A 105,412-nucleotide genomic window follows, 5' to 3' on the forward strand; every position below is an offset into this window, starting at 1 on the left:
AGCACAGAAACGAGATTATGTCCGGCGCTTCGCGTTTCGTCAACAGGTTTTTTACCGCATCGTGACAAACTTCATATCACAACCACCTGGACCGTCGATTCCCTGCGAGGGCCGTCCTGCCTGGCTCTCCCGCTACCGAAATCGAACCGCTAACCCCTTACTTCCCGCTTCTCTCCGCCTCATCCAGAAGCGAAGAGGCCGAATTCTAGTGGGTGCTTCGGGGTTGCGCAAGGGGTTTGTGAAAAGAATATTAAAGGCACGCAGAAAGCGTCTGTCTGGCATGAGATACCGAGGACTGAATTCGTACCGAATAACCGTGGCGCGCCCCACACGCCAATCACGTCACGCATGCACCGTCCCAGAGATTTCGCCTACGGAAGCTATCGGTCTTCCGACTAGCATCCAGTGAGCGGCAAACGGCCAACGCGCAATTCACACAGGCGTTCGACACTCACTCCGCGCTCAACGCCTCACACAAGCCGGAAAAGAAAAACCCCGCGGACCGTTGCCAGGCGCGGGTTGAACAACGTCTTGGTGCTTCATGAAAAGCTAAATTGGTGCCGGCTGCAGGACTCGAACCCGCCACCTTCTGATTACAAATCAACTGCTCTACCTGATGAGCTAAGCCGGCGAAGTCAGCGATTTTACTTCATTTGACGACCTTGAGGTGGCCTCGACCAGGTGATTTAGATCCATCGTCGTCGGGAGGAGACTCGTCATCGCCTCGAGTGGACGCCGTCGTCTCACGATGCTCGATCCGCTCAGCCCCACTTTCGTCCGGGCCCAACTCCGACGAACGCGGCCCGCCCTCGCCCGACACATCCGGTGCCGCGCCGATCGCAGCGGAATCGACGGGAAACGCCATGCCCTGGCCATTCTCTCGTGCATAAATGGCGAGCACGTTGGCGACCTGCACCTCGATCTTGTGCGACTTGCCCGAAAAGCGCGCGCTGAACTCGATCCACTCATTGCCCATCTGCAGCTGGCTTGTGGCCTCGAAGCTGATGTTCAGCACGATCTCGTCGTTGCGCACGAACTGGCGCGGCACGCGTGTGCCGTTGTCGACCCGCACCGCGATATGCGGCGTAAAGCCGTTATCCGTGCACCACTCGTAGAGCGCGCGCAGTAGATAAGGCTTGGTGGATATTTCTTGCATCGACTTGCCCTCTATCGATGCGGAGCACCGCCGGTCTAGCCGGCAAGCCCCGCACTCGAATACGTTAGCGACGCATCACTTTTTCCGAAGGCGTCAGCGCTTCGATATAAGCCGGCCGGCTGAAAATTCGCTCGGCGTACTTCATCAACGGCGCAGCGTTCTTCGACAGCTCGATGCCATAGTGATCCAGGCGCCACAACAGCGGCGCAATGGCCACGTCGAGCATGGAAAACTCTTCGCCGAGCATGTACTTGTTCTTCAGGAAAATGGGGGCGAGTTGCGTCAGGCGATCGCGGATGGCATTGCGTGCCTTCTCGTGATTCTTTTCCGCTGCCTTGCCCTTCTCGTTTTCCAGCGTGCCGACGTGCACGAACAGCTCTTTCTCGAAGTTCAGCAGGAACAGGCGAGCGCGGGCGCGCTGTACCGGATCGGCGGGCATGAGTTGCGGATGCGGAAAACGCTCGTCGATGTATTCGTTGATGATGTTCGATTCGTACAGGATCAGGTCGCGCTCGACCAGGATCGGCACCTGTCCGTACGGATTCATCACCGCGATGTCTTCCGGCTTGTTGAACAGGTCAACGTCGCGGATTTCGAAGTCCATGCCCTTTTCGAACAACACCAGCCGGCAGCGCTGGGAGAACGGGCAAGTAGTGCCGGAGTACAAAACCATCATGATTAAAAGTCCCTTCAGAAAAACATAAGGGCCAGCGTGCGAAAAGCGCCTGCTAGGAGGCGCTTTGACGACGCTGACCCACACCGATCGCGGCGTGTTATTTAATCTGCTTCCAGTATGCCGCGTTGAGGCGCCACGCCAGAAAACTCAAAATACCCAAGAACATCAGGACCCAGACGCCTAGCTGTTTTCGCGTCTGCTGGGCCGGTTCCGACATCCACGACAGGTACGAAACCAGATCGGCCATAGCCGAATCATAATCTACTGGCGACATCGTCCCCGGAGTCACTTGGGTATAACCCGCGAAATGTTTGACCTTTTCGCCAGTTTTCTCGTCGACTTCAGTATCGAATTTCGCCGTCCGCACGCCCTGCAATTCCCACAGCACATGCGGCATTGCGACGTTTTCATACACAAGATTGTTCCAGCCGGTCGGCCGGGTATCGTCGCGATAAAAACTCCGCAAGTACGTGTAGATCCAATCCTTGCCGCGTGCCCTCGCCTCCACCGACAAATCCGGCGGCGACGCTCCGAACCACGTTTTTGCATCGTCGGGACGCATGGCGATCGTCATCGTGTTGCCGATCTTGTCCGTGGTGAAGAGCAAATTCGCCTGGATCTCCTTCGGATCGATGCCGATGTCCGTCAGCCGGTTGTAACGCATCAAATTCGCGCTGTGGCAATTCAGACAATAGTTTACAAATAATTTGGCGCCGTGTTGAAGCGAAGCGAAATTATCGGCGCTATCGGGCGCGGCATCGAGCGGCACTTCTTGCGCATGCGCCGGGGTCAAGCCGAACGTAATCAGCGCCGCGCCAATCACCGCGAGGGTAGAAAACCATTTTTTCATCGTCGTGTCTCTGGTCTCATGCAACATGGTTGCTGTCTGGGCGCGGGGTCAATGCGGCTTGAACCGCACGCGATCCGGCGGCTGCTTGAAGCGGCCGCGCGTCGTCCAGAAGGGCATGCCGAGGAAAAACCCGAAATAAATCAACGCACAGATCTGCGCGATCAGCGTGCTGGCCGGCGACGGCGGTTTCGTGCCGAGATAGCCGAGTACCAGGAACGCAAACACGAAGACGCCATAGAAGACCTTGTGGAAAAGCGGACGGTATCGGATGGACTTGACGGGACTACGGTCAAGCCACGGCAGGAAGAACAACGACACTACCGCAGTCCCCATCACCACCACGCCCCAGAACTTCGATTCCGTCAACGCCATGAACACCACGACCAATAACGCCAGCACCGGCAATCCCAGCCGCCATTTGCCGCGCGCTCGCAGCAGCGCCAGCACGCCCAGCGCCGCAATCACGATCATCAGCACGATCTTGAATGGATCCGTGGTGGCACGCAGCATGGCGTAGAAAGCCGTGAAGTACCAGACCGGCGCGATTTCAGGCGGTGTCTGCAGCGAATTTGCAGGTACGAAATTGTTCGCTTCGAGGAAATACCCGCCCATTTCCGGTGCGAAGAAAATGATCGCGGCGAAGATGAACAGGAACACGCAGACGCCCATGAAATCGTGGACGGAGTAGTACGGATGGAACGGGATGCCGTCGAGCGGAATGCCCTTTTCATCCTTCTTCGCCTTGATCTCGATGCCGTCCGGGTTATTCGATCCCACTTCGTGCAGCGCCACCAGGTGCGCGACGACCAGCCCGATCAGCACCAGCGGAATAGCGACCACATGGAACGCGAAAAAGCGGTTGAGCGTCACGTCCGACACGACGTAATCGCCGCGAATCCACAGCGACAGATCCGGCCCGATAAACGGAATCGCCGAGAACAAGTTCACGATCACCTGCGCGCCCCAGAACGACATCTGGCCCCAAGGCAAGAGATAACCGAAGAACGCTTCGGCCATCAGGCACAGGAAGATCGCGCAGCCGAAGATCCACACGAGTTCACGCGGCTTGCGGTACGAGCCGTACATCAGCCCGCGGAACATGTGCAGGTAGACGACGACGAAGAACATCGAGGCGCCCGTGGAGTGCATGTAGCGAATGAGCCAGCCCCACGGCACTTCGCGCATGATGTATTCGACCGATGCAAACGCGAGCGTTGCGTCGGGTTTGTAGTTCATCGTCAGGAAGATGCCGGTGACGATCTGGTTCACCAGCACCAGCAGCGCCAGTGAGCCGAAGAAGTACCAGAAATTGAAGTTCTTCGGCGCGTAGTACTCGGAAACGTGCGTCTTCCAGGTCGATGTCAGCGGAAAACGCCGGTCGATCCAACCCAGGAAACCCGTTGTTTCAACGTCTTTATCGGTAGCCGCCATTACGCTTCTCCCTTTTCGTCCTTGCCAATCACGAGTGACGTCGCCGAAGTGAACATATAGGGCGGGATGTCCAGGTTCTGCGGTGCCGGCTTGTTCTTGAAGACACGGCCAGACAGATCGTAGGTCGAACCATGGCATGGGCAGAGAAAGCCGCCGGGCCAGTCGTCGGGGAGATTGGGTTGGGCGCCTTCCTGGAAGCGCGGGGTGGGAGTGCAGCCAAGGTGCGTACAGACTGCTACGGCAACCAGTACGTTCTTGTGATCGGCGCGCGACCGGTACTCGTTGTTGCAGTACTCCGGTAGCGGCATCGTGAATTCTTTCTTCGACTGCGGGTCGGCGAGCTCCGGATCGGCTTTCTTCACATCGGCGAGCATTTCGTCGGTACGGTTCAGGATCCACACCGGCTTACCGCGCCAGGCAACCGTCATCAGGTCACCAGGCTTGAGACCTGATATATCCACTTCGACCGGCGCGCCCGCTGCCTTGGCTTTTTCCGACGGTGCAAACGACCCGACGAACGGGACGCAAGCGGCTACGCCGCCCAGTCCGCCCACTACGGTCGTCGTGATCAGCCAGGTTCGGCGGCTGCCGTCGACGCGTTGATCTTCGTTGTCTCGCATCACACGCCCCACTTCTAAGTTGGATTTATACCGTCAGTTCGTTCTACCGACGCTAGTGTGCGCGAATGGAGTCGTCATTTACAAGAGTTGAATAGCAAAAAACGCTCGAAGTCCTTCATTCTTAAGGGTTTCCCCGCACTTATCGGGACTATCGAATGAAGGGGTTATTTAACCCATCCCGATTATTTATTGCAGCGCAAGATAATCAGACAGGATTATCGATATCGATAAAGACGTGCTCGATATCGAAATGCTCCGCCACATGGGCGCCGAGCGCCTGAACGCCGTATCGCTCGGTGGCATGATGCCCCGCCGCAATGTAGGCCACGCCGCTTTCGGCCGCGATATGCATGGTCTGCTCCGACACTTCGCCGCTCACGTAGACATCGGCGCCGGCGGCAATGGCTTCGTCAAAGAAACCCTGCGCGGCGCCCGTGCACCATGCAACGCGACGCAGCTCCCAGTCCGGATTGCCGAGCACGAGCGGCTTGCGTCCGACTTCATTTTCGACTGTCGCGGTGAAATGCTCGAGTGACAAGGGCACAGGCAACGACGCGATCCAGCCAAGATCCTGGTCGCCGAAACGGTTGTCCGCGATCAAGCCCAGACGCGCGCCGAGCTGGGCGTTATTGCCGAACTCGGGATGCGAGTCGAGCGGCAAGTGATACGCGAACAGGTTGATGTCGTGAGCGAGCAGCGTCTTCAGGCGGTGATATTTGCGCCCGGTGATCTGCGGCGCCTCGTTCTTCCAGAAGTAGCCGTGATGCACGAGCACGGCATCGGCGCCCCACTCGATAGCGGCCTCCAGAAATGCCAGTGAAGCCGTTACGCCCGTTGCCAGTTTCCCAACGCGGCGTGAGCCTTCAACCTGCAGACCATTCGGGCAATAGTCCTTGAAGCGCCCGATTTCAAGCAGATTGTTCAGATACAATTCCAGTTCGATCCGATCCATGAATTCCTCTATTCCATCAAATGCTTAGACGCTTCTGGCTGTTTTTTGCCCAAGCGGTGACCGTGCTTTTGGCGCTGATGTTCATCGTCGCGACCTTGAAACCGCAGTGGCTTCAACGCCAGGGAACGTTCGGCAAGCAACTCGCCGAACCGATCGTTGCGTTGCAGGAAGTTGCGCCGAGCATGGGTTCCCGGCCCGCCCAGTCGTCCTACGCGGATGGCGCGCAGAAAGCGATGCCCGCCGTGGTCAACGTATTTTCGAGCAAGGACGGCTCACTACCGCCCGATCCGCGCGCGAAAGACCCGCTGTTCCGCTATTTTTTCGGCGACAAGAACAAGCGCAAGGGCGAAGAAACGCCGGCGTCGAATCTCGGCTCAGGTGTGATCGTCAGCTCCGAAGGTTACATTCTAACGAACCAACATGTCGTGGATGGGGCTGATCAGATCGAAGTTGCGTTGGCTGACGGACGGACGTCGACAGCGAAAGTAATCGGCGTGGATCCGGAAACCGATCTCGCCGTGCTGAAGATCAATATGACAAACCTGCCCATCATCACGCTTGGTCGCATGGATCAGACGCGTGTGGGCGACGTGGTGCTGGCGATCGGCAATCCGTTCGGTGTCGGGCAAACGGTGACCATGGGGATTGTCAGCGCGCTTGGACGCAATCACCTCGGCATCAATACGTTCGAAAATTTTATTCAGACCGACGCCGCGATCAACCCGGGTAATTCGGGCGGTGCGCTAGTCGACGTGAACGGCAATCTGCTCGGCATCAATACGGCAATCTATTCGCGCAGCGGCGGCTCGCTCGGGATCGGCTTTGCGATTCCCGTGTCGACGGCGCGCAGCGTGCTGGAAAGCATCATCACCACAGGCACGGTCACGCGCGGCTGGATCGGCGTGGAACCGCAGGACGTGACGCCGGAGATCGCGGAATCGTTCGGGCTCGAGCAAAAGTCAGGCGCGATCGTGGCGGGCGTATTGCAAGGCGGACCGGCCGACAAGGCCGGCATCAAGCCCGGCGACATCCTGATCAGCATCAACGACGACACCATCACCGACACCACGCGCCTGCTGAACGTTGTAGCGCAGATCAAGCCGGGAACCTCGGTGAAGGTGCATCTCATGCGCAAAAGCAAGGAACTGGACCTGGCCGTGGTGATCGGCAAACGGCCGATGCAGCCCAAGCAACCCCAGGCGCCGGACGACCAAGGCGGTGGCGATCAGGGGGATCAGAGCGACGAGTGAGGTATTGGCGGTGTTGCCCGCTCATTGATCTGCGACTCTGCGTGTCGCGCGCGATAAGAAAAAGGCCGTTTCCAACTCACGTTGGAAACGGCCTTTTCTCTTTCATGTCGAGGTTTCAATCACCCGCTGCCTGAAACCTTCAATCTCCATCCCGCTTGACGTCCTCCGCGGCTTCCGCTTCCTGCTCCTTGATCTTGTCCTTGCCCACGATAATTCGCGCCGCAATGATGCCGACCTCATAAAGAATAATCAGCGGTACAGCCAGGATCAGTTGCGAGAACACGTCCGGCGGCGTCACCACCGCAGACACCACGAACGCGCCGACAATCACATACGGTCGGATCTGGCGCAATTTCTTGATCGTCACGAACCCCATTCGCGCCAGGATCACCACGATGATCGGCACCTCGAAGGTCACGCCGAACGCTAGAAACATGGTGAGGACGAAGCTCAGGTAATTATCGATATCCGTCGTCATTTCCGCACCGAGCGGCGCGTTGTAGTGCGCCATCACACGGAAAATGGTCGGAAACACGACGAAGTACGCGAACGCCATGCCGCACAGAAACAGGAAGTAGCTGCTGCCGACCAGCGGCACGACCAGCTTCTTTTCATGCTGATACAGCCCCGGCGCGATAAACGCCCAGATCTGGTACAGCACGATAGGCAGCGCAATAACCAGCGCGACCATCATGGTCACTTTCATCGGCACGAAGAACGAACCGGTGACGTCGGTGACAATCATCTTGCCGTCCTTAGGCAAGTTCTGCATCAGCGGACGCGCGAGTAACCGGAAGATGTCGGGCGCCCAATAAACCAGGCCGATGAACACGACGATGACTGAAGCGCCTGCGCGGATGATGCGGTCGCGCAGTTCGACCAGGTGCGAGATAAACGTCTCTTCGACGGGCTCGTCTTTAATCTGTTGCGGGTCGCTCACGCCGGCCCTCTGCTGGGATTCATCGATGGAAGGGAAAGTGGTGGACGCGCAATGAAAGCGTGGAAAACATCAGAAAAACCGCGTGGGACGGCGCAGCGTCTCAGGGGTATGCCGCGCCACGCGCGCCGCGCCTGATTGGACACGCGTCTTGCGCAACGTGGTGCGCTTGTACCAGTTCGGAATGGCGGTCTGCTTGACGCGCCAGTTCTTGCGCTTCGTGGGCGACGCGTTGCTGCTATTCGTGGAAGAACTCCAGGCGTCACCCGAAACGTGAGTCAGATTCGGATCGCCACCGCCCGCCACGCTGTCCGACACCGACGTGCCCTGGTTCCAGGCGTCGTTGAGTTCGTTTTCATGCTGGCGCAGATTGTCGTGAATCTTGTTCTCGACATTCGATGCCGCCGTTTCGAACTCGGTGCGCATCTTCTTCAACTCGTCGAGTTCCATCTCGCGTGAGACTTCGGCCTTGACGTCGTTGATATACCGCTGCGCGCGGCCAAACAACGCGCCGGCCGTTCGTGCCACGCCGGGCAAACGTTCCGGCCCAAGCACTACCAGCGCGACGACGCCGATCAGCGCCATTTTGGTCAGACCAAGGTCGAGCATGGAATCGAAGATCCTGAAGGTGGCGAGTGGATGTGGCCGGTGCCGTGCTTACCGTGCTTATCGTATTTAATTAAGCAGCTTGATTAGCGGTAGTCGCTCGAACGGGTCTTGTCCTTCGCTTCGACGTCGACCGCACCGTTGCGTGGCAGTTCACGCTGCTCAGCCGGCGTGGTTTCGCCTTCCTTCATACCTTCCTTGAATCCCTTCACTGCGCCGCCCAGATCGCCGCCGATGTTACGCAGCTTCTTCGTGCCGAAAACCAGTGCCACGATCAGCAGAACGATCAACCAATGCCAAATGCTCAACGAACCCATGACTGAAAACTCTCCTTGGCCTCGCCGCGCATGTCGCTCGCGACGAAGAATGTGGACCTTGCGGCCCGAGTCGGAGCATCGACGCCCCGATGTTTAAACCGATATTTTGCGCGCGCAATATTGCGATGGAAAGACGCTTTCGTTTTCATTACATCCTGATCGCGCGATCAGGCGTATCCATCGAAAAATCCGTTCAGCCCATCCGGCGCCACGGACGCTCCCCAGCGAGGATGTGGGCGTGGATGTGATACACCTCTTGCCCGCCGCCCGGACCTGTATTGATGACGGTCCGAAAACCGGTATCGCCGCCGGTGTACGCCACGCCCAATTCGCCGGCAAGCCGCGCCGTCAGGCTCAGCATTCTACCAAGCAGCGGCGCATCGGCTTCGGTGCAGCTCGAGAGCGTCTCGATGTGTTTACGCGGGATCACCAGCACATGGACGGGCGCGGCCGGATTGATGTCGTGAAAAGCGACGAATTCATCGTCCTCATGGACTTTCTTGCTCGGAATTTCTCCCGCGGCGATCTTGCAGAAAATGCAGTTCTCTTGGCTCATGTGTCTCGCGGGATACCCCGATATGAATGAGGATTAAACGTTCAACATCAAACCCAGGCGCGCGGTTGCAACGGCTTGTTTTCGTACAAAAACAGCCAGCCCTTTATAACGCGATAAAGCGTCCAGATTCCGACAACGAACAAAATCGGGAAGCCGATGAACACCCAGAGCAACGCTACACCGATCACATGACCGAGCAGCGCCAGCCAGAAGGTGCGGATCTGCCATCGGAAATGCGCTTCATAGGGCGTGCCGGCGACGTCATCGCGTTTCAGATAATTGATGATGATCGCGATCAGCACAGTCAGTCCGCCAGTCAGCCAATACGCGGCGTAGAGCGCATACAGGACGTGCGTCAACGTGCGCAAGCTGCGCATGCGTTCCGAATCGGGCGAGTTCTCATAAACAGGTGGCGGATAAGGCTCGTAAGATTGATTCATTTCATCCTCCTCGGCGACCGGTCGAACTTAACCTGACCGTGCGGCTTAGCCGCCGTTTTCGTTTTGCTCGCGATCGCGGGATTTACGCAACGCCTTCTCTTCGATCCCCGACATCCCTTCCCGACGTTCAAGTTCGGCAATGACGTCTGCCGGACCGAGGTCGAAATGGGACAGCATCACGAGACAATGGAACCACAAGTCGGCCACTTCGCCGACAAGCGCCTTGGGTGCGCCGCCGTGTCGCGTGTCCTTCGCGGCCAGCACGACTTCGGTAGCTTCTTCGCCGATCTTTTTAAGGATGGCGTCGTCACCTTTATGAAAGAGTCGGGAAACGTAGGATTGTTCCGGGTCTCCCCCCTTGCGACTATCGATAATCGCGGCGAGGCGCAGCAGCGTGTCTTGCGTGGAAAGCGTGGCTTGAGTCATTACTTATAGATATGTTCAGGGTCCATCAAGACCGGATCGACCGCGACCCAGTCGCCCGTTTCCACCGATCCCTCGAATTTCTGGAAAAAGCATGAGTGGCGTCCGGTGTGGCATGCAATGCCCGACACCTGCTCCACTTTCAACAAGACGACGTCTTCGTCGCAATCAAGCCGGACTTCATGCACGTGCTGGACGTGTCCCGATTCCTCGCCCTTGAACCACAAGCGTTGGCGCGAACGCGAGTAATACACCGCGCGCTTCAATTCGATGGTTTTCGCCAATGCTTCGCGGTTCATCCACGCGAACATCAGCACGTCGCCGGTCGTCGATTCCTGCGCGATCACCGGCACGAGGCCGTTTGCGTCCCATCTGACTTTCTCGATCCAGCCCGTTTCTTCAGTTTGTGCAGTCACCGCTTAAATCCTCACCGAGATGCCCTGATCGGCCATGAAGCGTTTTGCCTCGCCGACCGTGTGTTCGCCATAGTGGAAGATGCTGGCGGCAAGCACCGCATCGGCGTGACCTTCGGTGATGCCATCGGCGAGATGCGCAAGCGAACCCACGCCGCCCGATGCAATCACCGGAATGGAAATGGCGTCCGAGACCGCACGCGTCAGCGCAAGATCGAAGCCGCTTTTCGTGCCATCGCGATCCATGCTGGTCAGGAGGATTTCGCCGGCGCCAAATTCCGCCATCTTTCGCGCCCATTCGATCACGTCGAGCCCGGTGTTCTTGCGGCCGCCATGCGTGAATACTTCCCAGCGCGGGGTTTCGCCCACGGCGCTGACACGTTTCGCGTCGATGGCGACCACGATGCACTGCGAACCATGTTTATCCGACGCATCGCGCACGAGTTGCGGATTCGACACCGCCGATGAATTCATGCTGATCTTGTCGGCGCCCGCGTTCAGCAGCCGGCGCACGTCCTCCACCGCGCGCACGCCGCCGCCAACGGTCAGCGGAATGAATACTTGCGACGCCACCTGTTCGATGATCGGCAGAATCAGGTCACGCTGGTCCGAGGTCGCCGTGATGTCGAGAAACGTGAGTTCGTCGGCGCCCTGGTCGTCGTATCGGCGTGCGATTTCGACGGGGTCGCCCGCGTCGCGCAATTCGAGGAAATTGACGCCCTTGACCACGCGGCCAGCGGTGACGTCGAGACACGGGATGATGCGTTTAGCGAGAGCCATGTTCTTGCGAATGCCGTTTTGCTGCGAGTGAGTGCTTATGAAAGCGAGGCGGTTTGGTTGACATTGTGACCCGCCGCGCAAAGAACGCCGCACCGTCTAAAGCGACTTGCGGCGCGCAGCGTCGATCACGCTGAGCAGGAAGCCGTCCTGCATGGGGATCGACCACCGGCAGAAAGCGCAGAAGGCGCTTAAATCAGGCGTGCCGAAATGCTCGCCCCGTCGTCGTCAAATTTACCCTCGACTACGCGGCACGCTCCACAACACACGTCGATCAGGCGTCGTCGGCTTCGCGCAATTTGTCGGCGCGTGCTTGTGCGGCGGCGAAATCCAGATCGCCCGAATAAATCGCACGTCCGCAGATTACGCCTTCAATGCCTTCGTCTTCCACTTCGCACAGGGAGTCGATGTCGCCGAGATTCGACAATCCGCCGCTCGCGATCACCGGGATCTTGACGGCTTGCGCCAGCCGCACGGTGGCTTCAATGTTGATGCCTTGCAACATGCCGTCGCGGCCGATATCCGTGTAGATGATCGCCTCGCAGCCGTAGTCCTCGAACTTGCGGCCAAGGTCGATGACTTCATGACCGGTCAGCTTGCTCCAGCCGTCGGTGGCGACCTTGCCGTCCTTCGCGTCCAACCCGACGATGATATGACCCGCGAACGCGGTACACGCATCCTGCAGGAAGCCCGGATTTTTCACCGCAGCCGTGCCGATGATCACGTACTCCAGGCCGTCGTCGAGATACCGCTCGATGGTGTTCAGGTCGCGAATGCCGCCGCCAAGCTGCACCGGGATGTCGTTGCCGACTTCCTGGATGATCGCGCGAATGGCGTCTTCGTTTTTCGGCTTGCCGGCAAATGCGCCGTTCAGGTCGACGAGATGCAGCCGCCGTGCGCCCCGATCGACCCATAGCCGGGCCATTGCCGCCGGATCTTCGGAAAAAATGGTCGCCTGGTCCATATCGCCTTGTTTAAGGCGTACGCACTGACCGTCTTTTAGATCGATGGCCGGAATGAGCAACATAGAAATAGCGTTATCGGATGAGGGTTAATCGAACGGTTGCAAACTTTGGCACAGTGCCTGTTTCGCCTACCGTTTCGCTAGTGTAGTACAAGTAATGCAAGGCTCGCGGCTGCAAACGGCATAAGCCAAAACGTCAAAGCAGCGCTAAAACAGCATCGAAACCGCGAACATTACGGTTTCCAGTGTACGAAGTTTCGATACAGCCGCAAGCCCGCGTCGGCGCTCTTCTCAGGGTGAAACTGGGTCGCGAACAGATTGTCCCGCGCGATGGCCGAGGTAAACGGCGCGCCGTACATCGTTTCGCCGGATGTATGCGCCGGATTGTCCGGAACGCCGTAATAACTGTGCACGAAATAGAAAAACGATTCGTCGGGCACGCCGTCCCAAAGCGCATGCCGCTGCGTCTGGCGCACGCGATTCCAGCCCATCTGCGGGACTTTGAAACGCGAACCGTCGTCCTGCAGCCTGCCTTCCAATTCAAAGCGCACGACCTTGCCGGGTATCAGACCAAGGCCGTTCGTTCCCTTCGCGTCCCCTTCCTGGCTCCAGTCGAACAGCATCTGCTCGCCGACGCACACGCCCAGCATGGGTTTGTCGCGCGCAGCTTCGATCACCGCTTCCTGCAGACCGGACGCACCGAGATGCGCCATGCAGTCGCGCATGGCGCCCTGCCCCGGCAACACAACGCGATCGGCCGCGCGGATGGCTTCCGGCTGCCCGACGATCGCCACGTCCGCTTCCGGCGCCGCCTTGCGGAGCGCCTGATACACGGAGCGCAGGTTGCCCATGCCGTAATCCACGATTGCTATCGAAGTTTTCATCGAAGTATTCAATTCAGCAGGTTCTAGAACGCTATTTCAAAGAGGGCAGCAACGCCTTCAATCCGTTGACGATAAATTCCACCGCCAGCGCCGACAGCATCAAACCCATCAGCCGCGTACCGATGTTAATGCCGGTCCGGCCGACCCACCGCGCAATGGGTTCAGCAAGGCGCAGCGCACCGAAACACAGCGCCGCCAGCACCGCGCCGATCATGACCAGCCCGATACGGTCATACCAGTGCGCCACACTTGCAGAATAGACGATCACCGTGCTGATAGAGCCCGGCCCCGTCAGCAGCGGAATGGCGAGCGGTACGACCGCGATGCTGTTTTTCATCTCGGCTTCGTGGCGCTCTTCCGGCGTGGAGCGTGCGTTGCCAACTTGCGCGTTCAACATGTTGATCGCCATCAGCAACATGATGATGCCGCCGCCCACTTCAAGAGACCCGACGGAAATCCCGAAGAACGCGATGATCTGCTGCCCGAGCAACGCCGTCACGGCAATCACGCAGAACACCGAAATAGACGCGATCCGGATCGTGCCGGCCTTTTCCGAGCTCGACATATCGGTGGTCAGGCTCAGGAAAAACGGGATCGCACCGACCGGATTGATCAGCGCGAGCAACGAAATAAACGATTTGAGTAGATTCATCGCAGCCCGTCATGGCTCGTATCGACGCGGACGGCCCGGACGCGCTCAATCAACCTTGAGAGCACGCCCGGCGTTTGCCGGTTTTCCGCGTTATTTAGAAGGCGCTTAAAGGCTGCCCTTGGTCGATGGAATCTGTCCTGCCGCGCGCTCGTCCAACTCAACAGCCATGCGCAGCGCGCGTCCGAACGCCTTGAAGACGGTTTCCACCTGATGATGCGCGTTGATGCCGCGCAAATTGTCGATGTGCAGCGTCACGCCCGCGTGATTCACAAAGCCGCGGAAGAATTCGATGGTGAGATCGACGTCGAACGTACCAATGCGCGCACGCGTGAACGGCACGTGAAATTCCAGCCCCGGACGGCCCGAAAAATCGATCACGACGCGCGACAGCGCTTCGTCGAGCGGCACGTAGGAATGGCCATACCGGCGAATGCCCTTACGATCGCCAATAGCCTTCGCCACTGCCTGGCCCAGCGTGATGCCGGTGTCTTCCACCGTATGGTGATCGTCGATATGAAGGTCGCCATGCGCTTCGACTTCAAGGTCGAAGAGGCCGTGACGCGCGATCTGGTCGAGCATGTGGTCGAGAAACGGCACGCCGGTAGCAAGCTTTTGCTTGCCCGTGCCATCCAGATCGAGCTTCACACGGATCTGCGTTTCGCTGGTGTTGCGAACGACTTCCGCAATACGCATGGTGTTTCCTTGGAGACTTTTAAGAGATTTCAGTGCAGCGCGAGTTTCAGGGCGGCGATCATTTGCGCATTCTCATCCGCCGATCCCACCGTCAAACGCACGCAATTTGCCAATAACGGATGCATTTTACTCACGTTTTTGACTAAAACCCGCGACGTCAGCAGGGTTTCGAAGACAGCGGCGGCGTCGGGAACGCGAACGAGCAGGAAGTTGCCCGCGCTCGGGAAAACGGTCGCGCCGGGCATCGCCTTGATCGCGTCTTCCAGATGCGTGCGTTCAGTACGAAGTTCGGCGGCCTGGGCATCGAGGACGTCGAGGTGATCGAGCATGAAGTCCGCCGCCGCCTGCGTCAGCACGTTGACGTTGTACGGCGGGCGCACTTTATCGAATTCCGTGGTCCATGACGCCTTGCCCGCCAGATAACCGAGACGGATACCGGCGAGGCCGAGCTTCGACATCGTCCGCATCACGACCACGTTGTCGAAATCAGCGGCGCGTGGCAACCAGCTTTGCTGGGCGAACGGCTGATACGCCTCGTCGATCACGACCAGGCTCTTTGATGCCGCCGCGATCACGCGTTCGATATCGGCGTCGTCGTAAAGCGTGCCGGTCGGATTGTTCGGATACGCGAGATACACGAGCGCGGGCGCATGTGTTTCGATGGCGGCGATCAGCGCGCCGGCGTCGAGCGTGAAGTCGGCGTTCAACGGCACGCCGATAAACTCGAGCTGCGCGAATTTCGCCGACATGGCGTACATCACGAAGCCGGGAACCGGCGCGACCACTTTGGCGCCGGGTTTCGCACACGCCATCGACATCATGCTGATCAGTTCGTCCGAACCGTTGCCGAGCAGCACTTCGCATGCGGCGGGCACCTGCATCGCGAACTTGATTTTCTCGAGCAACGCAGTGGGGCGCGGTTCCGGATATCGATTCAACGCAACGTCCGCGAGCCGTTCGCCCAACTCGGCGGCCAGTTTCGCCGGCAGCCGATACGGATTTTCCATCGCGTCGAGCTTCACGAGGCCGGTTGAGTTCGGCACGGGATAACACGTCATCGCGAGGACGTCGGGGCGGAGAATGTCTTGTGGTCGTGTCATGGTATTGCCGGACTCCAGCGCCGGACGTTGAGCGGCTCTAAGGCCGCCTCAATGTTGGATTTACTGCGACGTATTTTTCATCCGATATTCAGCGCTGCGCGCATGCGCCTGCAGCCCTTCGCCATATGCCAGTTCCGCTGCTATCTCGCCGAGCGTCTGCGCGCCTTCCGCGCTGACTTCGATCACGCTCGAGCGCTTCATGAAGTCGTACACGCCCAGCGGCGAAGAGAATCGCGCGGTACGCGATGTCGGCAACACGTGGTTCGGCCCCGCGCAGTAATCGCCAAGACTTTCGCTCGTATAGCGGCCAAGAAAGATCGCGCCCGCGTGACGAATCTTCGCCGCCCAGTGATGCGGATCGAGCGCGGAAATTTCGAGGTGTTCCGGCGCGATGTCGTTGGCGATCGTGCAGGCTTCGTTCATGTCCGCGACCTTGATCAGCGCGCCGCGGTCTTCGAGCGAGCGCTGGATCACATCGCGGCGGGGCAACGTGGGCAGCAATTCGTTGATCGCGTCTTCCACGCGCTGGATGAACGCGGCGTCCGGACACAGCAGGATGGATTGCGCGAGTTCGTCGTGTTCGGCTTGCGAGAACAGGTCCATCGCGACCCAGCGCGGGTCCGTGGTCGCGTCGCAGATGATCAGGATCTCTGACGGTCCCGCGATCATGTCGATACCAACCGTGCCGAACACGCGCCGTTTCGCCGACGCCACGTACGCGTTGCCGGGACCGCAGATTTTATCGACGGCAGGAATGGATTGCGTGCCGTATGCCAGCGCGCCAATCGCCTGCGCGCCGCCGATGGTGAATACACGATCCACGCCACCCAGCAACGCCGCCGCGAGCACGAGCGGATTTTTCACGCCGTCCGGCGTGGGCACGACCATCACGATTTCCTTCACGCCGGCCACGCGCGCGGGAATCGCGTTCATCAGCACTGATGAGGGATACGCCGCCTTGCCGCCCGGCACATAGATACCGGCACGATCCAGCGGTGTGACTTTCTGCCCGAGCACGGTGCCGTCCGCTTCCGTGTATTGCCAGCTATGGCTACCGCATTCAATCCGCTGCTTCTCGTGATACCCGCGCACGCGCGCCGCCGCCGCTTCCAACGCTGCACGGCGTTTCGGCTCAAGCCCTTCGAGCGCCGCCTCCAGTTCAGCCGGCGGCAACTCCAGCGACGCAACGCTCTCGGCTTTCAACCGGTCGAACTTGTTCGTGTAGTCCAGGACGGCGTCGTCGCCACGCGTTTTGACATCGGCGAGGATTTGCGCGACCGAGCGCTCGATGGCTTCGTCCTCGCTCGCCTCGAACGCGAGCACCGCGTGCAGCGCCGTGTGAAAACCGTTGGCGCCGGAATCGAGTTTGCGAATCTTGATAGACATGCTGGTATCCGTTTGTTTGCCTTGGCTTGCGTCGCGTTTTTAAGCGCCGAGCGAGGCGCGTTCGAACGCATCGAGATACGGCTTCAACGCGGCGCGCTTCAACTTCAGCGCAGCCTGGTTGACGACCAGACGCGACGATATTTCCATGATTTCTTCAACTTCGACCAAATCGTTCGCACGCAAGGTATTACCGGAACTGACCAGGTCGACAATGGCGTCGGCCAGACCGACCAGCGGCGCCAGTTCCATCGATCCATACAGCTTGATCAGATCGACGTGCACACCCTTCGCCGCGAAATGCTCACGTGCCACTTCAACATATTTTGTCGCGACACGCAGCCGGGCACCTTGTCGCACGGCCGTTTCGTAATCGAAGCCGTTTTTCACCGCCACCGACATGCGGCAGCGCGCAATGTTCAGATCGATGGGTTGATACAAACCGCCGCCGCCGTGCTCGATCAGCACGTCTTTCCCTGCAACGCCGAAATCGGCCGCGCCGTACTCGACGTAGGTCGGGACATCGGTTGCGCGCACGATAATCACGCGCAGATTCGGGTTCGTGGTCGGCAGGATCAGCTTGCGCGACGTTTCGGGATCTTCGGTCACTTCCACGCCGGCTGCGGCGAGGAGCGGCAGGGTTTCATCGAAGATGCGTCCCTTCGACAACGCCAGGGTCAACATGGTGCCTGCCGGCACCGAGGCGGAGGTTTGCAGCGAACTCATTGCTCGCTCCCGCTGCCCTTGATGCGCCGCACATTCGCGCCCACGGCCGTCAGCTTGCTTTCCATCCGGTCGTAGCCGCGATCAAGATGATAGATACGATCGATGAGCGTCTCGCCTTCTGCGCACATGGCCGCAATCACCAGACTCGCCGATGCCCGCAGATCGGTCGCCATCACCTTCGCGCCCGACAGTTTCTGCACGCCGCTCACCAGCGCCGTATTGCCGTCGATGGTAATGCACGCGCCCAGCCGGTTCAGTTCCTGCACATGCATGAAACGGTTTTCGAAGATGGTTTCAACAGCTTGCGACGTGCCGGTCGCGAGCGTGTTGAGCGCCATGAACTGCGCCTGCATGTCGGTGGGGAACGCCGGATATTCCGACGTGCGGAAGCTGACGGCGGCCGGACGTTTGTTCATCCGCACGCGAATCCAGTTCTCGCCTTCTTCAATCGATACCCCCGCTTCGTGCAGCTTTTCGATCACTGCTTCGAGCAGCGAAGGATTCACGTTACGCAACGTCACGTCGCCGCCGGTTGCTGCAACGGCGCACAGGAATGTGCCCGCCTCAATGCGATCCGGCACGACCGAATGGCGCGCGCCGTGCAGCGTGTCAACGCCCTGGATCACGAGCCGATCCGACCCGATCCCATCAATTTTCGCGCCCATCGCGACCAGCAGATTCGCGAGATCGCTGACTTCCGGCTCGCGCGCCGCGTTCTCGATGACCGTTTCGCCTTCCGCCAGCACCGCCGCCATCAGCAGGTTTTCCGTGCCGGTGACGGTGATCATGTCGGTGACAATGCGCGTGCCCTTCAACCGCTTCGCCCGCGCCTCGATAAACCCATGCTCGATCGTAATCTCGGCGCCCATCGCCTGCAGGCCCTTGATGTGCTGATCGACCGGACGCGCGCCGATCGCGCAGCCGCCCGGCAACGACACCTTCGCTTCGCCGAAACGTGCGAGCAGCGGTCCGAGCACGAGAATCGATGCGCGCATGGTCTTGACCATTTCATACGGCGCAACGAGGTTGTCGACCTTCGACGCGTTCAGCCAAACCTTGCCGTCCGTCGATTCCGAGCGCAGGCCCATCTGATTGAGCAATTTGAGCATCGTGCGCACGTCTTGCAGGTTGGGCACGTTCTCCAGATGCACGTCGTCTGCCGTGAGCAGACCGGCGCAAAGAATGGGCAATGCCGCGTTCTTCGCACCCGATACCACGATTTCGCCCGAGAGCTTTGCGCCCCCGACAATCACGAGTTTGTCCATGCTTGGCGTTCCTTCTACGGAGCTTCCTGCTGCGGCGCCGTTATCGGCGTCGCGGTTGTCTTGAGTGAATCGCACTAAATTTTCAGCCAGTCGGTTACGGGTGGTGCTTTAACTTCAAATGTGAAGAACGCTCAGGCGGGTTTCCACTCGGCCGGCGTCAGCGTTTTCATGCTCAGCGCGTGGATTTCCGCGCGCATGCGGTCGCCAAGCGCCGCGTACACGAGTTGATGACGCGCGATTGGCCGCTTGCCTTCGAACGCCTCGCTCACGATGGTCGCGAAGAAATGCTGGCCGTCGCCTTCTACTTCGACATGCTGGCATGCAAGGCCACCAGCAATGTATTCCTTCACTTGTTCCGGAGTCGGCAACATGGAAGTCTCCTGAAAATTAAGCGAACTGATTAGTGACGCAGTTTGTAACCGCTTGCCAGCAGGCGCAGCGCGATTCCCGCCAGTACGACGAAAAATCCGCCGACTATGCCCAGGCTCGCGAGCGGGCTCACGTCGGACATGCCGAAGAAGCCGTATCGGAAACCGTCGATCATGTAGAAGAACGGATTCAGCCGCGACACTTCGCGCCAGATTGGCGGCAGCGTATGCGTGGAGTAAAACACGCCCGACAGGAAAGTCAGCGGCATGATCAAAAAGTTTTGGAACGCGGCGAGCTGGTCGAATTTATCGGCCCAGACGCCGGCAATCAATCCGAGCGTTCCTAGAATCGCCGAGCCGAGGATCGCGAAAGCCAGAATGTAGAACGGCGCGGCGAAGCTCATTGGAATGAACCATACCGTGACGATAAACACACCGAAACCCACCGCTATCCCACGCACCACCGACGCCAGCACGTAAGCAAAATACATCTCCCAGTGCGACAGCGGCGGCAGCAGGACAAACACGAGATTGCCCGTGATCTTCGACTGGATCAGCGACGACGAACTGTTCGCGAACGCGTTCTGCAACACGCTCATCATGACGAGGCCTGGCACGAGGAAGCTTGTGTACGCCACGCCGGGATACACCTCGACGTGACTCGTCAGCGCATGCCCGAAGATCATCAGGTACAAAAGCGCCGTGATAACCGGCGCAAGCACCGTTTGAAACGCAACCTTGTAGAAGCGCAGGATTTCTTTGTAGAACAGGGTACGAAAGCCGCTCATGAAAGGCCCTCGATCACTTCCGGCTCGTTCATCACCTGCACGAACACGTCCTCCAGATCGGCTTTGCGCACATCGATTTCATCGAACGTGCAGCCGGCCGCGCGACATTTCGCGAGGATCGGCTCGACGTCGTCGTAGCTTGCCAGCCGTAACAAATGATTCGTCCCGGACGCGGCGCGGGGATCGACCTCCAGCGAACGCAACTCGGCAGGCAACACGCCCTTCGAAAAACGCAACGAAAGCTGCATGCCAGCAAAGCGCTGCAACAGCGTGCTGGTTCGTTCCAGCGCGACTACTTCACCGCGACGCAGCATCGCGAGCCGGTCGCACAGCGCCTCGGCTTCTTCAAGATAGTGCGTCGTCAGCACGATGGTGTGACCTTCGCGATTCAGCCTCGAGATGAACTTCCAGAGCGTCTGGCGCAATTCGACATCGACACCTGCGGTCGGCTCGTCGAGCACGATCACCGGCGGCTTGTGCACCAACGCCTGCGCCACCAGCACACGGCGTTTCATGCCGCCTGACAGCGCGCGCGTGTTGACGTCGGCTTTCTCGGTGAGATCGAGATTGGCCATGATTTCATCGATCCAGTCGTCGTTCTTGCGCAGGCCGAAATAGCCGGACTGAATGCGCAACGATTCGCGGACGGTGAAAAACGGATCGAAGACGAGTTCCTGCGGCACCACGCCCAGCGAGCGGCGCGCTTGGCGGAAATCCGTGACTACATCGTGGCCGAGCACGGAGATGGCTCCGCTATCGGCGCGCGCAAGACCGGCGAGGATGCTGATGAGGGTAGTTTTACCGGCGCCGTTGGGGCCGAGCAGCCCAAAAAACTCGCCTTCTTCTACGACCAGGTTCACGCCTTTGAGCGCTTGCAGCTCTTTGTAGCGCTTTTTGACGTTGCGTATTTCTATGGCTGACATGACAGTGCGCGCGCCAGTGGGGGCGGCGCCTCAATGTGTGCGGATCGGAACCGGAACCAGCCTTTACAAAAATGAAAGGCGGATAGCAGACCGAAAAAACGGTTGATTATAGGCCAAACGCGGCAGAGGTTCGCCGCAGGCGAGTCCGTAACAACCCTGTCAGGCGCGTTCGATCAGTAACGAACGCGCCGATGGTTCAACAGGACAGGGTCAATGTCGAAAGGTGAGGAGCGTGTCAACGCCATAGGCTTGCGCGAGACTGGCAAGCCCGGAGGGAAGGTTGATGACAACCAACGCCGCGCCGCGCGCAGCGGCCGCGCGTTCCCACGCGAGCAGCACGGCGAGCGCCGACGAATCGAACTGCTTGAGCGGCGCGCAATCCACTTCGGTTGCGCCCGCAGCGATCCGCGACAAACCCGCGTCGAGTGCGCTTCTGGCGCTGTCGTGCGTGAGCGTCGCGGCGGTTTCGAAGCGACTCACGATGCCTTGCCGCTCGCAAGTTGCTGATTGCGCTGCGTGAGGAACTGCACCAGGCCGTCCACGCCGTGTTGCTGGATCTGCTCGCTGAACTGCTGCTGGTAAGCCTGAATCAGCCACGCGCCGAGCACATTGATGTCATAGACTTTCCAGCCTTGCGGCGTCTTGTACAGACGATAGTCGAGCTGGATCGGCGAACCGTTGTTGACCACGACCGAGCGCACCACTACGTCCGTATCGCTAGGATCTGCGCGGAACGGCTTGTACTCGACTTGCTGGTCGCGAACCTGCGCAAGCGCACCGGAATACGTGCGAATCAGCAACAGCTTGAACTGTTCGACGATCTGCTTCTGCTGTTCCGGCGTAGCCGTATTCCAGTTGCGTCCCATCACGAGACGCGTGGTACGCGTGAAGTCCGTGTACGGCAGGATCTTCTCGTTCACCAACTGCGTAATACGCGTGATGTTGCCCGACTGGATCTGCTTGTCGGCCTTGATCTGGTCGAGCACTTGCGACGTGACGGTCTTGACCAGCCCGTCGGGGGTGGACATGTCGCCAGCCTGCGCGAACGCACCGCTACAAAACGCCATCAGCACAGCAAACAGGGGAAGTAGAAATAGTTTTTTCATTACGGACTCTGCAAAAAAAGTGGCCTGGGTTTGAGCGCGGTATTCACCATGAGTTCATCTGCCGCGCTCTATTCAGCCGTCATAACACTTTCGATATATTACTGGTCAGCCGTCATCCACGCTTACCGCAGCTTGAACGACGGGAACGACGGAATCCGCGGCGGCACCATTTGGTCCGGCCGCACAGAAGTCGCGCCGGGCTCGCTCGCCGCAGTTGCACCGGAAGCCGCAGCCGCACCGGAAGCCGCTTCCGATCCCGACGCCGCCACGGCCGGCGCCGCTGTAGCACTTGGAGCAGGCGCCGCGCCCACATCGTCGTACTTCGGCAGGGATTCACTGCTGTCGCTCGCGCTGTTGTCGCCGCCAATCAAGTACTGACGGCGCTGAAGATACGCGTTGCGCACGAACGAATACTTGTCGAGCGCGGCGCCCGAAAGCACATCGCCTGCGCCAAGCAGGTTGGCCCGCGTGTTGATCAGTTGCACGCCAAAGAGCGTGGTGCGGAACCAGGATGGGTCTACGTAGCTCGTCACGCTACCGAAATAATCGACAACCGTGCCCGCCGTATCTCGAACCGTACTCGGTCCCAGCAGCGGCAGCACTACATACGGGCCCGCCGGCACGCCGTAATGGCCAAGCGTCAAGCCGAAATCCTGAGTGTGCTTCGGCAGCCCGGCAACGCTCGCCACGTCGAAGAGGCCAGCCACGCCGAAGATCGAGTTCATCACCACGCGCATGATGTCCGACACGCCGTCAGCAATCTTCAACTGCACAAGGTTATTCGCGGCCGTATAAATATCGCCGATATTGCCGAAGAAGTTCGTAACGCTGTCGCGCACCGGCTGCGGCGTTACATACACGTAACCCTTCGCAAGCGGCTTGAGCGCGACCTGATCGATCTTGTCGTTGATCGTGAACATCGTCCGGTTGTAGCTCTCGAACGGGTCGCCCTTGGTCGGCGTCGTTACGGTAGCGCACCCGGCGAGCATCGCCACCGCGACCATCACAGCCGCGCTATTTACGCGCATCGCCTGCATTTCTTCTTCTCCTTATTAATGCTGAGCCGAAGGCTGGCCCGTTTCGCGAGATCGACCAAGTTTCGACTGCCTGAATTTGCACGACTCACTTACTTAGCGGCCGCGCTCGCGCCCATCGCGCTCGCTGCGCCGGGAAATGTGGGCGCGGCAGGCGTTGCAGCAGGTGCGGCAGGCGTTGCCGAGCTTTTCGACGCACCCGAATCCGCTGCCTTGTTGTACAGAAACTGCCCGATCAGATTCTCTAGAACGACCGCCGATTGCGTCATCGAAATAGTGTCGCCGGCCTTGAGCATCTGGTCATCACCACCCGGCTCCAGGCCGATGTACTGCTCGCCGAGCAAGCCCGACGTCAGGATCTTCGCCGATGAATCTTTCGGAAACTGATATTGCTTGTCGAGATCGATCGTGACCAGCGCCTGATACGTGTTCTGGTCGAAGCCGATCGAATTGACGCGGCCAACCGTCACCCCCGCGCTCTTCACCGGCGCACGCGGTTTCAAGCCGCCGATGTTGTCGAATTTCAGCTTGACCTCGTAGGTCGGCTGAAACGACAGCGAGCTCATGTTGCCCGCCTTCAGCGCGAGGAATAACAGCGCCACGAAACCCAGCACCACGAAGAGGCCGACCCAAAAGTCGAGAGCAGCAGTCTTTTTCATCGTCTTCCCAAAGAATCTTGTCGCAGTTTTTTGCGTGAAGGACAGTGCCCTTCACAACGTCCACGAACCGGTGAGCCGAATCGCCACACAGGGGCGTCGCGATCCCGACCAGAGTCGTTAATTGAACATCAGCGCGGTCAGCAGGAAATCCAGCCCGAGCACGGCCAGCGACCCGTACACCACCGTTTTCGTGGTCGCGCGCGACACGCCTTCCGGCGTCGGCTGAGCTTCATAACCCTGGAACAGCGCGATGAACGTGACGGCAAAGCCGAACACCACGCTCTTGATCACACCGTTGCCTACGTCACTCCATACGTCGATGCCGCCTTGCATCTGCGACCAGAACGCGCCCTCATCCACGCCGATCATCAGCACGCCGACTACGTAACCGCCGAAAATGCCGACCGCACTGAAAATGGCGGCCAGCGCCGGCATGGCGATGATGCCAGCCCAGAAACGCGGCGCGACAACCACCTTGAGCGGATCGACGGCCATCATTTCCATGGCCGTGAGCTGCTCGCCGGCTTTCATCAAGCCGATCTCGGCCGTCAGCGACGTGCCCGCGCGGCCCGCGAACAGCAACGCGGTCACCACCGGCCCGAGTTCGCGCACCAGCGACAGCGCGACCAGGAGGCCAAGCGCTTGCTCGGAGCCGTATCGGTTAAGGGTGAGATAGCCCTGCAAACCGAGCACAAAACCGACGAACAAGCCGGAAACCGCGATGATCAGCAGCGAATAGTTACCGACAAAGTGGATCTGTTTCGTGACAAGGCGCGGCCGGCGCAGTAATGGAAAGAATTCGACGATCAGGCGCAGAAACATGCGCGTGGCATAACCGATCGTGCCGAAGCCGCCGAGCACCGTGCGTCCGAGGGCGCTGATCATGCCTTTGCTCCGAGTCCAAAGTCCGCCGCCAGCGGCGTCGTACTGGAATAGTGAAATTTGAACGGGCCGTCGGGCGCGCCGTCGATGAACTGCCGCACCGACGGTTCCTGCGAGGCCCGCAATTGCGCCGGAGTCCCTTCAGCCAAAATCCCGCCGTTCGCGATGAAATACACGTAGTCCGCAATGGCGAACGATTCCGGCACGTCATGCGTCACAAGAATCGACGTGGCGCCGAGCGCGCTATTCAGCGTGCGGATCAAATTAGCCGTAATGCCGAGCGAAATGGGATCGAGGCCGGCGAACGGCTCGTCGTACATCATCAGTTCGGGATCGAGCGCGATGGCGCGGGCAAGCGCCACGCGTCGCGCCATGCCGCCCGATATCTCCGATGGAGCCAGATCGCGCGCGCCGCGCAGGCCGACCGCGTTGAGCTTCATCAGCACGAGGTCGCGCAGGAGTTCGTCGGGGAGGTCGGTGTGTTCCCGCAGCGGGAACGCGACGTTATCGAACACGGTCTGGTCGGTGAAAAGCGCACCGAACTGGAACAGCATGCCCATTTTGCGGCGAAGTTCGTAGAGGCCTTCGCGGGTTTGCGTGCCGACGTCCTTGCCGCCGAACAACACCTGGCCGCGTTTGGCCTTGACCAGGCCGCCGATCAAACGCAGCACGGTCGTCTTGCCACAGCCGGAACCGCCCATGACAGCCACGACCTGACCGCGCTTGAAGCGCATGTTCAGGTTCGATAAAACGAGCCGGTCGCCGTAGCCGAAATCGACGTCGCGAAGCTCTAGCAAGGTCTCGGGAGAAGCTGACACGGGGGCTGGCAATCCTTTTACGCAAGAGGCCGAATTATAGGGCCTCTGCGTGACAGGTGTCGTGGCGGTCCCTTTCGACTGGTTTAACGATCTGAAGTTTTTTCCGATTCCGGCGCATTATCGCGCGAATTCGTGTTGCAGCGCAGAAATGGCCGCCGGCACATCCGCCGCTTCTGTAACGGCGCGGACCACTGCTGCACTGCCGACACCGGTCGACAAAACTTGTCGCAGAACGGAACCATCTATGCCGCCGATTGCGACCAGCGGCACGACACCGTCGAGCAGGCGTACATAGCGTGTCAGACGGGCCAAACCTTGCGGCGCCGTTGGCATGACTTTCGTCGTGGTCGGGAACACCGCGCCGAGTGCGAGGTAGCTCGGCTTGAAATGCAACGCCTTCAGCATTTCGTAGTAGCCGTGCGTGGACAGGCCGAGCCGCAAGCCCGCTTCGGCGATCGCGTTCAGGTCGGCCGTTTCCACGTCCTCCTGCCCCAGATGCACGCCGTATGCACCGGCTTTGATGGCTTCGCGCCAATGATCGTTGATAAAAACTTGCGCCTGATGCCGGGCGCCCGCGGCCACGGATTGCGCGATTTCCTGCTTGAGATCACCGGAATCGGTGGTTTTGCGGCGTAATTGGGTTGTTTTAACACCGTGATCGAGAACCCGTTCGACCCACGCCGCACTCGGCAGGACGGGATATAAGCCGAGCTTGTCCGGGCAATGGGGGAACGGCTTCGAAGGCGGTGCGGGCAAATTTGCCACCGTCGGGAAGATGGAAAAGTCGACGGGCCACGCATCGAGTTGATCCAGGTTGGCCGGACGCCACGCGAGCGCCAGCACAAGCGCGTCGTGCGGCTCAAAACCGCAATCGAGGAACGCAGCCAGCGCGGCCGGCCAATCATCGGACCATTCGCCTTTCAGCGCGTAATCGGCGCCGTTCAGCTTCAGCGTCGCCAAGCCCGCTTCCAGGTTCAGCAGACCAACGCCCTCCGGCAGCAGCTCAACGGTGCCGCCCACAATCAAATCCCCTTCCGACGGATGATCCGGCGTGCTCAGGCAAATTCGCCACTGCTTCGATCCCGCCGGCCAGTCGCCCAGCCGCCGCCGGATCTGCTCGGCGGCTTCCAGCAGTTCGTCGGCGGGCGGCCAAAACACTTCTTTCTCTTGCGACAACATGCTCATGCAGCACTCCCGTCTTGATGCCAGAACGGCATGCCGACCACCGGCGTGCTCGCTTGTGCGCTATCGCGCTCGGCCATCGGACCGGCGAGATAGGCCATCCGTCCCGCTTCCACGCCCAGCGCGAACGCACGCGCCATCTGCGGCGGGAACGTCGCCTGTGACACGGCCGTGTTCAGCAGCACGCCGTCGAAACCCCATTCCATCACCTGGCACGCGTGCGACGGCACGCCAAGACCCGCATCGACGATAAGCGGTACATCCGGCAACCGCTCACGCAATGTGCGCAATCCGTAGGGATTCGTCACACCTTTTCCCGTGCCAATAGGCGCGCCCCACGGCATCAACGCCTCGCAGCCGACATCGAGCAGGCGCCGGCCGATGACCAGATCCTCGGTGCAATACGGCAGCACCTTGAAACCCTCGCGGATCAGCTTTTCCGCAGCTTCCACGAGGCCGATCGGATCGGGTTGCAGCGTGTAGTCGTCGCCGATGAGTTCGAGCTTCAGCCACGGGGTGTCGAAGAGTTCGCGCGCCATGTGCGCCGTGGTCAGCACTTCGTCCACCGTTTGGCAACCGGCCGTGTTCGGCAGCAACGCGACGCCGTGACGCTTGAGGACATCGAAGAAACCGGCTTCACCCGTGTTCGACTGCCGCCGCAACGCGACGGTGACCATGCCGGGACGGGCGGCATCGATGGAATCCGACAGCGATTGCAGCGACGGATAGCGCGATGTCCCCAGCAGCACCCGGCTCGGGAACGACGTACCGTAGAGCGTGAGGGTATCGGCGGTGGTGATCGTGGAAGTCATGATTCGATTCCTTTTAGTGGAGCTCATTGACGCTCAGCCGCCGGCGACCGGCGAGACGATGTCGAGTTTGTCACCGGCGTTGAGCGCCTTCGATGCATGTTCGGCACGCGCGACAAATTGCCCGTTCAGCGCCACGGCAAACGGCGGTTTTGCGCCGAAGGCCGCTAGGGCGTCGATGACGGTGGCCGCGTCGGGCATGGAGAACGGCTGTTGATTGATGTGAATGTTCATGATGAATCTCAAAGCACGGGCGCCGCGTGTTCGCAGCGCAGCAAAGCGGACCAACGCGCTTGGCGGCGCCAGTCGTCGAAGGAATCGGAGTCGGTGATCGCGCCGCCGAGCAGCGCTTCAGCGAGCGCACGGGCGGAATCGGCGACTTCGGGCGCGATCATATAACCGTGTCGATACAGCCCGTTCACCCGCAAGGTTCGTGCGCCGTCCCAGACAATCGCCGGCCGATGATCGGGCAACGTCGGGCGGCATTGCGAATTCAGTTCGAGAATGCGCGCCTCGCCAAAACCGGGATGCACCGCGAACGCCGCGCTCAGGAGTTCGAGCGCCGAGCGCACGGTCATCGGCGACATGTCTTCGCCTTCTACTTCCGTCGCGCCGATCACGTAGAGATCGTCCTGTTTCGGCGCGATGTAGAGCGGGTATCGCGGATGCAGCAGCCGCACAGGCCGCGTCAGGCCAATACCTGGAGCATGCACACGCGCCACTTCGCCACGAATGCCCCTTAACGCGGGCCATGCCGGTTTACCGCCGAGACCGCGGCAATCGATGACGAAATGCGCGTCCGGCGGGGTATCGATTATCGTATTCCAGTGGATATCGACATTACGTTCGACCAGCCCCGCCGCCAGAGCCGTCAGCACCTGCCGGTTGTCGAGCTGGCCTTCGTTCGGTAGCAGCCAACCTTGCGGGAAGCGCGTGCCGAGCGACGGTTCCGCCGCCGCGACCTGTGCGCCGGAAAGCTTGACGAAGCCGCTCTGGAAGAGCGCCGAAGGCGCGTTCGCACGCAAACGGCGCTCGAACAAGGGCGCTTCGGCGCGATCGCCGGCGTGCCAGACGACCAGCGTGCCATTGCGCTGGAAAAACACCGGTTCGGGCAACTCAGCGATCAAACCCGGCCAGCGTTCCAGCGACGCCGCCCCGAGTTCCGTAATCAGCAATTCCGCGCTGGCGGCTTCGGCGAGCGGCGCGAGCATTGCCGCCGCGACCCAGGCCGCCGATTGCGTGCCGGCGGCGTCGCCACGATCGTACAGCGCCACGCGATGTCCGGCGCCTGCCAGCAGCCAAGCGACCAGCCGCCCGCACAATCCGCCGCCAACGACGGCGAAATCGTCTCGCGCGGACGCATGGGACCTGGTGGGATGGGCAGTGGAATGCACAACGGTGTTCACGATGACGACGTCTCCTCAGCAAGCGCTGCAGAACGCACGGAGCACAAAGCACGGAAGTCGAGATCGGGAGGGACGCCCGTTTCGAGCCCTGATTGCACGCGCTGCGCACAAAAACATATTTCAGGGACGAAACCACGGCGAGAGAGCGGCTCGGGAGCGCATTGCATACGCTTCCTGGGCCTGCAAAGTACTGGAAGAAACTGGAAACGCGGCGGTCTCCGGAAACTTCCCTCGCCGGTATTACCCGGATCGGGTGCAAAGGGACTCTCTCAGCCTCGCCGCGCGTTCTCCGTTCTGGTCAGTCGGGAGACGCGTGCCGAAGCACCCCTGTTTCGTCATCGATCATTAAAACATAAAAGCGAAACGGCCCGCAAACGGGGAAAGGCCGAGGGGCAGCCCTGGACACAATCGGACAGCCTTCCCTTTCGTTCGTGCAGCGCGCACTCTGGCACAATGCCGCGAACGCCGGGGTCGTCTGCGGCGCATGTAGGGTCGGGCAAGCGTCCGGCTGTTGCGTTGCATCAGCACGGCGAGGATTAAGGAACAATTAAGTCACGCCCGAAACAATGCTCCGGCGCGCAGTCTTTAATGGTCTCTTACGATCACGATCGTTAAGGCGGAGCTGAACCATCCGCATCGATACCGCCAAGTTACAACCTGCCGCCGAGCCGGCACGTCTTCAGGAAGCTCATGACCACCACACCTCCCGGCAACACAGAACAAAACGCCGACAAAGTGTCGGCGTGGAGTCTTATCAGGCCTTACTGGGTATCGGAAGAACGCGGCATTGCGTGGCTTTTGCTGATCGCGATCATCGCGATCAACATGACCGTCGTGTACATCAACGTCCGCCTGAACAAATGGAACGCGGACTTCTACAACGCGCTGCAGACCAAGAACGTCACCGACTTCCCGCATCTGCTGATGATCTTCACCGGCCTTGCGTTCGCGTACATCCTGCTCGCCGTGTACGGCCGGTATCTGCGCCAGATGCTCGGCTTCCGGTGGCGCCAATGGCTCACGCACCGCTACCTGGAACAATGGCTTGGCGATAAAGCCTTCTACCGCATAGAACGCGATCGTCTCGCCGATAACCCCGACCAGCGGATCGCCGACGACCTGCAGTCGTTCGCCTCGACCACGCTGGCGTTGTCGCTGGATTTGTTGTCCACGCTCGTCACGCTCGTCACCTTCATCACGATCCTGTGGACGTTGGCGGGCGCGCTGAGCTTCTCGTTGTTCGGTACGCCGCTCAACATTCCAGGCTACATGGTCTGGGCCGCCGCGCTGTACGCGGTGCTCGGCTCGCTTGTGATTCAGCGCTTCGGCCATCCGCTGGTATCGATTAATTATCAGGCGCAGAAAGTGGAAGCGAACTTCCGTTTCGGCCTGATCCGCATTCGCGAGAACGCCGAGCAAATCGCGTTCTACGACGGGGTATCGACGGAAACCCATAACGCGAAGACCATCTTCCAGACGATCCGCCAGAACTACTGGCAGATCATGAAATACACGAAACGCCTGACTTTCGTGCTGTCCTTCTACGGTCAGATCGCGCTGATTTTCCCGATCATGGTCGCGGCGCCCCGCTACTTCGCGGGCGCGTTCTCGTTCGGCGTGCTGATGCAGATCAGTTCGGCATTCGGCACCGTCAGCGACTCGTTTTCATGGTTCATCAATAGTTATTCGACCTTGGTCGAATGGCGCGCCACCGTGAACCGGCTGCGCGAATTCAAGCGCGTGATGCGCTCCACGCACATCAGGGAAGCCGCTTCGCCGGCGACCGTCCACGGCGGCATCAACCTGCATTACACGAGCACCGACGCATTGATCACGACCGGGCTGAAGCTCGCGTTGCCGAACGGCACGCCGCTCGCGACGGTAGCGGATGTCGCGGTGAAGCCGGGTTCGCGCTGGCTTGTGCAAGGCCCGTCCGGTTCGGGGAAAAGCACGTTGATGCGTGCTCTGGCCGGCTTGTGGCCGTTCGGCGACGGCACGATCGACGCTCCCGTCGATGCAAAATTGATGTTCATTCCGCAGCAGAGCTACTTGCCGATCGGCACGCTGAAGGCAGCGTTGAGTTATCCGTCGGCAGGGGAAGCGTTCTCCGATGCAGACTGCCGCGAAGCCTTGCGCGCCTGCAATCTGAACGCGTACGGCACGCGTCTGGAGGAATCCGGACACTGGGCGAAGATGATGTCGCCGGGCGAACAGCAACGGCTGGCGGCTGCCCGCGTGTTGCTGCACAAGCCCGACTTCATGTTCCTCGATGAAGCCACCAGCGCGCTCGATGCCGAGAACGAGATGCTGATCTATACGGCGTTCATCGATGCCTTGCCGAACGCCGCGATTGTCAGCGTGGCGCATCGCGAGTCGGTGTCGGGGTTCCATGAGCACCGGATCGAGATCGAGCGCGCGGGGGCTGAGACTCTGGTGGTTTGAAGTCAGCGTGCTTGTTTGAGGTCTGCTGAACGCTGACGTGGCCGGCGTTTGCATTGCGCGCGCACTGGCTTTTTCGATTGAGCGCATCCGGAAAGCAGGTTCTTTTTGGCCTGCTTTTCGCGTTTAATGACGCACCGTAGAATGTTCCCGCGCCTGCGCCTTGCAGGCTTTGAACGGGAGACGGGATGCGTGCGTTCGAGTGGTTCACCGAGTTGACGACGCGCGAGCGTCGTACGCTTTACGCAGGTTTCGGCGGTTACGCCGTCGATGCCTTCGACTTCATGATCTACTCGTTCCTCATTCCCACGCTGATCGCGGTGTGGGGCATGACGAAGAGCGAAGCCGGAATGATTGCGACGAGTTCGTTGATTTCATCGGCGATTGGCGGCTGGCTCGCGGGCATTCTCTCCGATCGATACGGCCGCGTGCGCGTGTTGCAGTGGACCATCGGCACGTTCGCGTTCTTCACCTTTCTTTCCGGTTTCACGCATTCATTCGGGCAGTTGCTCGCCACGCGCACGCTGCAAGGCGTGGGCTTCGGCGGCGAATGGTCCGTGGTGACCGTGATGATGGCTGAGACCATTCGTTCACCGCAGCATCGGGCGAAAGCCGTGGGTACCGTGCAGAGCAGTTGGTCGTTCGGCTGGGGCGCGGCGGCGATTCTCTATTGGGCGTTCTTCGCACTGCTGCCGGAAGATACCGCGTGGCGCGCGTGCTTCTGGATCGGTATTTTGCCGGCGCTATGGATCCTCTACATTCGACGCAACGTCTCCGATCCCGACATCTACATAGCGACGCGCCGCGCTCGCGATGCCGGCACTGAAACCGCCACTTTCTCCGATATCTTCAAAGGTTCGCACCTCAAGACGACGGTACTGGGCAGCGTGCTATGCACCGGCATGCTCGGCGGCTATTACGCGATCACCACGTGGCTGCCGACCTATCTCAAGACCGAGCGGCATCTGTCAGTGTTCAATACGAGCGGTTATCTCGTGGTGCTGATCGTCGGCTCGTTTCTTGGTTATGTGTTCGGAGCCATTCTCTGTGACAAGATCGGGCGGCGTGCGTCGTTCGTGCTGTTTGCCATCGGCTCGTTTCTGCTCGGCATGATCTACACGATGATCCCCATCACCGACCACGCAATGCTGCTGCTCGGCTTTCCGCTTGGCATTGTCGTGCAGGGAATTTTTGCGGGGGTTGGCGCTTATTTATCGGAGTTGTATCCGAACGCGATTCGCGGCTCGGGACAGGGGTTTTGCTACAACCTCGGGCGTGGACTTGGGTCGTTCTTTCCGATTCTCGTCGGCGTGTTCTCGCAAGGCATGTCGCTTGTTAAAGCAATAGGCATGGTGGCCGGGACCGGGTATTTGCTGGTTATCGTCGCCGCGTTGTTGTTGCCGGAAACGCGTGGAAAGGCGCTAGATGCGGTGGTTGGGTAAGGGCATTTTCGTTGCGCGATCACGCTGTTTTTTTGCGTTGGAAAGGTCGTTTCAACTTGCATTGCAACGACCTCGTTCTTCGTCCTGAAAGCGTAACCGTACTGCCTCGCAAGAGCGCAATCTAGTCAGTTCACCTCCCAGATGTCGCGTCCGTTCAGCGCTTGCACCGGGCGTTGATTGCCGTGATAAAAGCGCTGCATTGCGTCGGGTTGCTGCTGCGTGATGATCACGGGTTCCTTGAACTCGATCCAAGTCACGCCTTCCGAACAAGGCGGCGTGGTGAGCGAGTCGCTGTAAGTGTAATAGCCAGTGTCCTTGGGCAGCAGGTCGAGCGGGTTGACCATGACGGCCTTCACCTTGAATTCGGCGCCCTTCTCATGGGGGATACGATCCAGCATGGTCTGGATGACGGAGTTGGGTTGATCGCCGATCTTGAACTGGACGGCAAGCACGAGGAGTTTGTCGTCGTCGGAATGGTGGACGAGGTGAGCGTCCATCACGCTTTCTTTGCCGGCGAAACGTTCTTCACCAGGTGCGTGAAAATGGAACTGAACGAGTTGATAGACACGGCCGCCAAGGGTGATGCTGTCGGTGCCGGGTGCTGCATTGAACTGGATGGAGTGCCCGGTGTTGGCGATATCGATTGGAAGGGGCTGGTAGGTGATTTTCAGGCGGGGCATATCGGCAGGGGCTTTCTTTGCGCCCTCGATATTGATCGGCGATTCGGCGCGACCATCTTCGCAAGCGTGAAAGTCTTTGCTGATTTCGGCCCAGTGTTCGGGTCCGTGTTCGCCGTTGTAGGTCCAGTCGTGGTTCGACTCGGCAGATGCGGTGAGTGCAACGAAGGCCGTTAATAGGAACGCGCCGCTGGACAACCGTTTGATCTTGTTCATTGTCACGCCCCTGAAATTGTGAGGGCATGAGCATGCGCTGACGGCTAACGCGAGGCTATCGGAGAAGTCGCAATAACGGGTGGCGAAAAGAGAACCGGCGGGATGGACGAATTAGCTCGGGATCGCAGGGATTAGGACGCTCCCCCTTCATAGACGTAAAAACCGGGCCAAAAATCAGCCCGGTCCAAACCACGTCCTGCAAGAAGCAAACGCTTACCGCGGCAATTCACTAGACCCCATCAAAAACGCATCGACGGAACGGGCGCACTGCCGTCCTTCGCGAATTGCCCAAACAACCAGCGACTGGCCGCGCCGCATATCGCCGGCGGTGAAGACTTTGTCGACGGACGTGAAGTAAGCCCGATCGCCTTCAGTCGCGGCACGCACATTGCCACGCGCGTCCTTATCCACCCCAAAAGCCTCGAGCACCGGCGATGCGGGTTGCGTAAAGCCCATCGCCAGCAGCACCAGATCGGCTTTCATTTCGAACTCCGATCCCACCACTTCCTGCATCTTCCCGTCCTTCCATTCCACGCGTACGGCGATCAGCTTCTCGACCTTGCCGTTCTTGCCTTCAAAGCGCTTGGTAGCAACCGACCAATCGCGCTCACAGCCTTCCTCATGCGACGACGACGTACGCAACTTGATCGGCCAATACGGCCAGACCAGCGGCTTGTTTTCCGTCTCTGGCGGCTGCGAAAGCAACTCAAACTGCGTCACGCTTTTAGCGCCATGCCGATTCGATGTCCCGACACAATCCGAACCCGTATCGCCGCCACCGATCACTACAACATGCTTGCCCTTGGCAATCAACTGATCGACGACCGTATCGCCCGCATTGACCTTGTTCTGCAGTGGCAGGAATTCCATCGCGTAGTGAATGCCTTGCATTTCACGTCCAGGCACCGGCAAATCACGCGGTGTTTCCGAGCCGCCGGCAATCACGACAGCGTCGAACTGCTCGCGCAACTCATCGGGCGAAATGGTTTCGCGCGATGAATTCGCGATATGCCCCGGCAACGGGTCCTGACCAATAAACACGTTGGTCCGGAACGCTACGCCTTCGGCTTCCATCTGCCGCATGCGCCGGTCGATCAGCCACTTTTCGAGCTTGAAATCGGGGATGCCATAACGCAGCAATCCGCCGATGCGATCGTTCTTCTCAAACACCGTCACGTCATGCCCTGCGCGCGCCAACTGCTGCGCAGCGGCCAGTCCCGCAGGACCCGATCCGACCACGGCAACCTTCTTGCCGGTCTTGTGCTTCGACGGCATTGGCGCGACCCAGCCTTCGGCCCAGGCTTTATCGATGATTGCGTGTTCGATCGACTTGATGCCGACCGGATCATCGTTAATGCCAAGCGTGCACGCGGTCTCACACGGAGCAGGACAAATACGCCCCGTGAACTCCGGAAAGTTATTCGTGGAATGCAGCACTTCAATGGCCGTCTTCCAGTTTTGCTGGAACACCAGGTCGTTGAAGTCCGGAATGATGTTGTTCACCGGACAGCCGTTATTGCAGAACGGGATGCCGCAATCCATGCAGCGTGCGCCCTGGATCTTAGCGTTCTCGTCCGACAGTGCGTGAACGAATTCCTTGTAATGCTTGACGCGAGCGAGCGGCGCTTCGTAGGTCTCATGCTGGCGCTCGAACTCGAGAAAACCGGTTGCCTTGCCCATGTGGTTCTCTTTCTCTGTATTGGGGGTTAATCCACCCTTCGACGTCCAACGCCGAAGGGCCGTACTAGATCAGAAACAGCCAAAGCTCAGGCCGCGATCGCATCTTTCGCTTTCTTCGCACCCAACTCACCGAGCGCCCGCTTGTATTCCGTCGGGAAGACCTTCACAAACTGACGGCGCGACGCATCCCAGTTCTCGAGCAACGCTTTTGCGCGCGGCGAACCGGTGGACTGGAAGTGCTGCTCGATCAGGTTTCGGAGCAACACTTCATCGGTTTCACCGGTGTGCCACAAAGCGCGGTCGACAGTGCGTTCCTGTTCGGCCTGTTGCAGCACCGGATCGAGCGCGACCATCGCCTTGTTGCACTTGCTGCCGAAGGTACCGTCTGCATCGTAGACAAACGCTACGCCGCCCGACATGCCCGCCGCGAAGTTGCGCCCGGTTTCGCCCAGCACAACCACCGTGCCGCCGGTCATGTACTCGCAACCGTGATCGCCGGTGCCTTCCACGACCGCCGTTGCACCCGAGTTACGCACGGCGAAACGCTCGCCCGCGACGCCGCGGAAATAGGCTTCGCCTTCAATCGCGCCATACAACACCGTATTGCCGCAGATGATGTTTTCCTCCGACTTGCCGCGGAAGTCGTTGGTCGGGCGAATGATGATGCGCCCGCCCGACAGACCCTTACCGACGTAGTCGTTGCCATCGCCGACGAGATCCAGCGTGATGCCCTTCGCCAAAAACGCGCCGAAACTCTGCCCTGCCGTGCCCTTCAACTGGATATGGATCGAGTCGTCGGGCAGGCCGTCATGGCCATACTTCCTCGCGATCAAACCGGACAACATCGCGCCGACCGTGCGGTTCACATTGCGCACCGGCTGAATGAACGACACGTGCTCGCCCTTCTCGATAGCCGCCTTCGACTTCTCGATCAGTACGTGATCCAGCGCTTTCTCGAGCGCGTGATCCTGGGTATCGACATGACGCGTCGCGATCTCGCCGTTGTTCGGCACTTGATAAAACACCTTCGAGAAATCCAGGCCCTTCGCCTTCCAGTGCTCGACGCCCTTCTTCGTATCGAGCAGTTCGGCGTGGCCGATCAGGTCGTCGAATTTGCGGATGCCCAGTTGCGCCATGATTTCCCGCACTTCTTCCGCGATGAAGAAGAAGAAGTTCACCACGTGTTCCGGCTGTCCCGTGAACTTGGCGCGCAGTACCGGATCTTGGGTCGCGACGCCGACCGGGCAGGTGTTCAGGTGACACTTGCGCATCATGATGCAGCCCTGCACGACGAGCGGCGCGGTCGCGAAACCGAATTCATCGGCGCCGAGCAGCGCACCGATCACCACGTCGCGGCCAGTCTTCATCTGACCATCAGCCTGCACGCGAATACGACCGCGCAGACGGTTGAGCACCAGCGTTTGCTGCGTTTCGGCCAGACCCAGTTCCCACGGCGTGCCGGCATGCTTCAGCGACGACAACGGCGAAGCGCCCGTGCCGCCGTCATGGCCGGCGATCACGACGTGATCGGCCTTCGCCTTGGCAACGCCTGCGGCAACGGTGCCCACGCCCACTTCCGACACCAGCTTCACCGAAATGCTCGCCTTCGAGTTCGCGTTTTTCAGGTCGTGAATAAGCTGCGCCAAGTCCTCGATCGAATAGATATCGTGGTGCGGCGGCGGCGAAATCAGGCCCACGCCCGGCACCGAATACCGCAACTTGCCGATGTAATCGCTGACCTTATGACCCGGCAGTTGTCCGCCTTCGCCCGGCTTCGCGCCTTGCGCCATCTTGATCTGGATCTGATCCGCCGACGACAGGTACTCCGCCGTCACGCCGAAGCGTCCGGATGCAACTTGCTTGATCCGCGAGCGCAGCGAATCGCCGTCTTTCAACGGGATATCGGTGACGACTTCGTCGCCGATCACGGAGCGCATGGTGTCGCCGTTCTTGATCGGAATGCCGCGCAGTTCGTTGCGATACCGGTTCGCGTCTTCGCCGCCTTCACCCGTGTTCGACTTCCCGCCGATACGGTTCATGGCCACAGCCAGCGTGGCATGCGCTTCGGTGCTGATCGAACCGAGCGACATCGCGCCGGTCGCAAAACGCTTGACGATTTCCTTCGCCGGCTCCACTTCATCGAGCGGAATCGCCTTCGTCGGATCGACCTTGAACTCGAACAAACCACGGAACGTCATGTGACGCTTGGTTTGGTCGTTGATCAGGTGCGCATATTCCTTGTACGTCTGGTACGAGTTGCTGCGTGTGGAATGCTGCAACTTGGCAATGGCATCGGGCGTCCACATGTGCTCTTCACCGCGCACGCGATACGCGTATTCACCGCCTGCATCGAGCATGTTTGCAAGCACGGGGTTCTCACCAAACGCCTCACGATGCAAACGAATGGCTTCCTCGGCCACTTCGAAAATACCGATGCCTCCGACCTTCGACGCCGTGCCCTTGAAGTACTTTTCCACAAGCTCGCTGGAGAGCCCGACCGCTTCGAAAATCTGCGCGCCGGTGTACGACATGTACGTGGAAATGCCCATCTTCGACATGACCTTGTACAAGCCCTTGCCCACGGCCTTCGTGTAGTTGTAGATGGCTTTGTCGGCGGAAAGATCGCCCTTCAGGCCTTCGGCCATTTGCGCGAGCGTTTCCAGCGCGAGGTACGGATGCACAGCTTCCGCGCCGTACGCGGCGAGCAGCGCGAAGTGATGCGTCTCGCGCGCCGATCCCGTTTCCACGACCAGGCCCGTGCTCGTGCGCAGACCGTGCTGCACGAGGTGCGTATGGATAGCGGAAGTAGCAAGCAGTGCCGGAATGGCCAGGTTGTCGCGATCCATCTTGCGATCCGACACGATCAGCATGTTGTAGCCGGACTTCACGGCGTCCACGGCTTCCGCGCACAGCGAGGCCAGACGTGCTTCCACGCCTTCGTTGCCCCATGCCACGGGATAGCAGATGCTCAGCTCGTACGAACTGAACTTGCCGCCGGTGTATTTATCGATCGCGCGAATCTTCGCGATGTCCTTGAAGTCGAGCACAGGCTGCGAGACTTCGAGACGCATCGTCGGGTTGATGTTGGTCGTGTCGAGCAGGTTCGGCTTCGGGCCGACGAACGACACCAGAGACATCACCATGTTCTCGCGGATCGGATCGATCGGCGGGTTCGTCACCTGCGCGAACAACTGCTTGAAGTAGTGATACAGCGTCTTGTTCTTGTTCGACATCACCGCGAGGGGCGAGTCGTTGCCCATCGAACCGACGGCCTCTTCACCCAATTGCGCCATAGGAGCCATCAGGAACTTGACGTCTTCCTGCGTATAGCCGAACGCCTGCTGACGATCCAGCAATGCAGCCGCTTCACGACGCTGCGTTTCGACGTCCTCGGCCTTCGGCTCGATCTCGTCGAGCTTGATGCGCACGGCATCGATCCAGCTCTTGTAAGGCTTGCCGTTCGCGAGGTTGTCCTTGAGTTCCTTGTCGTCGATGATCCGGCCTTGCTCCATGTCGATCAGGAACATCTTGCCCGGCTGCAGACGCCACTTCTTCACGATCTTCGATTCCGGCACCGGCAGCACGCCCGATTCCGATGCGAGGATCACGAGGTCGTCGTCGGTGATGACATAACGCGCCGGACGCAGGCCGTTGCGGTCGAGCGTGGCGCCGATCTGGCGGCCATCGGTGAACGCGATCGCGGCGGGGCCGTCCCACGGCTCCATCATCGCGGCGTGATATTCGTAGAACGCGCGGCGGTTGTCGTCCATCAGCGTGTGCTGTTCCCATGCTTCGGGAATCATCATCATCATGGCGTGGACGAGCGGATAACCCGCCATGACCAGGAGTTCAAGGCAGTTATCGAACGATGCCGTGTCCGACTGGCCCGGATAGATCAGCGGCCAGAGTTTCGGCAGGTCGTCGCCGAGCACATAGCTGGCGATTGCGCCGGTACGCGCGTTCAGCCAGTTGACGTTGCCCTTCACGGTGTTGATTTCACCGTTGTGCGCGATCATCCGGTACGGGTGCGCGAGTTCCCACGCGGGGAACGTGTTGGTGGAGAAGCGCTGGTGCACGAGCGCGAGCGCCGACACCGTGCGTTCGTCCTGCAGGTCGCGGTAATACACGCCGACCTGACCGGCCAGCAGCAGGCCCTTATAAACGATGGTGCGCGCCGACATGGACGGCACGAAGTATTCCTTGCCGTGCTTGAGCTTGAGCGCCTGGATGCGGTGGCTGGCGGTCTTGCGGATCACGTACAGCTTCCGCTCGAGCGCATCGGTCACCACAATATCTTTCCCGCGGCCGATAAAAATCTGCCGAATCAGCGGCTCGCTGGCCTTCACGGTCGGCGAAATCGGCATGGTGGCGTCGACGGGGACATCGCGCCAGCCCAGCACGACCTGGCCTTCGGCCTTCACCGTGCGTTCCAGTTCCTGCTCGCACGCGAGACGCGACGCGTGCTCCTTCGGCAAGAAGATCATGCCGACGCCGTACTCGCCCTCCGGCGGCAGCGTCACGCCCTGCTTAGCCATCTCCTCACGATAAAACCCGTCGGGGATCTGAATCAGGATGCCCGCGCCGTCGCCCATCAGCTTGTCGGCGCCGACTGCGCCGCGATGGTCGAGGTTTTCGAGGATCTTCAGACCCTGTTGGATGATTTCGTGGCGCTTCTTGCCCTTGATGTGCGCGACGAAACCGACACCACAGGAGTCGTGTTCGTTCTCAGGGTCGTACATGCCCTGCGCGGCGGGAGCGGAACCGAGAGTCGGCGGCAGTTGATCGTTCATGGGTCACCGTGTTCTGTGGGGGGCCGAGAGCGGCCGTTGAACATGTTTTTTGTATTGCTTGCGCCACCGGCAGGCCAAAACCCTGAACCTGGGCGAAAAACGCGAAGCCGGTCGTGCAAACGGACGCGATGCGTCCCGAACTGCCGGAAAACGAAATATACGCGATGAATCAAAAAGTTGGCAACCAAAACGCGATGGTCTGACACCTATTATCGAGTTGGTGCACGATTGCCCCATTTAATTAGTTCCACATCAATATTGAGACAAAAATAAACGGCATTTCGATTTTTGTCGTCATGCCGTTCGGTCATTCTTCAGTTCGGGCGCAAAAACTCCGTTAACGGGTCTGAGGAGACTCGCGAACCTTGCGCGGACGGCCACGGGGCAACGGTGAAACGCGCCGGTTGGCAGCACGCCCCGCCCATTCCCTGTAGGAGTCGCTGCCAAGCACCCAGCCCTTGAGCGTGGCTTGAAGCAGCCGGTTAGCTTCGCGTTCGTCGAGCGGTTGCTCGCATAGCTCCGTATAGGCGCGCTGGCGTTCGAACGGCGTATTGCCAAGCTTCCAGTAGAGCGGATGGTCGGTAATGAGGCTGTCGAGCGTCAAACCGATGTGATGGCGGTAGCTCGACCATCTGTAGTCTTGCGGGAGAGCCGCGAGTTCGGCGTGCACCGGCGCCATCTCGACCACCCGGCTCGCCAGCAGGAAGTAGGTTTCGCCTTCGATCACCGTCGCCCGGTAGCGGCCTTCCCACAAGGTGCCGCGACGGGCATAACGGCGATTGAAGTGCGCGACATAGCGCCGGCCGACCGCCTGCATGGCTTTCGGCAAGCTGGCTTCGTCACGGGGGGTGACGAGCAGATGCACCGCGCCGGGCATCAGTGCGTAGGCGTGAATGGCGAGATGGTGGTCGCGGGAGGCCGTTCGGAGGCATTCGATGAAAAGCTCGTAATCAGGAGCTTCGACGAAAGCGGGCTGCTGGTCGAGACCGCGCAAGATGACATGCTGCGGCTGTTCGGGAACGTAGAGTCGTGCAAGCCGTGCCATGCTGGATTTTCCGTTGGTCGAGCGTTGGTCGGGTTCGGGGTATTCCGGCGGTCCGTCAAAACCACATTCTGGGCCACCTTGAAATTTTTCGTTCAAGTGCTGTGAGGCTGCTGTGAGGCGTCTATCAGCCGGGAAAAATCAGGAGCCTGGCATCGCGCTAAACCAATTGGAGCCAGCATTCTTCTTAGGGAAAACGCTTTGCGGCCAAGCATGGTTTGTTTCAAATGTTCTGTTCATAATTAGCGTGCTTTTTCGGAGGAGCACTCAATGACAATAAAACGAGTTGTTACGGGGGTCGCCGCGTTCGCATGCATGTCTGGCGCGGCGCATGCACAGTCGGCGAATACTTTCTTCGTCACCACGGGCTGGTTCCATTTCGCCCCAATCTCCAGCAGCGGCCCGCTCAAGGAAACGAGCGTCGGCGGATCGCCAGTCGGCATTGAAGTGCCGAATACCGGCGCCAGCCTGTCCAATGCCGATACCGCAGGGTTCACCGCGGGCTACTTTGTCACCGACCATATAGCCGGCGAATTCGTTCTCGGCATTCCGCCCACCTTCGACCTGAAGGGCGAAAAGTCGTACTCGCAATATGGCACGCTCGGTTCGGCCAAGCAGTGGAGCCCGACGCTGCTGCTGAAGTACTACTTCATGCAGCCGCAGTCGAAGATCCGCCCGTACGTTGGCATTGGTGTGACACGGGTGTGGTTCACCGATGCAAAAATTACGAATACCGGTTTCGAAACTAACGTGCTGCATGGTCCGACCAACGTATCAACGGATAGTTCGTGGGCTCCCGTGTTTAATGCAGGCCTTACATACGCGTTCAACGAACACTGGTTCGCCGGTTTTTCCATCTCCTTCGTGCCGCTTCACGCCACGGCCAAGCTGACAACCCAGGCGCAGACGCCGACAGGCCAGCTCACCGTGACGTCGGAAGCAAAACTCAAGCTGAATCCGATCGTGACGTATTTGAACGTCGGATATCGGTTTTAACCGCAGCCGCCCGGTCCGCTGTTCCTGCTGTTCGGTCAAAGCGAGGCAAGAAACAAACGCCGTCCCGAGGGCTCCTCGCGACGGCGTTTGATTTTTCAGCGCTTGTAAAATTGACACGCTGACGGCTTTTTTCAGGTGAACCAGCGCAGTTTCTACTTTTTCCTGAACTTCTATTTTTCGCTGGACGCCTTGCGCGGCAAGCCTTGGCCGCGCGATGTTGAACCCGTCGGGTCAATCGGCATCCAACTTGCTCACCTTCAGCTTTTCCGCAATTTCGCGGCCCATCCACGATTCATCCATCGACGGAGCGATCCTATGACCGCATTCCCCAATACGCGAGATGCCATCGGAGATTCATGGAACTCCACCAGCCGCCGTGCACGCCGGATTTCGCGTCACAGCCATGAAGCAGCACAGGATATCGGCGGCGAATTGCGCACGCTGATTTCGGAAATTGAAGAAACGTTGTCCGAAGGGACCTCAGCCGATGTTGCCGCGCTGCGGGCCCAGTTGAGCAAGAGCCTGGATTCAGCGCGCGCGCGTTTGAATGACACGCACGACGCGGTGCGCGCTCGCGCGAATACCGCCCTGGCCGATGCGGACACCTATATTCACGACAAACCGTGGCAAACCATTGCCCTGGTGGGCGGCCTGGCGCTGGTGGCGGGCGTGTTGCTGGCCCGTGTCCGATAAGCTTTTGCTTGTTTTTGCTTGCATAAGCAAATTGCGTAGACAAAAAAACGCGCGCCCGAATCGCATCCGGCGCGCGTTTTGCAATGCGTTCGCTTTTTCAGCTCAATCGAGAAAATCAGCGCCGATCACATCGATACGATCCGTACAGATCGCGTCGACGCCCCATTGCGCGAGCTCACGCGCCCGCTCCGGGTCGTTGACGGTGTAGGCGAGAATCCGCAAGCCGGAATCCTTGATCTCAGCAACCAGCCGCTCGTCGAGCTTCTTGTGATCGGCATGCAGCGATACGCACGACAGCGCGGCGGTTTGCGCCCGCCAGTCGCCGGGAATGGTTTCGTAGAGCATGCCGCGCGGCAGATCGGGCGCGGCCCCGGCAGCCGCCGCAAGCGCAGCATAGGAAAACGACGACAACAACGGCGCCGGTTTCACGCCCGACCACAGGCGCGCGGCTTCCCGCGCCACTAAAACACCCGTTTCCTCGTCGCGCCCTTCGCACGGCTTGATTTCGATATTCGCCGCCAATCCATGCATAAAACAGCGTTCGGCAACCTCAGCGAGCGTCGGCATGCGTGCGCCGGCGAAACGCGGGTCGAACCAGCTACCGGCGTCGAGTTGTTCTATTTCTTCGTAGCGGAAGGTTTTCGCCGCGCCCCGACCGTTCGATGTACGGTCGACGAGGTCATCGTGTAGTAAAAAAACGACGTTATCCGCTGATAACTTCGCGTCGAACTCGATCATTTTCAGGCCGAGCCGGGCGCCGGTATCGATGCCGTCGAGCGTGTTTTCCGGCGCGACTTTCCCGCCGCCACGATGCGCGACGATGCGCGGATAAGGCCAGATTTTCATCATTAATGTCCTTTTAGTTCACGCGCAAACCGGTCGCCGGATCAAAGAAATGCAGCCGGTGGGCCGGTAGCGCCACTTCCAGAGCCTCACCCCGAGCCGGACGATGTTCATGCGGCAAGCGCGCCGCGACATCGTGTTTGCCCCAACGGCCGTGCGCGAGATTATCGGCGCCCAGGAGTTCGCAGGAATCGACCGTCAAGGTCGCGTGCGCGCTCTGCTGCCCCGGCAGCATGTGTTCCGGCCGGATGCCTAACACCCATTCGCGGCCTTTCAGCTCCTGCTGCAGCGTTTGCATGCCCGCGAGCGGCAGGCGCGGCCCGTTGCCCGCGACATCGAAGGTCGAACCGTCGTCCGATACACGCCCTTCCAGCAAGTTCATTGCCGGAGATCCGATAAAACTCGCGACAAACACCGTCGCCGGACGCTCATAAACCTCGGTCGGCGGTCCGATCTGCTCCGCGCGGCCGCGATTCATCACGATCACGCGTTGAGCGAGCGTCATGGCCTCGATCTGGTCGTGCGTGACGTAGAGGCTCGTGGTCGCGAGACGCGCGTGCAGCCGCTGGATTTCCAGCCGCATTTGCACGCGCAACTTGGCGTCGAGGTTGGACAGCGGTTCGTCGAAGAGAAACACCGCCGGTTCGCGCACGATCGCGCGGCCCATCGCCACGCGTTGCCGCTGGCCGCCGGATAACTCGCGCGGCTTGCGGGCCAGCAGCGGCTCGAGTTCCAGGATCTTCGCCGCGTTCTGCACGCGCTTATCGATCGCTGCCCGATCCACGCCGCCGATCTTCAACGCGTACGCCATGTTCTGCGCGACGCTCATGTGCGGATAAAGCGCGTAGTTCTGGAACACCATCGCGATGTCGCGATCTTTCGGCTCCAGCGTATTAACCACTTTCTCGCCGATGGAAATCGTCCCTTCGGACACGCTTTCCAGCCCCGCGACCATCCGCAGCAAAGTCGACTTCCCGCAGCCCGACGGTCCGACCATGACGACGAATTCGCCGTCGGTCACTTCAACGTCGATGCCATGCAGAACGAACTGCTTGCTGTCGTAGGTTTTCTTGACGCCTTGAAGGCTCAGTGCAGCCATCGGACCGCCTTCATTTAAGTGCGCCCGCGACCGTCGCAAAATGCGCGACCGCGATGCCGGGTTCATAGAATTTGTGCAGCAGCTCGCGCCACGTCTGGTAGTCGGCGGAGTTGCGGAAACCTTCCTGATGCGCCGCGACGGTTTCCCATCGCACGAGCAGCGCGTACTGCGAGCCGTTGTTCGCGTCGGCGCCGCGCACCAGTTCGTGCGAGAGATAGCCCGGTTGCGCCGAGATAATCTTCCCGGCTTCAGCGAACGCCGCTTCGAACGCGGTTTCTTCGCCGGCTTTCACCGGCAGTTGGGCAATTTCCAGGATCATTGAATAAGGCTCCGTTATTTTTCGGAATCGACGAGACCGCGCACGAACCAGCGCTGCATCGTCAGTACGACTGCGAGCGGCGGCAGCATGGCGAGCAGCGTCGCGGTCATGACCAAGTGCCATTCGGTAGCCGTGTCGCCGGAAGCGATCATGCTCTTGATACCGACCACCGCCGTTTGCAGCGACTGGTCGCTGGTGATCAGGATCGGCCACAGATACTGATTCCAGCCGTAGATGAACGTGATCACGAACAGCGCGGCAATGTTCGTCTTCGACAGCGGCAGCACCACGTCCCACAAGAATCGCAACGCGCCCGCACCGTCGATACGCGCGGCCTCCATCAGTTCATCGGGCAGCGTCATGAAGAACTGGCGGAACAAGAACGTAGCCGTCGCCGATGCAATCAGCGGCAGCGTCAGACCGGCGTACGTGTTGCTGAGATGCATCGATGAAACGACCTGGACTGTCGGGAAAATCCGCACTTCCACCGGCAGCATCAACGTGATGAAGATTAGCCAGAAGGCCAGGTTTTTAAACGGGAAGCGGAAGAACACAATGGCGTAAGCCGACAGCATCGAGATCGCGATCTTGCCGATCGAAATCACGAGCGCCATGACGAGGCTGTTCAGCAGCATGTGGCCGAACGGCGCCGCCGCGTTGCCGCTGCCGTGCGTCCAGATGTTCACGATGTTCTCGAACAAGTGCGTGCTTGGAATCAGCGAAAGCGGCACGCTGAATACTTCCGTCTCACTCATGGTGGCCGCGCAGAACGCGATGTACACCGGAAACACGACCAGCAGCACGCCCAGGATCAGCACCGCATGGCAAAAGAGGTCAAAACCGCGACGATTTTCGATCATGAGTACTGCACCCGGCGTTCAATAAAGCGGAATTGCACCACCGTCAGCGCCACCACGATCAGCATCAGCACGACCGACTGAGCGCCGGAACTGCCTATATCGAGCCCTTGGAAGCCTTCGGCGAAGATTTTGTAGATCAGAGTCTTTGTGGACTGGGCGGGGCCGCCGCCGGTCGCGGCATCGATTACCGGGAAAGTATCGAAAAAGGCGTAGACCACGTTGACGGTCAGCAAGAAGAAGCTAGTCGGCGAGAGCAACGGCAAAGCGATCCCGAAGAAACGCCGTACAGGACCTGCGCCGTCAATAGCCGCCGCCTCGATCAGCGAACGCGGAATGGCCTGCAGACCGGCGTAAAAAAACAGGAAGTTATAGCTGACCTGTTTCCACACCGACGCCAGCACGACCAGGAACATTGCCTGGGAACCATTCAGTGCGTGGTTCCAGACAATGCCGTATTTCGCGAGCGCATAGGTCACCAAACCGATGCTCGGATTGAACAGGAACGACCAAAGCACAGCGGCAATAGCCGGCGCAACCGCATACGGCCAGATCAAAAGCGTCTGATAAAGCTTCCTGCCTCTTGTCACCCGATCAGCGCACGCGGCCAGCAGCAGCGAGATCACGAGCCCCGAAATGGTGACAAGCGTGCAGAAAATAATCGTCGTGTTGAACGACGAGAGATACAGCGGATCGGTGAAGATCTGCTTGAAATTCGCCAGCCCGACAAACTCGCTCGATGTCCCGAACGCGTCCTGACTCTGCGTTGCCTGCCACAGTGCTTCGCCGGCCGGCCACAGAAAAAAGAGCGCGGTGATCGCGAGTTGCGGCGCGACCAGCAGGTAAGGCAGCAGGCTCGTATTGAACCGCGATCGTTTTTCCATGGCGTGTTTAGCTTCCGGCCTTTTCGAAACGGCGCAGCAGATCGTCGCCACGCGAAGCGGCTGAATCCAGTGCTTCCTTCGGCGTTTTCTTCTGCGCCCAGACCTGCTCGAGTTCTTCGTCGACGATCGTGCGGATCTGCGGCATGTTACCCAGACGCAAGCCCTTCGTGAACGGCAGGGGCGGTTTGTTCAGCATCTGCTTGATCGCGGTATCGGCACCGGGATTCTTCTCGTAGAAGCCCTGCTTTTGCGTCAACTCATAGGCAGCCGTGGTGACCGGCAGATAACCCGTGTCCTGATGCCATTTGGCAGCCACTGCCGGCGAGCTCAGGTAAGCCAGGAACTTGGCGACGCCCTTATACGTAGCCGGATCTTTCCCGGACAGCACCCAAAGACTCGCGCCGCCGATAATCGCGTTCTGCGGTGCGCCCTTCACGCTCTCGTCGTAAGGCAGCATGCCCGTGCCGAAATCAAACTTCGCGTACTTCTTGATGTTGGCGAGCGAGCCCGACGAGTTGGTCAGGATGCCGCAATCGCCGCTATAGAACTTCGATACCGCCTCGTCCTTCCGGCCGACATACGTGAACGTGCCGTCCTTCGCCATGTTCTGCAGGAACTGGATGTGCGCGACCTGCAGCGGCTTGTTGAATTCGAGCACGGCGTCGGCGCCGTCGAAGCCATTATTCTTCGATGCGAACGGCACGCCGTGCCAGGCGCTGTAGTTCTCCAACTGAATCCAGCTCTGCCAGCCCGACGAATAACCGCACATGCCGGCCGCCTTCAGCTTGGTCGCATCGGCTGCGAGTTCGCCCCAGGTCTTCGGCGGATGGGTCGGATCGATGCCGGCTTTCTTGAACGCGTCCTTGTTGTAATAGAGGACGGGCGTCGAACTATTGAACGGCATCGAAATCAGGTGGCCCGTTTTCGAGTCGCTGTAATAACTTGCGATGGTCGGGACGAACGCTTTCTCGTCCAGCGGAACGCCGGCTTGCTTGAATACATCGGAGACAGGAATCACGGCTTTCTTGGCCTGGATCATCGTGGCCGTGCCGACTTCATAAACCTGCAGGATGGCCGGCGCGTTGCCGCTGCGATACGCCGCGATGCCCGCAGCCATCGTCTGGTCATAGCTGCCCTTGAAAACCGGCACGATCTTGTAATCGCTTTGCGACGCGTTGAAGTCGTTCGCAATGTCATTCACGCGCTCGCCGAGGGCGGATTCCATCGCATGCCAGAACTGGATTTCGGTGGCGGCCTGTGCCTGACTGGCGCCAAAGGCGAGTATGGCGGCAACGGAAAAGGCGCCAGCCAGCAACTTACGACTACTCATGAGTAACCTCTCCTTGAACCCCGACGGAGTTTTTTGGTTGGAACAAACGCGGAATGCGCCTGGAACGCGCGATTCTAATTGTCGTCGATGACGAATAGACGACCGTATTCTTTTAATGCGTAACGATCCGTCATGCCCGCGATGTAATGCGCGATCAGGCGCGCCTGCGTGCTACCCGCGGGCGCCTCGCTGCCGTGGGGGTCGTTGGCGGATTCTTCGGCGACCGGCCCGCGTGCCTGATAAGCCGGTGGCAGCAGGCGCGGGTCGTCGTTGAACGCCTTGAACAGGCCGCTCACCACGCGCCCCGCTTTGTTCGCCATCCGCATTACCCGGTAATGGCGGTACAGGTTCTTGTAGAGGAAGCGCTTGAGTTCGGTCGCCTGGGCGGCGACGCTCTCGCCGTGCGTGACAATCGCCGGCGCATTGCGGACGTCGTCGACCGATTGCGGATTCAGCCGCGCCAGATTCGCGCTGGTCGATTCGATCAAGTCCACGATCAACGTATTGATGATCCGGCGAACGGTCTCGTGAATCAGCCGGCGTCCTTCGATATCCGGATACTCGCCGCGCGCCGCTTCGTAATGTGTCTGCCACAGCGCGACGTCGGCGAGTTGGTCGAGCGTGATCAGGCCGGAGCGCAGGCCGTCGTCGACGTCGTGATTGTTGTAAGCGATTTCGTCGGCAACGTTTGCGATCTGCGCTTCTATAGACGGCTGCTTGCGATTCAAAAAACGCTCGCCCAAGGCGCCGAGCTTCAGCGCGTTTTCATGCGAGCAGTGTTTGAGAATGCCTTCGCGCGTTTCGAAGCAGAGGTTCAGGCCGTTGAACGCGCCGTAGTGTTCTTCCAGTTCATCGACGACCACGAGGCTCTGCAGGTTGTGTTCGAAGCCGCCGTGATCGCGCATGCATTCATTTAGTGCATCTTGTCCGGCATGGCCGAACGGCGTATGGCCAAGATCGTGCGCCAGCGAAATGGCTTCGACCAGATCCTCGTTCACGCGCAGGTTACGCGCCACCGAACGCGCGATCTGCGCGACTTCCAGACTGTGCGTCAGCCGCGTGCGGAACAGGTCGCCTTCGTGATTCACGAAAACCTGCGTCTTGTATTCGAGCCGCCGGAATGCCGTGGAGTGGACAATGCGATCGCGGTCACGCTGGAACTCGGTGCGCGCAACCGGCGGTTTCTCGTCGAAGCGGCGGCCGCGCGACTCAGCCGAATGTGCGGCATACGGAGCGAGATGCGCCTCGAGCGCGAAGGACGTCGGCGTGATGCTGGAAACCTGGAATGTCTTGTCGCTCACCGGCTGCTCCCAATCATCGTCGTTTGCTTCGTCGTGTTTTTCGGGGAAACGTCCGTGCCTGGACACAGCGTCAAGCAGCGTCAAGGAGAGTCGGCGCACTGTTGAGCCCGAATGACTTGCGATTGAGCTTCGTCGCAAAACCGTTGTTGAGCGCAGCCGGTCAGACGCTGGCCGCGAGCGTTGCGCGCACTGCCTCGTCCGGTGCACCCGTGATCTTTGTCTTGCCGAAACGCTCGAGCAGGATGAATTTGATCTCACCCGCTTCAGCTTTCTTGTCGACCTTCATCAAGTCGATATACCGATCCGCGCCGAGCGTCGGCGCCTTGACCGGCAACTTCGCCGCCGCGATCAACCGCGTGAGGCGCGCGCGCGAGGCTTCGTCGAGCCGGCCGAGCCGCACCGACAGATCCGCTGCCATCACCATGCCGCATCCAACCGCCTCGCCGTGCAGCCATTCACCGTAACCGAGGCCAGCTTCGATTGCGTGACCGAACGTATGGCCGAAATTGAGAATGGCGCGCAAGCCGCCTTCGCGTTCATCGGCGGCAACCACCGATGCTTTCACCTCGCACGAGCGCTTCACCGCATGCGCGAGCGCGGTGGCGTCGCAATCGTTCAAAGCCGGGATGTTCGCCTCGATCCAGTCGAAGAATTCGCTGTCTGCAATGGCGCCCGTCTTGATCACTTCCGCGATACCCGCGGCAAGTTCGCGCGCCGGTAGCGTGCGCAACACGCCGATGTCGGCGATAACGGCTTGCGGCTGATAAAACGCGCCGATCATGTTCTTGCCGAGCGGATGATTGATACCAGTCTTGCCGCCCACCGACGAGTCGACCTGCGCGAGCAACGTGGTCGGCACCTGGATAAACGGCACGCCGCGCATGTAGCTGGCAGCGGCAAAACCCGTCATGTCGCCGATCACCCCGCCGCCCAGCGCAATCAGCGTGGTCTTGCGATCGGCGCGTTCGGTCAGCAATGCGGTGAAAATCTGGTTGAGCGTGTCGAGATTCTTGTGCGCCTCGCCGTCGGGCAGCACGACGGTCGTGACTTTCTTGCCGAGCGGCGCGAGAGCGGCGCGGAGCGCGTCGCCGTAGAGTGGATCGACGGTCGTGTTGGTAACGATAGCGACCGACGAGCCCGTAATGTGCGGCGCGTACAGTTCGGTCCGGCCAATCAGCCCGGCACCAATATGGATGGGGTAGGCGCGATCGCCCAGTTCGACGTTGACGGTAATCATGGCGGACATTATGACGTAGCCGGCTTGACGATGCCGGCCATCTCCAGTTGCATCAACACCATGTTGACGAGGTTGTTCACGGTTGGCCGGCCGGTTTCCACGATGAAATGCGCGCACTCCTGATACAGCGGATCACGCGCCTTATAGAGCGCTTCGAGCTTGCCGCGCGGGTCGTCGGTCTGCAGCAGCGGCCGGTTTTTATCGCGCCGCGTGCGTTGCCACAATTCGTGCGGCGTGGCGCGCAGATAGATCACCAGCCCGCGATTCTTCAGATGTTCGCGATTCTCCGGCCGGAGAATCGCGCCGCCGCCGGTCGCCAGCACAATATTTTCGCGCCGCGACAGTTCGTCGATCACATCCGCTTCGCGCTGCCTGAAGCCTTCCTCGCCTTCGACCTCCCAGATCACCGGAATGCGCGCGCCCGTACGGGCCTCGATTTCGTGGTCGGAATCGATGAAAGAACGCTGTAACCGGCGCGCGACCGCCCGCCCCACGGTGGTCTTCCCAGCCCCCATGAGTCCGACAAAAAATACGTTCGCGTTCACTTGCCCGGCTTCCAACTCGCTTCCTTGTGCATTGATTCCGGTCCCGATTCTGGTCCCGTTCGTGCGGGAGCTTAAGGGCAAAAGGGCCGCTTTGTCGAGTCGGGAAGGCTTGCCGGCGGCCTTCACAGGCGCGCCGGAACGATATGCGGGGTAATGAAAATGACCAGTTCGCTGCGTAAATTACGGCGCGCAGCATGACGAAAAAGCCAGCCCAATACCGGGATTTTACCGAGCAGCGGGACCCTCGTGACATCTTCGCGTTCGTCGGTGGAATATATCCCGCCGATTGCCACCGTGCCGCCGTCCTCCACCTCCACGCGCGTCTGGACATGCTTGGGTGTTGATCGCCGGGCCGGCCGCGGTCTGCTCGCCAACGCTGTCCTTCGATACATCGAGGTCGAGGATCACGTGACCGTGCGGCGTAATTTGGGGCTCGACCTCCAGTTTCAGCGCGGCCCGGCGGAACTGGACGCCCGACGCACCGTTGCCGACCTTCGCCTGATACGGCAATTCCGTGCCCTGCTCGACCACCGCCTTCACGCGATCCGCCGTGATCACACGCGGCCTGGACACAATCTGCCCACGGCCTTCGTTTTCCAGCGCGCTCAACTCGACGTTCAGCAACCGCGTGGCGTGCGCGGCGAATAGCGTCGGGCCGGCGGTCGCGGCGTCGAACCCGCCGATTGGCCGCGCCGATAAATCGAAGACCGCGCCGTCCGCACCCGCTACAAGACCGCGCGCGGTGGCGTCGCCGGTGGGCGTCATCGACAGCTTCACGCCAAGATTGCGCGACTTCACGTATTGCCGCCCGGTGGCGGCAATCGATACTTCGGCGTATCCGTTCTCGCATGCCTCGATCGACCAGTCGACCGCCAGCGCGCCACGCTCGATACCCGCCACGCGTTCGGCTTCCGCCAGAACCGCCGGTTCAAGCAAGCCTCGCGGGTCGCGCCCGCCCGCCGCCGTTAGGGACACCTGGCTCGTCTGCGAAAGTCGCGCGAGCAGCACACGCGTGGTCAGCGTGGCCGACGCCGGCAACGCCATCGCACAACGCAGCGAGCGCAATGCGCCTCGCGCCGGCAGTCGTGAGAAGGTCTCGCGCAACGCGGCCGAGACAGCGGCCCGGTCGATGAAATCGCCTCCTACGACCACGCCCGGCTCGAGCCGAACCTCCTCCAGCCGCTCGACGCAAACCGGCCGGTTTGCCTGCAGCCGCTTGCTGACCACGGCGAGCCTGACAGCCTCTTCACTAATGTCGATACCCGCCGCGAACCGGCGCGTGACGGTCAAAACCGACCCGCGCAAAGCTGTTTGCGTACTCATGCTCATCCTCTCTTTCCAGGCCGCGCGCCGAGCCGTTCGGGCGCTGGCAATGAAACGATTGTGAGCAGCGGCGGTGGTTGCCACCATTCGTCCAAGTGGCTAACGTAAAGGGAGCGCGCGACTTAAAAGCGCCACTGTCGCCAGGCGCAAAGCAAACGCGGAAAAGCGTCAAAAAGAAGCGATGCAAACGTTAGCCGTGTCAGTCCGTCAACGCTTATCGTGATGAAACAGGTGTCCCCGCGACCTGCGCGCAACACCCAAGTAAGCCAGACGAAAGCCGTAAAGTTGGGCAGCTATAATCGCGGGACCGTTTTTTGGTGGTGCCATGCAATCTCAGTCTCCGTCGTCCCCGCCGTCCCGTCGTCCCGACTCTCCAAAGCGCGTTCGCCCGCTCTGGATCAGGCTTCTGCTCGGATTGTCAGTTTGTATTGTCGGGCTGATCATCAGCGCGGGGCTCGTACTCGGTTATGCGCTGGTGGTCGCCCAGCCCAATCTGCCGTCGCTCGACGCGCTCACCGACTACCGCCCGAAGGTGCCGCTTCGTGTCTACACGGCGGATCACGTGCTGATTGGCGAATTCGGCGAGGAACGGCGCAGTGTCGTGCGGATTCAGGACGTGCCGGATTACCTGAAGAAGGCCGTGCTCGCCATCGAAGACGCGCGTTTCTACGATCACGGCGGTGTCGACCTGACGGGTATCCTGCGCGCCGGCACGGTGGCGCTGACGAACGGCCATGCGTCCCAGGGCGCCAGCACGATCACGATGCAGGTCGCGCGAAATTTCTTCCTGTCGAGCGAAAGGACCTACACCCGCAAGATCTACGAGATGCTGCTCGCGTACAAGATCGAGCGCGCGCTGACGAAAGACCAGATTCTCGAGGTCTATATGAACCAGATTTATCTGGGGCAGCGCGCTTACGGATTCGCGAGCGCCGCGCGGGTTTATTTCGGCAAGGATCTGAAGGACATTACGCTCGCCGAAGCCGCCATGCTCGCCGGATTGCCAAAAGCACCGTCGGCATATAACCCGGTTGTCAATCCGAAGCGCGCGAAGGTACGCCAGCAATACATCCTCGAACGGATGCTCGAATTGCGCTACATCACGCAGGAGCAATACGACGCCGCCGCCAAGCAACCGCTCGTAGTGAAGGGCGCAGGGCGCGAGTTCAGCGTGCACGCCGAGTACGTGGCGGAAATGGTGCGCCAGATGATGTACACGCAGTATCGCGAGGAGGCTTATACGCTCGGCCTGAACGTGGTGACCACCATCGATTCCGCCGATCAGGACGCGGCTTACCGCGCCGTACGCAAAGGCTTGATGGACTATGAGCACCGGCATGGGTATCGCGGACCGGAGGGGTATATCGATCTGCCGGCCGATCCTGACGACCGCGAACAAGCTATTGACGACGCCCTCGTCGACCATCCGGACAACGGCGAGATCGTCGCGGCCGTCGTCACCGAAGCGAGTCCGAAGGAGGTCAAGGCGAGTTTTATCGATGGCAACGTGGCGACGGTTCAAGGCAACGACCTGCGTTTTGTCGCCAGTGCGCTGAGCACGCGCGCGCAGCCGAACCAGCGCATCCGGCCGGGCGCGATCGTGCGCCTGATGAAAAACGACGACGACAACTGGGTCATCACGCAACTGCCGCAAGTGGAAGGCGCGTTCGTTTCCATCGTTCCACAGGACGGCGCGATCCGCGCGCTGGTGGGCGGCTTCGATTTCAACAAGAACAAGTTCAACCACGTCACGCAGGCGTGGCGCCAGCCGGGTTCGAGCTTCAAGCCGTTCATCTATTCGGCATCGCTGGAAAAGGGCTTGTCGCCGGCAACCATCATCAACGACGCACCGCTCTATTTCAGCGCCGCCGAAACGGGCGGCCAGGCGTGGGAGCCTAAGAACTACGGCGGCGGTTTCGACGGCCCGATGCCCATGCGCACGGCGTTGATGAAATCCAAAAACCTGGTCTCTATCCGCATCCTGAGCAACATCGGCCCGAAGTATGCACAAGGGTACGTGACGAAGTTCGGTTTCGACGCATCACGTCAGCCGGCCTATCTGCCAATGGCGCTCGGTGCAGGCCAGGTCACGCCGCTGCAAATGGCGACGGGGTATTCGGTGTTCGCGAACGGCGGATACCGGGTGAATCCGTACCTGATCGCCGATATCACCGATCCCCGCGGCGCCGTGGTGTCGCATCCGCAGCCGCTGATCGCCGGCGACACAGCGCCGCTCGCGATCACGCCGCGCAACGCCTACGTAATGAACAGCCTGTTGCAAAGCGTGGCCCAACGCGGCACGGGCGCGAGAACGAACCAGTTGAAGCGCACTGATCTTGCCGGCAAGACGGGCACGACCAACGATTCGCACGACGCGTGGTTCGCCGGTTACCAGCATTCCCTCGTGGCAATTGCGTGGATCGGCTACGACACGCCGCGCAGTCTCGGCGACAAGGAAACGGGCGGCGGCCTCGCGTTGCCGGTGTGGATGGAGTACATGAGCCGGGCATTGCGCGGCGTGCCGGAATACAAGTCGGCGATGCCACCCGACGTGGTCTCACTGGGCGGCGAACTGTATTTCGACGACTTGACGCCGGGGCATGGTTTCGTGGCAACTATCGGCGTCAGTCAGGCCGTGCCGGAAGATGTCAGCGGCACGTCGCCGGCTGTACCCGCGCCCGCGCCGCAAGTTGGCGAGCAGGAAAAGCAGGACATCATGAATCTGTTCAAGGGGCATTGAACACGATTAACCCAAACCCCGGCCGGTCCGGGGTTCGGGTTGAACGCTCTGCTGAAAACTAAGCTGAAAAACGAATCGGTACGCCGGCCTGTTCGCTGGCGTACCGGCTGAGCGCCTCGAAAAACTCGCTGCCGTCGCGCGTGTTGCGCCACGCGCCGTCCACATACTTATAGTGAAAGCCGCCCGCCTTTGCCGCGAGCCAGACCTCGTGCATCGGCGGCTGCAAGTTGACGATCAGCTTCGTGCGGTTCTCGAATTCAAGCGTCAAAACATTACCGCTGCGCTCGAATTCGACGTCGGCTTCGAGGCCGTCCACGTCCCGCTCGATGGCCGCCAGCGCAGCCTCGGCGAGGGTCAGGTATTCGTTGTCGGTCATGCTAAACTCCATCGATTAATTAGTCAGGGACAGTAATGCAAGTCGTCTTCCGGATGAGCGCGATTGTAGCGGCTTTGGCCATTTCCACCGGCGCGCTGCTCGCCGCCTGTGGTCAGCGTGGACCGCTCTATTTGCCCGTCACCCCGCCGATCCCGGCTCGTCCCTCGAGCCTTCCGCCGTTGCCGGCGAGCGGTGCGAAAAACGCAAATGCGCCGGCCGCAGCGTCGTCTGCAATCGACACCGGCGACGTTCCGGACACATCCGGTACTGCGCTTTCGCTCTCCCCTGATGACAACATGAAATCGCCCGCGTCAGCATCAGAACCCAAAGCCGCTTCTGCTTCCTCCGGCGAATAATCTTTGCCACACCGCGCTCACTACTCAGTAGGCGCGTCAGCCGAACCAGAAAACTCATGACTCAATCCGCATTCTCCCGCGCCGAAGGCGTGTTGCAAGTCGAAGGCGTCTCGGCCGTGTCGCTGGCCGAACAGTTCGGTACGCCGCTCTACGTTTACTCGCGCAGTGCGCTGACCGACGCGTATCAAGCTTACGCCGATGCCTGCAACGGCCGTCGCGCCACCATCCACGTAGCCGTGAAAGCTAACAGCAATCTCGCGGTGCTAAACGTGTTCGCGCGACTCGGCGCGGGCTTCGACATCGTCTCGTCGGGGGAACTGGCGCGCGTGCTGGCCGCGGGCGGCAAAGCGGAAAACATGGTGTTCTCGGGCGTGGGCAAGTCGGCGGCGGAAATGCGCGAGGCACTCGATGCCGGCGTGAAGTGCTTCAACGTCGAATCCATTCCCGAACTGCACGCGCTGAACGAAGTGGCCAAGGCCGCGGGCAAACAAGCGCCGGTGTCACTGCGCGTGAATCCCGACGTCGATGCCAAGACGCATCCGTACATTTCCACGGGCCTCAAGTCGAACAAGTTCGGTGTGGCCTTCAGCGACGCTCGCGCGACTTACGCACAAGCAGCGGCGATGTCGAATCTCGACGTGATCGGGATCGACTGCCATATTGGTTCGCAGATCACGGAAGTGAGCCCGTATCTCGATGCCGTCGACAAACTGCTCGACCTCGTCGAGCAGATCGAAGCGGACGGCACGAACATCCATCACGTCGATGTCGGCGGTGGACTCGGTATCACGTACGACGACGAAACGCCGCCGGCTATCGGGGAATTCGTGCGCGCGGTGCTCGCGCATATCGAAGAACGCGGGCACGGTCATCGCGAAGTGTATTTCGAGCCGGGCCGCTCGCTGGTCGGCAATGCGGGCGTGTTGCTCACGCGCGTGGAATATCTGAAGCCCGGTGAGGAGAAGAATTTCGCCATCGTCGATGCCGCGATGAACGACCTCGCGCGCCCCGCGATGTATCAGGCGTTTCACCGCATGGAAGCGGTGGAAAAGCGTGCGACGAAAGCGCAGGTCTACGACGTGGTCGGCCCCGTTTGCGAGAGCGGCGACTGGCTCGGCAAGGACCGGGCGCTCGCCATAGAACAAGGTGATCTGATCGCGATCTTCTCGGCTGGCGCCTACGGTTTCGTGATGAGCTCGAACTACAACACGCGCCCGCGCGCCGCCGAAGTGATGGTCGATCAAGGGCGTGCGCGCCTGGTGCGTGAACGCGAAGAAGTGAAGCAGTTGTTCGCCGGTGAATCGATTTTCCCGGACTGATTGCTAGCGCGGGTCCAAGCTGCGAATAAAAAGGGCGACGCCATTCAAGCGTCGCCCTTTTTTCATCCGCTTCACCGATCAACTAAACTGCGCGTCCTTGCGTGATCCGCGATCGCAGCCAGACAATCACCCGCCACGCCAGCAACACCACCACGATCGAGCCATAGATCTTCGGCAAGATGAGATCGTGCTTGCCTGCTTTCATCCACCAGAAGTGCAGGATAGCGAGCACGACGATCGGATAAATCAGCCTATGCAGCGTTTGCCAGCGGCGGCCGAGTTTTCTCACCATCGCTTTCGGCGACGTCACGGCCAAGGGAATCAGCAGCACGAACGCCGAGAAACCGACCAGGATAAACGGCCGCTTGACGATGTCCTTGAGAATCGCCAGGACATCGAACCATTTGTCGAACCAGATGTATGTGGTGAAATGCAGCGCGACATAGAAGAACGCGAACAGCCCGAGCATGCGCCGAAAGCGCAGGAGCGCGTTCAAGCCGGTCAGCCGGCGAACCGGCGTGACAGCAAGCGTGATGCACAGGAACACGAGCGTCCAGAGACCGGTCGAGCGGGTGATGAACTCGATCGGATTCGCGCCGAGTCCGCCCGTGAAGCCGAGCAGCACGATGCGCGCTAACGGATACAACCCGCCCAGAAACACCGCTACTTTCGCCGGCACGATCCAGTTTGTGCTGCTCGTCGCGGCGCGCGTCGCCGGCCCTGGTTTTACATCGGACGCCGAAGCCATTCCGTCTCCCTAGAAGTTGGCCTTCAGATCCATGCCCCGATACAACGACGCGACCTGATCGCCATACCCGTTGAACATCAGCGTCTTGCGCTTCGGCGTGAAAAAACCGTCCTCGCCAATACGCCGTTCCGTCGCCTGGCTCCAGCGCGGATGATCGACGTTCGGGTTCACATTCGAGTAAAAACCATACTCTTTCGGCGCATATTCGCTCCAGCTCGTTTTCGGCTGTTGCTCGACAAAACGGATCTTCACCAAGGATTTCGCGCTCTTGAAGCCGTATTTCCAAGGCACCACGATACGCACCGGCGCCCCGTTCTGATTCGGCAGCACCTCGCCGTACAAACCGACCGTCAGCAGCGCGAGCGGATTCATCGCCTCATCCATGCGCAAACCTTCGGAATAGGGCCAGTCGAGGATGGGGTCAGACAGCCCCGGCATCTGCGAGGGATCGGCGAGCGTGATGAACTGCACGTACTTTGCGTTGCCCGTAGGCTGCGCGCGCTTGATGATCTCGGAGAGCGGAATGCCGATCCACGGAATCACCATCGACCACCCTTCCACGCACCGCATCCGGTAGATACGCTCCTCGAGCGGCGCGAGTTTCACGATTTCATCGATGTCATACACCTTCGCGTTCTTGATCTCGCCTTCCACCGATATCTTCCACGGCCGTGGCCGCAGCGTGTGCGCGTTGTGCGCCGGATCGGCCTTGTCTGTGCCGAACTCGTAGAAGTTGTTGTAGCTCGTGATGTCCTTGAACGAGGTGACCTTGTCCATGGCAACGAACGTCGTGTTCGTGGTCGCGGCGAGCTTCTGACCCTTTGCATCGGGCGATGTCATCGTGGCGAGCGCTTCGCCGTTCACGCCGACAAGACCTGTCGCGGCCAGCGCGCCAGCCGCCCGCAATACGCGCCGGCGGTTCTCGAAGAACGCTCGCGGCGTGATTTCACTGCGGGCGATGTCGTCGCCGAAAAGCTGGCGCTTATGTTTGATAACCATCTCGATGCTCCTGGAATTCATGTTGCGGCCCGCGTCGACGCCGCCGCTATAGCTATATTCGTGGCAAACACCGAATCGGTTTCACCTATTCCGCCCGGGCAATAAAAAAACCGCCAGCAAGCCTTGCATGGCGGTTTTTCGAGACGGCGTGAGCGCCGGATCTTACAGTTTGCCGTAGCTATGCAGGCCGGAGAGGAACATGTTGACGCCGAGGAAAGCGAAGGTGGTGACCAGCAAGCCTGTCAGCGCCCACCACGCGGCGACCGAGCCGCGCAGGCCTTTCATCAGACGCATGTGCAGCCACGCGGCGTAATTCAGCCAGACGATCAGTGCCCACGTTTCCTTCGGATCCCAGCTCCAGTACCCGCCCCACGCTTCGGCGGCCCACAGCGCGCCGAGAATGGTCGCGATGGTGAAGAACGCGAAACCGACGGCGATCGACTTGTACATCACGTCGTCGAGCACTTCGAGCGACGGCAGGCGATCCGCCAGAATGCCGTGCTCCTTGACCAGATACGTGACGCCGACCATCGCCGCCAGCGCAAAGCTGCCATAACCGATGAAATTCGCCGGCACGTGGATCTTCATCCACCAGCTTTGCAGCGCGGGCACGAGCGGCTGGATTTGCTGAGCATCGCGGGCGATGGAATACCACATCAGGAAGCCGACGGCGGCGCTGATCACCAGCAGCACGAACGCACCCATTGCACGCGTGCTGTAGTGCTGCTCGTAATACAAATAAAACAGCGACGTGATCAGGCAAAACAGCACGAATACTTCATACAAGTTCGAAATGGGAATATGACCCACGTCCGAACCGATCAGGTAAGACTCGTACCAGCGCACCATCAGGCCGGTGAAGCCCATCAACACTGCTGCCCAGGTCATCTTCGAGCCAATCGCCCCGCCCGTGGGCGAACGCGAAATCAGGCCGATCCAGTAGAACACCGTGGCCAGCACGAGCAGCGCGCTCATCCACAAAATGGCCGACTGGCTGGACAAGAAGTATTTGAGGAAGAAGTTGGTATCGGCGCGCGCGAGATCCGAGTGATAAAGCTGCAATGACGACAGCGACAACAATGCGATGCAGGCAATCAGCAGCCGCACCGGCTTCCAGCGCCATCCGAGCACTACGAACGTGGGCACGGCGCAGCAAAGCACCAGCTTGTCGTAGTAGTTCATGAACGGGTGGTACCGGTACAGCGCGAAACCCGCGCCGGCGACCATCGCCAGCGCGAACAGCCAGTCGGTCACACCGAGACGCTTCAGAAACGGACGTTCGTCGAAAAGGTTCGGATCGACGGGTACTTTGCCCGCGCGCTGTTGCGCCGAAGTCGAATGTGAGGAGGCTTGTGTGAGGTCCATGATCTTACCGAGTTGAATCCTGCGGGCCGGTGGACTTCGCGTCCGCGGGCGTTTCCGGTGATGGCGATACCGGCTGTGACTTGACACCGAGCATGGCGCCGATCGCGTCGCGCGTTTGCGCGAATTCCTTCTCGAAATCGAGCGTACGGCGCGCGGTGGACATGGCCATCAATACGCTCGTACCGCCCGTTGTTGTGTCTTTGAGCCAGAACCAGAGACGACGTTCACGCACGTAAAACATCGAGAAAATGCCGATCACGAGCAGAAGGCTGCCAAGATACACCACTTTTTTGCCCGGTGCGCGCGTCAACTGGAACACCGAAGCCTGGATCTGCTTGAACGAATCGAGTTGCAGAAAGACCGGCGATCCGTACAGAAAGCTGTCCGAAAGCGCATTGATCGACGATTGCACGAACTGCGTATTTTTCGCGTCCGGTTGCGCTTCCTGCAGGCCATTTTGGGCGCGCGAAATCTGCCACAAGTCCCACGTCGCTCCTTCCAGCATTCGTAGCAATAAACCTGCCGCCTTTTCCTGCTCGCCCTTGGGCACGGATTTATCGATAAACCCCGCTATCGCCTGGAATCCGCCCAACACGGCGCCCGGCTGTCCCGGCACAGCCGCCACGCCGGTTTCGTCAGCGCCGGCAAACAGGTTCAGCACGCGTGACGCGCTTTCTTCCAGATGTTTCTGCAATTCCGCGTTGGCCTCCGGCACCGAGCGTTGCGCGAAACGACGCGCGGCTTCGTCGCGCATTGCGGGCGTGTCGAGCGCGGCGCGCAGGTTCATCCACTGTTTGACCGAACTTTGCTCGTCGGCGGGAATGCGCAGATAACGGAACGGATCGTTCGGGCTCAAGCGCATGCCGGCGAGGAACATCTGCTGGCCTTGTACATCGACGGGCAGCATGTAGTTGTTGAACTCACGCGCCTGGCCGTCCGTGCCACGCACCTTGTATTGCACCGACGGCCCCACGTTGCGCAAATCCGTCGGTTTCGACGTCTTCGCGCCGGAACCGAGCCGTTCATCGAAAGCCTGCTTCAGCGTCTGCGTTTGACCGACACCGCGGGTGTCGATTGAACCGCTGCCATCGGTGACGTTTTCCACGTTGATGGCGCGGAAATCGGTGAATTCCACGCTTTCACCCTTGCCGCCGATAACCTGCGGATTCACCGGCGCCGTGCCGCCGATCGCGCCATCGAATGGCGTGGTTTTCGCGCTGCCGCCGGACATGGGCCAAGCGGTCATCGAGAGTTTCGAACCGCCGTCCTGGAAGCTCGATTGATAGATCGAAATGCCGTCGTACGTGAACGGCTTGTTCACTTCCACACGCGCCGGAATGCGCTGGCCGGTCGCGTGATCGATCACGACGATATCGCTCGCGAACAGCTTCGGCATGCCGGTCGAGTAATAGTCGACGATGAATTTATCGAGCTGAATGGAAAACGGCAGGTCCTGGATCAGCGAGCCGTCCTGCTGGTTCAGAATGGCTGTTGCAACGTGCTGCCCCTCCGGCACCCACGCGTAACCGCGGAACGTGAGGTTCGACGTCGGCAGCCGGTGGTTCGGCGCAATGTCGTTGATGACTTCGTTCGACGCGATCGGCGTCTTGTTGAAAAGCCACATCTGCAGCTTGATAGGCAGGTTGCTGTCGAGCAAACCGCCAATGCAGATGATCACGATGGCCAGATGCGCCGAGATATAACCGAGTTTCGTCAACGCGCCGCGTTTCGCCGCGATCAGCGTCGCGCCGCTGTCGGTCTCGCGCGTCACGAACTTGTAGCCCATCTTGCCCGCGAGCCGTTGCAGCTTGGCGGCGGTATCGGCGCGTGTTGACGGCACCAGCGAAAACTCGCCCTTGTGGTGGAACGCGCGCAGGCTGCCTTCGCGCACCCGATCCTTCCAGCTCTTCATGTCCGCGATCATCTTCGGGCCGTTGCGGATCACGCACAGCGACACCGAGATCACCAGGAAGATCAGGATCAGCATGAACCACCACGCGCTGTACACGTTGTAGAGGCTCAGGCCGCGGAAGATGTCAGCCCAGAACGGACCAAACTGGTTGACGTAGTTCGGGTACGGATCTTCCTGCGTAAGAACCGTACCGATAATGCTTGCTATCGCGAGAATCACGAGCAGCGAGATGGCGAAGCGCATCGAACTAATGACTTCGATGGCCTGACGCACGCTGCTACGGCTTGACTTCGACTGCAATCCCGACGTGGTGACGCTCATTCAAACTCCGGCTGAACAGCAAAAAAGGGTGGAGACGCAAGCGGTCGATGACCGGCGTCCCACCCTTTTTTCTTATTTGCGTGCCGGCCTCGTCGGACCGGCTTCGTAATGTGCTCGCACTATGACGAACGCATGTGACGTCCGGACGACGCTGCGCGCATCTTAATGCAGACCTGCGGTCAGTGCAGACCGCTGCCCTTTAATGCAGGCCGGCGATGTAATCCGCGACCGCCTTCACTTCCGCTTCGTTGAGGCGCAGCGCAATGGTGTGCATCGGCTCACTGTTATTGCGCGTGCCCTGCGCGAACGCGGTGAGTTGCGCCGCCGTGTAGTCGGACCACTGGCCCGACAACCGCGGATACTGCACCGGCACGCCCATGCCCGTTGCCCCATGACACGCGGCACACGCCGGAACGCCTCTATCCGCTATGCCGCCACGATAAATCTTCTGCCCGAGCGCCACGGTGTTCTTGTCGCGCGCGTAGCCCGGCTTGGCCTTCTGCGCCTCAAAATAGGCCGCCACGTTGACCATGTCCTGATCGTTCAACGCGCCTGCAATGCCCGCCATGATCGGATTCTTGCGCGCCGGCTCTTTCGCACCCGGCTGCGTCTTGTAATCCTTCAACTGCTTGACGATGTACTCGGCATGTTGGCCTGCGAGCTTCGGAAACGCGCCACCGGCACTGTTGCCGTCCGCTCCGTGACACGATGCGCAAACCTGCGTGGCAATTGCCAGGCCCCGTGTCACGTCAGGCTTGGCGGGGGCTCCGGGAGCACCCGTCTCTGCCGCTTGCGATGTGACTGTCCAGCCTACCAACCCCGCTCCGAATGCTGCTGCTAATTCCAGGACCATCAGAGTCTTGTACAGTCGGTTCATTCGCGTACCCTGTTTTTCGTCTTGTGAGAATTGTGAGGTTCTGCAAAACGACGGTTACCGATGCACTGCAAGACACCCGACAGAGGACTCGATACGGATTAAAAAGTCACCCGTTGCGTGCCCCGAAATCTGTCTTCAAACCTGTCTCACTCCTTATCCCGCTTGGGTCTTGCGTGCCCTGGCTGGTCTTCGTACAACCGTCGTATTGTACAATAACTCGCTAAACGCAAAGACGCCAGTCGGGGCAAGCCCAGTATTCAGTGGCTCCTTACAGCTCGAGTTTCCACAGAATTTCACTTTCGGTCTTCCCATGTCGTCATTTCTGCTCCATCAAGCCCGTTTCTTTACGACGGTCAATCACCTGCGCGACCTGCCTCCGACGCCACAGCCGGAGATCGCATTCGCAGGACGCTCGAACGCGGGCAAGTCGACGGCCATCAACCTGCTATGCAATCAGAAGCGGCTCGCGTTCGCCAGCAAGACGCCGGGGCGCACGCAGCACATCAACTACTTCGCCATAGGCCCGGCGGACCAGCCCAAGGCGCATGTGGTCGACTTGCCGGGTTACGGGTACGCAGAAGTGTCGGGCAATGCCAAGCTGCACTGGCAGCAATTGCTGTCCACGTACCTGCAGAGCCGCGCGCAGCTGGTCGGCATGATTCTGATGATGGACTCGCGCCGCCCGCTGACCGAACTCGACAAGATCATGCTCGACTGGTTTGCGCCCACTGGAAAGCCGATTCACGCTTTACTGACCAAATGCGACAAATTGACGCGGCAGGAAAGCACGAATACGTTGCGCGCGACCAAGAAAGCTTTCGATGAGTACACGACGGCAGGATATCGCGGCGAATTGACGCTTCAACTCTTTTCAGCGCTGAAGCGAGTCGGGCTCGACGAAGCGCACGAGAAAATCGAGAGCTGGCTGATTCCCAAGGCCACCGAGGAAACCGCTCCGGAAGACGAAGCGCAGTGAATGCGGCAGATAGTAGCGGCAGGTTCAGCACGGAAGGGTTTTGGACCCGATTTATGTCGTCTGACATAAAAAAACCCGCCGCATGACGGCGGGTCAAACAGCCTGATCGAATCCTTTACGATCATCACAGGCACCCGCTCAGGGAGGAGAAGCGGGGAGGTTGGCGCTAAGCGCCTAGCTCGATCGGTATGATATACCATTGTCCCGAAAAGGTTCTGAAGGCGATCGTGCCCTATGCCTGCCGCGGTTGTGCAACGGTTTCGGGCGGCGTTCGTGGCCGCTGATCCTGCGCCCGCTCCCGGATCCCCTGATCGGGTTATCCTCGCGTTATCCATCACCCCCACGCAAAGTCATGAGCTTCTATCCGCATCATCGTCCGCGCCGCATGCGCCGTGACGACTTTTCGCGCCGCCTTATGCGCGAAAACCTGTTGACCACAAACGATCTGATCTATCCGGTGTTCATCGTCGAGGGATCGAATGTGCGTCAGGCCGTCCCGTCGATGCCCGGCGTCGAGCGCACATCGGTCGATTTGCTGATGAAAGCCGCCGAGCAGTGCGTCGAGCTGGGCGTGCCAGTCATCTCGCTGTTCCCGGCTATTGAACCCTCGCTGAAAACGCCTGACGGCCGTGAAGCGACGAATCCCGAAGGCCTGATTCCGCGCGCTGTGCGCGAATTGAAGAAGAATTTTCCCGAACTGGGCGTACTCACCGACGTCGCGCTCGACCCGTACACCAGTCACGGACAGGACGGTGTCCTCGACGAACATGGCTACGTCATTAACGACGAAACCAGCGAAATTCTCGTAGAACAGGCTCGCGCGCAGGCCGAAGCGGGCGTCGATATTGTTGCGCCATCGGACATGATGGACGGGCGCATTGGCGCGATTCGAGAAATGCTTGAGAGCGACGGACATATCCACACGCGGATCATGGCGTACGCCGCGAAGTATGCGTCGGCGTTCTACGGCCCGTTCCGCGATGCTGTCGGCTCGGCTGCGAACCTCGGCAAGAGCAACAAGATGACGTACCAGATGGACCCGTCGAATTCCGATGAAGCGTTGCGCGAAGTGCGGATGGATATCGAGGAAGGCGCGGACATGGTCATGGTCAAGCCAGGCATGCCGTATCTGGATATTGTGTATCGGGTGAAAGAAGAGTTTCGCTTTCCAACGTACGTCTATCAGGTCAGCGGCGAGTACGCGATGATCAAGGCGGCCACGCAAAACGGCTGGCTCGATCACGACAAGGCGGTGATGGAGTCACTGCTGGCTTTCAAGCGCGCGGGCGCGGACGGCGTGCTCACGTACTTCGCGCTGGATGCCGCGCGGCTTTTGCGGGCTGCTTCGAAGTAAAGGTTTTTGTGCCTTGAAAAGGCGACGCTTTTGCGTTGAAAGCGTCGCAGTTGGAATGCGTGAAATGCGGTCAACTTGAGCGGTGACACTCGAGCCAGGCGGATCTGTCCGGCGGCGCCGATTGATCGCGAAATCGAGTGGCCCACGCGGCGAACCCTCACACCAGCGGCAAAAAGATCTCCGTCAGCAAGTCAGCAGGCGCCGTCTCCTTGGGGTTGTTCAGGTACTCCTCGAACGCCGGTGCATCGGCGGCTTCCCGGCCCGACTGCACGAGCCACGTCCCATATAGCCACTGATAAGCCGCGTGCATATCGCTGTAGGGTCCCCGATGCCGCAGCACCGCATACTGCCCGCCACGCAGCGGCGTCAGCGCGACCGGCGCAGCGGCGTCGATATCGACGTCGCGCGGCAACACCACCCCAGCCTTCGACCTCAACTCTGCTTCAGGCACGATCCCCGGATCGTCATAGAAAATGCCGATCATCCGCATCTCGGCAGACAGCAAACTCCTGCCGGCCAGCCAACCGATCAGCGAGTCGAACGCCTTGCCAATCTGCATATATGACCCGACATGATCGACGGATATAACGTTCATCGCCGGGACCTCACGAATCACCACTTCACGCATCACCATTTGATCGTCTCCCGATAACGCCGGCCGAAACCGGCTATGAGTGCCTTGCTTGCGATACTGCGCCGGCGGCATCCCGAACGCCGCCCTGAACGTGCGTGAAAACGATTGCAAGCTGCTATATCCCGAGCGCTCCGCAACCTCCGCAATCGGCATCGCCCCGTTAGCCAGATAGCCGGCCGCGCGATGCAGGCGCAATCTGCGCACGGTCGTCGCGACTGTCTCGCCGTACATCGCCTGATAGATCCGATGCCAGTGATACGGCGACAAACACGCGATCCCGGCCAGCCGATCTATATCCAGAGGCTGGTCGAGGTGATCGTAAATGTGATCGAGCACGCGGTTTAGTCGCGCTTCGTAACGGGCTCGATGAGGCAGATCGTTCATGAGCGTGCCGATGAGAGAGCGAGCGTTGAATACAGCCAAAAATACCACGCCCCGATTTACCAAATCCTGCGGACTTGAGATACATAAGCCGGTCGGATCGGTTTCTGGGCGACAGCATTGCCCGCCGCTGAAGCACAGCTTCGCGGTCTGTCACTTATCGTGCCGCCCGTTACATCGCTTGTCCGAGAGAAACGACGCACGTTCGCGTGTTCCGAATGTGCGTCACTTTTCTCACTTCAGAATCACGTCGTGGGCGCGGATAGTTTGTCCAAGCTCTTCAAGAAGGTATCCGCCGACTCATACCCCACGACCCGCACCACTTCGTTTCCCTGGGCGTCGAAGACGATGATGCCCGGCGGCCCGAACAGTTTGAAGCGCCTGAGCAACGCCTGATCGTCGGTGTTGTTTGCCGTGACGTCCGCGCGCAGCAGGTTAAGTTGCGCCAACCGCGCCCGCACGCGTGGATCGCTGAACGTGAGATGTTCCATCTCCTTGCACGACACACACCAGTCGGCGTAGAAATCGAGCATTGCCGGCCGGCCGGCCGCTTTGAGCGCCAAGTCCAGTTCCGCCAACGATCTGACTGGCGCGAAGACTTCCCCGGGCGCGGACTGCTGCGCGCTGGCCCCCGCGCCGGACCCCGTCCGCGCTGCAAACACGGCGAGCGGCCGAAGCGGATCGGTGGAACCCGCAGCGAGTCCGACGAGCAACGCAGCGCCCCAGATGGCGAGTGCGGCGCCGAATCCTCGGCCCAACCGGCGCCATATCGATACCACCTGCCCGCCTGAAGTGAAAAGCCCCAGCGCCGCAGCAGCAATAAGCAGCCATAACGCCGCCAACGCCATCTGCGCGACTGCGCTCAGCACCGGCCAGACGATCCACAAAGCCGCCGCGAGCAACACGACGCCGAAGAACACCTTCACGCCGTCCATCCAGTTCCCCGCGCGAGGCAACAACGTCCCGGCGCCGAGTCCAATGATCAGCAACGGTACGCCGAGCCCGACGCCCATCGAAAACAGCGCCGCCCCGCCGAGCAGCGCGCTGCCCGTATGCGCGATAAACGCGAGCACGGCGAAGAGCGGCGCGGTCATGCACGCACCAACCACAAGTGCCGACAACGCGCCCATCACGACAACGGCTGCGACCTTCCCGCCCGATCGTTTCTGCGACGCTTGATTGACGCTGTTCTGCCAACGCGCCGGCAATGCGATATCGAAACCCGCAATCAGGGTGAGCGCGAATAGTGCCAGCAACACACCGAACGCGCCGAGGACCCAGGGGTTCTGCAACCACGCGCCGAGGCTCTGTCCGATCATGGCGGCGAGCACGCCCAGCGCCGTGTAGACGAGCGCCATGCCAAACACATACGCCGCCGATAACCCAAACCCACGCGAGCGCGTAACGCGCGCACCCTCGCCGATGATGATCGCCGAGAGAATGGGAATCATCGGGTAAGAGCAAGGTAGCAAGCTCAACACGACGCCCGCAACGAAGTACAAGCCGACTATCGCAAAAAAGCCGCCGCTTTCGAGCAACGATTGCGCGTAATCGGCGTTGGTCGCACGGTCGTACCAAGGGACGTCGCTAGTGTTGGCTGATTGTGTCTGACCGTTCGCGCTGGCCGCTTGCAAGGCTGCACCACTCACACGATAAGTACGCTCCATCGGCGGATAACAGATGCCCTGATCGGCGCAGCCCTGGGACGTGACGGCAATATCGAAGGGGCCGGAAGCCTGCTTTACAGGAATCCGGATAACGAGTTCCCCACGATACGTTTCCACGTCCTTGTTAAACGTCTGATCGAAGTGAACCTTGCCTGCTGGCAATTGCGGTTCGCCAAGCGTTGCCGTGCCGTTTTTCACCGCAAACGCAAAACGCTCGCGGTACATGTAATACCCATCTGCGACCTTATATCGCACGTCGATCTCGCCCGGTTTTTCAGTGGCACTGAATTTGAACGCGACCGCTGGATCGAGAAAGTCATCAGCGGCGCGGCTCGGCGAGAACGAGCCAAGCAACAATACCAAGCACGACACCAGCATGAGGACAGCGTCGAGCGGCCGGCGCGCGGAGAGGGCTAAGTGCTTAAACATTAAGAGGACGTTGAGTTTCCGCGGTAATCCATTGTCCATAAGCGGCCGAAGCGTCAGCCTGCCACGAGACAATTTCAGGTGTTTCATAAGGATGATTCGCCTCGATAAAGCGCGTGAGTTCATCACTGCGTGCGAGGCTCGTCTTGAACAGGAGCTGGAGCTCCTCGGCAGCCTCTACCTTACCTTTCCACCGATACAGCGACTTGACCGTGCCCAGCTCCGTCACGCAGGCGGCAAGCTGTGCATCGATAGCTTGCATTGCGAGCGTTGACGCCGCCTCGCTGTCAGGTAGCGTCGTAAGAACGAGGACAACGGGCATGTTCACGGAAAGCTCCGATGCGGTGGATATGCATGCAATCCTAGCACTGGACGTCAACAACTCACATTCAGCCGATCAGCCTATGAGCCGTGACGCAAGCTGCTACGCACACCCCGCACAATAGAAAAAGGCCAAGCAAAGCTTGGCCTTTTTTCGATCAACAACTTACTAGCTTATTCAGCTTCCTGCACGTCGTCGCCTTCAGCGATTTCCGGACGATCCATCAGCATGACCAGCGCCATCGGAGCATTGTCGCCTTGACGGAAGCCGAACTTCAGGATGCTCAGGTAGCCACCCGGACGCGTTTCGTAACGCGGGCCGAGCACGTCGAACAGCTTCGCGACGGAGTCACGATCGCGCAGGCGGTTGAATGCCAGACGACGATTTGCCAGCGACGGCTTCTTGCCGAGCGTGATCAGCGGCTCAACGACTTTACGGAGTTCTTTAGCCTTCGGCAGCGTCGTCTTGATGACTTCGTGCTCGATCAGCGAGTTCGACATATTACGGAGCATAGCCAGACGGTGGCTGCTCGTGCGGTTCAGTTTCCGCAAACCATGTTTATGGCGCATTTTGAATTTCCTGATTAATCAAGTTTAGATCCAGCTCTTCTATTACGTCTCTTGAGAAAACTCATGAGCGCACGGGCCGGTCGTAGAAAAAGCAAGATGCGGATTTTAAAGGAAAATCCGCATCTTTGCCAGTCAAGCGTACTGCTTGAACCTTACTTGTCGAGACCAGCCGGCGGCCAGTTTTCGAGCTTCATACCCAACGTCAGACCACGCGATGCCAGGACTTCCTTGATTTCGTTCAGCGATTTGCGACCGAGATTAGGCGTCTTCAGCAATTCATTTTCCGTGCGCTGGATCAAATCACCGATGTAATAGATGTTCTCGGCCTTCAGGCAGTTCGCGGAACGAACCGTGAGTTCGAGATCGTCCACCGGACGCAGCAGGATAGGATCGATTTGCGGCGCGCGCGACGGTGCTTCTGCTGCGGCTTCCGTGCCTTCCAGCGCGGCGAACACCGACAACTGATCGACCAGGATACGAGCCGATTGACGAATCGCTTCCTCAGGCGAAATCACGCCGTTGGTTTCGATGTTCATCACGAGCTTGTCGAGGTCGGTACGCTGTTCAACGCGAGCGCTTTCAACGGCGTAGCTCACGCGGAGAACCGGCGAGAACGACGCATCCAGCACGATACGGCCAATGATCTTTGCCGAATCTTCGCCGTAACGACGCACATTGCCCGGCACATAGCCGCGGCCTTTTTCGATCTTGATCTGAACGTCGAGCTTGCCGCCCTTCGAAAGATGCGCGATCACGTGACCCGGATTGATGACTTCGCAATCGTGCGCGAGTTCGATATCGCCGGCCGTGACAACGCCTTCGCCTTCCTTGCGCAGCGTAACCGTGACTTCGTCGCGGTTATGCAGCTTGAAAACGACGCCCTTCAAATTCAGCAGCAGATTGACCACATCTTCTTGCACGCCGTCGAGCGTAGAATATTCATGCACGACGCCTGCAATCGTCACTTCGGTCGGCGCATAACCAATCATCGACGACAGCAGCACGCGCCGAAGCGCGTTACCCAAGGTGTGACCATAGCCCCGTTCGAACGGCTCCATGACCACTTTCGCGTGGCTGTCGCCAAGCGATTCGACTGCAATAATCTTGGGCTTCAACAAACTGGTTTGCATAGGTTTTCCTTTTCAATACCCTCGGCTCGTTACGCCGATAAGGCTGACTGGTGACAACCCGAAAATAAACAGCCGAGGCAACCCCTTGCCTTCCGCAATCAGGGTGCCCCGGCCGCTAATCCGATTAACGCGAATACAATTCGACGATCAGGCTTTCGTTGATATCGCCAGCGATGTCAGCGCGATCCGGCATCGCCTTGAACGTGCCTTCAAACTTCTTGGCATCGACAGCGACCCAGCTCGGCATTCCGCCTTGCTCAGCCAAGTTCAGCGCTTCCAGAATCCGAACTTGCTTGCGTGACTGTTCGCGAACAGCAACGACGTCACCCGCCTTAACTTGCATCGACGGAATGTTGTTGACCACGCCGTTCACCGTGATCGACTTGTGGCCGACCAGCTGGCGCGCTTCAGCGCGCGTCGAACCAAAGCCCATGCGATACACGACGTTGTCGAGACGCGACTCGAGCAATTGCAACAGGTTTTCACCCGTCGGGCCCTTGCGGCGATCAGCTTCAGCGAAGTAACGGCGGAACTGACGTTCGAGCACACCGTAAATACGCTTCACCTTTTGCTTTTCACGCAATTGCGTGCCGTAGTCGGACGTACGAGCGCCCGACGTGCGGCCGTGCTGGCCCGGCTTGCTATCGAGCTTGCACTTGTCTGCGAGCGAACGGCGTGCGCTCTTCAGGAAAAGATCAGTACCTTCACGGCGGGACAGCTTTGCTTTAGGACCGGTATAACGTGCCACTTTGCATCCTTAATAATTGATCACGCGAAGGTCGTTCGCGCTAGTTCGAACTCGATGGATCGAACGGTGGGCTTAGTCAGTATTCTTAACGCTGATTCCATAACGCAAGCAACCTGTCGACGCGTGAGCGTCAACAGGTCAAGGCGCTACGCGACGTCTTAGATACGACGACGCTTCGGCGGACGGCAACCGTTATGCGGAACCGGTGTCACGTCGGAGATTGCGGTGATCTTGATGCCAAGACCATGCAGCGCACGCACCGCCGATTCACGGCCAGGACCGGGGCCCTTGATCCGCACTTCGAGGTTCTTCACGCCGTATTCCATCGCCACGCGACCAGCCGATTCGGCTGCAACCTGAGCTGCAAACGGGGTCGATTTACGCGAACCCTTGAAGCCCTGGCCACCCGACGTAGCCCAGGCGAGTGCATTGCCTTGACGATCGGTGATCGTGATGATGGTGTTGTTGAACGACGCGTGAACGTGAACCACGCCCTCGGCGACGTTCTTCTTGACCTTCTTGCGAACGCGTTGCGCCGCGGAGTTGTTCGAAGCCTTAGCCATTACGTTTTCCTGTAACTATCAATTCCGCTTACTTCTTCAGCGATTGCGCTGCACGACGCGGACCCTTACGGGTACGGGCATTCGTACGTGTGCGCTGACCACGCATGGGCAAGCCCTTGCGATGGCGAACACCACGGTAGCAGCCCAAGTCCATCAGGCGCTTGATATTCATCGTCACTTCGCGACGCAGGTCGCCTTCGACGATGAACTTACCCACTTCTTCTCGCAGCTTTTCGAGGTCTGCGTCAGTGAGGTCTTTGACCTTCTTCGAAAACTCCACACCAGACGCCACGCAAATGTTGCGAGCGCGCGTGCGACCTACACCGAAAATTGCCGTGAGGCCGATTTCAGTATGCTGGTGATTCGGGATGTTAACCCCTGCGATACGAGCCATTGTTTTTCCTCAAACAAAAAGCGCAAGCAAAAGCGCGGCGTTCAGCCTTGACGCTGTTTGTGGCGCGGATCAGAGCTGCAAATCACGCGCACAACGCCCTTGCGCTTGATGATCTTGCAATTGCGGCAAATGCGCTTAACCGATGCCATCACTTTCATGATATTACCCTTTTTTCAAATCACTTCGCCCGGAACACGATCCGTGCACGAGACAGATCGTAAGGCGTCAATTCAACCGTTACCTTGTCGCCTGGAAGAATGCGGATGTAGTGCATCCGCATCTTCCCGGATATGTGCCCAAGAACCACATGGCCATTTTCCAATCTAACCCGGAAAGTAGCATTGGGAAGGTTTTCAACTACCTCACCCTGCATCTGGATTACATCGTCTTTGGCCATAGTCCTTACTAGCGCATAGGGACGTTACTGCCTTTGAAGTTCGCCTTCTTCAGCAGCGATTCATACTGTTGCGACATAACGTAGGACTGCACCTGCGCCATGAAATCCATCGTGACCACGACAATGATCAGCAGCGACGTTCCACCGAAATAAAACGGTACGTTCCAACGCAGAACCAGAAACTCCGGCAGCAAGCAAACGAACACGATGTAGATCGCACCGGCCAGCGTCAAACGCGTGAGGATCCGATCGATATACCGTGCTGTCTGGTCACCCGGACGAATCCCGGGAACGAAGGCACCACTCTTCTTCAAGTTGTCGGCCGTCTCTCTGCTGTTGAACACCAACGCGGTGTAGAAGAAGCAGAAGAACACGATCGCCATCGCGTACAGCAACACGTACACCGGTTGACCAGGCTTCAGCGCCTCAGCAACATTGTGCAGCGTGTTCGCGAACCAACCGGTCCGCGTACCCGAACTAAACCAGTTCAGGATAGTTGCCGGGAAGAGGATGATCGACGACGCGAAGATCGGCGGAATCACACCCGACATGTTCAACTTCAGCGGCAAATGCGAAGACTGACCGCCATAAATCTTGTTTCCGACCTGACGCTTGGCATAGTTCACGAGGATCTTGCGCTGACCGCGTTCGATAAACACCACCACGAACGTGACCGCCGCAATCAGCACGACGATGACGATCGCCGAGATGATACTCATGGAACCGGTACGAACCAGCTCGAAGAGACCACCGATTGCGTTCGGAAAACCCGCCGCAATACCACCGAAAATGATGATCGATATGCCGTTACCCAGTCCGCGCTCCGTGATCTGCTCACCCAGCCACATCAGGAACATCGTACCTGTCACCAGCGTCACTACCGTCGTCAACCGGAACACCATGCCTGGATCAATAACGAGTCCAGCCTGATTTTCCAGCGCCACCGCAATACCAAAGGCTTGAAACGTAGCCAGAACAACGGTGAAGTAACGCGTGTACTGCGTGATCTTCCGCTGCCCTGCCTGCCCTTCTTTCTTCAGCGCTTCCATCTGCGGCGAAACGATCGACAGCAGCTGCATGATGATCGACGCCGAAATGTACGGCATGATCCCAAGCGCGAAGATCGTGAACCTCGACAGCGCACCACCCGAGAACATGTTGAACATGCCAAGAATGCCGCCTGACTGGCTCTGGAAAAGCTTCGCCAGCTGATCCGGGTCAATACCCGGCACCGGAATATGCGCACCGATACGGTAGACGATCAGCGCCAGCAGCAAGAACATTGCACGCCGACGCAGATCGCCGAACTTCGCAGCGCTTCGACCGGATTTTGCGAGACTCGGGCTATTAGCCAAGAACCTTCTCCGATGTTTTCGCTAACAACGACAACACGCGCTCGTTACTCAGCGAACGAGCCGCCGGCGGCTTCAATCGCAGCACGGGCACCCTTCGTAGCGCTGAGGCCCTTTACCGTGATCTTGCGCGTCAGTTCGCCCGTCTTGATGATCTTTGCGCTCGTAATGAGCACGCCGAGCAGACCAGCTTGCTTCAAAGCCAACAAATCGACTTCGTCGACCGGCAGCTTTTCGATATCCGACAGGCGCACTTCGCCAACGAACTCGTGCGTCAGCGAGGTAAAACCACGCTTCGGCAGACGACGTTGCAAAGGCATCTGACCGCCTTCGAAGCCGACTTTATGAAAGCCGCCCGAACGCGATTTCTGACCCTTGTGACCGCGACCTGCAGTCTTGCCGAGGCCCGAACCGATACCGCGGCCAACGCGACGCTTTGCGTGCTTCGCGCCTTCTGCCGGCTTGAGGTTATTCAAATCCATATTCAACTCCTTGATCCCTGGTCAGCCGCTTAGCTGAGGACTTTGACAAGGTACGAGACCTTGTTGATCATCCCGCGCACTGCCGGGGTGTCCTGCAGTTCGCTGACCGAGTTGAGTCGGCGCAGGCCCAGACCACGCACCGTTGCACGATGCGTTTCACGGGTCCCAATCAGGCTCTTCACGAGCTGAACCTTGACAGTTTTATCAGACATGGTGACCACCTGGCTTAGCCCAAAATATCTTCGACGGACTTGCCGCGCTTCGCCGCGATGTCGCCCGGGGTGGACTGCTTGCGCAGACCGTCGAGCGTTGCACGAACGAGGTTGTACGGATTCGTCGAACCGTGGCTCTTCGCCACAACGTTTTGAACGCCCATCACGTCGAACACTGCGCGCATCGGGCCGCCGGCGATAACACCCGTACCATCCTTGGCCGGAGCCAGGAGGACTGCGGATGCGCCGTGCTTACCGTGCACTTCGTGTTGCAGCGTACCGTTCTTCAACGGCACCTTGAACATGTTGCGGCGTGCTTGTTCCATTGCCTTTTGAACAGCAACCGGAACTTCCTTCGCTTTGCCTTTGCCCATGCCGATGCGGCCATCGCCATCGCCAACCACGGTCAGTGCGGCAAAACCGAGAATCCGGCCGCCCTTCACAACCTTGGTCACGCGATTGACCGCGATCATCTTTTCACGGAGGCCGTCGTCGCGTTCTTCAGCCTTCACATTCGCTTGCATCTTTGCCATGACGAATTCTTCCCTTAGAACTTGAGTCCGGCTTCGCGTGCCGCATCAGCCAGCGCTTTCACGCGGCCGTGGTAACGGAAACCTGAACGGTCGAAGGCGACGGATTCGACGCCGGCTGCCTTGGCTTTTTCAGCAATACGCTTACCGACAGCGATCGCAGCGTTGACGTTGCCGCCCTTACCGGTCTTGTCGGCCAGTTCGGCACGCACTTCAGCTTCGAGCGTCGACGCGCTTGCCAGCACCTTGGTGCCGCACGGCGAGAACACTTGCGCATAGATATGCGTGTTCGTGCGATGCACAGCCAGACGTGCGACCTGCAGCTCAGCGATCTTGACGCGCGTCTGTTTGGCGCGGCGCAGGCGAGATTGAGTCTTATCCATGATTGCGCACCCTTACTTCTTCTTCGTTTCTTTGAGGATGACGACTTCGCCGAAGTAGCGCACGCCCTTGCCCTTGTAGGGCTCCGGCGGACGGTAACCGCGAACTTCCGCAGCGACCTGGCCAACTTTCTGCTTGTCGATCCCCTTGATCACGATTTCGGTTTGCGTCGGGGTTTCAACCTTGATGCCTTCCGGCATCGCGTGCACCACGGGGTGCGAGAAACCCAGCGACAGATTCAGCTTGTCGCCCTGCGCCTGCGCGCGATAACCAACGCCAACCAGCGTCAGCTTGCGCTCGAAACCCTTCGTAACGCCATTCACCATGTTCGCCACCAAGGCGCGCATCGTGCCCGACATCGCATTCGCTTCACGGCTTTCATCAGCCGGCGCGAAGTTGAGCGTGCCGTTGTCGTTTGCTACCGTAACAAGCGGGTTGGCCGCTTGCGTAATCGTACCCAGCGGGCCCTTGACGGTGATTACTTCGCCGCTAAAGGCCACTTCCGCGCCTTGCGGCAGCGTAATCGGGCTTTTACCTACTCGAGACATGTTTCTTCTCCTTTTCGGCTTAAGCGACGTAGCAGAGGACTTCGCCGCCGACGCCAGTCTGGCGCGCCTTGCGGTCGGTCATCACACCCTGGGGCGTCGACACGATTGCAACGCCAAGACCGTTCATGACAACCGGAATGTCGTTACGACCGCGATACACACGCAGACCAGGCTTCGAAACGCGTTCAATGCGCTCGATAACCGGACGGCCAGCGTAGTACTTCAACGCGATATTCAATTCCGACTTCGCACCTTCAGACTTCACTGCGAAATCGTCGATATAACCTTCGTCCTTCAAAACCTGCGCAATCGCAACCTTGACTTTCGACGAGGGCATTGTCACCGACACTTTCTCAACCATCTGCGCATTGCGGATGCGAGTCAGCATATCGGCGATAGGATCACTCATGCTCATTTACGTATCTCCTATTACCAGCTCGCCTTGGTCAGGCCAGGGATTTCGCCGCGGAAAGCGATTTCACGAATCTTGCTGCGTGCCAATCCGAATTTGCGGAACGTGCCACGCGGACGACCCGTGATCGCGCAGCGGTTACGCTTGCGAGTGGGGTTCGAGTTGCGGGGCAGTTGCTGCAGTTCGAGACGAGCGGCGTAACGCTCTTCGTCCGACTTGCTCGCGTCATCGATGACCGCCTTCAGCGCAGTACGCTTGGGAGCGTACTTTGCAGCCAGGCGAGCACGCTTCTTTTCACGTTCGATCAGTGCCAGTTTAGCCACGGTAACCTCAGTTTCTGAACGGGAACTTGAAGCTGGCGAGCAGTGCCTTCGCTTCATCGTCAGTCTTCGCGGTCGTCGTGATGCTGATGTTCAGCCCACGAAGCGCGTCGATCTTGTCGTAATCGATCTCGGGGAAAATGATCTGCTCTTTCACACCGATGTTGTAGTTGCCGCGACCGTCAAACGCACGACCCGATACACCGCGGAAGTCACGAACCCGGGGGAGCGCAACCGTCACGAAACGATCGAGAAATTCGTACATGGCCTGGCCGCGCAGCGTAACCATCGCGCCGATCGGGTAGCCCTGACGAATCTTGAAGCCAGCGATTGCCTTGCGTGCCTTCGTGATAACCGGCTTCTGGCCAGCAATCTTCGTCAGGTCGCCAACGGCGTTTTCGATGATCTTCTTGTCGGCGACGGCTTCGCCAAGACCCATGTTCAGGGTGATCTTGGTGATGCGCGGCACTTCCATGATGGACTTGTAGCCGAACTTCTCAACGAGGCCGGGTACAACCTTCTCTTTATAAAATTCTTGCAGACGTGCCATTTTTTACTCCGCGTCAGACGCTAAGCGTGGCACCGGTCGACTTCAAGAAGCGAACCTTCTTGTCGCCTTCGACCTTGATGCCCACACGTGACGCCTTGCCATTCGCGTCGACCAATGCGACGTTCGAAATATGCAGCGGCATCGTCTTGGCTTCCACGCCACCCGTCGTACCCTTCATCGGGTTCGGCTTGACGTGCTTCTTGACGAGATTAATACCCTCGACCGTCACACGCTCTTCGCCAACGGACAGCACGACGCCGCGCTTGCCTTTGTCTTTGCCAGTGGTGACGATAACTTCGTCACCTTTGCGAATCTTGTTCATCGCGACTCCTTACAGCACTTCCGGCGCAAGCGAAACGATCTTCATAAATCGTTCACTACGCAATTCACGCGTAACCGGTCCGAAAATACGCGTACCGATAGGCTCGAGCTTGGCATTCAAAAGTACGGCGGCATTACCGTCGAACTTGATCAGCGAGCCGTCCTGGCGGCGCACGCCCTTGGCCGTACGAACGACCACGGCGTTGTAGATTTCGCCCTTCTTCACGCGTCCGCGCGGCGTTGCTTCCTTGACGGTCACCTTGATGATGTCGCCAATGCTAGCGTAACGACGCTTCGAGCCGCCGAGCACCTTGATGCACATCACTTCACGTGCACCCGTGTTGTCGGCAACTTCAAGCCGAGTTTCGGTCTGAATCATGGTTTATCTTTCCCAACTTAATCCAGTTACGCCACCATGGCGCACCCGGTCAGTCTTGGTCCCGTCAGCCTGGTGGCTGCTTGGGTTAGAACAGGCAGCGAGGGCAGACGAAACCCGCCATCGCAATCCGGTGAATCTGTCAGTACAAGCTTGGCGCCTGCACCGGCTTCCCCCACCAACTTCGCCCGCGATGGGGCTCCCACAAAGAGGGAAGACCGAAATTATAACGCATAATTTCGGTCTGGCAAGCGAAAGTTACTGCGATACTTCTTTTACCGCTTTTGACGCTTAGATGACGCGCGCCGACTCGAGCAACTTCGACACAACCCAGGCTTTCGTCTTAGAAATCGGACGGGTTTCCTGGATCTCGACGAGATCGCCTTCGTTGTACGTGTTCGCGTCGTCGTGAGCGTGATACTTCTTCGACCGTACGACGTACTTGCCGTAGATCGGGTGCTTTACGCGATGCTCGACCAGCACGGTGACCGTCTTTTCCATCTTGTTGCTGACGACCTTGCCGACCAGCGTCCGCTTGAGCGAGGTTTTTACGCTATCGTTCATTTCTGGTTCGCCTTCTCAGTCAGGACGGTCCGCACACGAGCGATGTCGCGACGAACCTTCTTCAATTGACTGTTGTTGGTCAATTGCTGGGTCGCGAGTTGCATGCGCAGGCCGAATTGCGCCTTCAGCAGGTCCGTCAGCTCTTGATTGAGAGCGGCCTGGTCTTTCTGGTGAAGTTCGGAAGCCTTCATCATTGCTCCTTAGGCGCCGAGCTGGCGTGAAACGAAGTACGTCTTCAGCGGCAGCTTAGCTGCAGCCAGACGGAACGCTTCACGTGCCAACTCTTCAGTAACACCGTCCATTTCATACAACATCTTGCCCGGTTGAATCTCTGCGACGTAGTACTCAGGGTTACCTTTACCGTTACCCATCCGTACTTCAGCCGGCTTTTGCGAGATCGGCTTGTCCGGGAAAATGCGGATCCAGATACGGCCGCCACGTTTAATGTGACGCGTCATTGCACGACGCGCCGCTTCGATTTGGCGCGCGGTCAAACGGCCGCGACCGATAGCCTTCAGGCCATATTCACCGAACGACACTGCGTTGCCGCGCGTCGCCTTGCCGGTGTTACGACCCTTTTGCTCTTTGCGATACTTTCTGCGTTTCGGTTGCAGCATCGTTATTCTCCAGTCTTCCCGTCGCCGCCGGCACCGCCAGCACGACGGGGAGCGCCACGGCGCGCACCTGCGTTTGCCGGGCCACCACCTTCACCGTCACGACGCGGACGGCGATCGCCACCCGGACGTGCGTTGCGGCGCGGACGCTTGTCTTCGGCTACTTCTTCGACCACCGGTGCATCGTTGCGGCCCAGCGTGTCGCCCTTGTAGACCCACACCTTGACGCCGATGATGCCGTAGGTCGTCTTCGCTTCCGAGGTTGCGTAGTCGATATCAGCACGCAGCGTGTGAAGCGGAACGCGACCTTCGCGATACCACTCCGTACGAGCGATTTCGATACCGTTGAGACGGCCTGCGCTCATGATCTTGATGCCTTGAGCACCCAGACGCATGGCGTTTTGCATCGCACGCTTCATCGCGCGGCGGAACATGATCCGACGCTCGAGCTGTTGCGTGATCGAATCAGCGATCAACTGTGCATCGGTTTCCGGCTTACGGATTTCTTCGATGTTGACGTGGACCGGAACGCCCATGCGGCGTTGCAGTTCCGACTTCAACAGTTCGATATCCTCACCCTTCTTGCCGATCACAACGCCCGGACGCGAGCTGTAAATCGTGATACGTGCGTTCTTTGCCGGACGCTCGATGACCACCCGACCGACCGAAGCGTTCTTCAGCTTCTTCTTCAGGTACTCACGAACACCGATGTCTTCCTGCAGCATCGACGCGAAATTGGTGTTGTTCGCGTACCAACGCGACGCCCAATTTCGGCTGACAGCCAGACGGAAGCCTGTCGGATGAATTTTTTGTCCCATCGTATGGCTCCTTAATTCCCGACCGTCACAGTGATGTGACAGGATTGCTTCTCGATGCGGTTACCACGGCCTTTTGCGCGCGCGGTGAAACGCTTCAGTGAAGCGGCCTTGTCGACCATGATGCTCGTTACTTTGAGCTCGTCGATGTCGGCGCCTTCGTTGTGTTCCGCATTCGCGATCGCCGACAGCACGACCTTCTTGACAATACCCGCCGCCTTCTTCGGCGAGAACGTAAGAACGTTCAGCGCCTTGTCGACCGGCAAACCACGGATCTGGTCAGCCACAAGACGCGTTTTCTGCGCCGAGATGCGGGCACCGCGATGAATAGCTTTTACTTCCATCTTGATAGCCCCTTATTTCTTGGCCTTCTTGTCGGCTGCATGACCCTTGAACGTACGGGTCAATGCGAACTCGCCAAGTTTGTGGCCGACCATGTTTTCCGAAACATAAACCGGGACGTGTTGACGGCCGTTATGTACGGCGATCGTCAGACCGATAAAGTCCGGGAGGATCGTCGAACGACGCGACCAGGTCTTGATCGGTTTCTTGTCACGCGCAGCTGCGGCAGCCTCAACCTTCTTCAGCAAATGAGCGTCGCAGAACGGACCTTTTTTAACAGAACGTGCCATTGCTTACTCCTTAGCGCTTGTGACGGCGCTGAACGATCATCGTCGTCGTGCGCTTGTTGCTGCGGGTGCGATAACCCTTGGCCGGGGTTCCCCACGGGCTGACCGGATCGCGACCTGCTGCCGTCTTACCTTCACCACCACCGTGCGGGTGATCGACCGGGTTCATTGCAACGCCACGCACCGTCGGGCGGATACCGCGCCAGCGGTTAGCACCGGCCTTACCGATTTGACGGAGGCTATGCTCTTCGTTGCCAACTTCACCAATCGTCGCGCGGCACTCAACGTGCACACGGCGAATTTCACCCGAACGCAGGCGAACCTGAGCGTACGTGCCTTCGCGAGCCAGCAGCATGGCGGACGTACCAGCCGAACGCGCCATTTGCGCGCCCTTGCCCGGCAACATCTCGACGCAGTGAATCGTCGTACCGACCGGAATGTTGCGGATCGGCAGGGTGTTACCCGAGCGGATCGGCGCCTCCGAACCCGACATCAACGACTGACCCACCGTCGCACCCTTCGGAGCGATGATGTACTTGCGCTCGCCGTCTGCGTACAGAACCAGCGCGATGTTCGCGCTACGGTTCGGATCGTACTCAAGGCGCTCGATCTTTGCCGGAATGCCGTCCTTGTCGCGACGGAAATCGACCATACGGTAGTGTTGCTTGTGACCGCCACCTTTGTGACGCGTCGTGATGCGACCGGAGTTGTTCCGGCCGGCGGTCACGGACTGTGCGTCGAGCAGCGCTGCGTGCGGCTTGCCCTTGTACAGATCCTTATTGACCACCTTGACCATCGCGCGGCGACCCGGCGAAGTCGGCTTAACTTTTACGATTGCCATGATTACTTGGCCTCCGCTTCAAAGTTGATTTCCTGGCCGGGCTTCAGGCAGACATACGCCTTCTTCACGTCTTTGCGCTTGCCCATGAAGCGGCCAAAGCGCTTGGCTTTACCCTTCGTGACCAGCACGTTGACGGAATTGACTTCTACCTTGAACAGCAGCTCGACAGCAGCCTTCACTTCCTGCTTCGTGGCATCGGGCGCGACTTCGAACACAACTTGCTCGTTCTTGTCGGCCACCAGCGTCGCCTTTTCGGAGATCACCGGCGCGAGCAGGACCTGCATCAAACGATGATCGTTCTTGCGAATCTCGCTCATGACAGCAACTCCTCGATCTGGGCGACCGCAGCCTTCGTAATCAGGATCTTCTTGAAGTAGATCAACGAGAGCGGGTCGGCGTAACGCGGCTCGACAACGGCCACGTGGGCCAGATTGCGCGACGCGAGGTACAGGTTTTCGTCGACCGTGTCAGTGATGACCAGGACAGACTCGAGACCCATTGCCTTGAATTTTTCGGCTAACAGCTTGGTCTTCGGCGCTTCGAGCGTGAGCTCGTCGACTACCGAAATACGGCCTTCACGTGCCAACTGCGAGAAGATCGAGCAGAGACCTGCGCGATGCATCTTCTTGTTGACCTTGTGCGAAAAGTTTTCTTCCGGCGAATTCGGGAAGATACGGCCACCGCCGCGCCACAACGGGCTCGACGACATACCGGCACGAGCGCGGCCCGTGCCCTTTTGACGCCACGGCTTCTTGGTCGTGTGCTTGACTTGCTCACGATCCTTCTGCGCGCGGTTACCGCTACGTGCGTTGGCTTGATAGGCCGTGACGACCTGATGGATCAGGGCTTCGTTGTAATCGCGACCGAACACAACGTCCGATGCGTTCACACCCGTGCCTTCCTGACCATTGGCGCTCAGGAGCTTAAGTTCCATTATTTCGCTCCTTTCACAGCGCGTGCCTTGACAGCCGGCGTCACGAAGACCTTGCCGCCCTTAGCGCCAGGAACAGCGCCGCGGACCAACAACAGATGACGGTCGGTGTCGATACGAGCGATCACGAGGTTTTGCACCGTAACCGTTTCGTCGCCCATGTGACCGGTCATGCGCTTACCCGGGAAAACACGACCCGGATCCTGCGCCATACCGATCGAACCTGGGACGTTGTGCGAACGCGAGTTACCGTGCGATGCGCGACCCGAAGCGAAGTTGTGACGCTTGATGGTACCGGCGTAGCCCTTACCGATCGACACGCCTTGCACGTCGACTTTCTGGCCTACTTCGAAGATGTCCGTACCGATCACGGTACCGTTCGACAACTCGGCAGCCTTAGCGGAATCGATCTGGAATTCTTTGAGAACTTCACCAGCTTGTACGCCGGCTTTGGCAAGGTGACCTGCCAGCGGCTTCGTCACGCGCGATGCGCGGCGAGTGCCGAATGCAACTTGAACGGCGATGTAACCATCCGTTTCTACAGACTTGATCTGCGTCACGCGGTTGTCCGACACGTCCAATACGGTGACGGGAATCGAATCCCCTTCAGGCGTAAAGATACGGGTCATGCCAACCTTGCGACCTACGAGTCCAAGGCTCATCGTTTTCTCCATTCCCAACTGCGATTGGTCGGGGCTGATTTACAAAATGCCGGCCGATTCATATGAATCGCACCGACTTTTTTGCGCAAATGCGCGAAAAGCCTTGGAGTATAACAAGGCTTTTCGTTTTTCGCAAGCAATCAAAGACTTAGCGTCGCTCCTCGCGAGAGCGGCGCCGGGTGAAACTTACTGCAACTTGATTTCCACGTCGACGCCAGCGGGCAAGTCGAGCTTCATCAACGCGTCAACGGTCTTGTCCGTCGGATCGACGATGTCCATCAGGCGTTGGTGGGTGCGGATTTCGAGCTGATCGCGCGACGTCTTGTTGACGTGCGGCGAACGCAAAATGTCAAAACGTTGAATACGGGTCGGCAGCGGCACCGGACCACGTACGATTGCGCCAGTCCGCTTAGCCGTATCGACGATTTCAGCTGCCGATTGATCGATCAGACGATAGTCGAAAGCCTTCAGGCGAATGCGGATTTTCTGGTTTGCCATGACAATTCCTTGAAAGAGCGAGACGGTGTTGCACCGTCGATTTGGTAAAAGAGCATGGAGCCGGACACCAGCAAGGTGCGTGCGCCCGGCTCCGGGCACGACTACGAATTACAGCTTTTTTTGAAGCAAGCTCAGGATTTTACTCGAGAACCTTGGCAACGACACCGGCGCCGACGGTACGACCGCCTTCACGGATGGCAAAGCGCAGACCTTCTTCCATGGCGATCGGAGCAATCAGCTTCACCGTGATCGACACGTTGTCGCCCGGCATCACCATTTCCTTGTCCTTCGGCAACTCGATCGAACCCGTTACGTCCGTGGTACGGAAGTAGAACTGCGGGCGATAGTTGTTGAAGAACGGTGTATGACGGCCGCCTTCGTCCTTGCTCAGCACATACACTTCAGCCGTGAAGTGCGTGTGCGGCGTGATCGAACCCGGCTTGGCCAACACCTGGCCACGCTCCACGTCTTCACGCTTCGTGCCGCGCAGCAGAATACCCACGTTGTCGCCCGCTTGACCTTGGTCCAGCAGCTTGCGGAACATTTCCACGCCCGTGCACGTCGTCTTCACCGTCGGCTTGATACCGATGATTTCGATTTCTTCGCCAACCTTCACCACGCCACGCTCGATACGGCCCGTCACCACCGTGCCACGACCCGAGATCGAGAACACGTCTTCCACCGGCATCAGGAACGAACCGTCAATCGCGCGTTCCGGCGTCGGGATGTACGTATCCAGCGCGTCGGCCAGGTTCATGATCGCCACTTCGCCCAGCTCGCCCGTGTCGCCTTCCAGCGCCAGCTTGGCCGAACCCTTGATGATCGGCGTGTCGTCGCCCGGGAAATCGTACTTCGACAGAAGCTCACGCACTTCCATTTCAACCAGTTCCAGCAACTCAGCGTCGTCCACCATGTCGCACTTGTTCAGGAACACGATGATGTACGGCACACCAACCTGGCGAGCCAACAGGATGTGCTCACGCGTTTGCGGCATCGGGCCGTCTGCAGCCGAACACACCAGGATCGCGCCGTCCATCTGCGCCGCACCCGTAATCATGTTCTTCACATAGTCAGCGTGGCCCGGGCAGTCAACGTGCGCGTAGTGACGCGCGGCCGTTTCGTACTCGACGTGGGCCGTGTTGATCGTGATACCACGCGCCTTTTCTTCCGGCGCCGCGTCGATCTGGTCATACGCCTTCGCTTCGCCGCCAAACTTCTTCGACAACACCGTCGCGATTGCTGCCGTCAGCGTGGTCTTGCCATGGTCGACGTGACCAATCGTGCCTACGTTGACGTGCGGCTTGGTCCGTTCGAATTTACCTTTTGCCATGATTGCCTTCTTTCAAAAATGTTGGATCGGTTAAAGACTTTCGGCTTGCCGAATTACTTGGATTTCGCGTTGATGATCGCTTCTGCCACGTTTCGCGGAGCTTCAGAATAGTGCTTGAATTCCATCGTGTACGTAGCGCGACCTTGCGTCGCCGAACGCAGCGACGTCGAGTAGCCGAACATTTCCGACAGCGGGACTTCAGCGCGCACGATCTTGCCGCCGCCAATCATGTCTTCCATACCCTGGACGATACCGCGACGGCTCGACAGGTCGCCCATCACGTTGCCCATGTAGTCTTCCGGCGTTTCGACTTCCACAGCCATCATCGGTTCGAGGATGACCGGGTTCGCACGGCGCATCGCTTCCTTGAACGCCATCGAACCTGCCATGCGGAACGCATTTTCGTTCGAGTCAACGTCGTGGTACGAACCGAAGGTCAGGTGAACCTTTACGTCGACCACCGGGAAGCCAGCCAGCACGCCCGCCTTCAGCGTTTCCTGAATGCCCTTGTCCACAGCCGGGATGTACTCGCGCGGAATCACACCGCCCTTGATCTCGTCCAGGAACTCGTAGCCCTTGCCCTGCTCATTCGGCTCAAGCGTAATGACAGCGTGGCCATACTGGCCGCGGCCGCCCGACTGCTTGACGAACTTGCCATCAACGTCTTCAGCCTTGCCGCGAATCGTTTCGCGATACGCAACTTGCGGCTTGCCGACGGTTGCTTCAACGCCGAATTCGCGCTTCATGCGGTCGACCAAAATTTCCAGATGCAGCTCGCCCATACCCGAAATGATGGTCTGGCCCGACTCTTCGTCGGTCTGAACGCGGAACGACGGATCTTCCTGAGCCAGGCGGTTGAGCGCGAGGCCCATCTTTTCCTGGTCAGGCTTGGTCTTCGGTTCCACGGCCTGCGAAATCACCGGCTCAGGGAAAATCATGCGTTCCAGAACGATCGGATGTGCCGGATCGCACAGCGTGTCGCCAGTGGTCGCGTCTTTCAAGCCAACCGCAGCGGCGATGTCGCCCGCATGCACTTCCTTGATTTCTTCGCGCTGGTTTGCGTGCATCAGCAGAATACGGCCGAGACGTTCCTTCTTGTCTTTGGTCGCGTTCAACAGCGTGTCGCCCGACTTGGTCATGCCCGAGTACACGCGGAAGAAGATCAACTGGCCAACGAACGGGTCGGTCATGATCTTGAACGCGAGTGCCGAGAACTTTTCGTCGTCAGCGGCACGACGTTCAGCACGTTCACCGTCTTCGAGTTCGCCCAGAACCGGGGGAATATCGACCGGCGACGGCAGGAAGTCGAGCACCGCGTCCAACATGCGCTGCACGCCCTTGTTCTTGAACGCGGTACCGCACAACATTGGCTGGATTTCGCAAGCGATCGTACGGTCGCGAAGACCCTTCACGATTTCCTCTTCGGACAATTCGCCCGTTTCGAGGTACTTGTTCATCATTTCTTCGTTGGCTTCAGCTGCGGCTTCAACCATCTTTTCACGCCATTCATCGCACGTATCCTGCAACGCAGCCGGGATTTCTTCGTACGAGAACTTGGTACCCTGGGACGCTTCGTCCCAAATGATCGCCTTCATCTTGATCAAGTCGACCACGCCCGTGAACGTGTCTTCTGCGCCAATTGGCACCACGATAGGAACCGGGTTCGCCTTCAGACGCAGCTTGAGCTGGTCATAGACCTTGAAGAAGTTCGCGCCGGTACGGTCCATCTTGTTGATGAACGCGAGACGGGGAACCTTGTACTTGTTGGCCTGGCGCCACACGGTTTCCGACTGGGGCTGAACGCCACCCACAGCGCAATAAACCATGCACGCACCGTCGAGCACGCGCATGGAACGTTCAACTTCAATGGTGAAGTCAACGTGTCCCGGGGTGTCGATGATATTGATGCGGTGCTCGGGGCGGTCGCCAGCCATGCCTTTCCAGAAGGCCGTCGTTGCTGCCGACGTGATGGTGATGCCGCGCTCCTGCTCCTGCTCCATCCAGTCCATCGTTGCCGCGCCGTCGTGAACTTCACCGATCTTATGGTTCACGCCCGTGTAGAACAGGATGCGTTCGGTCGTCGTCGTCTTGCCGGCATCGATGTGAGCGCTAATACCGATATTACGGTAGCGCTCGATAGGTGTCTTGCGAGCCACTTTGAATCCTTAATTGGGTCGACGCAACCCGGCACATGCCAGTCGCGTCCTAACACAAACGGGCGAGGCGCTTTGTAAGCGCACCCGCCCGGAGGTTTTTCCGTTCGTCCCAGGTCGGGAGGCCTAAAAACAGCCTTAGAAGCGGAAGTGCGAGAATGCCTTGTTGGCTTCTGCCATCCGGTGAACTTCGTCGCGCTTCTTCATCGCGCCGCCACGGCCTTCCGCGGCTTCCGAAAGCTCACCTGCCAGACGCAGGGCCATCGACTTCTCGCTGCGCTTCTTCGCAGCTTCGCGCAACCAACGCATCGCCAATGCCATACGACGCGACGGACGCACTTCGACTGGAACTTGATAGTTCGCACCACCAACGCGACGGCTCTTCACTTCCACAACCGGCTTGACGTTGTTGAGCGCACCCGTGAACACTTCCAGCGGGTCCTTGCCACCCTTCGTCTGGATCTGTTCAAAAGCGCCATAAACGATACGCTCGGCAACCGACTTCTTGCCCGACAGCATGATCACGTTCATGAACTTGGCTACATCTACGTTGCCGAATTTCGGATCCGGCAAAATGTCCCGCTTGGGGACTTCGCGACGACGCGGCATGTTTCTTCCTTTGATTTTTCAGTTGGAGCCATATCAGCCCCGCGGTCACCAACAAACCCGATCCATCTATCGACTAACCAGCTTGGCCGGGTGACCACTTACTCGACAGCACCGGCACTTCCGGCACCACCGCTTGAACGCCCTTTACGGGCAACCTGTACAACTTAACCGACAAAAACTTACTTGCCAGCCTTAGCGCGCTTCGCACCGTACTTCGAGCGAGCTTGCTTACGATCCTTGACGCCCTGGGTATCCAGCGAGCCGCGAACCATGTGGTAACGCACGCCCGGCAAGTCTTTCACACGACCGCCGCGAATCAGCACGACCGAGTGTTCCTGCAGGTTGTGGCCTTCACCACCAATGTACGAAATGACTTCAAAACCGTTCGTCAGACGAACTTTTGCAACTTTACGAAGTGCCGAGTTCGGCTTCTTCGGCGTCGTCGTGTACACGCGAGTGCACACGCCGCGACGCTGCGGGCAGTCCTGCAAAGCCGGCGACTTGCTCTTCACTGTTTCTGAAGCGCGGCCTTTGCGAACCAATTGATTGATGGTTGGCATTGTCTATTCCTAAATTGATCAAAATCGACGCCCCCGTTTCGGGCAAAGCAAAACGGACTGCGCATCGAACTTTCCGATTCTTGGCTCACGCGTGCGCGGAGAATCCCGAGGGAAACCCCTTTAGCAGATCCAAGAACGAGAACCTAGCATCATAATCTGAAATTCCCAATGCGGTCAACAGCTTGGGTGTGGATCGCGACTGTCATGCGCATTAAAAGCTAGTTTGCGCCGACCACTTCGAGCAATTCGCTGCCAAAACGCTCGAGTTTTCGCGCTCCGATGCCAGGAATCTGGCTCAGATCCTCGATGGAATCCGGCTCGTTGCGTGCGATTTCGGCAAGCGTTGCATCGTGGAAGATCACGTAGGCCGGCACGCCATCGCTCTTCGCCATGCTCGCACGCCATGCGCGTAACCTTTCCCAGCGCGCTTTGACGCGTGGCGACATACCTGCTGTCGGATCGGCACGCTCACCCGTTCGGCTCGAAGACTGCCGGGTGCGCGTCGGCTTGACGTACTTTCGAAGCGTAACTGCCTGCTCGCCCTTAAGCACGGCCTTGCTGGCTTCGGTCAGGATCAGCGCACCAAAGCCGTCATGGTCAACGGCGAGATAACCGAACGCGACCAGTTGGCGAAAGACGGCGCGCCATTCCTGTTCGGACAAGGCCGCGCCAAGTCCGAACGTCGACAGCTTTTCGTGGCCGCGCTGGAGCAATTTTTCGGATCGGCTACCGCGCAGAATGTCGATCAGGTGGCCGGCACCGAAGTGAAATCCGCTCGCCTTATACGCGCGATACACGCAGGACAGCGCCATCTGCGCCTCGCGAGTCGCGTCCCACGATTCCGGCGGCTCGAGGCAAGTGTCGCAATTCCCGCACGGTTGGCTTGCTTCTCCGAAGTAGCCAAGTAAGCGCACGCGCCGGCAAGACGCCGCTTCGCACAGCCCGAGCAGCGCGTCGAGCTTGCCGCCCTGCATGCGTTTGTGGGTATCGTCGGCGTCTGATTCGTCGATCATCTTGCGCTGTTGCACCACGTCGCCGAGACCGTACGCCATCCACGCGTTCGCCGGCATGCCGTCGCGGCCCGCGCGTCCAGTTTCCTGGTAGTAGCCTTCCACGCTTTTTGGTAAATCCAGATGCGCCACGAACCGCACGTCTGGTTTATCGATACCCATGCCGAAAGCGATCGTCGCGCACATCACGACGCCCTCTTCGCGCTTGAACATTTCCTGATGCCGCTGACGCGTCTCGTACTCCATGCCCGCGTGATACGGCAGCGCACGCACACCCTGACTCTTGAGCCAGTCGGCGGTCTCTTCCACCTTGCGCCGCGACAGGCAATAGATCACGCCGGCGTCGGTGGTTTTGTCGGGGTTCGTATGCTCGGCGCGGATGAAATCGAGCAATTGCGCGCGCGCATTGTCCTTCTCCACAATCCGATATCGGATGTTCGGCCGGTCAAAGCTGGAGACGAAAATACGTGCATTGTCCAAAGCCAGCCGATGCACGATTTCATCGCGGGTAATGGCGTCGGCGGTGGCGGTCAGTGCGATCCGCGGCACCGATGGAAACCGCTCGTGCAACACCGACAGTTGAATATATTCCGGCCGGAAGTCGTGCCCCCATTGCGATACGCAATGCGCTTCATCGATGGCGAACAAGCCAATGCGCACGCTTTCGATCAACTCAAGGAAACGGGGCGTCATCAAGCGTTCCGGAGCGACATACAGCAGGTCGATTTCCCCGTTACGCAACGCTCTTTCTGTCGCGGCGGCTTCGGCGCCTGTGAGCGTCGAATTCAGGCACGCGGCGCGCACACCGACTTCGCTCAACGCGGCGACCTGATCCTGCATCAACGCGATCAACGGAGACACGACGATCCCAGCGCCGAAACCCGCTTCACGCCTTAATAAAGCGGGAATCTGATAACACAGCGACTTTCCGCCGCCGGTCGGCATCAGCACGAGCGAATCTCCGCCGGCGGCCACGTGATCGACGATATCGCCCTGCTGCCCCCGAAAAGCGGGATAGCCAAATACTTCCTTGAGAATTTCGAGCGAACGGGACATGGAGGAGACGGAGTGCGCCAGAGCGTGAGTGCCCCGATTTTACCAACGACACGGCCCCAAGACGGCCGCATGACTCAACGTTAGCCAATCGATAGAGCAAAAAAAAACCGCCCGGTATAAACCGGGCGGCTTCTCGTACTAGCAGATCAGTCGTAAAAGCCCGGACCTGTAAAAAGACCCGAACTCCAGAACTTACTCCGCCGGATGCTGCTGTTCCGCGGGTGCTGCAGGTGCGGTTTCGGGCGTACCGAAATCGAACGATTCTTCCGCTGCAATCTGGTCGAACCGTTGACGATCCGACAACTCGCGGCTCTTGCGTGCCTTGTGGAACGCGAGACCCGTACCGGCCGGAATCAGACGGCCGACGATCACGTTTTCCTTCAGACCGCGCAAATCGTCGCGCTTGCCCATGATTGCCGCTTCGGTCAACACGCGCGTCGTTTCCTGGAACGAAGCTGCCGAGATGAACGAATCGGTCGAGAGCGATGCCTTCGTAATACCCAGCAGCACGTTCTCGTAGGTCGCGGGGATCTTGTCTTCCGCGGCCATCCGGTCGTTCTCGTCCAGCATGTCCGAACGCTCAACCTGTTCGCCCATGATGAAACGCGTATCGCCGTTGTCGACGATCTGCACGCGGCGCAACATCTGACGCACGATCACTTCGATGTGCTTGTCGTTGATCTTCACGCCCTGCAGACGGTACACGTCCTGCACTTCGTCCACGATGTAGCGAGCCAGCGCTTCGATACCCTGCAAACGCAGGATGTCGTGCGGGTCGGCCGGGCCGTCGACAATCATTTCGCCCTTGTTGACGACCTGACCATCGTGCACCAGCACCTGCTTTTCCTTCGTGATCAGGAACTCGTGCTGTTCCCCTTCCACGTCGGTAATAACGAGACGCTGCTTGCCCTTCGTGTCCTTACCAAACGACGTCGTGCCCGTGACTTCCGCCAAGATGCCGGCATCCTTCGGCGAGCGCGCTTCGAACAGTTCGGCCACGCGCGGCAGACCACCGGTAATGTCACGCGTTTTCTGCGCTTCAACCGGGATACGTGCCAGCACTTCACCGACCTGCACTTGCTGACCGTCCTTCACGGTGATCAGCGCGCCAACCTGGAAGCCGATCTGCACCGAGTGCTCGGTGTTCGGGATCTTGACTTCTTCGCCTTGCGCATCGAGCAGCTTCACTTGCGGACGAACGCTCTTCGCCGCTTGCGAACCGCGACGCTTCACGTCGATCACGACGAGCGTTGAAAGGCCCGTCACATCGTCGATCTGCTTCGCTACCGTCACGCCTTCCTCGACGTTTTCGAACTTCACCGTACCGCCCCACTCGGTGATGATCGGACGCGTCAGCGGATCCCATTGAGCCAGTTGTGCACCGGCCTTGATCTGCGCGCCGTCGAGTTGCAGCAACGTTGCGCCGTACGGGATTTTGTGACGTTCGCGCTCACGACCGAGGTCGTCGGCAATGATCGCCTCGCCCGAACGCGAGATGACGATCTGTTCGCCCTTCGCATTCGTGACGTAACGCATCGTTGCCGTGAACCGCACCGTGCCGTTCGACTTCGCTTCAACCGACGAAGCAATAGCCGCACGCGACGCCGCGCCACCGATGTGGAACGTACGCATGGTCAGCTGCGTGCCCGGTTCGCCGATCGACTGAGCAGCGATCACACCCACCGCTTCGCCCACGTTCACACGCGAGCCACGACCCAGGTCGCGGCCATAGCACGAAGCGCACAGGCCGTAACGCGTTTCGCAGGTCAACGGCGTGCGCACGCGCACTTCGTCGATACCCAGGCGTTCAATTTCATCGACCATGTCTTCATCGAGCAACGTGCCCGATTCGTACAGCGTTTCCTGCGTCTCCGGATTGACGACGTCAGCCACCGTCACGCGGCCGAGAATCCGGTCACGTAACGCTTCGACGACTTCACCGCCTTCAACCAACGCCTTCATGGCAACGCCGTTCGTCGTGCCGCAATCGTCTTCGACCACGACCAAGTCCTGCGTCACGTCAACCAGACGACGCGTCAGGTAACCCGAGTTCGCCGTCTTCAACGCCGTATCGGCCAAGCCTTTACGTGCACCGTGCGTCGAGATGAAGTACTGCAACACGTTCAGGCCTTCACGGAAGTTCGCCGTGATAGGCGTCTCGATGATCGAGCCGTCCGGCTTCGCCATCAGGCCACGCATACCGGCCAGCTGACGAATCTGAACAGCGGATCCACGAGCGCCCGAGTCGGCCATCATGTAGATCGAGTTGAACGATTCCTGCTTCGTCTGATTGCCGTCGCGGTCGACCACGGGTTCCGTAGCCAACTGCTCCATCATCGCCTTGCCGACCGCCTCCGACGTTGCCGACCAGATGTCGACCACGTTGTTGTAGCGCTCTTGCGAGGTGACCAGACCCGACATGTACTGACGGTCGTATTCCTTCACCTTCTTGGCTGCATCGCCGACGATCTGTTCTTTCTGCGGCGGCACGAGCATGTCGTCGACGCAAATCGAAATACCGGCGCGCGTAGCCAGACGGAAACCCATCTGCATCAGCTGGTCAGCGAAAATCACCGTTTCGCGCAGACCGCACTTGCGGAATGCAGTGTTGATCAGGCGCGAGATTTCCTTCTTCTTCAGCGGACGGTTCAGCACCGAGAACGGCAGTCCTGGCGGCAGAATTTCCGACAGGATCGAGCGGCCAACGGTGGTTGCGTACAGCGTGATCTTCGGCACGAACTTCGGTGCGCCTTCGCTCTGGTCCGGGTTGTGAATGTTTTCCGTAATCCGGACATTCACCCGCGACGCCAGCTCGACTTCCTTGTTCTCGTACGCGCGAATCGCTTCCGACACGCCCGTGAACGTCATGCCTTCGCCCTTGCCATTCACCGCTTCACGCGATGCGTAGTAAAGACCCAGCACGATATCCTGCGACGGCACGATCGACGGATCGCCGTTCGCCGGGAACAAGACGTTGTTCGACGCCAGCATCAGCGTGCGCGCTTCCATCTGCGCTTCCAGCGACAGCGGCACGTGAACGGCCATCTGGTCACCGTCGAAGTCGGCGTTAAACGCCGCGCAAACGAGCGGATGCAGCTGAATTGCCTTACCTTCGATCAGCACCGGCTCGAAAGCCTGAATGCCAAGACGGTGAAGCGTAGGCGCGCGGTTCAGCATCACCGGATGTTCGCGGATCACTTCTTCCAGGATGTCCCACACCACGGCTGTCTGGTTCTCGACTTCCTTCTTCGCGGCCTTGATGGTGGTAGCAACACCCATCACTTCCAGCTTGTTGAAGATGAAAGGCTTGAACAGTTCGAGCGCCATCAGCTTCGGCAGACCGCACTGATGCAGCTTGAGCGTCGGGCCCACCACGATCACCGAACGACCCGAATAGTCAACGCGCTTACCGAGCAAGTTCTGACGGAAACGACCGCCCTTACCCTTGATCATGTCAGCGAGCGACTTCAGCGGACGCTTGTTCGCGCCGGTCATTGCCTTGCCGCGACGACCGTTGTCGAGCAGCGAATCGACCGCTTCCTGCAGCATCCGCTTTTCGTTGCGAACGATGATTTCAGGCGCCTTCAACTCGAGCAGACGCTTCAACCGGTTGTTACGGTTGATCACACGGCGATACAAGTCGTTCAAATCCGACGTCGCGAAACGGCCGCCGTCGAGCGGCACGAGCGGACGCAGTTCCGGCGGCAGCACCGGCAGCACTTCCAGCACCATCCAGTCCGGCTTGATGCCCGAACGCTGGAATGCCTCGAGCACTTTCAGGCGTTTCGCGTACTTCTTGATCTTCGCTTCCGAACCCGTGTTCTTGAGTTCGGTGCGCAGCACTTCGACCTGTTCGTCGATGTTGATCGCGCGCAGCAATTCACGCACGCCTTCCGCGCCCATTTCGGCACGGAATTCGTCGCCGTATTCTTCGACCTTATTGTAGTAATCCTCTTCCGTCATGATCTGCCGCGCTTTCAGCGGCGTCATGCCCGGTTCGATCACCACATAGGCTTCGAAATACAGCACGCGTTCGATGTCGCGCAGCGTCATGTCGAGCACCATGCCCAGACGCGACGGCAGCGACTTCAAAAACCAGATGTGCGCAACCGGCGAGGCCAGTTCAATGTGGCCCATCCGTTCGCGACGTACCTTGGCGAGCGTGACTTCAACGCCGCACTTTTCGCAGATCACACCGCGGTGCTTCAGGCGCTTGTACTTGCCGCACAGGCACTCATAGTCCTTGATCGGGCCAAAAATCTTGGCGCAGAACAGGCCATCGCGTTCCGGCTTGAACGTCCGGTAGTTGATGGTTTCAGGCTTCTTCACTTCGCCGAAGGACCACGAACGAATCTTGTCCGGCGAGGCCAGACCGATCTTGATCGCGTCAAAAACTTCAGGTTGTTGGACTTGCTTGAATAGATCGAGCAGAGCTTTCATTGCGTCTCTCCAGTAGTCCGATTAGTTCCGGTCCAGGTCGATGTCGATACCGAGCGACCGGATTTCCTTCACCAACACATTGAACGACTCAGGCATGCCGGCGTCGATCACGTGGTCACCCTTGACCAGGTTTTCATACACCTTGGTACGACCCGCCACGTCATCCGACTTAACAGTCAGCATTTCTTGCAGCACGTACGAAGCGCCATATGCTTCGAGCGCCCACACTTCCATCTCACCGAAACGCTGGCCACCGAACTGCGCCTTACCACCCAGCGGCTGCTGCGTGACAAGCGAGTACGGTCCGGTCGAACGGGCGTGCATCTTGTCGTCGACCAGGTGATGCAGTTTCAGGTAGTGCATGTAACCCACCGTGACCGTCCGTTCGAACGGTTCACCCGTGCGGCCGTCGCTCAACTGCACCTGATTCTTCGACTTCGTCATGCCCAACTGCTTCGCGATGTCGTCAGGGAACGCCAAATCCAGCGCGCGCTCCATTTCACCTTCCGTCGCGCCGTCGAACACCGGCGTTGCGAAAGGAACACCTTCGCGCAGGTTCTTCGCCAGTTCGACGATTTCGTCGTCGGTGAAGTTGTCCAGCTCTTCCTTACGGCCCGACTCGTTGTAGATCTTGGTCAGGAAAGCACGCAACTCTTCAATCTTGGTCTGACGCTGCAGCATTTCGCCGATACGCCATCCCAGACCCTTCGCGGCCCAGCCCAGATGCACTTCGAGAATCTGACCCACGTTCATCCGTGACGGCACGCCGAGCGGATTCAGCACGACGTCGGCCGGACGGCCATCGGCCATGTACGGCATGTCTTCGATCGGCACGATCTTCGACACGACACCCTTGTTACCGTGACGGCCGGCCATCTTGTCGCCCGGTTGCAGGCGACGTTTCACAGCCAGATAGACCTTGACCATCTTCAGCACGCCCGGCGGCAGTTCGTCGCCTTGCGTGAGCTTCTTGCGCTTTTCTTCGAACGCCAGATCGAACTGGTGACGCTTCTGTTCGATCGAGTCCTTGATGGCTTCGAGCTGTGCCGCTGCTTCTTCGTCCGCGAGGCGGATGTCGAACCAGTGGTAGTGGTCCAGATCTTCCAGGTACGGCAGGTCGATCTTCGTGCCCTTAGCCAGCTTCTTCGGACCGCCGTTTGCGACCTTGCCGTTGAGCATACGGGCGAGACGCGAGAACGCGTCGCCTTCCACAATGCGCAGCTGGTCGTTCAAGTCCAGGCGATAACGCTTCAGTTCGTCATCAATAATCTGTTGTGCACGCTTGTCACGCGTAATGCCTTCGCGCGTGAACACTTGCACGTCGATCACCGTGCCGCTCATGCCCGACGGCACGCGCAGCGACGTATCCTTCACGTCCGACGCCTTCTCACCGAAGATCGCGCGCAGCAGCTTTTCTTCCGGCGTCAGTTGGGTTTCGCCCTTCGGCGTGACCTTACCGACCAGCACGTCGCCCGCTTCGACCTCAGCACCGATGTACACAATGCCCGACTCATCGAGACGGCCGAGTTGCACTTCAGCCAGGTTCGAGATGTCGCGCGTGATTTCTTCCGGTCCGAGCTTCGTGTCGCGTGCGACCACATTCAGTTCTTCGATGTGAATCGACGTGTAACGGTCTTCAGCAACGACCTTCTCCGAGATCAAGATCGAATCTTCGAAGTTGTAACCGTTCCACGGCATGAACGCGACCAGCATGTTCTGGCCAAGCGCGAGCTCGCCCAGATCGGTCGATGCACCGTCAGCCACCACGTCGCCACGACCGACCTTGTCGCCGACCTTTACGATCGGACGCTGGTTGATGTTCGTGTTCTGGTTCGAACGCGTGTACTTGATCAGGTTGTAGATGTCGACACCGACTTCGCCGGCGACCGCTTCATCGTCGTTCACGCGAATCACGATACGGCCAGCATCGACGTAATCCACGATACCGCCGCGTTCCGCCTGAACCGTCGTACCCGAGTCGACCGCAACCGTACGCTCAATACCCGTACCGACCACCGCCTTTTCCGGACGCAGACACGGCACAGCCTGACGCTGCATGTTCGAGCCCATCAATGCGCGGTTCGCGTCATCGTGTTCAAGGAACGGAATCAGCGAAGCAGCCACGGAGACGATCTGCGACGGCGCCACGTCCATGTACTGGATGCGGTCCGGCGTGACCATCAGCGTTTCGCCCGCTTCACGCGACGAAACGAGTTCATCGGTCAGCGTGCCGCCTTCGCCCAGCGACGCGTTCGCCTGAGCGATCACGTAGCGGCCTTCTTCAATCGCGGACAGATAATCGATCTGATCGGTCACCTTGCCGTCCACTACTTTCCGATACGGCGTCTCGAGGAAACCGTATTCGTTCAAGTGCGCGTACAGCGCCAGCGAGTTGATCAGGCCGATGTTCGGACCTTCCGGCGTTTCAATCGGGCACACGCGGCCGTAGTGGGTCGGATGCACGTCGCGGACTTCAAAGCCTGCTCGTTCACGCGTCAAACCGCCCGGTCCAAGAGCCGAAACCCGGCGCTTGTGAGTGATTTCCGACAGCGGGTTCGTCTGGTCCATAAACTGCGACAACTGCGACGAACCGAAGAACTCGCGAATCGCGGACGAAATCGGCTTCGAGTTGATCAGGTCGTGCGGCATCAGGTTTTCACTTTCAGCCTGTCCCAGACGTTCCTTCACAGCCCGTTCCACGCGCACGAGGCCCGCGCGGAACTGGTTCTCAGCCAACTCACCCACACAACGCACACGGCGATTACCCAGGTGATCGATGTCGTCGACTTCGCCCTTGCCGTTACGCAGCTCGACCAAAATCTTGATGGTCGCGAGGATGTCGTCGTCCTGCAGCGTCATCAAGCCGGTGATCTCGTCGCGGCCCACGCGGCGATTGAACTTCATACGACCCACCTTCGACAGGTCGTATGCGTCTTCGCTGTAGAACAGGCGATTGAACAGCGCTTCAACGGCTTCTTCCGTCGGCGGTTCGCCCGGACGCATCATGCGATAAATCGCGATACGTGCAGCCATGCGATCAGCGGTTTCGTCGATACGCAGCGTCGACGAAATGTACGGACCCTGGTCCAGATCGTTCGTGTAGAGCGTCTGGATGTCCTTGACCTTCGATTCGCGCAGCTTCTCGAGCACGGTTTCCGTGATCTCGTCATTGGCGTTGGCAATCACTTCGCCCGTTTCGCCGTCCACGACATTCTTCGCCAGCACGCGGCCGAGCAAATAGTCTTCCGGCACCGAGATGAACTTCGTCTTCGCGGCTTCGAGATCGCGAATATGCTTCGCGTTGATCCGCTTGTCCTTCTGGACGATGACGTTGTTCTCGCGATCCTGGATGTCAAAGCGCGCGACTTCACCGCGCAGACGCTCCGGCACGAATTCCATTTGCGCGCCTTCACCCATCAGAGCGAAGTTATCGAATACGAAGAAGTTCGCGAGGATCTGTTCCGGCGTCAGGCCGATGGCCTTCAGCAGGATCGTCACCGGCATTTTCCGGCGACGGTCGACGCGGAAATACAGCACGTCCTTCGGATCGAATTCGAAGTCGAGCCACGAGCCACGGTAAGGGATGATACGAGCCGAAAAAAGCAACTTGCCCGAGCTGTGCGTCTTGCCCTTGTCGTGCTCGAAGAACACGCCAGGCGAACGATGCAACTGGGACACGATCACGCGTTCCGTGCCGTTGATGACGAACGAACCGGTCGGCGTCATGAGCGGCATTTCGCCCATGTAGACTTCCTGTTCCTTCACTTCCTTGACGACCGGCTTGCTCGGCGATTCCTTGTCGAGCAGCACCAGGCGCACCTTGGCACGCAAGGCGGAACAGTACGTCAGGCCACGCTGCTGACATTCCTTGATGTTGAATGCCGGCGGCGAGAGCATGTAGCTGACGAATTCGAGGCGCGCAAACCCGTTGTGCGAAACGATCGGGAACACCGACGAAAATGCTGCTTGCAGTCCTTCTGCCTTACGCTGAGTCCCGATGGTCTCGGCTTGCAGAAATGTGCTGAATGATTCAAGCTGGGTTGCCAGCAAGAAGGGAACCTGGTGAACGATGGGGCGTTTCGCGAAACTCTTGCGAATACGCTTCTTCTCGGTGAAGGAATATTGCATACGATCTCCGAATCACGGCGGGCGTTGCCGAGGCGGGATACCTCGATGACACGACCCGGTGTTCACCGACTGAGACTCGTCATACGCCCGGGGAGGGACGACGAGCCTAGAAGCTTGGTGGTTGGCCGCTACCAACCGCTGGCTGACGGCAGCGGATGCCTATGTTTCCCGCTACCCGACCAAACTTGCCTTCTGCAGTCGCTTCAGAAGACAAAGAAAAGAATCGGCAAAATCGTCCCGCCGATGTTTTTCTTTGGCTTCTGTGAGGTTATTGTTGCCGAAACCGGCGACTCAAAACATTGTCCCCACAAAGCAGAAAAAGGCCGGCGGTCATAGACCGCCAGCCTTAGCAAAGCGCAGTGAAACTTACTTGATTTCAGCCTTCGCGCCTGCTTCTTCCAACTTCTTCTTCGCTTCTTCAGCAGCAGCCTTCGGTACCGATTCCTTAACAGGCTTCGGTGCACCGTCAACCAGGTCCTTCGCTTCCTTCAAGCCGAGACCCGTCAGTTCGCGAACAGCCTTAATCACCGACACCTTGTTTGCGCCGATTTCGACCAGGTTCACCGTGAACTCGGTCTGCTCTTCAACGACAGCAGCGGCACCAGCAGGGCCAGCAACAGCAACTGCTGCAGCCGACACGCCAAACTTCTCTTCGAACGCCTTGACCAGCTCGTTCAATTCCAGAACCGACATCGAGCTTACTGCTTCGAGGATGTCATCTTTTGCGATTGCCATTTGAGATACTCCTAAATTGAATTCGGATACAGCCAGCGATCTTGTAAGCCTAACCAGGCAACCAAGCGCGATACGTTAAGCAGCAACTTCCGGTTGCGCTTCAGCCGGAGCTTCAGCGCCGCCACCCTTTTGCGCGGCGAGCGCGGCCAGGGCGCGCGCGAAGCCAGCAACAGGGGCTTGCATGACGTACAACAACTTGGAGAGCAGTTCTTCGCGGCTCGGGATGTTGGCGAGTGCTTGCACAGCCGCCTTGTCCATCACGTTGCCTTCGTAGGAACCGGCCTTGATGATCAACTTGTCATTGGTTTTGCCGAAGTCATTAACGACCTTGGCAGCAGCAATTGCATCTTCCGAGATGCCGTAGATCAAAGGACCAGTCATCTGCTCGGCCAGCGGAGCGAACGGCGTACCTTCCACGGCGCGACGCGCCAACGTGTTTTTCAACACGCGGAGATACACTTGTTGCTCGCGAGCCTTTGCGCGCAGCTTGGTCAGATCGCCAACCGCAATTCCACGATACTCAGCGAGCACCATCGTCTGAGCCTTCGCGACTTGCGCGGCGACTTCAGCGACAACTGCCTGCTTGTCTTCTTTGTTCAGTGGCACGGTTAAACCTCCAGATTCGATGCGCCAACTTAGCGCACCGCGTTCAACAACGGCGTCCGACCTGTCAGGAGTATTTCGACCGGCTGGTGCGCACCTCACGGCGCGTGACAACCGACTTCAACCACACCAAAACTGTTCCGGGTTCGCCATCTGCGTTGGCTTACATTAAGGTCACGCCCAACTGCTGCGCTTCCGCCAACGGTCTTTGACAACCGGTTGCTCGCCGAACTGCAGCTTGCAACCGCCCAAAGCCCTTAACGTTGGTTCACGCGAGATCGCGTAAACCGACGCATGATTCTTTACTGCGAGAGCGTAGCGTGATCGACACGCACGCCGACACCCATGGTGCTCGACAATGCGATCTTGCGCAGATACACGCCCTTGCTGGTCGCCGGCTTGGCCTTTTGAAGGGCTTCCACCAATGCCGACAAATTCTGACGCAACGACGCCGGCTCGAACGAAGCACGGCCGATGGTTGCGTGGATGATCCCGCCCTTGTCGACGCGGAACTGCACCTGACCAGCCTTGGCGTTGCGAACAGCTTGCGCAACGTCAGCGGTGACGGTACCGACCTTCGGGTTAGGCATCAGGCCGCGCGGGCCAAGAATCTGACCAAGCGTACCGACAACGCGCATCGTATCCGGTGAAGCGATCACGACGTCAAAGTTCAGGTTACCGGCCTTGACTTGCTCAGCCAGGTCTTCCATGCCGACAATTTCAGCGCCGGCTGCACGAGCCTGCTCAGCCTTTTCGCCTTGCGCAAACACAGCAACGCGAACCGACTTGCCGGTGCCTGCGGGCAACACGACCGAGCCGCGAACCACTTGGTCGGACTTCTTTGCATCGATGCCGAGCTGCACAGCCACGTCAATCGATTCATCGAACTTGGCGCTTGCGCACTCTTTGACAATCGAAAGAGCGTCGTCTACGGGATACAGCTTCATACGGTCGACCTTGGCGGCCAACGCTTGAAGACGCTTAGAAAGCTTAGCCATTTACACGCCCTCCACGGTGATGCCCATCGAACGGGCGCTGCCGGCGATCGTACGAACCGCCGCATCCAGATTCGCGGCCGTCAGATCAGGCATCTTCGTCTTTGCGATTTCTTCAGCCTGAGCGCGCGTGATGTTACCGACCTTGTCGGCGTTAGGCTTCGGTGAACCCTTCGCGATACCCGCTGCCTTCTTGATCAGAACGGTAGCCGGCGGCGTCTTCATGATGAACGTGAAGCTCTTGTCCGCGAATGCCGTAATAACCACCGGCACCGGCAGACCCGGCTCCATCGCTTGAGTCTGCGCGTTAAACGCCTTGCAGAACTCCATGATGTTCAGGCCGCGCTGGCCCAGTGCCGGACCAACCGGCGGTGACGGATTGGCTTTACCTGCAGGAATCTGCAGTTTGATAAAGCCGATGATTTTCTTTGCCATGTTGAAAACCTCTGCAGAACGCGTTAGCGTTCGGTGAGTGATAACGCGCTCTCGCCAAAAACGGCTACTGACGCTCCTCAACAGCCATAACGCGGACTGTAAGCGCGAACCGCGCTACGAAGTTGACACTTCGAGCGCGGCGAAAAACGAATGCTTTTAAACCTTTTCGACCTGACCGAATTCCAGTTCAACTGGCGTCGAGCGTCCGAAAATGGTGACAGATACACGGACCCGCGACTTTTCGTAATTCACTTCTTCGACGTTGCCGTTGAAGTCTGTGAACGGGCCTTCCTTGACCCGAACCATCTCGCCCACCTCGAACAGGGTTTTCGGGCGCGGTTTTTCCACGCCTTCCTGCATCTGCGACATGATCTTTTCCACTTCACGCGGAGAGATCGGGCTCGGACGATTGCGCGCCCCGCCGACAAAGCCCGTCACCTTGGCGGTATTTTTTACCAGGTGCCAGGTTTCATCCGTCATTTCCATTTCAACGAGCACATAGCCCGGAAAGAAACGACGCTCAGTCACAGATTTATGACCGCCCTTCACTTCCACGACCTCTTCGGTCGGGACGAGGATTTGGCCAAACTGATCCTGCATGCCAGCACGGTCGATACGCTCTTGAAGCGCACGTTGCACACTTTTCTCCATACCGGAGTAGGCGTGCACGACATACCAACGTTTTCCGCTCGGTGATGCTGGTGCTTCGCTCATATCATCTCCAACCCAGAATTACCGAGAATATCACCCACTCGATCGACTTATCGCTAAGCCACAAGAAGATCGCCATGATCAGTACAAACGCGAAGACCACCAGCGTGGTTTGCGTGGCTTCCTTACGCGTCGGCCACACCACCTTGCGGACTTCTTTGTACGAATCTTTGGCAAAGGCGATAAAACCCTTTCCCGGTGCGGAGAGAAGACCGACCGCAACACCCGCGATCAAACCGACAGCAAGCGCGGCGCCGCGAACGTACCACTCCTGGCCACTCAGCCAGAAGAAACCTACGAACCCGGCCAATACCAACAATACGCCCGCGGTCAACATCAACTTGTCGCCGGAAGTATTTACAGTTTCGACGGAAGGATTCGCCATAACACCTTAAACAGCGCCCTGAGACGCAAGATTGTGGCAGGGGCAGAGGGAATCGAACCCCCAACCTTCGGTTTTGGAGACCGACGCTCTGCCAGTTGAGCTATACCCCTAAACCATTTTGGGGTCGGCGACTTCGCCAACCCCGAAAACTACAGACTATCGAGCAATTTCTGGCTTTGCTCGATTTACTCGAGAACCTTGGCAACGACACCGGCGCCGACGGTACGACCGCCTTCACGGATGGCAAAGCGCAGACCTTCTTCCATGGCGATCGGAGCAATCAGCTTCACCGTGATCGACACGTTGTCGCCCGGCATCACCATTTCCTTGTCCTTCGGCAACTCGATCGAACCCGTTACGTCCGTGGTACGGAAGTAGAACTGCGGGCGATAGTTGTTGAAGAACGGTGTATGACGGCCGCCTTCGTCCTTGCTCAGCACATACACTTCAGCCGTGAAGTGCGTGTGCGGCGTGATCGAACCCGGCTTGGCCAACACCTGGCCACGCTCCACGTCTTCACGCTTCGTGCCGCGCAGCAGAATACCCACGTTGTCGCCCGCTTGACCTTGGTCCAGCAGCTTGCGGAACATTTCCACGCCCGTGCACGTCGTCTTCACCGTCGGCTTGATACCGATGATTTCGATTTCTTCGCCAACCTTCACCACGCCACGCTCGATACGGCCCGTCACCACCGTGCCACGACCCGAGATCGAGAACACGTCTTCCACCGGCATCAGGAACGAACCGTCAATCGCGCGTTCCGGCGTCGGGATGTACGTATCCAGCGCGTCGGCCAGGTTCATGATCGCCACTTCGCCCAGCTCGCCCGTGTCGCCTTCCAGCGCCAGCTTGGCCGAACCCTTGATGATCGGCGTGTCGTCGCCCGGGAAATCGTACTTCGACAGAAGCTCACGCACTTCCATTTCAACCAGTTCCAGCAACTCAGCGTCGTCCACCATGTCGCACTTGTTCAGGAACACGATGATGTACGGCACACCAACCTGGCGAGCCAACAGGATGTGCTCACGCGTTTGCGGCATCGGGCCGTCTGCAGCCGAACACACCAGGATCGCGCCGTCCATCTGCGCCGCACCCGTAATCATGTTCTTCACATAGTCAGCGTGGCCCGGGCAGTCAACGTGCGCGTAGTGACGCGCGGCCGTTTCGTACTCGACGTGGGCCGTGTTGATCGTGATACCACGCGCCTTTTCTTCCGGCGCCGCGTCGATCTGGTCATACGCCTTCGCTTCGCCGCCAAACTTCTTCGACAACACCGTCGCGATTGCTGCCGTCAGCGTGGTCTTGCCATGGTCGACGTGACCAATCGTGCCTACGTTGACGTGCGGCTTGGTCCGTTCGAATTTACCTTTTGCCATTTTCGACTCCTAACAGGAATTTTTCCGTACCTTGCGCCGCGCGCAAACAGTGTGGACTAGTGTTGCTGGTGCCCATGAGCAGGATCGAACTGCTGACCTCTCCCTTACCAAGGGAGTGCTCTACCACTGAGCCACATGGGCGGACCTTGATGCTGGAGCGGGTGAAGGGAATCGAACCCTCGTCATAAGCTTGGAAGGCTTCTGCTCTACCATTGAGCTACACCCGCTTGGGTCTAACGATTCCCGACGCTTGCTACATGTTCTGGTGGAGGAGGCTGGATTCGAACCAGCGTAGGCGTAAGCCAACAGATTTACAGTCTGCCCCCTTTAGCCACTCGGGCACCCCTCCGCAGAGAACTGACGATTATGGGGGAACATCGCTGTTGTGTCAAGCCTTCAGCGGGTCCTGCATAATCGATGCCTCTCACATATAGGTGTTCAGAAACGCAAAAACCCCACCTTTTGGGTGGGGTTTTTGTTAGCTGGCAAGTGCTCGAAAGCGGCTTGTGAGCAGA

General features: G+C 59.2%; 110 protein-coding genes, 5 tRNA genes, 2 pseudogenes and 1 riboswitch. Of the genes and pseudogenes, 10 read left to right on the forward strand and 107 right to left on the reverse strand.

Annotated elements, in window-relative coordinates; all coding sequences use genetic code 11:
* Positions 1-555 precede the first annotated feature (555 nt).
* The 7 genes from M0D69_RS20705 to M0D69_RS20735 form a co-directional block, all read right to left on the reverse strand.
* A tRNA-Thr gene (locus M0D69_RS20705) sits at positions 556-631 on the reverse strand.
* A gap of 18 nt (positions 632-649) precedes the next feature.
* Positions 650-1,156 carry a ClpXP protease specificity-enhancing factor gene (locus tag M0D69_RS20710; RefSeq protein ID WP_301783821.1) on the reverse strand — a complete coding sequence of 169 codons (507 nt, stop codon included), beginning with the start codon at positions 1,154-1,156 and terminating at the stop codon, positions 650-652.
* A 64-nt stretch (positions 1,157-1,220) separates the two neighbouring features.
* Positions 1,221-1,832, reverse strand: a complete 612-nt coding sequence (locus tag M0D69_RS20715; protein WP_031362199.1) for a glutathione S-transferase N-terminal domain-containing protein — start codon at positions 1,830-1,832, stop codon at positions 1,221-1,223.
* 97 nt (positions 1,833-1,929) lie between these two features.
* A complete protein-coding gene (locus M0D69_RS20720; RefSeq protein ID WP_301783822.1) occupies positions 1,930-2,682 on the reverse strand; it encodes a cytochrome c1 in 753 nt (250 codons plus the stop codon).
* A gap of 48 nt (positions 2,683-2,730) precedes the next feature.
* The gene (locus tag M0D69_RS20725; RefSeq protein ID WP_301783823.1) at positions 2,731-4,113 is read right to left on the reverse strand and encodes a cytochrome bc complex cytochrome b subunit; all 1,383 of its coding nucleotides are present in this window, start codon (positions 4,111-4,113) and stop codon (positions 2,731-2,733) included.
* A complete protein-coding gene (gene petA / locus M0D69_RS20730; RefSeq protein ID WP_301783824.1) occupies positions 4,113-4,733 on the reverse strand; it encodes a ubiquinol-cytochrome c reductase iron-sulfur subunit in 621 nt (206 codons plus the stop codon). Before petA ends, M0D69_RS20725 begins: the two co-directional genes overlap by 1 nt.
* Before the next feature lie 205 nt (positions 4,734-4,938).
* Positions 4,939-5,685: a Nif3-like dinuclear metal center hexameric protein gene (locus tag M0D69_RS20735; RefSeq protein WP_301783825.1), complete on the reverse strand. Its 747-nt coding sequence runs from the start codon at positions 5,683-5,685 to the stop codon at positions 4,939-4,941.
* Positions 5,686-5,705: 20 nt separating this feature from the next.
* Between M0D69_RS20735 and M0D69_RS20740 the strand changes: the two genes are divergently transcribed.
* Positions 5,706-6,935, forward strand: a complete 1,230-nt coding sequence (locus M0D69_RS20740; protein ID WP_301783826.1) for a S1C family serine protease — start codon at positions 5,706-5,708, stop codon at positions 6,933-6,935.
* A gap of 139 nt (positions 6,936-7,074) precedes the next feature.
* Here the strand turns inward: M0D69_RS20740 and tatC are convergent, their stop codons facing one another.
* The 29 genes from tatC to M0D69_RS20885 all read right to left on the reverse strand — a co-directional run bounded on the left by tatC (position 7,075) and on the right by M0D69_RS20885 (position 29,046).
* Positions 7,075-7,875 (reverse strand): twin-arginine translocase subunit TatC, encoded by an 801-nt coding sequence (tatC, locus tag M0D69_RS20745; RefSeq protein ID WP_301783827.1) that lies wholly within the window; start codon positions 7,873-7,875, stop codon positions 7,075-7,077.
* Between the two features lie 69 nt (positions 7,876-7,944).
* Positions 7,945-8,481, reverse strand: coding sequence for a Sec-independent protein translocase protein TatB (tatB, locus tag M0D69_RS20750; RefSeq protein ID WP_301783828.1), 537 nt, complete (start codon positions 8,479-8,481; stop codon positions 7,945-7,947).
* 83 nt (positions 8,482-8,564) lie between these two features.
* On the reverse strand, positions 8,565-8,795 hold the full coding sequence (tatA, locus tag M0D69_RS20755; RefSeq protein WP_047845407.1) for a Sec-independent protein translocase subunit TatA: 231 nt from the start codon (positions 8,793-8,795) through the stop codon (positions 8,565-8,567).
* A gap of 193 nt (positions 8,796-8,988) precedes the next feature.
* Positions 8,989-9,351, reverse strand: coding sequence for a histidine triad nucleotide-binding protein (locus tag M0D69_RS20760; protein ID WP_047845406.1), 363 nt, complete (start codon positions 9,349-9,351; stop codon positions 8,989-8,991).
* Between the two features lie 47 nt (positions 9,352-9,398).
* Positions 9,399-9,791, reverse strand: coding sequence for a hypothetical protein (locus M0D69_RS20765; protein WP_301783829.1), 393 nt, complete (start codon positions 9,789-9,791; stop codon positions 9,399-9,401).
* Between the two features lie 45 nt (positions 9,792-9,836).
* On the reverse strand, positions 9,837-10,217 hold the full coding sequence (locus M0D69_RS20770) for a phosphoribosyl-ATP diphosphatase (RefSeq protein WP_047845404.1): 381 nt from the start codon (positions 10,215-10,217) through the stop codon (positions 9,837-9,839).
* Positions 10,217-10,630 carry a phosphoribosyl-AMP cyclohydrolase gene (hisI, locus tag M0D69_RS20775; RefSeq protein WP_301783830.1) on the reverse strand — a complete coding sequence of 138 codons (414 nt, stop codon included), beginning with the start codon at positions 10,628-10,630 and terminating at the stop codon, positions 10,217-10,219. The genes M0D69_RS20770 and hisI overlap by 1 nt, the downstream gene beginning before the upstream one ends.
* A 3-nt stretch (positions 10,631-10,633) precedes the next feature.
* Positions 10,634-11,407 (reverse strand): imidazole glycerol phosphate synthase subunit HisF, encoded by a 774-nt coding sequence (gene hisF / locus M0D69_RS20780; protein ID WP_301783831.1) that lies wholly within the window; start codon positions 11,405-11,407, stop codon positions 10,634-10,636.
* Positions 11,408-11,678: 271 nt separating this feature from the next.
* Positions 11,679-12,431, reverse strand: a complete 753-nt coding sequence (gene hisA, locus M0D69_RS20785; RefSeq protein WP_301783832.1) for a 1-(5-phosphoribosyl)-5-[(5-phosphoribosylamino)methylideneamino]imidazole-4-carboxamide isomerase — start codon at positions 12,429-12,431, stop codon at positions 11,679-11,681.
* 170 nt (positions 12,432-12,601) lie between these two features.
* A complete protein-coding gene (hisH, locus tag M0D69_RS20790) occupies positions 12,602-13,252 on the reverse strand; it encodes an imidazole glycerol phosphate synthase subunit HisH (protein WP_301783833.1) in 651 nt (216 codons plus the stop codon).
* A 31-nt stretch (positions 13,253-13,283) separates the two neighbouring features.
* Positions 13,284-13,904, reverse strand: coding sequence for a MarC family protein (locus tag M0D69_RS20795; protein WP_301783834.1), 621 nt, complete (start codon positions 13,902-13,904; stop codon positions 13,284-13,286).
* A gap of 105 nt (positions 13,905-14,009) precedes the next feature.
* Positions 14,010-14,597, reverse strand: a complete 588-nt coding sequence (hisB, locus tag M0D69_RS20800; RefSeq protein ID WP_031362181.1) for an imidazoleglycerol-phosphate dehydratase HisB — start codon at positions 14,595-14,597, stop codon at positions 14,010-14,012.
* Positions 14,598-14,626: 29 nt separating this feature from the next.
* Positions 14,627-15,697: a histidinol-phosphate transaminase gene (gene hisC, locus M0D69_RS20805; protein WP_301783835.1), complete on the reverse strand. Its 1,071-nt coding sequence runs from the start codon at positions 15,695-15,697 to the stop codon at positions 14,627-14,629.
* 60 nt (positions 15,698-15,757) lie between these two features.
* The gene (hisD, locus tag M0D69_RS20810) at positions 15,758-17,083 is read right to left on the reverse strand and encodes a histidinol dehydrogenase (RefSeq protein ID WP_301783836.1); all 1,326 of its coding nucleotides are present in this window, start codon (positions 17,081-17,083) and stop codon (positions 15,758-15,760) included.
* A gap of 39 nt (positions 17,084-17,122) precedes the next feature.
* A complete protein-coding gene (gene hisG, locus M0D69_RS20815) occupies positions 17,123-17,806 on the reverse strand; it encodes an ATP phosphoribosyltransferase (protein ID WP_301783837.1) in 684 nt (227 codons plus the stop codon).
* Positions 17,803-19,071 (reverse strand): UDP-N-acetylglucosamine 1-carboxyvinyltransferase, encoded by a 1,269-nt coding sequence (gene murA / locus M0D69_RS20820; RefSeq protein WP_301783838.1) that lies wholly within the window; start codon positions 19,069-19,071, stop codon positions 17,803-17,805. Before murA ends, hisG begins: the two co-directional genes overlap by 4 nt.
* A 131-nt stretch (positions 19,072-19,202) precedes the next feature.
* The gene (locus M0D69_RS20825; protein WP_301783839.1) at positions 19,203-19,442 is read right to left on the reverse strand and encodes a BolA family protein; all 240 of its coding nucleotides are present in this window, start codon (positions 19,440-19,442) and stop codon (positions 19,203-19,205) included.
* Between the two features lie 29 nt (positions 19,443-19,471).
* Positions 19,472-20,227, reverse strand: a complete 756-nt coding sequence (locus M0D69_RS20830; RefSeq protein ID WP_301783840.1) for an ABC transporter permease — start codon at positions 20,225-20,227, stop codon at positions 19,472-19,474.
* Positions 20,224-21,150 (reverse strand): ABC transporter ATP-binding protein, encoded by a 927-nt coding sequence (locus tag M0D69_RS20835; RefSeq protein WP_301783841.1) that lies wholly within the window; start codon positions 21,148-21,150, stop codon positions 20,224-20,226. Before M0D69_RS20835 ends, M0D69_RS20830 begins: the two co-directional genes overlap by 4 nt.
* A 210-nt stretch (positions 21,151-21,360) precedes the next feature.
* On the reverse strand, positions 21,361-21,630 hold the full coding sequence (locus tag M0D69_RS20840; RefSeq protein ID WP_082163211.1) for a lipid asymmetry maintenance protein MlaB: 270 nt from the start codon (positions 21,628-21,630) through the stop codon (positions 21,361-21,363).
* Positions 21,627-22,256 carry a phospholipid-binding protein MlaC gene (locus tag M0D69_RS20845; protein ID WP_301783842.1) on the reverse strand — a complete coding sequence of 210 codons (630 nt, stop codon included), beginning with the start codon at positions 22,254-22,256 and terminating at the stop codon, positions 21,627-21,629. The genes M0D69_RS20840 and M0D69_RS20845 overlap by 4 nt, the downstream gene beginning before the upstream one ends.
* A 122-nt stretch (positions 22,257-22,378) precedes the next feature.
* On the reverse strand, positions 22,379-23,293 hold the full coding sequence (locus tag M0D69_RS20850; protein WP_301783843.1) for a VacJ family lipoprotein: 915 nt from the start codon (positions 23,291-23,293) through the stop codon (positions 22,379-22,381).
* Positions 23,294-23,382: 89 nt separating this feature from the next.
* A complete protein-coding gene (gene mlaD / locus M0D69_RS20855; protein WP_301783844.1) occupies positions 23,383-23,949 on the reverse strand; it encodes an outer membrane lipid asymmetry maintenance protein MlaD in 567 nt (188 codons plus the stop codon).
* 117 nt (positions 23,950-24,066) lie between these two features.
* Positions 24,067-24,834: a lipid asymmetry maintenance ABC transporter permease subunit MlaE gene (gene mlaE / locus M0D69_RS20860; RefSeq protein ID WP_301783845.1), complete on the reverse strand. Its 768-nt coding sequence runs from the start codon at positions 24,832-24,834 to the stop codon at positions 24,067-24,069.
* A complete protein-coding gene (locus M0D69_RS20865; protein WP_301783846.1) occupies positions 24,831-25,649 on the reverse strand; it encodes an ABC transporter ATP-binding protein in 819 nt (272 codons plus the stop codon). The genes mlaE and M0D69_RS20865 overlap by 4 nt, the downstream gene beginning before the upstream one ends.
* Positions 25,650-25,766: 117 nt before the next feature.
* Complete coding sequence (gene thiE / locus M0D69_RS20870; RefSeq protein WP_301783847.1) at positions 25,767-26,834, reverse strand: thiamine phosphate synthase; 1,068 nt, start codon at positions 26,832-26,834, stop codon at positions 25,767-25,769.
* On the reverse strand, positions 26,831-27,643 hold the full coding sequence (locus M0D69_RS20875) for a thiazole synthase (protein WP_277035371.1): 813 nt from the start codon (positions 27,641-27,643) through the stop codon (positions 26,831-26,833). Before M0D69_RS20875 ends, thiE begins: the two co-directional genes overlap by 4 nt.
* Positions 27,644-27,676: 33 nt before the next feature.
* On the reverse strand, positions 27,677-27,874 hold the full coding sequence (gene thiS, locus M0D69_RS20880; RefSeq protein ID WP_301783848.1) for a sulfur carrier protein ThiS: 198 nt from the start codon (positions 27,872-27,874) through the stop codon (positions 27,677-27,679).
* Between the two features lie 8 nt (positions 27,875-27,882).
* A complete protein-coding gene (locus M0D69_RS20885; protein WP_301783849.1) occupies positions 27,883-29,046 on the reverse strand; it encodes an FAD-dependent oxidoreductase in 1,164 nt (387 codons plus the stop codon).
* Between the two features lie 209 nt (positions 29,047-29,255).
* Positions 29,256-29,385, reverse strand: a riboswitch (TPP riboswitch).
* A gap of 351 nt (positions 29,386-29,736) precedes the next feature.
* Here M0D69_RS20885 and M0D69_RS20890 point away from each other — a divergent pair.
* Positions 29,737-31,488, forward strand: a complete 1,752-nt coding sequence (locus M0D69_RS20890) for an ABC transporter ATP-binding protein/permease (RefSeq protein WP_301783850.1) — start codon at positions 29,737-29,739, stop codon at positions 31,486-31,488.
* A 185-nt stretch (positions 31,489-31,673) separates the two neighbouring features.
* Positions 31,674-32,927, forward strand: a complete 1,254-nt coding sequence (locus tag M0D69_RS20895) for an MFS transporter (RefSeq protein WP_301783851.1) — start codon at positions 31,674-31,676, stop codon at positions 32,925-32,927.
* A 125-nt stretch (positions 32,928-33,052) separates the two neighbouring features.
* On the opposite strand, the gene M0D69_RS20900 is transcribed toward M0D69_RS20895, so the two are convergent.
* From M0D69_RS20900 to M0D69_RS20915, 4 genes are all read right to left on the reverse strand, one after another.
* Positions 33,053-33,820, reverse strand: a complete 768-nt coding sequence (locus M0D69_RS20900; RefSeq protein WP_301783852.1) for a carbonic anhydrase — start codon at positions 33,818-33,820, stop codon at positions 33,053-33,055.
* 213 nt (positions 33,821-34,033) lie between these two features.
* Entirely contained in the window at positions 34,034-35,500 is a 1,467-nt protein-coding gene (locus M0D69_RS20905) for a glutamate synthase subunit beta (protein ID WP_301783853.1), read from the reverse strand.
* Positions 35,501-35,586: 86 nt separating this feature from the next.
* Positions 35,587-40,290 (reverse strand): glutamate synthase-related protein, encoded by a 4,704-nt coding sequence (locus M0D69_RS20910; protein ID WP_301783854.1) that lies wholly within the window; start codon positions 40,288-40,290, stop codon positions 35,587-35,589.
* Positions 40,291-40,627: 337 nt separating this feature from the next.
* Complete coding sequence (locus M0D69_RS20915; RefSeq protein WP_301783855.1) at positions 40,628-41,335, reverse strand: transposase; 708 nt, start codon at positions 41,333-41,335, stop codon at positions 40,628-40,630.
* Positions 41,336-41,602: 267 nt separating this feature from the next.
* Here M0D69_RS20915 and M0D69_RS20920 point away from each other — a divergent pair, with 267 nt between their 5' ends.
* Positions 41,603-42,328, forward strand: a complete 726-nt coding sequence (locus tag M0D69_RS20920; RefSeq protein WP_301783856.1) for an OmpW family protein — start codon at positions 41,603-41,605, stop codon at positions 42,326-42,328.
* Positions 42,329-42,643: 315 nt separating this feature from the next.
* Positions 42,644-43,021: a YqjD family protein gene (locus M0D69_RS20925; protein ID WP_301783884.1), complete on the forward strand. Its 378-nt coding sequence runs from the start codon at positions 42,644-42,646 to the stop codon at positions 43,019-43,021.
* A 102-nt stretch (positions 43,022-43,123) separates the two neighbouring features.
* On the opposite strand, the gene ugpQ is transcribed toward M0D69_RS20925, so the two are convergent.
* The 10 genes and pseudogenes from ugpQ to M0D69_RS20975 all read right to left on the reverse strand — a co-directional run.
* A complete protein-coding gene (ugpQ, locus tag M0D69_RS20930; RefSeq protein ID WP_301783885.1) occupies positions 43,124-43,867 on the reverse strand; it encodes a glycerophosphodiester phosphodiesterase in 744 nt (247 codons plus the stop codon).
* 13 nt (positions 43,868-43,880) lie between these two features.
* On the reverse strand, positions 43,881-44,963 hold the full coding sequence (locus M0D69_RS20935) for a sn-glycerol-3-phosphate import ATP-binding protein UgpC (RefSeq protein WP_301783857.1): 1,083 nt from the start codon (positions 44,961-44,963) through the stop codon (positions 43,881-43,883).
* Positions 44,964-44,973: 10 nt separating this feature from the next.
* Entirely contained in the window at positions 44,974-45,282 is a 309-nt protein-coding gene (locus M0D69_RS20940; protein ID WP_301783858.1) for an antibiotic biosynthesis monooxygenase, read from the reverse strand.
* A 14-nt stretch (positions 45,283-45,296) separates the two neighbouring features.
* Complete coding sequence (ugpE, locus tag M0D69_RS20945; protein ID WP_301783859.1) at positions 45,297-46,142, reverse strand: sn-glycerol-3-phosphate ABC transporter permease UgpE; 846 nt, start codon at positions 46,140-46,142, stop codon at positions 45,297-45,299.
* Complete coding sequence (ugpA, locus tag M0D69_RS20950) at positions 46,139-47,023, reverse strand: sn-glycerol-3-phosphate ABC transporter permease UgpA (protein WP_301783860.1); 885 nt, start codon at positions 47,021-47,023, stop codon at positions 46,139-46,141. Before ugpA ends, ugpE begins: the two co-directional genes overlap by 4 nt.
* Positions 47,024-47,030: 7 nt before the next feature.
* A complete protein-coding gene (gene ugpB, locus M0D69_RS20955; RefSeq protein WP_301783861.1) occupies positions 47,031-48,353 on the reverse strand; it encodes a sn-glycerol-3-phosphate ABC transporter substrate-binding protein UgpB in 1,323 nt (440 codons plus the stop codon).
* A gap of 74 nt (positions 48,354-48,427) precedes the next feature.
* Positions 48,428-49,654, reverse strand: a complete 1,227-nt coding sequence (locus M0D69_RS20960) for a deoxyguanosinetriphosphate triphosphohydrolase (protein ID WP_301783862.1) — start codon at positions 49,652-49,654, stop codon at positions 48,428-48,430.
* A gap of 160 nt (positions 49,655-49,814) precedes the next feature.
* On the reverse strand, positions 49,815-50,891 hold the full coding sequence (gene aroB, locus M0D69_RS20965; protein WP_301783886.1) for a 3-dehydroquinate synthase: 1,077 nt from the start codon (positions 50,889-50,891) through the stop codon (positions 49,815-49,817).
* A gap of 8 nt (positions 50,892-50,899) precedes the next feature.
* Positions 50,900-51,451: a shikimate kinase AroK gene (aroK, locus tag M0D69_RS20970; protein ID WP_301783863.1), complete on the reverse strand. Its 552-nt coding sequence runs from the start codon at positions 51,449-51,451 to the stop codon at positions 50,900-50,902.
* A 107-nt stretch (positions 51,452-51,558) separates the two neighbouring features.
* A pseudogene (locus tag M0D69_RS20975) lies at positions 51,559-52,228 on the reverse strand (type IV pilus secretin PilQ); the annotation flags it as partial.
* 856 nt (positions 52,229-53,084) lie between these two features.
* Here M0D69_RS20975 and M0D69_RS20980 point away from each other — a divergent pair.
* Positions 53,085-55,499, forward strand: coding sequence for a penicillin-binding protein 1A (locus tag M0D69_RS20980; RefSeq protein WP_301783864.1), 2,415 nt, complete (start codon positions 53,085-53,087; stop codon positions 55,497-55,499).
* A gap of 58 nt (positions 55,500-55,557) precedes the next feature.
* On the opposite strand, the gene cyaY is transcribed toward M0D69_RS20980, so the two are convergent.
* Positions 55,558-55,875, reverse strand: a complete 318-nt coding sequence (gene cyaY, locus M0D69_RS20985; RefSeq protein WP_301783865.1) for an iron donor protein CyaY — start codon at positions 55,873-55,875, stop codon at positions 55,558-55,560.
* Positions 55,876-55,928: 53 nt separating this feature from the next.
* Here cyaY and M0D69_RS43825 point away from each other — a divergent pair.
* Positions 55,929-55,982, forward strand: a pseudogene (locus M0D69_RS43825) (hypothetical protein); the annotation flags it as partial.
* Positions 55,983-56,002: 20 nt separating this feature from the next.
* Here M0D69_RS43825 and M0D69_RS43830 read toward each other — a convergent pair.
* The gene (locus M0D69_RS43830; RefSeq protein WP_367619743.1) at positions 56,003-56,173 is read right to left on the reverse strand and encodes a hypothetical protein; all 171 of its coding nucleotides are present in this window, start codon (positions 56,171-56,173) and stop codon (positions 56,003-56,005) included.
* Positions 56,174-56,287: 114 nt separating this feature from the next.
* On the opposite strand from M0D69_RS43830, the gene lysA reads away from it, so the two are divergent.
* Complete coding sequence (gene lysA, locus M0D69_RS20995) at positions 56,288-57,550, forward strand: diaminopimelate decarboxylase (RefSeq protein ID WP_301783867.1); 1,263 nt, start codon at positions 56,288-56,290, stop codon at positions 57,548-57,550.
* Positions 57,551-57,632: 82 nt separating this feature from the next.
* On the opposite strand, the gene msrQ is transcribed toward lysA, so the two are convergent.
* The 5 genes from msrQ to M0D69_RS21020 form a co-directional block, all read right to left on the reverse strand.
* Positions 57,633-58,298 carry a protein-methionine-sulfoxide reductase heme-binding subunit MsrQ gene (msrQ, locus tag M0D69_RS21000; protein WP_301783868.1) on the reverse strand — a complete coding sequence of 222 codons (666 nt, stop codon included), beginning with the start codon at positions 58,296-58,298 and terminating at the stop codon, positions 57,633-57,635.
* Positions 58,299-58,307: 9 nt separating this feature from the next.
* On the reverse strand, positions 58,308-59,297 hold the full coding sequence (msrP, locus tag M0D69_RS21005; protein ID WP_301783869.1) for a protein-methionine-sulfoxide reductase catalytic subunit MsrP: 990 nt from the start codon (positions 59,295-59,297) through the stop codon (positions 58,308-58,310).
* A gap of 162 nt (positions 59,298-59,459) precedes the next feature.
* Positions 59,460-60,662: a c-type cytochrome biogenesis protein CcsB gene (ccsB, locus tag M0D69_RS21010; RefSeq protein WP_301783870.1), complete on the reverse strand. Its 1,203-nt coding sequence runs from the start codon at positions 60,660-60,662 to the stop codon at positions 59,460-59,462.
* Positions 60,663-60,666: 4 nt separating this feature from the next.
* Complete coding sequence (locus M0D69_RS21015) at positions 60,667-62,895, reverse strand: cytochrome c biogenesis protein ResB (RefSeq protein ID WP_301783871.1); 2,229 nt, start codon at positions 62,893-62,895, stop codon at positions 60,667-60,669.
* 199 nt (positions 62,896-63,094) lie between these two features.
* Entirely contained in the window at positions 63,095-63,772 is a 678-nt protein-coding gene (locus M0D69_RS21020) for a cytochrome c (protein WP_301783872.1), read from the reverse strand.
* Between the two features lie 310 nt (positions 63,773-64,082).
* Here M0D69_RS21020 and yihA point away from each other — a divergent pair, with 310 nt between their 5' ends.
* Positions 64,083-64,748, forward strand: a complete 666-nt coding sequence (yihA, locus tag M0D69_RS21025) for a ribosome biogenesis GTP-binding protein YihA/YsxC (RefSeq protein WP_301783873.1) — start codon at positions 64,083-64,085, stop codon at positions 64,746-64,748.
* Positions 64,749-65,100: 352 nt separating this feature from the next.
* The gene (hemB, locus tag M0D69_RS21030; protein WP_301783874.1) at positions 65,101-66,102 is read left to right on the forward strand and encodes a porphobilinogen synthase; all 1,002 of its coding nucleotides are present in this window, start codon (positions 65,101-65,103) and stop codon (positions 66,100-66,102) included.
* A gap of 157 nt (positions 66,103-66,259) precedes the next feature.
* Here hemB and M0D69_RS21035 read toward each other — a convergent pair whose 3' ends face one another.
* The 50 genes from M0D69_RS21035 to M0D69_RS21280 all read right to left on the reverse strand — a co-directional run bounded on the left by M0D69_RS21035 (position 66,260) and on the right by M0D69_RS21280 (position 105,246).
* Positions 66,260-67,120, reverse strand: a complete 861-nt coding sequence (locus tag M0D69_RS21035; protein WP_301783875.1) for a GyrI-like domain-containing protein — start codon at positions 67,118-67,120, stop codon at positions 66,260-66,262.
* A 242-nt stretch (positions 67,121-67,362) separates the two neighbouring features.
* Positions 67,363-69,213, reverse strand: coding sequence for a protein-disulfide reductase DsbD (dsbD, locus tag M0D69_RS21040; protein WP_301783876.1), 1,851 nt, complete (start codon positions 69,211-69,213; stop codon positions 67,363-67,365).
* Entirely contained in the window at positions 69,206-69,532 is a 327-nt protein-coding gene (cutA, locus tag M0D69_RS21045) for a divalent-cation tolerance protein CutA (protein ID WP_301783887.1), read from the reverse strand. Before cutA ends, dsbD begins: the two co-directional genes overlap by 8 nt.
* A 173-nt stretch (positions 69,533-69,705) precedes the next feature.
* Complete coding sequence (rplQ, locus tag M0D69_RS21050; RefSeq protein WP_301783877.1) at positions 69,706-70,101, reverse strand: 50S ribosomal protein L17; 396 nt, start codon at positions 70,099-70,101, stop codon at positions 69,706-69,708.
* A 152-nt stretch (positions 70,102-70,253) separates the two neighbouring features.
* On the reverse strand, positions 70,254-71,231 hold the full coding sequence (gene rpoA, locus M0D69_RS21055) for a DNA-directed RNA polymerase subunit alpha (protein ID WP_047845349.1): 978 nt from the start codon (positions 71,229-71,231) through the stop codon (positions 70,254-70,256).
* Positions 71,232-71,355: 124 nt separating this feature from the next.
* A complete protein-coding gene (gene rpsD / locus M0D69_RS21060) occupies positions 71,356-71,979 on the reverse strand; it encodes a 30S ribosomal protein S4 (RefSeq protein ID WP_047845348.1) in 624 nt (207 codons plus the stop codon).
* A 158-nt stretch (positions 71,980-72,137) separates the two neighbouring features.
* Positions 72,138-72,542: a 30S ribosomal protein S11 gene (gene rpsK / locus M0D69_RS21065; protein WP_006052224.1), complete on the reverse strand. Its 405-nt coding sequence runs from the start codon at positions 72,540-72,542 to the stop codon at positions 72,138-72,140.
* Between the two features lie 28 nt (positions 72,543-72,570).
* Entirely contained in the window at positions 72,571-72,936 is a 366-nt protein-coding gene (gene rpsM, locus M0D69_RS21070; protein ID WP_047845347.1) for a 30S ribosomal protein S13, read from the reverse strand.
* A 41-nt stretch (positions 72,937-72,977) separates the two neighbouring features.
* Complete coding sequence (rpmJ, locus tag M0D69_RS21075; protein ID WP_004199844.1) at positions 72,978-73,094, reverse strand: 50S ribosomal protein L36; 117 nt, start codon at positions 73,092-73,094, stop codon at positions 72,978-72,980.
* A 20-nt stretch (positions 73,095-73,114) separates the two neighbouring features.
* Complete coding sequence (gene infA / locus M0D69_RS21080; protein ID WP_047845346.1) at positions 73,115-73,333, reverse strand: translation initiation factor IF-1; 219 nt, start codon at positions 73,331-73,333, stop codon at positions 73,115-73,117.
* 8 nt (positions 73,334-73,341) lie between these two features.
* Positions 73,342-74,688, reverse strand: a complete 1,347-nt coding sequence (gene secY / locus M0D69_RS21085) for a preprotein translocase subunit SecY (RefSeq protein WP_301783878.1) — start codon at positions 74,686-74,688, stop codon at positions 73,342-73,344.
* Between the two features lie 44 nt (positions 74,689-74,732).
* Positions 74,733-75,167 carry a 50S ribosomal protein L15 gene (gene rplO / locus M0D69_RS21090; RefSeq protein ID WP_047845344.1) on the reverse strand — a complete coding sequence of 145 codons (435 nt, stop codon included), beginning with the start codon at positions 75,165-75,167 and terminating at the stop codon, positions 74,733-74,735.
* 29 nt (positions 75,168-75,196) lie between these two features.
* On the reverse strand, positions 75,197-75,379 hold the full coding sequence (gene rpmD, locus M0D69_RS21095) for a 50S ribosomal protein L30 (protein WP_047845343.1): 183 nt from the start codon (positions 75,377-75,379) through the stop codon (positions 75,197-75,199).
* Between the two features lie 14 nt (positions 75,380-75,393).
* Positions 75,394-75,912, reverse strand: a complete 519-nt coding sequence (gene rpsE / locus M0D69_RS21100) for a 30S ribosomal protein S5 (protein WP_031361566.1) — start codon at positions 75,910-75,912, stop codon at positions 75,394-75,396.
* Between the two features lie 14 nt (positions 75,913-75,926).
* Entirely contained in the window at positions 75,927-76,292 is a 366-nt protein-coding gene (gene rplR, locus M0D69_RS21105; RefSeq protein WP_047845342.1) for a 50S ribosomal protein L18, read from the reverse strand.
* A gap of 12 nt (positions 76,293-76,304) precedes the next feature.
* Positions 76,305-76,838 (reverse strand): 50S ribosomal protein L6, encoded by a 534-nt coding sequence (rplF, locus tag M0D69_RS21110; protein ID WP_047845341.1) that lies wholly within the window; start codon positions 76,836-76,838, stop codon positions 76,305-76,307.
* A 19-nt stretch (positions 76,839-76,857) separates the two neighbouring features.
* A complete protein-coding gene (gene rpsH / locus M0D69_RS21115; RefSeq protein ID WP_031361569.1) occupies positions 76,858-77,253 on the reverse strand; it encodes a 30S ribosomal protein S8 in 396 nt (131 codons plus the stop codon).
* 14 nt (positions 77,254-77,267) lie between these two features.
* Entirely contained in the window at positions 77,268-77,573 is a 306-nt protein-coding gene (gene rpsN, locus M0D69_RS21120) for a 30S ribosomal protein S14 (RefSeq protein ID WP_031361570.1), read from the reverse strand.
* Positions 77,574-77,580: 7 nt separating this feature from the next.
* On the reverse strand, positions 77,581-78,120 hold the full coding sequence (gene rplE, locus M0D69_RS21125; protein WP_035933066.1) for a 50S ribosomal protein L5: 540 nt from the start codon (positions 78,118-78,120) through the stop codon (positions 77,581-77,583).
* A 13-nt stretch (positions 78,121-78,133) separates the two neighbouring features.
* The gene (gene rplX / locus M0D69_RS21130; RefSeq protein WP_047845340.1) at positions 78,134-78,442 is read right to left on the reverse strand and encodes a 50S ribosomal protein L24; all 309 of its coding nucleotides are present in this window, start codon (positions 78,440-78,442) and stop codon (positions 78,134-78,136) included.
* Positions 78,443-78,451: 9 nt separating this feature from the next.
* Complete coding sequence (gene rplN / locus M0D69_RS21135) at positions 78,452-78,820, reverse strand: 50S ribosomal protein L14 (protein WP_006052212.1); 369 nt, start codon at positions 78,818-78,820, stop codon at positions 78,452-78,454.
* A gap of 288 nt (positions 78,821-79,108) precedes the next feature.
* Positions 79,109-79,381 (reverse strand): 30S ribosomal protein S17, encoded by a 273-nt coding sequence (gene rpsQ / locus M0D69_RS21140; protein ID WP_031361574.1) that lies wholly within the window; start codon positions 79,379-79,381, stop codon positions 79,109-79,111.
* Entirely contained in the window at positions 79,378-79,572 is a 195-nt protein-coding gene (gene rpmC / locus M0D69_RS21145; RefSeq protein ID WP_047845339.1) for a 50S ribosomal protein L29, read from the reverse strand. Before rpmC ends, rpsQ begins: the two co-directional genes overlap by 4 nt.
* A gap of 9 nt (positions 79,573-79,581) precedes the next feature.
* Complete coding sequence (rplP, locus tag M0D69_RS21150) at positions 79,582-79,998, reverse strand: 50S ribosomal protein L16 (RefSeq protein ID WP_031361576.1); 417 nt, start codon at positions 79,996-79,998, stop codon at positions 79,582-79,584.
* Between the two features lie 2 nt (positions 79,999-80,000).
* Positions 80,001-80,813: a 30S ribosomal protein S3 gene (gene rpsC / locus M0D69_RS21155; protein WP_047845338.1), complete on the reverse strand. Its 813-nt coding sequence runs from the start codon at positions 80,811-80,813 to the stop codon at positions 80,001-80,003.
* A gap of 11 nt (positions 80,814-80,824) precedes the next feature.
* On the reverse strand, positions 80,825-81,154 hold the full coding sequence (gene rplV, locus M0D69_RS21160; RefSeq protein WP_031361578.1) for a 50S ribosomal protein L22: 330 nt from the start codon (positions 81,152-81,154) through the stop codon (positions 80,825-80,827).
* A gap of 12 nt (positions 81,155-81,166) precedes the next feature.
* Positions 81,167-81,442, reverse strand: a complete 276-nt coding sequence (gene rpsS, locus M0D69_RS21165; RefSeq protein WP_031361579.1) for a 30S ribosomal protein S19 — start codon at positions 81,440-81,442, stop codon at positions 81,167-81,169.
* A gap of 10 nt (positions 81,443-81,452) precedes the next feature.
* Positions 81,453-82,280, reverse strand: a complete 828-nt coding sequence (gene rplB / locus M0D69_RS21170; protein WP_047845337.1) for a 50S ribosomal protein L2 — start codon at positions 82,278-82,280, stop codon at positions 81,453-81,455.
* Positions 82,281-82,282: 2 nt separating this feature from the next.
* Entirely contained in the window at positions 82,283-82,597 is a 315-nt protein-coding gene (rplW, locus tag M0D69_RS21175; protein WP_031361581.1) for a 50S ribosomal protein L23, read from the reverse strand.
* On the reverse strand, positions 82,594-83,214 hold the full coding sequence (gene rplD, locus M0D69_RS21180) for a 50S ribosomal protein L4 (RefSeq protein WP_047845336.1): 621 nt from the start codon (positions 83,212-83,214) through the stop codon (positions 82,594-82,596). The genes rplW and rplD overlap by 4 nt, the downstream gene beginning before the upstream one ends.
* Positions 83,214-83,873 (reverse strand): 50S ribosomal protein L3, encoded by a 660-nt coding sequence (gene rplC / locus M0D69_RS21185; RefSeq protein WP_062091252.1) that lies wholly within the window; start codon positions 83,871-83,873, stop codon positions 83,214-83,216. The genes rplD and rplC overlap by 1 nt, the downstream gene beginning before the upstream one ends.
* A gap of 186 nt (positions 83,874-84,059) precedes the next feature.
* Positions 84,060-84,371 carry a 30S ribosomal protein S10 gene (gene rpsJ, locus M0D69_RS21190; protein WP_031361584.1) on the reverse strand — a complete coding sequence of 104 codons (312 nt, stop codon included), beginning with the start codon at positions 84,369-84,371 and terminating at the stop codon, positions 84,060-84,062.
* A gap of 139 nt (positions 84,372-84,510) precedes the next feature.
* On the reverse strand, positions 84,511-85,701 hold the full coding sequence (tuf, locus tag M0D69_RS21195) for an elongation factor Tu (protein ID WP_062093238.1): 1,191 nt from the start codon (positions 85,699-85,701) through the stop codon (positions 84,511-84,513).
* 53 nt (positions 85,702-85,754) lie between these two features.
* On the reverse strand, positions 85,755-87,857 hold the full coding sequence (gene fusA / locus M0D69_RS21200; protein WP_301783879.1) for an elongation factor G: 2,103 nt from the start codon (positions 87,855-87,857) through the stop codon (positions 85,755-85,757).
* Positions 87,858-87,992: 135 nt separating this feature from the next.
* On the reverse strand, positions 87,993-88,463 hold the full coding sequence (gene rpsG, locus M0D69_RS21205) for a 30S ribosomal protein S7 (protein ID WP_031361587.1): 471 nt from the start codon (positions 88,461-88,463) through the stop codon (positions 87,993-87,995).
* 179 nt (positions 88,464-88,642) lie between these two features.
* Complete coding sequence (gene rpsL, locus M0D69_RS21210) at positions 88,643-89,023, reverse strand: 30S ribosomal protein S12 (RefSeq protein WP_035935550.1); 381 nt, start codon at positions 89,021-89,023, stop codon at positions 88,643-88,645.
* Between the two features lie 218 nt (positions 89,024-89,241).
* Positions 89,242-91,089, reverse strand: a complete 1,848-nt coding sequence (gene recQ / locus M0D69_RS21215; RefSeq protein ID WP_301783880.1) for a DNA helicase RecQ — start codon at positions 91,087-91,089, stop codon at positions 89,242-89,244.
* Between the two features lie 192 nt (positions 91,090-91,281).
* On the reverse strand, positions 91,282-95,529 hold the full coding sequence (rpoC, locus tag M0D69_RS21220) for a DNA-directed RNA polymerase subunit beta' (RefSeq protein WP_047845332.1): 4,248 nt from the start codon (positions 95,527-95,529) through the stop codon (positions 91,282-91,284).
* A 21-nt stretch (positions 95,530-95,550) separates the two neighbouring features.
* Positions 95,551-99,657 carry a DNA-directed RNA polymerase subunit beta gene (gene rpoB, locus M0D69_RS21225; RefSeq protein ID WP_301783881.1) on the reverse strand — a complete coding sequence of 1,369 codons (4,107 nt, stop codon included), beginning with the start codon at positions 99,655-99,657 and terminating at the stop codon, positions 95,551-95,553.
* Between the two features lie 366 nt (positions 99,658-100,023).
* Positions 100,024-100,392 (reverse strand): 50S ribosomal protein L7/L12, encoded by a 369-nt coding sequence (rplL, locus tag M0D69_RS21230; RefSeq protein ID WP_062092985.1) that lies wholly within the window; start codon positions 100,390-100,392, stop codon positions 100,024-100,026.
* Between the two features lie 75 nt (positions 100,393-100,467).
* Positions 100,468-100,998, reverse strand: coding sequence for a 50S ribosomal protein L10 (rplJ, locus tag M0D69_RS21235; RefSeq protein ID WP_301783882.1), 531 nt, complete (start codon positions 100,996-100,998; stop codon positions 100,468-100,470).
* A gap of 299 nt (positions 100,999-101,297) precedes the next feature.
* Entirely contained in the window at positions 101,298-101,993 is a 696-nt protein-coding gene (gene rplA, locus M0D69_RS21240) for a 50S ribosomal protein L1 (protein WP_301783883.1), read from the reverse strand.
* On the reverse strand, positions 101,994-102,425 hold the full coding sequence (gene rplK / locus M0D69_RS21245) for a 50S ribosomal protein L11 (protein WP_031361595.1): 432 nt from the start codon (positions 102,423-102,425) through the stop codon (positions 101,994-101,996). It abuts the gene before it with no gap.
* Between the two features lie 156 nt (positions 102,426-102,581).
* Positions 102,582-103,139, reverse strand: a complete 558-nt coding sequence (nusG, locus tag M0D69_RS21250) for a transcription termination/antitermination protein NusG (RefSeq protein ID WP_047845328.1) — start codon at positions 103,137-103,139, stop codon at positions 102,582-102,584.
* A 1-nt stretch (position 103,140) separates the two neighbouring features.
* A complete protein-coding gene (gene secE / locus M0D69_RS21255) occupies positions 103,141-103,521 on the reverse strand; it encodes a preprotein translocase subunit SecE (protein ID WP_047845327.1) in 381 nt (126 codons plus the stop codon).
* Between the two features lie 34 nt (positions 103,522-103,555).
* A tRNA-Trp gene (locus M0D69_RS21260) sits at positions 103,556-103,631 on the reverse strand.
* Between the two features lie 75 nt (positions 103,632-103,706).
* A complete protein-coding gene (gene tuf, locus M0D69_RS21265) occupies positions 103,707-104,897 on the reverse strand; it encodes an elongation factor Tu (RefSeq protein WP_062093238.1) in 1,191 nt (396 codons plus the stop codon).
* 66 nt (positions 104,898-104,963) lie between these two features.
* A tRNA-Thr gene (locus M0D69_RS21270) sits at positions 104,964-105,038 on the reverse strand.
* 12 nt (positions 105,039-105,050) lie between these two features.
* Positions 105,051-105,124 (reverse strand) — tRNA-Gly (locus M0D69_RS21275).
* Between the two features lie 36 nt (positions 105,125-105,160).
* Positions 105,161-105,246, reverse strand: a tRNA-Tyr gene (locus M0D69_RS21280).
* Positions 105,247-105,412 lie beyond the last annotated feature (166 nt).

The organism is Caballeronia sp. SEWSISQ10-4 2, assembly GCF_030464885.1.
GTDB lineage: Bacteria > Pseudomonadota > Gammaproteobacteria > Burkholderiales > Burkholderiaceae > Caballeronia.

Bases quoted from the DNA above. Each gene is read 5' to 3' on its own strand.
- M0D69_RS20910 (WP_301783854.1), bottom strand. From the start codon at position 40,290: ATGAACGATCAACTGCCGCCGACTCTCGGTTCCGCTCCCGCCGCGCAG.
- thiE (WP_301783847.1), bottom strand. From the start codon at position 26,834: ATGAGCATGTTGTCGCAAGAGAAAGAAGTGTTTTGGCCGCCCGCCGAC.
- hisG (WP_301783837.1), bottom strand. From the start codon at position 17,806: ATGAGTTCGCTGCAAACCTCCGCCTCGGTGCCGGCAGGCACCATGTTG.
- M0D69_RS20725 (WP_301783823.1), bottom strand. From the start codon at position 4,113: ATGGCGGCTACCGATAAAGACGTTGAAACAACGGGTTTCCTGGGTTGG.
- rpsJ (WP_031361584.1), bottom strand. From the start codon at position 84,371: ATGGCAAACCAGAAAATCCGCATTCGCCTGAAGGCTTTCGACTATCGT.
- rpsQ (WP_031361574.1), bottom strand. From the start codon at position 79,381: ATGAACGATAGCGTAAAAACCTCGCTCAAGCGGACGCTGGTCGGCAAG.
- rplX (WP_047845340.1), bottom strand. From the start codon at position 78,442: ATGAACAAGATTCGCAAAGGTGACGAAGTTATCGTCACCACTGGCAAA.
- rplA (WP_301783883.1), bottom strand. From the start codon at position 101,993: ATGGCTAAGCTTTCTAAGCGTCTTCAAGCGTTGGCCGCCAAGGTCGAC.
- M0D69_RS20795 (WP_301783834.1), bottom strand. From the start codon at position 13,904: ATGAATCTACTCAAATCGTTTATTTCGTTGCTCGCGCTGATCAATCCG.
- yihA (WP_301783873.1), top strand. From the start codon at position 64,083: ATGTCGTCATTTCTGCTCCATCAAGCCCGTTTCTTTACGACGGTCAAT.
- M0D69_RS20735 (WP_301783825.1), bottom strand. From the start codon at position 5,685: ATGGATCGGATCGAACTGGAATTGTATCTGAACAATCTGCTTGAAATC.
- nusG (WP_047845328.1), bottom strand. From the start codon at position 103,139: ATGAGCGAAGCACCAGCATCACCGAGCGGAAAACGTTGGTATGTCGTG.
- M0D69_RS21015 (WP_301783871.1), bottom strand. From the start codon at position 62,895: ATGAGCGTCACCACGTCGGGATTGCAGTCGAAGTCAAGCCGTAGCAGC.
- rpsC (WP_047845338.1), bottom strand. From the start codon at position 80,813: ATGGGACAAAAAATTCATCCGACAGGCTTCCGTCTGGCTGTCAGCCGA.
- M0D69_RS20905 (WP_301783853.1), bottom strand. From the start codon at position 35,500: ATGGGCAAGGCAACCGGTTTTCTCGAGTTCGAGCGCCAGCATGAGACC.
- rpmJ (WP_004199844.1), bottom strand. From the start codon at position 73,094: ATGAAAGTGATGGCATCGGTTAAGCGCATTTGCCGCAATTGCAAGATC.
- msrP (WP_301783869.1), bottom strand. From the start codon at position 59,297: ATGGTTATCAAACATAAGCGCCAGCTTTTCGGCGACGACATCGCCCGC.
- ugpE (WP_301783859.1), bottom strand. From the start codon at position 46,142: ATGATCGAAAATCGTCGCGGTTTTGACCTCTTTTGCCATGCGGTGCTG.
- rplL (WP_062092985.1), bottom strand. From the start codon at position 100,392: ATGGCAATCGCAAAAGATGACATCCTCGAAGCAGTAAGCTCGATGTCG.
- M0D69_RS20830 (WP_301783840.1), bottom strand. From the start codon at position 20,227: ATGAGCGGCTTTCGTACCCTGTTCTACAAAGAAATCCTGCGCTTCTAC.
- rplV (WP_031361578.1), bottom strand. From the start codon at position 81,154: ATGGAAGTAAAAGCTATTCATCGCGGTGCCCGCATCTCGGCGCAGAAA.
- M0D69_RS20915 (WP_301783855.1), bottom strand. From the start codon at position 41,335: ATGGCACGGCTTGCACGACTCTACGTTCCCGAACAGCCGCAGCATGTC.
- rplD (WP_047845336.1), bottom strand. From the start codon at position 83,214: ATGGAACTTAAGCTCCTGAGCGCCAATGGTCAGGAAGGCACGGGTGTG.
- M0D69_RS20940 (WP_301783858.1), bottom strand. From the start codon at position 45,282: ATGATCCTGGAAATTGCCCAACTGCCGGTGAAAGCCGGCGAAGAAACC.
- hisD (WP_301783836.1), bottom strand. From the start codon at position 17,083: ATGTCTATCAAGATTCGCAAACTCGATTCCGGCGCCAACGGTTTTCAC.
- hisF (WP_301783831.1), bottom strand. From the start codon at position 11,407: ATGGCTCTCGCTAAACGCATCATCCCGTGTCTCGACGTCACCGCTGGC.
- tatB (WP_301783828.1), bottom strand. From the start codon at position 8,481: ATGCTCGACCTTGGTCTGACCAAAATGGCGCTGATCGGCGTCGTCGCG.
- ugpA (WP_301783860.1), bottom strand. From the start codon at position 47,023: ATGGAAAAACGATCGCGGTTCAATACGAGCCTGCTGCCTTACCTGCTG.
- rplO (WP_047845344.1), bottom strand. From the start codon at position 75,167: ATGGATTTGAATAACCTCAAGCCGGCAGAAGGCGCGAAGCACGCAAAG.
- M0D69_RS20935 (WP_301783857.1), bottom strand. From the start codon at position 44,963: ATGGCTGCACTGAGCCTTCAAGGCGTCAAGAAAACCTACGACAGCAAG.
- ugpQ (WP_301783885.1), bottom strand. From the start codon at position 43,867: ATGAAAATCTGGCCTTATCCGCGCATCGTCGCGCATCGTGGCGGCGGG.
- rplQ (WP_301783877.1), bottom strand. From the start codon at position 70,101: ATGCGCCATAAACATGGTTTGCGGAAACTGAACCGCACGAGCAGCCAC.
- M0D69_RS20875 (WP_277035371.1), bottom strand. From the start codon at position 27,643: ATGACTTCCACGATCACCACCGCCGATACCCTCACGCTCTACGGTACG.
- M0D69_RS20895 (WP_301783851.1), top strand. From the start codon at position 31,674: ATGCGTGCGTTCGAGTGGTTCACCGAGTTGACGACGCGCGAGCGTCGT.
- rpoB (WP_301783881.1), bottom strand. From the start codon at position 99,657: ATGCAATATTCCTTCACCGAGAAGAAGCGTATTCGCAAGAGTTTCGCG.
- rpsG (WP_031361587.1), bottom strand. From the start codon at position 88,463: ATGCCGCGTCGTCGCGAAGTCCCCAAGCGGGACATTTTGCCGGATCCG.
- tuf (WP_062093238.1), bottom strand. From the start codon at position 104,897: ATGGCAAAAGGTAAATTCGAACGGACCAAGCCGCACGTCAACGTAGGC.
- infA (WP_047845346.1), bottom strand. From the start codon at position 73,333: ATGGCCAAAGACGATGTAATCCAGATGCAGGGTGAGGTAGTTGAAAAC.
- M0D69_RS20825 (WP_301783839.1), bottom strand. From the start codon at position 19,442: ATGTTGCCGACTCCGGAACAAGTGAAGGAATACATTGCTGGTGGCCTT.
- M0D69_RS20760 (WP_047845406.1), bottom strand. From the start codon at position 9,351: ATGAGCCAAGAGAACTGCATTTTCTGCAAGATCGCCGCGGGAGAAATT.
- rpsL (WP_035935550.1), bottom strand. From the start codon at position 89,023: ATGCCAACCATCAATCAATTGGTTCGCAAAGGCCGCGCTTCAGAAACA.
- rplW (WP_031361581.1), bottom strand. From the start codon at position 82,597: ATGAGCGAGATTCGCAAGAACGATCATCGTTTGATGCAGGTCCTGCTC.
- M0D69_RS20720 (WP_301783822.1), bottom strand. From the start codon at position 2,682: ATGAAAAAATGGTTTTCTACCCTCGCGGTGATTGGCGCGGCGCTGATT.
- rplP (WP_031361576.1), bottom strand. From the start codon at position 79,998: ATGCTGCAACCGAAACGCAGAAAGTATCGCAAAGAGCAAAAGGGTCGT.
- rplR (WP_047845342.1), bottom strand. From the start codon at position 76,292: ATGGATAAGACTCAATCTCGCCTGCGCCGCGCCAAACAGACGCGCGTC.
- rplF (WP_047845341.1), bottom strand. From the start codon at position 76,838: ATGTCTCGAGTAGGTAAAAGCCCGATTACGCTGCCGCAAGGCGCGGAA.
- secE (WP_047845327.1), bottom strand. From the start codon at position 103,521: ATGGCGAATCCTTCCGTCGAAACTGTAAATACTTCCGGCGACAAGTTG.
- cyaY (WP_301783865.1), bottom strand. From the start codon at position 55,875: ATGACCGACAACGAATACCTGACCCTCGCCGAGGCTGCGCTGGCGGCC.
- rpsE (WP_031361566.1), bottom strand. From the start codon at position 75,912: ATGGCAAAGATGCAAGCGAATGTGAAGGCTGAAGAACGCGACGACGGC.
- rpsH (WP_031361569.1), bottom strand. From the start codon at position 77,253: ATGAGCATGAGTGATCCTATCGCCGATATGCTGACTCGCATCCGCAAT.
- M0D69_RS20715 (WP_031362199.1), bottom strand. From the start codon at position 1,832: ATGATGGTTTTGTACTCCGGCACTACTTGCCCGTTCTCCCAGCGCTGC.
- dsbD (WP_301783876.1), bottom strand. From the start codon at position 69,213: ATGTTTAAGCACTTAGCCCTCTCCGCGCGCCGGCCGCTCGACGCTGTC.
- recQ (WP_301783880.1), bottom strand. From the start codon at position 91,089: ATGTCCCGTTCGCTCGAAATTCTCAAGGAAGTATTTGGCTATCCCGCT.
- rplN (WP_006052212.1), bottom strand. From the start codon at position 78,820: ATGATTCAGACCGAAACTCGGCTTGAAGTTGCCGACAACACGGGTGCA.
- hemB (WP_301783874.1), top strand. From the start codon at position 65,101: ATGAGCTTCTATCCGCATCATCGTCCGCGCCGCATGCGCCGTGACGAC.
- hisC (WP_301783835.1), bottom strand. From the start codon at position 15,697: ATGACACGACCACAAGACATTCTCCGCCCCGACGTCCTCGCGATGACG.
- mlaD (WP_301783844.1), bottom strand. From the start codon at position 23,949: ATGAAAAAGACTGCTGCTCTCGACTTTTGGGTCGGCCTCTTCGTGGTG.
- ugpB (WP_301783861.1), bottom strand. From the start codon at position 48,353: ATGAGTAGTCGTAAGTTGCTGGCTGGCGCCTTTTCCGTTGCCGCCATA.
- M0D69_RS20890 (WP_301783850.1), top strand. From the start codon at position 29,737: ATGACCACCACACCTCCCGGCAACACAGAACAAAACGCCGACAAAGTG.
- M0D69_RS20740 (WP_301783826.1), top strand. From the start codon at position 5,706: ATGCTTAGACGCTTCTGGCTGTTTTTTGCCCAAGCGGTGACCGTGCTT.
- rpmD (WP_047845343.1), bottom strand. From the start codon at position 75,379: ATGTCTGATAAAACTGTCAAGGTTCAGCTCGTGAAGAGCCTGATTGGG.
- hisB (WP_031362181.1), bottom strand. From the start codon at position 14,597: ATGCGTATTGCGGAAGTCGTTCGCAACACCAGCGAAACGCAGATCCGT.
- rplE (WP_035933066.1), bottom strand. From the start codon at position 78,120: ATGGCACGTCTGCAAGAATTTTATAAAGAGAAGGTTGTACCCGGCCTC.
- M0D69_RS20710 (WP_301783821.1), bottom strand. From the start codon at position 1,156: ATGCAAGAAATATCCACCAAGCCTTATCTACTGCGCGCGCTCTACGAG.
- cutA (WP_301783887.1), bottom strand. From the start codon at position 69,532: ATGCCCGTTGTCCTCGTTCTTACGACGCTACCTGACAGCGAGGCGGCG.
- ccsB (WP_301783870.1), bottom strand. From the start codon at position 60,662: ATGGACCTCACACAAGCCTCCTCACATTCGACTTCGGCGCAACAGCGC.
- hisA (WP_301783832.1), bottom strand. From the start codon at position 12,431: ATGTTGCTCATTCCGGCCATCGATCTAAAAGACGGTCAGTGCGTACGC.
- M0D69_RS21020 (WP_301783872.1), bottom strand. From the start codon at position 63,772: ATGAACCGACTGTACAAGACTCTGATGGTCCTGGAATTAGCAGCAGCA.
- rpsK (WP_006052224.1), bottom strand. From the start codon at position 72,542: ATGGCTAAGGCTTCGAACAACTCCGCGGCGCAACGCGTTCGCAAGAAG.
- M0D69_RS20835 (WP_301783841.1), bottom strand. From the start codon at position 21,150: ATGTCAGCCATAGAAATACGCAACGTCAAAAAGCGCTACAAAGAGCTG.
- M0D69_RS20845 (WP_301783842.1), bottom strand. From the start codon at position 22,256: ATGAAAAAACTATTTCTACTTCCCCTGTTTGCTGTGCTGATGGCGTTT.
- M0D69_RS21035 (WP_301783875.1), bottom strand. From the start codon at position 67,120: ATGAACGATCTGCCTCATCGAGCCCGTTACGAAGCGCGACTAAACCGC.
- rplK (WP_031361595.1), bottom strand. From the start codon at position 102,425: ATGGCAAAGAAAATCATCGGCTTTATCAAACTGCAGATTCCTGCAGGT.
- thiS (WP_301783848.1), bottom strand. From the start codon at position 27,874: ATGAACATTCACATCAATCAACAGCCGTTCTCCATGCCCGACGCGGCC.
- murA (WP_301783838.1), bottom strand. From the start codon at position 19,071: ATGGACAAACTCGTGATTGTCGGGGGCGCAAAGCTCTCGGGCGAAATC.
- tuf (WP_062093238.1), bottom strand. From the start codon at position 85,701: ATGGCAAAAGGTAAATTCGAACGGACCAAGCCGCACGTCAACGTAGGC.
- rpoA (WP_047845349.1), bottom strand. From the start codon at position 71,231: ATGCAAACCAGTTTGTTGAAGCCCAAGATTATTGCAGTCGAATCGCTT.
- M0D69_RS20765 (WP_301783829.1), bottom strand. From the start codon at position 9,791: ATGAATCAATCTTACGAGCCTTATCCGCCACCTGTTTATGAGAACTCG.
- rplB (WP_047845337.1), bottom strand. From the start codon at position 82,280: ATGGCAATCGTAAAAGTTAAGCCGACTTCGCCGGGTCGCCGCGCGATG.
- rpsS (WP_031361579.1), bottom strand. From the start codon at position 81,442: ATGGCACGTTCTGTTAAAAAAGGTCCGTTCTGCGACGCTCATTTGCTG.
- rpsM (WP_047845347.1), bottom strand. From the start codon at position 72,936: ATGGCTCGTATCGCAGGGGTTAACATCCCGAATCACCAGCATACTGAA.
- msrQ (WP_301783868.1), bottom strand. From the start codon at position 58,298: ATGGCTTCGGCGTCCGATGTAAAACCAGGGCCGGCGACGCGCGCCGCG.
- M0D69_RS20925 (WP_301783884.1), top strand. From the start codon at position 42,644: ATGACCGCATTCCCCAATACGCGAGATGCCATCGGAGATTCATGGAAC.
- M0D69_RS20980 (WP_301783864.1), top strand. From the start codon at position 53,085: ATGCAATCTCAGTCTCCGTCGTCCCCGCCGTCCCGTCGTCCCGACTCT.
- M0D69_RS20850 (WP_301783843.1), bottom strand. From the start codon at position 23,293: ATGCAGGCGATGCGCGTAAATAGCGCGGCTGTGATGGTCGCGGTGGCG.
- petA (WP_301783824.1), bottom strand. From the start codon at position 4,733: ATGCGAGACAACGAAGATCAACGCGTCGACGGCAGCCGCCGAACCTGG.
- M0D69_RS20920 (WP_301783856.1), top strand. From the start codon at position 41,603: ATGACAATAAAACGAGTTGTTACGGGGGTCGCCGCGTTCGCATGCATG.
- aroB (WP_301783886.1), bottom strand. From the start codon at position 50,891: ATGATTACCGTCAACGTCGAACTGGGCGATCGCGCCTACCCCATCCAT.
- rpoC (WP_047845332.1), bottom strand. From the start codon at position 95,529: ATGAAAGCTCTGCTCGATCTATTCAAGCAAGTCCAACAACCTGAAGTT.
- lysA (WP_301783867.1), top strand. From the start codon at position 56,288: ATGACTCAATCCGCATTCTCCCGCGCCGAAGGCGTGTTGCAAGTCGAA.
- rplC (WP_062091252.1), bottom strand. From the start codon at position 83,873: ATGAGCCTTGGACTCGTAGGTCGCAAGGTTGGCATGACCCGTATCTTT.
- hisH (WP_301783833.1), bottom strand. From the start codon at position 13,252: ATGAAAACTTCGATAGCAATCGTGGATTACGGCATGGGCAACCTGCGC.
- M0D69_RS43830 (WP_367619743.1), bottom strand. From the start codon at position 56,173: ATGTTGTCATCAGGGGAGAGCGAAAGCGCAGTACCGGATGTGTCCGGA.
- M0D69_RS20770 (WP_047845404.1), bottom strand. From the start codon at position 10,217: ATGACTCAAGCCACGCTTTCCACGCAAGACACGCTGCTGCGCCTCGCC.
- rpmC (WP_047845339.1), bottom strand. From the start codon at position 79,572: ATGAAGGCTTCCGAACTTCACCAGAAAGACCAGGCCGCTCTCAATCAA.
- M0D69_RS20900 (WP_301783852.1), bottom strand. From the start codon at position 33,820: ATGAACAAGATCAAACGGTTGTCCAGCGGCGCGTTCCTATTAACGGCC.
- tatA (WP_047845407.1), bottom strand. From the start codon at position 8,795: ATGGGTTCGTTGAGCATTTGGCATTGGTTGATCGTTCTGCTGATCGTG.
- mlaE (WP_301783845.1), bottom strand. From the start codon at position 24,834: ATGATCAGCGCCCTCGGACGCACGGTGCTCGGCGGCTTCGGCACGATC.